This is a genomic window from Streptomyces sp. rh34, from assembly GCF_002551245.1.
Classification (GTDB): Bacteria; Actinomycetota; Actinomycetes; order Streptomycetales; family Streptomycetaceae; genus Streptomyces.
Genome location: NZ_NTGZ01000001.1, coordinates 1 through 115343, shown reverse-complemented (window position 1 = coordinate 115343; position 115343 = coordinate 1). Strand labels below are relative to the sequence as shown.

106 protein-coding genes, 1 tRNA gene and 1 pseudogene are annotated in these 115343 nt (G+C 69.8%); 45 read left to right on the top strand and 63 right to left on the bottom strand.

Translation table 11 applies throughout. The annotated features are described in order from the left end of the window. The first annotated feature begins 97 nt into the window (after positions 1-97). Positions 98-2812, top strand: a complete 2715-nt coding sequence (locus tag CR470_RS00530; RefSeq protein ID WP_257138295.1) for a transglycosylase domain-containing protein — start codon at positions 98-100, stop codon at positions 2810-2812. A 172-nt stretch (positions 2813-2984) separates the two neighbouring features. Then, positions 2985-4499, top strand: coding sequence for a glycosyltransferase family 87 protein (locus CR470_RS00525; protein WP_179892072.1), 1515 nt, complete (start codon positions 2985-2987; stop codon positions 4497-4499). Positions 4500-4541: 42 nt separating this feature from the next. Here the strand turns inward: CR470_RS00525 and CR470_RS00520 are convergent, their stop codons facing one another. The 3 genes from CR470_RS00520 to CR470_RS00510 all read right to left on the bottom strand — a co-directional run bounded on the left by CR470_RS00520 (position 4542) and on the right by CR470_RS00510 (position 7298). Next, positions 4542-5573: an alanine racemase gene (locus CR470_RS00520; protein WP_003967862.1), complete on the bottom strand. Its 1032-nt coding sequence runs from the start codon at positions 5571-5573 to the stop codon at positions 4542-4544. Positions 5574-5666: 93 nt separating this feature from the next. Next, entirely contained in the window at positions 5667-6785 is a 1119-nt protein-coding gene (locus CR470_RS00515) for a lipid II:glycine glycyltransferase FemX (RefSeq protein WP_097865582.1), read from the bottom strand. A 171-nt stretch (positions 6786-6956) separates the two neighbouring features. Beyond that, positions 6957-7298: a hypothetical protein gene (locus CR470_RS00510; RefSeq protein WP_097865581.1), complete on the bottom strand. Its 342-nt coding sequence runs from the start codon at positions 7296-7298 to the stop codon at positions 6957-6959. Between the two features lie 331 nt (positions 7299-7629). On the opposite strand from CR470_RS00510, the gene rpsF reads away from it, so the two are divergent. The 4 genes from rpsF to rplI all read left to right on the top strand — a co-directional run bounded on the left by rpsF (position 7630) and on the right by rplI (position 9366). Continuing rightward, on the top strand, positions 7630-7920 hold the full coding sequence (gene rpsF / locus CR470_RS00505) for a 30S ribosomal protein S6 (protein WP_018957345.1): 291 nt from the start codon (positions 7630-7632) through the stop codon (positions 7918-7920). A 74-nt stretch (positions 7921-7994) separates the two neighbouring features. Next, the gene (locus CR470_RS00500; RefSeq protein ID WP_097865580.1) at positions 7995-8621 is read left to right on the top strand and encodes a single-stranded DNA-binding protein; all 627 of its coding nucleotides are present in this window, start codon (positions 7995-7997) and stop codon (positions 8619-8621) included. Between the two features lie 43 nt (positions 8622-8664). Further along, positions 8665-8901, top strand: a complete 237-nt coding sequence (gene rpsR / locus CR470_RS00495; RefSeq protein ID WP_003967857.1) for a 30S ribosomal protein S18 — start codon at positions 8665-8667, stop codon at positions 8899-8901. A gap of 18 nt (positions 8902-8919) precedes the next feature. Next, a complete protein-coding gene (rplI, locus tag CR470_RS00490; protein WP_003967856.1) occupies positions 8920-9366 on the top strand; it encodes a 50S ribosomal protein L9 in 447 nt (148 codons plus the stop codon). Positions 9367-9495: 129 nt separating this feature from the next. Here the strand turns inward: rplI and CR470_RS00485 are convergent, their stop codons facing one another. Beyond that, on the bottom strand, positions 9496-10833 hold the full coding sequence (locus tag CR470_RS00485; protein WP_097865579.1) for an MATE family efflux transporter: 1338 nt from the start codon (positions 10831-10833) through the stop codon (positions 9496-9498). Positions 10834-11291: 458 nt separating this feature from the next. Here CR470_RS00485 and dnaB point away from each other — a divergent pair, with 458 nt between their 5' ends. Continuing rightward, positions 11292-12767, top strand: a complete 1476-nt coding sequence (dnaB, locus tag CR470_RS00480) for a replicative DNA helicase (protein WP_026290418.1) — start codon at positions 11292-11294, stop codon at positions 12765-12767. A 44-nt stretch (positions 12768-12811) separates the two neighbouring features. On the opposite strand, the gene CR470_RS00475 is transcribed toward dnaB, so the two are convergent. Further along, positions 12812-13531, bottom strand: coding sequence for a dienelactone hydrolase family protein (locus CR470_RS00475; RefSeq protein ID WP_373561375.1), 720 nt, complete (start codon positions 13529-13531; stop codon positions 12812-12814). Positions 13532-13768: 237 nt separating this feature from the next. Beyond that, positions 13769-14344, bottom strand: a complete 576-nt coding sequence (locus CR470_RS00470) for a TetR/AcrR family transcriptional regulator (protein WP_097865577.1) — start codon at positions 14342-14344, stop codon at positions 13769-13771. A 156-nt stretch (positions 14345-14500) separates the two neighbouring features. On the opposite strand from CR470_RS00470, the gene CR470_RS00465 reads away from it, so the two are divergent. Next, positions 14501-15085 carry a dihydrofolate reductase family protein gene (locus CR470_RS00465; protein ID WP_097865576.1) on the top strand — a complete coding sequence of 195 codons (585 nt, stop codon included), beginning with the start codon at positions 14501-14503 and terminating at the stop codon, positions 15083-15085. A 51-nt stretch (positions 15086-15136) separates the two neighbouring features. Then, the gene (locus tag CR470_RS00460) at positions 15137-16513 is read left to right on the top strand and encodes a serine hydrolase domain-containing protein (protein ID WP_097865575.1); all 1377 of its coding nucleotides are present in this window, start codon (positions 15137-15139) and stop codon (positions 16511-16513) included. A gap of 57 nt (positions 16514-16570) precedes the next feature. Here the strand turns inward: CR470_RS00460 and CR470_RS00455 are convergent, their stop codons facing one another. Both CR470_RS00455 and CR470_RS00450 read right to left on the bottom strand, forming a co-directional pair. Further along, positions 16571-17023 carry a GNAT family N-acetyltransferase gene (locus tag CR470_RS00455; RefSeq protein WP_097865634.1) on the bottom strand — a complete coding sequence of 151 codons (453 nt, stop codon included), beginning with the start codon at positions 17021-17023 and terminating at the stop codon, positions 16571-16573. Between the two features lie 63 nt (positions 17024-17086). Then, entirely contained in the window at positions 17087-17545 is a 459-nt protein-coding gene (locus tag CR470_RS00450) for a MarR family winged helix-turn-helix transcriptional regulator (protein ID WP_097865574.1), read from the bottom strand. Positions 17546-17686: 141 nt separating this feature from the next. On the opposite strand from CR470_RS00450, the gene CR470_RS00445 reads away from it, so the two are divergent. Beyond that, a complete protein-coding gene (locus CR470_RS00445) occupies positions 17687-18898 on the top strand; it encodes an MFS transporter (protein WP_097865573.1) in 1212 nt (403 codons plus the stop codon). A 70-nt stretch (positions 18899-18968) separates the two neighbouring features. On the opposite strand, the gene CR470_RS00440 is transcribed toward CR470_RS00445, so the two are convergent. The 5 genes from CR470_RS00440 to CR470_RS00420 form a co-directional block, all read right to left on the bottom strand. Further along, positions 18969-19856 (bottom strand): GNAT family N-acetyltransferase, encoded by an 888-nt coding sequence (locus tag CR470_RS00440; RefSeq protein ID WP_097865572.1) that lies wholly within the window; start codon positions 19854-19856, stop codon positions 18969-18971. 4 nt (positions 19857-19860) lie between these two features. Beyond that, entirely contained in the window at positions 19861-20388 is a 528-nt protein-coding gene (locus tag CR470_RS00435; RefSeq protein ID WP_097865571.1) for a DUF2269 domain-containing protein, read from the bottom strand. Positions 20389-20506: 118 nt separating this feature from the next. Next, on the bottom strand, positions 20507-20986 hold the full coding sequence (locus tag CR470_RS00430) for an NUDIX hydrolase (RefSeq protein WP_097865570.1): 480 nt from the start codon (positions 20984-20986) through the stop codon (positions 20507-20509). Positions 20987-21030: 44 nt separating this feature from the next. Next, entirely contained in the window at positions 21031-22155 is a 1125-nt protein-coding gene (locus CR470_RS00425; protein WP_097865569.1) for a cystathionine gamma-lyase, read from the bottom strand. Positions 22156-22260: 105 nt separating this feature from the next. Beyond that, complete coding sequence (locus CR470_RS00420; RefSeq protein WP_007453829.1) at positions 22261-22638, bottom strand: phage holin family protein; 378 nt, start codon at positions 22636-22638, stop codon at positions 22261-22263. 87 nt (positions 22639-22725) lie between these two features. On the opposite strand from CR470_RS00420, the gene CR470_RS00415 reads away from it, so the two are divergent. The 4 genes from CR470_RS00415 to CR470_RS00400 all read left to right on the top strand — a co-directional run bounded on the left by CR470_RS00415 (position 22726) and on the right by CR470_RS00400 (position 25136). Next, complete coding sequence (locus tag CR470_RS00415; RefSeq protein WP_097865568.1) at positions 22726-23043, top strand: cupin domain-containing protein; 318 nt, start codon at positions 22726-22728, stop codon at positions 23041-23043. Positions 23044-23194: 151 nt separating this feature from the next. Continuing rightward, positions 23195-23407, top strand: a complete 213-nt coding sequence (locus CR470_RS00410) for a DUF5326 family protein (RefSeq protein WP_097865633.1) — start codon at positions 23195-23197, stop codon at positions 23405-23407. 413 nt (positions 23408-23820) lie between these two features. Continuing rightward, positions 23821-24597 (top strand): IclR family transcriptional regulator, encoded by a 777-nt coding sequence (locus tag CR470_RS00405; RefSeq protein WP_257138291.1) that lies wholly within the window; start codon positions 23821-23823, stop codon positions 24595-24597. Between the two features lie 101 nt (positions 24598-24698). Further along, positions 24699-25136 (top strand): SsgA family sporulation/cell division regulator, encoded by a 438-nt coding sequence (locus tag CR470_RS00400; protein WP_024263706.1) that lies wholly within the window; start codon positions 24699-24701, stop codon positions 25134-25136. Between the two features lie 21 nt (positions 25137-25157). Here the strand turns inward: CR470_RS00400 and CR470_RS00395 are convergent, their stop codons facing one another. Next, on the bottom strand, positions 25158-26492 hold the full coding sequence (locus CR470_RS00395) for a YibE/F family protein (protein WP_097865566.1): 1335 nt from the start codon (positions 26490-26492) through the stop codon (positions 25158-25160). Positions 26493-26688: 196 nt separating this feature from the next. Here CR470_RS00395 and thiC point away from each other — a divergent pair, with 196 nt between their 5' ends. After that, a complete protein-coding gene (gene thiC / locus CR470_RS00390) occupies positions 26689-28509 on the top strand; it encodes a phosphomethylpyrimidine synthase ThiC (RefSeq protein ID WP_097865565.1) in 1821 nt (606 codons plus the stop codon). A 274-nt stretch (positions 28510-28783) separates the two neighbouring features. Continuing rightward, positions 28784-29140, top strand: a complete 357-nt coding sequence (locus tag CR470_RS00385) for a DUF805 domain-containing protein (protein ID WP_097865564.1) — start codon at positions 28784-28786, stop codon at positions 29138-29140. A gap of 99 nt (positions 29141-29239) precedes the next feature. On the opposite strand, the gene CR470_RS00380 is transcribed toward CR470_RS00385, so the two are convergent. The 3 genes from CR470_RS00380 to CR470_RS00370 form a co-directional block, all read right to left on the bottom strand. Next, a complete protein-coding gene (locus CR470_RS00380) occupies positions 29240-30070 on the bottom strand; it encodes a hypothetical protein (protein ID WP_097865563.1) in 831 nt (276 codons plus the stop codon). Positions 30071-30273: 203 nt separating this feature from the next. Beyond that, a complete protein-coding gene (locus CR470_RS00375; protein ID WP_257138300.1) occupies positions 30274-31449 on the bottom strand; it encodes a metallophosphoesterase in 1176 nt (391 codons plus the stop codon). 159 nt (positions 31450-31608) lie between these two features. After that, positions 31609-32721, bottom strand: coding sequence for a LacI family DNA-binding transcriptional regulator (locus CR470_RS00370; RefSeq protein ID WP_097865632.1), 1113 nt, complete (start codon positions 32719-32721; stop codon positions 31609-31611). Between the two features lie 405 nt (positions 32722-33126). On the opposite strand from CR470_RS00370, the gene hisC reads away from it, so the two are divergent. The 5 genes from hisC to CR470_RS00345 all read left to right on the top strand — a co-directional run bounded on the left by hisC (position 33127) and on the right by CR470_RS00345 (position 42399). Continuing rightward, complete coding sequence (hisC, locus tag CR470_RS00365) at positions 33127-34206, top strand: histidinol-phosphate transaminase (protein WP_097865561.1); 1080 nt, start codon at positions 33127-33129, stop codon at positions 34204-34206. Between the two features lie 235 nt (positions 34207-34441). After that, positions 34442-35953, top strand: coding sequence for a cytochrome ubiquinol oxidase subunit I (locus tag CR470_RS00360; protein WP_097865560.1), 1512 nt, complete (start codon positions 34442-34444; stop codon positions 35951-35953). Between the two features lie 14 nt (positions 35954-35967). Then, positions 35968-36969 (top strand): cytochrome d ubiquinol oxidase subunit II, encoded by a 1002-nt coding sequence (gene cydB / locus CR470_RS00355; protein WP_097865559.1) that lies wholly within the window; start codon positions 35968-35970, stop codon positions 36967-36969. An 87-nt stretch (positions 36970-37056) separates the two neighbouring features. After that, the gene (gene cydD, locus CR470_RS00350) at positions 37057-40593 is read left to right on the top strand and encodes a thiol reductant ABC exporter subunit CydD (protein ID WP_097865558.1); all 3537 of its coding nucleotides are present in this window, start codon (positions 37057-37059) and stop codon (positions 40591-40593) included. A gap of 99 nt (positions 40594-40692) precedes the next feature. Further along, a complete protein-coding gene (locus CR470_RS00345) occupies positions 40693-42399 on the top strand; it encodes a sensor histidine kinase (protein ID WP_097865557.1) in 1707 nt (568 codons plus the stop codon). Between the two features lie 84 nt (positions 42400-42483). Here the strand turns inward: CR470_RS00345 and CR470_RS00340 are convergent, their stop codons facing one another. Then, positions 42484-43341 carry a Cof-type HAD-IIB family hydrolase gene (locus CR470_RS00340; RefSeq protein WP_097865556.1) on the bottom strand — a complete coding sequence of 286 codons (858 nt, stop codon included), beginning with the start codon at positions 43339-43341 and terminating at the stop codon, positions 42484-42486. Between the two features lie 148 nt (positions 43342-43489). Between CR470_RS00340 and CR470_RS00335 the strand changes: the two genes are divergently transcribed. After that, positions 43490-44392 (top strand): LLM class flavin-dependent oxidoreductase, encoded by a 903-nt coding sequence (locus CR470_RS00335; RefSeq protein WP_097865555.1) that lies wholly within the window; start codon positions 43490-43492, stop codon positions 44390-44392. A gap of 44 nt (positions 44393-44436) precedes the next feature. Here the strand turns inward: CR470_RS00335 and CR470_RS00330 are convergent, their stop codons facing one another. From CR470_RS00330 to CR470_RS00315, 4 genes are all read right to left on the bottom strand, one after another. After that, positions 44437-44991: an RNA 2'-phosphotransferase gene (locus CR470_RS00330; protein ID WP_097865554.1), complete on the bottom strand. Its 555-nt coding sequence runs from the start codon at positions 44989-44991 to the stop codon at positions 44437-44439. Positions 44992-45197: 206 nt separating this feature from the next. Further along, positions 45198-46142: a MerR family transcriptional regulator gene (locus CR470_RS00325; protein ID WP_097865553.1), complete on the bottom strand. Its 945-nt coding sequence runs from the start codon at positions 46140-46142 to the stop codon at positions 45198-45200. After that, positions 46139-47911 carry an SDR family oxidoreductase gene (locus tag CR470_RS00320; protein ID WP_097865552.1) on the bottom strand — a complete coding sequence of 591 codons (1773 nt, stop codon included), beginning with the start codon at positions 47909-47911 and terminating at the stop codon, positions 46139-46141. The genes CR470_RS00325 and CR470_RS00320 overlap by 4 nt, the downstream gene beginning before the upstream one ends. Further along, complete coding sequence (locus CR470_RS00315; RefSeq protein WP_097865551.1) at positions 47908-48768, bottom strand: M24 family metallopeptidase; 861 nt, start codon at positions 48766-48768, stop codon at positions 47908-47910. The genes CR470_RS00320 and CR470_RS00315 overlap by 4 nt, the downstream gene beginning before the upstream one ends. A 368-nt stretch (positions 48769-49136) precedes the next feature. On the opposite strand from CR470_RS00315, the gene CR470_RS00310 reads away from it, so the two are divergent. The 5 genes from CR470_RS00310 (at position 49137) to CR470_RS00290 (ending at position 53690) form a co-directional block, all read left to right on the top strand. Further along, a complete protein-coding gene (locus tag CR470_RS00310) occupies positions 49137-50132 on the top strand; it encodes an ABC transporter ATP-binding protein (RefSeq protein WP_097865550.1) in 996 nt (331 codons plus the stop codon). Next, positions 50122-51030 (top strand): ABC transporter permease, encoded by a 909-nt coding sequence (locus tag CR470_RS00305; RefSeq protein ID WP_097865549.1) that lies wholly within the window; start codon positions 50122-50124, stop codon positions 51028-51030. The genes CR470_RS00310 and CR470_RS00305 overlap by 11 nt, the downstream gene beginning before the upstream one ends. After that, positions 51027-51938, top strand: a complete 912-nt coding sequence (locus CR470_RS00300) for an ABC transporter ATP-binding protein (protein ID WP_097865548.1) — start codon at positions 51027-51029, stop codon at positions 51936-51938. Before CR470_RS00305 ends, CR470_RS00300 begins: the two co-directional genes overlap by 4 nt. A gap of 30 nt (positions 51939-51968) precedes the next feature. Beyond that, positions 51969-52688: an ABC transporter permease gene (locus tag CR470_RS00295; protein WP_097865547.1), complete on the top strand. Its 720-nt coding sequence runs from the start codon at positions 51969-51971 to the stop codon at positions 52686-52688. Positions 52689-52994: 306 nt separating this feature from the next. Further along, entirely contained in the window at positions 52995-53690 is a 696-nt protein-coding gene (locus CR470_RS00290) for a hypothetical protein (protein ID WP_097865546.1), read from the top strand. 63 nt (positions 53691-53753) lie between these two features. Here the strand turns inward: CR470_RS00290 and CR470_RS00285 are convergent, their stop codons facing one another. From CR470_RS00285 to CR470_RS00245, 9 genes are all read right to left on the bottom strand, one after another. After that, a complete protein-coding gene (locus CR470_RS00285; protein ID WP_097865545.1) occupies positions 53754-54569 on the bottom strand; it encodes an HAD family hydrolase in 816 nt (271 codons plus the stop codon). After that, on the bottom strand, positions 54566-55843 hold the full coding sequence (serS, locus tag CR470_RS00280; RefSeq protein ID WP_097865544.1) for a serine--tRNA ligase: 1278 nt from the start codon (positions 55841-55843) through the stop codon (positions 54566-54568). The genes CR470_RS00285 and serS overlap by 4 nt, the downstream gene beginning before the upstream one ends. Before the next feature lie 674 nt (positions 55844-56517). Then, positions 56518-57453: a prephenate dehydratase gene (gene pheA, locus CR470_RS00275; protein ID WP_097865543.1), complete on the bottom strand. Its 936-nt coding sequence runs from the start codon at positions 57451-57453 to the stop codon at positions 56518-56520. 106 nt (positions 57454-57559) lie between these two features. After that, positions 57560-58882 (bottom strand): iron uptake transporter deferrochelatase/peroxidase subunit, encoded by a 1323-nt coding sequence (efeB, locus tag CR470_RS00270; RefSeq protein WP_097865542.1) that lies wholly within the window; start codon positions 58880-58882, stop codon positions 57560-57562. Positions 58883-58887: 5 nt separating this feature from the next. After that, positions 58888-60834, bottom strand: coding sequence for a copper resistance CopC/CopD family protein (locus CR470_RS00265; RefSeq protein WP_097865541.1), 1947 nt, complete (start codon positions 60832-60834; stop codon positions 58888-58890). A gap of 12 nt (positions 60835-60846) precedes the next feature. Then, positions 60847-61296, bottom strand: coding sequence for a copper chaperone PCu(A)C (locus tag CR470_RS00260; RefSeq protein WP_097865540.1), 450 nt, complete (start codon positions 61294-61296; stop codon positions 60847-60849). After that, complete coding sequence (locus CR470_RS00255; RefSeq protein WP_097865539.1) at positions 61293-61952, bottom strand: SCO family protein; 660 nt, start codon at positions 61950-61952, stop codon at positions 61293-61295. Before CR470_RS00255 ends, CR470_RS00260 begins: the two co-directional genes overlap by 4 nt. Before the next feature lie 45 nt (positions 61953-61997). Continuing rightward, positions 61998-62741 (bottom strand): YcnI family copper-binding membrane protein, encoded by a 744-nt coding sequence (locus CR470_RS00250; RefSeq protein ID WP_097865538.1) that lies wholly within the window; start codon positions 62739-62741, stop codon positions 61998-62000. A 148-nt stretch (positions 62742-62889) separates the two neighbouring features. Beyond that, positions 62890-63750 carry a hypothetical protein gene (locus CR470_RS00245; protein ID WP_097865537.1) on the bottom strand — a complete coding sequence of 287 codons (861 nt, stop codon included), beginning with the start codon at positions 63748-63750 and terminating at the stop codon, positions 62890-62892. Between the two features lie 291 nt (positions 63751-64041). Between CR470_RS00245 and CR470_RS00240 the strand changes: the two genes are divergently transcribed. Beyond that, positions 64042-64569: an ATP-binding protein gene (locus CR470_RS00240; RefSeq protein WP_097865536.1), complete on the top strand. Its 528-nt coding sequence runs from the start codon at positions 64042-64044 to the stop codon at positions 64567-64569. A 36-nt stretch (positions 64570-64605) separates the two neighbouring features. Here the strand turns inward: CR470_RS00240 and CR470_RS00235 are convergent, their stop codons facing one another. Next, the gene (locus CR470_RS00235; RefSeq protein WP_097865535.1) at positions 64606-66084 is read right to left on the bottom strand and encodes an aminopeptidase P family protein; all 1479 of its coding nucleotides are present in this window, start codon (positions 66082-66084) and stop codon (positions 64606-64608) included. 190 nt (positions 66085-66274) lie between these two features. Continuing rightward, positions 66275-67762, bottom strand: coding sequence for a PP2C family protein-serine/threonine phosphatase (locus CR470_RS00230; protein WP_179892069.1), 1488 nt, complete (start codon positions 67760-67762; stop codon positions 66275-66277). A gap of 621 nt (positions 67763-68383) precedes the next feature. Here CR470_RS00230 and CR470_RS00225 point away from each other — a divergent pair. Continuing rightward, positions 68384-69127 carry a bifunctional DNA primase/polymerase gene (locus CR470_RS00225; RefSeq protein WP_097865533.1) on the top strand — a complete coding sequence of 248 codons (744 nt, stop codon included), beginning with the start codon at positions 68384-68386 and terminating at the stop codon, positions 69125-69127. Positions 69128-69914: 787 nt separating this feature from the next. On the opposite strand, the gene CR470_RS00220 is transcribed toward CR470_RS00225, so the two are convergent. The 3 genes from CR470_RS00220 to CR470_RS00210 all read right to left on the bottom strand — a co-directional run bounded on the left by CR470_RS00220 (position 69915) and on the right by CR470_RS00210 (position 72615). After that, a complete protein-coding gene (locus CR470_RS00220) occupies positions 69915-70880 on the bottom strand; it encodes a DUF5926 family protein (protein WP_097865532.1) in 966 nt (321 codons plus the stop codon). 127 nt (positions 70881-71007) lie between these two features. Then, entirely contained in the window at positions 71008-71694 is a 687-nt protein-coding gene (locus tag CR470_RS00215) for an ATP-binding protein (protein ID WP_097865531.1), read from the bottom strand. Between the two features lie 84 nt (positions 71695-71778). Next, positions 71779-72615: a glycerophosphodiester phosphodiesterase gene (locus CR470_RS00210; RefSeq protein ID WP_097865631.1), complete on the bottom strand. Its 837-nt coding sequence runs from the start codon at positions 72613-72615 to the stop codon at positions 71779-71781. Between the two features lie 201 nt (positions 72616-72816). Here CR470_RS00210 and CR470_RS00205 point away from each other — a divergent pair, with 201 nt between their 5' ends. Further along, on the top strand, positions 72817-74526 hold the full coding sequence (locus CR470_RS00205; protein ID WP_097865530.1) for a S1C family serine protease: 1710 nt from the start codon (positions 72817-72819) through the stop codon (positions 74524-74526). 86 nt (positions 74527-74612) lie between these two features. Further along, a tRNA-Ser gene (locus tag CR470_RS00200) sits at positions 74613-74702 on the top strand. Positions 74703-74837: 135 nt separating this feature from the next. Here CR470_RS00200 and CR470_RS00195 read toward each other — a convergent pair. From CR470_RS00195 to CR470_RS00130, 14 genes are all read right to left on the bottom strand, one after another. Next, entirely contained in the window at positions 74838-76241 is a 1404-nt protein-coding gene (locus CR470_RS00195; RefSeq protein WP_097865529.1) for a tyrosine-type recombinase/integrase, read from the bottom strand. A 60-nt stretch (positions 76242-76301) separates the two neighbouring features. Then, positions 76302-76487: a helix-turn-helix transcriptional regulator gene (locus CR470_RS00190; RefSeq protein ID WP_037878213.1), complete on the bottom strand. Its 186-nt coding sequence runs from the start codon at positions 76485-76487 to the stop codon at positions 76302-76304. Positions 76488-76921: 434 nt separating this feature from the next. Beyond that, complete coding sequence (locus tag CR470_RS00185; RefSeq protein WP_097865528.1) at positions 76922-78397, bottom strand: ATP-binding protein; 1476 nt, start codon at positions 78395-78397, stop codon at positions 76922-76924. 3 nt (positions 78398-78400) lie between these two features. Continuing rightward, positions 78401-79264, bottom strand: a complete 864-nt coding sequence (locus CR470_RS00180; protein WP_097865527.1) for a bifunctional DNA primase/polymerase — start codon at positions 79262-79264, stop codon at positions 78401-78403. Between the two features lie 84 nt (positions 79265-79348). Next, positions 79349-79867 carry a hypothetical protein gene (locus tag CR470_RS00175; protein ID WP_097865526.1) on the bottom strand — a complete coding sequence of 173 codons (519 nt, stop codon included), beginning with the start codon at positions 79865-79867 and terminating at the stop codon, positions 79349-79351. A gap of 3 nt (positions 79868-79870) precedes the next feature. Next, positions 79871-80482 carry a hypothetical protein gene (locus CR470_RS00170; RefSeq protein WP_097865525.1) on the bottom strand — a complete coding sequence of 204 codons (612 nt, stop codon included), beginning with the start codon at positions 80480-80482 and terminating at the stop codon, positions 79871-79873. An 11-nt stretch (positions 80483-80493) separates the two neighbouring features. Further along, entirely contained in the window at positions 80494-80682 is a 189-nt protein-coding gene (locus CR470_RS00165) for a hypothetical protein (RefSeq protein WP_097865524.1), read from the bottom strand. Between the two features lie 44 nt (positions 80683-80726). Next, positions 80727-80978, bottom strand: coding sequence for a hypothetical protein (locus CR470_RS00160; protein WP_097865523.1), 252 nt, complete (start codon positions 80976-80978; stop codon positions 80727-80729). A gap of 140 nt (positions 80979-81118) precedes the next feature. Continuing rightward, positions 81119-83353, bottom strand: a complete 2235-nt coding sequence (locus CR470_RS00155; protein WP_097865522.1) for a cell division protein FtsK — start codon at positions 83351-83353, stop codon at positions 81119-81121. A 143-nt stretch (positions 83354-83496) separates the two neighbouring features. Then, positions 83497-83892 (bottom strand): DUF3307 domain-containing protein, encoded by a 396-nt coding sequence (locus CR470_RS00150; RefSeq protein ID WP_097865521.1) that lies wholly within the window; start codon positions 83890-83892, stop codon positions 83497-83499. Between the two features lie 19 nt (positions 83893-83911). Further along, a complete protein-coding gene (locus CR470_RS00145; RefSeq protein ID WP_257138285.1) occupies positions 83912-84241 on the bottom strand; it encodes an RRQRL motif-containing zinc-binding protein in 330 nt (109 codons plus the stop codon). A gap of 52 nt (positions 84242-84293) precedes the next feature. Beyond that, on the bottom strand, positions 84294-84923 hold the full coding sequence (locus CR470_RS00140; protein WP_097865519.1) for a GGDEF domain-containing protein: 630 nt from the start codon (positions 84921-84923) through the stop codon (positions 84294-84296). Then, positions 84920-85951, bottom strand: coding sequence for a DUF2637 domain-containing protein (locus tag CR470_RS00135; protein ID WP_097865518.1), 1032 nt, complete (start codon positions 85949-85951; stop codon positions 84920-84922). The genes CR470_RS00140 and CR470_RS00135 overlap by 4 nt, the downstream gene beginning before the upstream one ends. Next, on the bottom strand, positions 85948-86244 hold the full coding sequence (locus tag CR470_RS00130; protein WP_097865517.1) for a hypothetical protein: 297 nt from the start codon (positions 86242-86244) through the stop codon (positions 85948-85950). Before CR470_RS00130 ends, CR470_RS00135 begins: the two co-directional genes overlap by 4 nt. Positions 86245-87059: 815 nt before the next feature. Between CR470_RS00130 and CR470_RS00125 the strand changes: the two genes are divergently transcribed. Both CR470_RS00125 and CR470_RS00120 read left to right on the top strand, forming a co-directional pair. Then, positions 87060-87818 (top strand): helix-turn-helix transcriptional regulator, encoded by a 759-nt coding sequence (locus CR470_RS00125; RefSeq protein ID WP_097865516.1) that lies wholly within the window; start codon positions 87060-87062, stop codon positions 87816-87818. A 2-nt stretch (positions 87819-87820) separates the two neighbouring features. Further along, complete coding sequence (locus CR470_RS00120) at positions 87821-88294, top strand: NUDIX domain-containing protein (RefSeq protein ID WP_097865515.1); 474 nt, start codon at positions 87821-87823, stop codon at positions 88292-88294. On the opposite strand, the gene CR470_RS00115 is transcribed toward CR470_RS00120, so the two are convergent. From CR470_RS00115 to CR470_RS00100, 5 genes are all read right to left on the bottom strand, one after another. Then, a complete protein-coding gene (locus tag CR470_RS00115; RefSeq protein ID WP_097865514.1) occupies positions 88282-88854 on the bottom strand; it encodes an HD domain-containing protein in 573 nt (190 codons plus the stop codon). The two genes, CR470_RS00120 and CR470_RS00115, sit on opposite strands and share 13 nt — an antisense overlap. A 17-nt stretch (positions 88855-88871) precedes the next feature. Further along, positions 88872-89318, bottom strand: coding sequence for a GntR family transcriptional regulator (locus CR470_RS00110; protein ID WP_097865513.1), 447 nt, complete (start codon positions 89316-89318; stop codon positions 88872-88874). A 104-nt stretch (positions 89319-89422) separates the two neighbouring features. Further along, positions 89423-89929 carry a hypothetical protein gene (locus tag CR470_RS39005; RefSeq protein ID WP_143663735.1) on the bottom strand — a complete coding sequence of 169 codons (507 nt, stop codon included), beginning with the start codon at positions 89927-89929 and terminating at the stop codon, positions 89423-89425. 24 nt (positions 89930-89953) lie between these two features. Next, positions 89954-90865: a hypothetical protein gene (locus tag CR470_RS39000; protein ID WP_143663734.1), complete on the bottom strand. Its 912-nt coding sequence runs from the start codon at positions 90863-90865 to the stop codon at positions 89954-89956. 143 nt (positions 90866-91008) lie between these two features. After that, the gene (locus tag CR470_RS00100) at positions 91009-92679 is read right to left on the bottom strand and encodes an HNH endonuclease signature motif containing protein (RefSeq protein ID WP_097865630.1); all 1671 of its coding nucleotides are present in this window, start codon (positions 92677-92679) and stop codon (positions 91009-91011) included. A 571-nt stretch (positions 92680-93250) separates the two neighbouring features. Here CR470_RS00100 and CR470_RS38995 point away from each other — a divergent pair. Further along, a complete protein-coding gene (locus CR470_RS38995; protein ID WP_143663733.1) occupies positions 93251-96109 on the top strand; it encodes an HNH endonuclease signature motif containing protein in 2859 nt (952 codons plus the stop codon). A 16-nt stretch (positions 96110-96125) separates the two neighbouring features. On the opposite strand, the gene CR470_RS00095 is transcribed toward CR470_RS38995, so the two are convergent. From CR470_RS00095 to CR470_RS41060, 5 genes are all read right to left on the bottom strand, one after another. Beyond that, the gene (locus CR470_RS00095; RefSeq protein WP_097865511.1) at positions 96126-97526 is read right to left on the bottom strand and encodes a tyrosine-type recombinase/integrase; all 1401 of its coding nucleotides are present in this window, start codon (positions 97524-97526) and stop codon (positions 96126-96128) included. Positions 97527-97544: 18 nt separating this feature from the next. After that, the gene (locus tag CR470_RS00090) at positions 97545-98366 is read right to left on the bottom strand and encodes an aminoglycoside phosphotransferase (RefSeq protein ID WP_097865510.1); all 822 of its coding nucleotides are present in this window, start codon (positions 98364-98366) and stop codon (positions 97545-97547) included. Between the two features lie 106 nt (positions 98367-98472). Next, complete coding sequence (locus tag CR470_RS39220; RefSeq protein WP_179892068.1) at positions 98473-98610, bottom strand: hypothetical protein; 138 nt, start codon at positions 98608-98610, stop codon at positions 98473-98475. Then, positions 98610-99725: a radical SAM protein gene (locus CR470_RS00085; protein WP_097865509.1), complete on the bottom strand. Its 1116-nt coding sequence runs from the start codon at positions 99723-99725 to the stop codon at positions 98610-98612. The genes CR470_RS39220 and CR470_RS00085 overlap by 1 nt, the downstream gene beginning before the upstream one ends. Then, the gene (locus tag CR470_RS41060; RefSeq protein ID WP_306667779.1) at positions 99713-100489 is read right to left on the bottom strand and encodes an ATP-binding protein; all 777 of its coding nucleotides are present in this window, start codon (positions 100487-100489) and stop codon (positions 99713-99715) included. Before CR470_RS41060 ends, CR470_RS00085 begins: the two co-directional genes overlap by 13 nt. Positions 100490-101041: 552 nt before the next feature. On the opposite strand from CR470_RS41060, the gene CR470_RS00070 reads away from it, so the two are divergent. From CR470_RS00070 to CR470_RS00060, 3 genes are all read left to right on the top strand, one after another. Next, positions 101042-101947 (top strand): hypothetical protein, encoded by a 906-nt coding sequence (locus CR470_RS00070; RefSeq protein WP_143663732.1) that lies wholly within the window; start codon positions 101042-101044, stop codon positions 101945-101947. Then, positions 101944-102492, top strand: a complete 549-nt coding sequence (locus CR470_RS00065) for a GNAT family N-acetyltransferase (protein WP_097865507.1) — start codon at positions 101944-101946, stop codon at positions 102490-102492. Before CR470_RS00070 ends, CR470_RS00065 begins: the two co-directional genes overlap by 4 nt. Positions 102493-102800: 308 nt before the next feature. Continuing rightward, positions 102801-103178, top strand: coding sequence for a hypothetical protein (locus CR470_RS00060; RefSeq protein WP_097865506.1), 378 nt, complete (start codon positions 102801-102803; stop codon positions 103176-103178). Between the two features lie 32 nt (positions 103179-103210). On the opposite strand, the gene CR470_RS00055 is transcribed toward CR470_RS00060, so the two are convergent. Both CR470_RS00055 and CR470_RS00050 read right to left on the bottom strand, forming a co-directional pair. Next, positions 103211-104293 carry a hypothetical protein gene (locus CR470_RS00055; RefSeq protein ID WP_143663731.1) on the bottom strand — a complete coding sequence of 361 codons (1083 nt, stop codon included), beginning with the start codon at positions 104291-104293 and terminating at the stop codon, positions 103211-103213. A 121-nt stretch (positions 104294-104414) separates the two neighbouring features. Next, positions 104415-105368: a bifunctional DNA primase/polymerase gene (locus CR470_RS00050; protein ID WP_097865504.1), complete on the bottom strand. Its 954-nt coding sequence runs from the start codon at positions 105366-105368 to the stop codon at positions 104415-104417. Between the two features lie 334 nt (positions 105369-105702). Between CR470_RS00050 and CR470_RS00045 the strand changes: the two genes are divergently transcribed. The 8 genes from CR470_RS00045 (at position 105703) to CR470_RS00010 (ending at position 113810) form a co-directional block, all read left to right on the top strand. Next, a complete protein-coding gene (locus tag CR470_RS00045) occupies positions 105703-106017 on the top strand; it encodes a hypothetical protein (RefSeq protein ID WP_097865503.1) in 315 nt (104 codons plus the stop codon). Between the two features lie 260 nt (positions 106018-106277). Next, the gene (locus tag CR470_RS00040) at positions 106278-107558 is read left to right on the top strand and encodes an acyl-CoA dehydrogenase family protein (protein WP_097865502.1); all 1281 of its coding nucleotides are present in this window, start codon (positions 106278-106280) and stop codon (positions 107556-107558) included. After that, complete coding sequence (locus CR470_RS00035; RefSeq protein WP_097865501.1) at positions 107555-108517, top strand: bifunctional MaoC family dehydratase N-terminal/OB-fold nucleic acid binding domain-containing protein; 963 nt, start codon at positions 107555-107557, stop codon at positions 108515-108517. The genes CR470_RS00040 and CR470_RS00035 overlap by 4 nt, the downstream gene beginning before the upstream one ends. Position 108518: 1 nt before the next feature. Continuing rightward, positions 108519-109562 (top strand): acyl-CoA dehydrogenase family protein, encoded by a 1044-nt coding sequence (locus tag CR470_RS00030; RefSeq protein WP_097865500.1) that lies wholly within the window; start codon positions 108519-108521, stop codon positions 109560-109562. After that, positions 109559-110095 carry a MaoC/PaaZ C-terminal domain-containing protein gene (locus CR470_RS00025; protein ID WP_097865499.1) on the top strand — a complete coding sequence of 179 codons (537 nt, stop codon included), beginning with the start codon at positions 109559-109561 and terminating at the stop codon, positions 110093-110095. The genes CR470_RS00030 and CR470_RS00025 overlap by 4 nt, the downstream gene beginning before the upstream one ends. Continuing rightward, the gene (locus tag CR470_RS00020; RefSeq protein WP_097865498.1) at positions 110092-111258 is read left to right on the top strand and encodes a lipid-transfer protein; all 1167 of its coding nucleotides are present in this window, start codon (positions 110092-110094) and stop codon (positions 111256-111258) included. The genes CR470_RS00025 and CR470_RS00020 overlap by 4 nt, the downstream gene beginning before the upstream one ends. Before the next feature lie 169 nt (positions 111259-111427). Beyond that, positions 111428-111991: a SigE family RNA polymerase sigma factor gene (locus tag CR470_RS00015; protein WP_012380021.1), complete on the top strand. Its 564-nt coding sequence runs from the start codon at positions 111428-111430 to the stop codon at positions 111989-111991. 166 nt (positions 111992-112157) lie between these two features. Next, positions 112158-113810, top strand: a complete 1653-nt coding sequence (locus tag CR470_RS00010) for a long-chain fatty acid--CoA ligase (protein WP_097865497.1) — start codon at positions 112158-112160, stop codon at positions 113808-113810. Between the two features lie 142 nt (positions 113811-113952). On the opposite strand, the pseudogene CR470_RS00005 reads toward CR470_RS00010, so the two are convergent. Continuing rightward, positions 113953-115343, bottom strand: a pseudogene (locus CR470_RS00005) (response regulator); the annotation flags it as partial.

Genomic DNA, 115343 nt, shown 5'->3' with positions numbered 1-115343 from the left:
GGATGAGCCTTCCGCAGTGGCTTGTCCGACATTCGGGGGGACCGGATCTCAACTGCCGCTTCCAGGCGCTCTCGCCTGCCCGAGGAGTAGTCGTTCCATGAGCGAGCACCGTCGCAAAACGCCTCAGCCACAAGGCGGCGGGCGTGCCGCGGCCAGACGCGCCGCCCAGCAGTCGACCGGACGCCGAGCGGTCCCGTCACGCAGAGCCACGTCGGGTTCACCTTCCGAATCGTCGTCCGAGCCGTACGGCGAGGATCGTCCGTACGGCAGCCGCGCCGAGGCCCGCCGCGCGGCCCAGCGCGGCGGTGGCCGACGCCGCGGTGGCGGCGATGCCAACGGCCCGGGAGGCCGGGGGCGCGACCACGGCGACCCCGGCAAGAAGCGCTTCATCGACTACCCGCGTCACGGCAAATACGGGTTCCGCCGCTGGGTGCCCTCGTGGAAGCTGGTGTCGGCGCTCTGCGTGGGGTTCCTCGGGCTACTGATGGGCATCGGGGGTATCGCCTACGCGTTTGTGGTCCCACCGGACATCAACAAGGCGGCCAAGGCCCAGAACAACGTCTACTACTGGGCCGACGGCACACAGATGGTGGCGACCGGCGGTGACGCGAACCGTCAGATGCTCAAGTACGAGCAGATCCCGGTGGAGATGCGCAACGCCGTCATCTCGGCCGAGAACAAGAGCTTCGAAACGGACAAGGGCATCGACCCGGTGGGTATAGGCCGTGCGGTGTGGAACATGGCCACGGGCGGTGAAACCCAGGGCGGCTCGACCATCACGCAGCAGTACGTGAAGAACTCCATGCTCACTCAGGACCAGACACTCAAGCGGAAGTTCCAGGAACTCTTCATCACGCTCAAGGTCGCCGGTGAGGACAGCAAGGAAGAGGTGATGGCCGGCTACCTCAACGTCTCGTACTACGGGCGTGGGGCCTCGGGGCTCCAGGCGGCGGCCCGCACCTACTACAACAAGGACGCCGGCGACCTGGACGCGAGCGAGTGCGCCTTCCTGGCCACCCTGCTCAAGGGCGCGAGCTACTACGACCCCGCAGGCGCCACCGACATCGACAAGGACAACGCGACCAAGGAGAAGAACACCAAACGGGCCAAAGAGCGTTGGAAGTGGATCCTTGACGAGCAAGTCAAGGACGGGCGCATGACGGCGGAGGAACGCGCCAAGTTCACGAAGTTCCCCATGCCGCTGCCGAAGAAGAAGGACGCCAAGCTGGGCGGCCAGACCGGCTACCTGGTGGAGCTCGCCAAGAAGTACTTCCTCGCCAACAACGACCGCGACATCGACGCCAAGCAGCTCGAACTGGGCGGCTTCGAGATCCACACCACCTTCCAGAAGAAGAGGGTGGAGGAGCTCGAGGCAGCGGTGAACAAGGTCTACAAGGCCAAGATCCGGCCCGAGGAGCGCCCCAAGACGGACACGCACGTCGAGTTCGGCGGTGCGTCCGTGGACGCGAAGACCGGCGCCATCATCGCCACGTACGGCGGCCAGAACGCCACCACGCACTTCATGAACAACGCGGACGCCACCGGGGCCCAGGTCGGTTCGACGTGGAAGCCGTTCGTGCTGGCCGCGGCCATGCAGTACGGCGTGCGCGATCCTTCCGGCGGGAAGGAGCAGAGCAACTCCCAGCGCACCCAGGTCTCGCCGGAGAGCATCTACAACGGCGACAACAAGCTGGAGATCAGGGACTACACGGGCAAGACCTGGCTGAACGAGAACGACGAACCGTGGCGTCAGACCAACGACGGCGATCAGGACTACGGCGAGATCGACCTGCGGACGGCCATGGAAAAGTCCGCCAACTCCCCGTTCGTGCAGCTCGGCATGGACGTCGGAACGGACAAGGTCAAGGACGTCGCCGTCGCCTCCGGTCTGAAGGACGACGACTTCATGGCCGACGCGACCGTTCCCTCGTTCTCCATCGGCACCTCGTCGCCCAGCGCCATCCGCATGGCGGGCTCCTACGCCACCTTCGCCACGAGTGGCCAGCAGAACGACACGTACTCGGTGACCGAGGTGAAGCAGGAGGGCGTGACCGTCTTCAAGCACGAGAAGAGGCCCAAGCGCGCCTTCAGCCCGGTCATCGCCGACAACGTGACGGACGTGCTGAAGAACGTCGTGGAGAACGGAACGGGCAAGCCCGCCCGTCTGGCGGGCCGTGAGGCCGCGGGCAAGACCGGTACGACGGACGGCAACCGGTCCGCCTGGTTCGTCGGGTACACACCGCAGATCTCGACCGCCATCAGCATGTTCCGGTACGACGACGACGAGACGAACCAAGAGCGCGAGTTCTTGAAGATGTTCGGCACCGGTGGGGAGAAGAAGATCCACGGAGCCTCGTTCCCGGCCTCCATCTGGCACGACTACATGACCGGGGCGATGAAGGGCAAGAAGGTCATCTCCTTCCCGGAACCGAAGGACCTGGGCGATGTCGTGTGGGGCGGTGGCGCGGAGAGCCCCAGCCCGACGCCGAGTCCCACGCCTTCGCCGACGCCCTCCGAGGAGGAGGAGCCGCCGCCGTCCCCGAAGCCGAGCCAGACCACCCCCAGTCCGTCGCCGTCGCCGTCCAGGACCTGCGGCATCTGGGACCCGAACTGCCAGGAGGCCAACGGCGGGGCGAACGCCGGAGCGGACGGCGGGGGTGACAACTCCGGAGCGGACGCCGGGGGCGACAACTCGGGAGCCGACGCCGGGGGCGACAACTCGGGAGCCGACGCCGGCGGTGACAGCGGTGACCCCCAGGGAGGGAACGGCAACCCGAACGGTGGCAACACCATCTGGGGCAACGGCGGATAGCCGGACAACGGGCCGGGTCTCTCAGGGGCCGGCCCACCGCAGCGGCGAGGGCCGCCGTACCCACCCGGGTGCGGCGGCCCTCGCCGTGTTCCCGGCGGCGGCGTGCGGCATCCCGGTCCGTGTCCGTGTCCCCCGGGCGGCCCTTGCCCCGGGCACAGCCCCGTACGGCAGGATGTGCGGCATGCCAAGCCCCAGCGCAGAAGACACGAGCGTGCACCAGGAGCGGCCCGTCGTGCGGCCCACCGATCAGGACGAGGTCGCGGCGGCCGGCAGCGAGCTGTTCGGTGGCCGGGTGGGACGCTGGGCGCGGCTCGGCGACGGCCCGCTCACGCCCGTGCGTGTCGTCGCGCTGGTCATGATCGGGATGTTCGCCCTCGGCATGGTGCAGAAGATCCCCTGCTACGAATGGGCCTGGTTCCGCGGGGCCACCTCGCAGTACACGCACGCCTGTTACTCCGACATTCCGCACCTCTTCATGGGGCGCGGTTTCGCCGACGGTCTCGTACCGTACTTCGACCGGCTGAGCGGCGATATGCAGTACCTGGAGTACCCCGTACTGACCGGGGTGTTCATGCAGGTGGCGGCCTGGCTGACGCTGACTCCCGACAGCGACCCCATCCAGCAGCGTGAGCAGATGTACTGGATGGTCAACGCGGGCATGCTGATGATCTGCGCGGTGGTCATCGCCGTCTGCACCGTCCGCACGCACCGCCGCCGCCCCTGGGACGGGCTCCTGGTCGCGCTGGCCCCCGCGTTCGTCCTCACCGCGACCATCAACTGGGACCTCCTGGCCGTGGCCCTGACGGCTGCGGCGATGCTCATGTGGTCGCGGGGGCGGGTGCTCGCGTTCGGCATCCTCATCGGCCTGGCGACGGCCGCCAAGCTCTATCCCGTTCTGCTGCTCGGCCCGCTCCTGGTGCTCTGCTGGCGGGCGGGCAAGCGGCGCGAGTTCGGGACGGCCCTGCTGGGCGCGGGGGCGGCCTGGCTGGTGGTGAACCTGCCGGTGATGCTCTTCGCCCCCGAGGGGTGGCGGAAGTTCTACACCTTCAGCCAGGAGCGGCCCATCGACTTCGGCTCGTTCTGGCTGGTCATCACCCAGCGCACCGGCAAGCCCATCGACGTGGAGACGGTCAACACCGCGTCGGTCGTCCTCATGGTCGTGTTCTGCGCGGGCATCGCGGGCCTGGCGCTCTCCGCGGCCCGCCGGCCGCGCTTCGCCCAGCTGGCGTTCCTGGTGGTGGCCGCGTTCATCCTGACGAACAAGGTCTACTCACCGCAGTACGTGCTGTGGCTGATCCCGCTGGCCGTGCTGGCCCGGCCGCGCTGGCGCGACTTCCTCATCTGGCAGGCATGCGAGGTCATGTACTTCCTCGGGATCTGGTTCTACCTCGCCTACACCAGTGGCGGGGACAAGCACCAGGGGCTGCCGCAGGAGGGTTACCAGGTCGCGATCGTCCTGCACCTGCTGGGCACGCTGTACCTGTGCGCGCTGATCGTCCGGGACATTCTGCAGCCGGAGAAGGACCCGGTGCGCGGGGACGGGTCGGACGACCCGTCGGGCGGTGTCCTCGACGGGGCTCCGGACGCGTTCGTGCTGGCGCCCGAGGCCCGTTCGTCCGGGAACAGGGCCCCGACGGTCACGGGACCTCAGGTGGAGTGGGGCGCGGCGCCCACCCGGGACGGCTGACCCGGGGCCCGGCGCGGCCGTTCAGGGCCGCGCCCGGGCGGCTCAGCGGTCGACGAGCCGGTCGTACTGCGTGGTGGTGTGGCGCAGGTGGGCGACCAGCTCGTCACCGACCCGCGGCTCCTGGGCGTCCGAGGGCACGAACAGGATCGACACCTGCATGTGCGGCGGCTCGGCGAACCACCGCTGCTTGCCCGCCCAGACGAACGGCGACAGGTTGCGGTTGACCGTGGCCAGGCCCGCGCGGGCGACGCCCTTGGCCCGCGGCATCACGCCGTGCAGTGCCTTGGGCGCCTCCAGGCCGACCCCGTGGGACGTACCGCCGGCCACGACGACCAGCCAGCCGTCGGACGCGGCCTTCTGCTGGCGGTAGCCGAACCGGTCGCCCTTGACGACGGGGGTGACGTCCAGGACGGCCCCCCGGTACTCGGTGGCCTCGTGGTCGCCGAGCCAGAGCCGGGTGCCGATACGGGCGCGGAAGCGGGTCTGCGGGAACTGCTGCTGGAGCCGGGCCAGCTCCTCGGCGCGCAGATGGCTGACGAACATGGTGTGCAGCGGCAGCCGGGCCGCGCGCAGCCGGTCCATCCAGCCGATGACCTCCTCGACGGCGTCGGAGCCGTCGGTGCGGTCCAGCGGCAGGTGCAGGGCGAAGCCTTCGAGCCGTACGTCCTCGATCGCCGCGTGCAGCTGGCCGAGCTCCTCCTCCTTGACGCCGTGGCGCTTCATCGAGCTCATGCACTCGATGACGACCCGGGCGCCCACCAGGGCGTGCACCCCGTCGACGGAGGAGACGGACCGGATGACGCGGTCCGGAAGCGGTACGGGTTCCTCACCACGCCGGAACGGGGTCAGGACGAGCAGGTCGCCGCTGAACCAGTCCTTGATCCGGGCCGCCTCGTAGGTCGTCCCGACGGCGAGGGTGTCGGATCCGAAGCGGATCGTCTCGTCGGCGAGGCGCTCGTGGCCGAAGCCGTAGCCATTGCCCTTGCAGACGGGTACGAGACCGGGGAACTGGTCGATCACGGACTTCTGGTGCGCCCGCCAGCGCGCGGTGTCGACGTAGAGGGAGAGCGCCATGGCCGGCCCGGAACCTTTCTGGTGGCTGCGGTGAATCAGGAGCGAACGGTGTGTGCCGAGGTGTGTGCGGCCCAGATGGGGGGGTGAAGCGGATCAGCGACGCGACATGTAGATGTCGAGCGCCTTGTGGAGCAGCTTGTTGAGCGGGAAGTCCCACTCGCCGACGTACTCGACGGCCTCGCCGCCGGTGCCGACCTTGAACTGGATCAGGCCGAAGAGATGGTCGGTCTCGTCCAGCGAGTCGCTGATCCCGCGCAGGTCGTAGACGGTCGCGCCCATCGCGTAGCTGTCGCGCAGCATGCGCCACTGCATCGCGTTCGACGGCCGGACCTCGCGCCCGATGTTGTCGGAGGCGCCGTAGGAGTACCAGACGTGTCCGCCGACGACGAGCATCGTGGCCGCGGAGAGGTTCACGCCGTTGTGCCGGGCGAAGTAGAGCCGCATCCGGTTGGGGTCCTCGGAGTTGAGGACGGTCCACATGCGCTGGAAGTACGAGAGCGGGCGCGGCCGGAAGTGGTCGCGCACGGCGGTGATCTCGTAGAGACGCTGCCACTCGGCCAGGTCCTCGTAGCCGCCCTGGACGACCTCGACGCCGGCCTTGTCGGCCTTCTTGATGTTGCGGCGCCACAGCTGGTTGAAGCCCTTGAGGACGTCTTCGAGCGAGCGGTTGGCCAGCGGCACCTGGAAGACGTAGCGGGGCTGTACGTCACCGAACCCGGCGCCGCCGTCCTCGCCCTGCTGCCACCCCATCTTCCGCAGCCTGTCCGAGACCTCGAAGGCGCGCGGCTCGATGTGCGTGGCCTCGACGTCGCGCAGGCGCTTCACGTCCGGGTCCTGGATGCCGGACTTGATGGCGGCCGAGTCCCAGCGGCGGATGACCACCGGCGGGCCCATCTTCACGGAGAAGGCGCCCTGCTGCTTGAGGTGCGCGAGCATCGGCTGGAGCCAGTCGTCCAGGTTCGGCGCGTACCAGTTGATGACCGGGCCCTCGGGGAGGTACGCGAGGTAGCGCTTGATCTTGGGCAGCTGGCGGTACAGGACGAGGCCGGCACCGACGATCTCGCCGTTCTTGTCGAACCAGCCCAGGTTCTCCGAGCGCCATTCGGTCTTCACGTCAGCCCACGCCGGGACCTGGCAGTGACTGGCCGAGGGCAGGCTCTGGATGTACGCCAGATGCTGCTCTCGGCTGATGGTCCTCAGGGTCAGGCTCATGCGGGGCGCTCCTCGGCAGGTGTGTCCCCATCGGTCAGGGGCTCCGGCTCTCGCGCCGAAGCCTACTGTGACCGAGGGGTACCCGGCCTGGTCCCGGGGGCCAGGAACGCACGACGGACCGGCGCGGACGCCCGGGCACCCGCGCCGGGCGTCCTTCGGCCGACGCTCCGGTCAGGTGATCACGCCGCCGAAGAGACCGCCGTGGGCCATGCCGAGGTAGAAGCCGACCGCGGAGGCCCCGATGCCCATGATCAGGCCGAACCGCTCCCAGGTGGTCTTCGAGATGTACTGGCCGTAGGCGCCGGTCAGAATTCCGACGAGCCCCGCCCAGGAGCTGATCAGGTGCAGATGGTGGAACATCGCCGTGACGAACGCGAGGATGCCGAGCACCCCGGTCACCACCATCAGGACGTCCTGGACGGGATGCGGTCTGCCGTCCGTCGCGAACAGTGAACCGGTGGCGCGGCGGCCGGCCGGGGACCGGGAGCCGGCGGGTCGGATGGTCTGTGCCATGGAGTACCTCCTGGCCGGACGGATGGGCGGTGGATCCAGCGCCCCGCGCACCGCGGCGGGTGTCGCGCCTCTCACACCGCATCTGTCTCGATTGTGCCCTCTGAGCTCCTGATTTCAACCGGAAGCCGGTCTACGGGTAGTCTGTACGGTCTGCACCGGTGTCTGCCCAGGCCAGCACGGCGAGCCTCCCCCCGAACCCCGTCTCCGGGACCGTTCGGGAGCGGATTGTCCGTGCTGGGTGTTCTCCTCGGGAACGCCGTTGCAACACGCATCACGACCCTCCTGCCACGGAACGACCGTGGCCGCTGAGTCCAAAGGAGGTGGGTTCCACATGCGTCACTACGAGGTGATGGTCATCCTCGACCCCGATCTCGAGGAGCGAGCAGTCTCCCCGCTGATCGAGAACTTCCTCTCCGTCGTCCGTGAGGGCGACGGAAAGGTGGAGAAGGTCGACACCTGGGGCCGTCGTCGGCTCGCCTACGAGATCAAGAAGAAGCCCGAGGGCATCTACTCGGTCATCGACCTGCAGGCCGAGCCTGCGGTCGTCAAGGAGCTCGACCGCCAGATGAACCTGAACGAGTCGGTCCTCCGGACCAAGGTCCTCCGTCCCGAGATCCACTGAGCATCTAGCTCAGCGGTTTTCGGGTCCGAGTAGCAGCAAGCAGCCAGAAGCAATCCCCGCCGAGAGGTTCACCCATGGCAGGCGAGACCGTCATCACGGTCGTCGGCAATCTCGTCGACGACCCCGAGCTGCGCTTCACCCCGTCCGGTGCGGCGGTCGCGAAGTTCCGTGTCGCGTCCACTCCCCGCATCTTCGACCGGCAGACCAATGAGTGGAAGGACGGCGAAGGCCTGTTCCTCACCTGCTCGGTCTGGCGTCAGGCGGCGGAGAACGTCGCGGAGTCGCTTCAGCGAGGCATGCGCGTCGTCGTGCAGGGCCGGCTGAAGCAGCGGTCCTACGAGGACCGTGAGGGCGTCAAGCGCACGGTCTACGAGCTGGACGTCGAGGAAGTCGGCCCCAGCCTCAAGAACGCCACGGCCAAGGTCACCAAGACCACCGGTCGCGGTGGTCAGGGCGGCCAGGGTGGATACGGCGGCGGCCAGCAGGGCGGCGGCACCTGGGGCGGCGGTCCCGGTGGCGGTGGCCAGCAGGGCGGCGGCGGTGCACCCGCCGACGACCCGTGGGCGTCCGGCGCGCCGGCAGGCGGTCAGGGCGGCGGGGGACAGCAGGGCGGCGGAGGCGGCTGGGGCGGAAGCTCCGGCGGTTCCGGCGGCTCCGGCGGTGCCTCTGGCGGCGGCTACTCGGACGAGCCTCCCTTCTAGGGCTGCTCGTACCCCCACTTCTTGATCACACAGGAGAAACACCATGGCGAAGCCGCCTGTGCGCAAGCCTAAGAAGAAGGTCTGCGCGTTCTGCAAGGACAAGACCCAGTACGTGGACTACAAGGACACGAACATGCTGCGGAAGTTCATTTCCGACCGCGGCAAGATCCGTGCCCGCCGCGTCACCGGCAACTGCACGCAGCACCAGCGTGACGTCGCCACGGCTGTCAAGAACAGCCGTGAGATGGCGCTGCTGCCCTACACGTCCACCGCGCGATAAGGGAAGGGTGACAAGAGCATGAAGATCATCCTCACCCACGAGGTCTCTGGCCTCGGCACCGCCGGCGACGTCGTCGACGTCAAGGACGGGTACGCCCGTAACTACCTGGTTCCGCGTGGCTTCGCCATTCGCTGGACCAAGGGCGGCGAGAAGGACGTGGCGCAGATCCGCCGCGCCCGCAAGATCCACGAGATCGCGACGATCGAGCAGGCCAACGAGATCAAGGCCAAGCTCGAGGGCGTGAAGGTCCGTCTGGCTGTTCGCTCCGGCGACGCCGGCCGTCTCTTCGGCTCCGTGACCCCGGCCGACGTCGCTGCGGCGATCAAGGCTGCCGGCGGTCCCGACGTCGACAAGCGTCGCGTCGAGCTCGGCTCGCCGATCAAGACGCTCGGCGGACACCAGGTGTCCGTCCGTCTGCACCCCGAGGTCGCAGCGAAGCTCGGCGTCGAGGTCGTTGCTGCCTGAGGCAGAGCTCAGCTGAGTCAGTGAAGGGCCGCACCCGTTGGGTGCGGCCCTTTCTGTCGTGGTGACGCGCGGTGTTTCACGTGAAACGGGCGGTCTGTTTCACGTGAAACAGACCGCGATCCATGCGGATCAGCGTGTGGCTCCGGTGACGATCCACCGGCCCGACCGGGCACGCAGCCAGAGCGTGACGAGGCGGACGGCCATCATCAGCGTCATCGCCCACCAGAGCGCGGTGAGCCCGCCGCCGAGGGAGGGCACCAGGAGTGCGACGGGCGCGAAGACGGCGAGCGTCACCAGCATCGCCCAGGCGAGATAGCGTCCGTCGCCGGCTCCCATGAGGACCCCGTCCAGGACGAAGACCACGCCGGCGATCGGCTGGGATACCGCCACGACCAGGAGCGCGGGGAGCAGGGTGTCCTTCACCGAGGGGTCGCTGGTGAAGAGCGGGATGAACAGAGGCCGGGCGAGCACGATCAGGACGCCCAGCACGATGCCGCAACCGATACCCCACTCGACCATGCGGCGGCAGGCCTCGCGCGCGCCCTTCTCGTCGTTCGCCCCCAGATAGCGGCCGATGATCGCCTGCCCGGCGATGGCGATGGCGTCGAGCGCGAAGGCGGTCAGACTCCAGAGGGAGAGAATGATCTGGTGCGCGGCGATGTCGACGTCCCCGAGCCGGGCGGCGACGGCGGTGGCGATCATCAGGACGGCCCGGAGGGACAAGGTCCGGATCAGCAGAGGTACGCCGGCGCGTGCGCTGGCCCTGATGCCGGCCGCGTCCGGGCGCAGGGAGGCGCCGTGCCTCCGGGCTCCGCGGATCACTACGACGAGATAGGCGACGGCCATACCGGCCTGGGCGATCACCGTTCCCCACGCGGATCCGGCGATGCCGAGCCCGGCACCGTAGACGAGGGTCATGTTGAGGGCGGCGTTCACCGTGAAACCGCCGATGGCGACGTACAGCGGGGTGCGGGTGTCCTGGAGGCCGCGCAGCACACCGGTGGCGGCGAGCACGACGAGCATGGCCGGGATGCCGAGGATGGAGATCCTCAGGTAGGTGATGGCGTACGGAGCCGCGGTGTCGGACGCGCCGAAGATGTCGACGAGCCAGGGGGCCGTCGGGACCGCGAGCGCGACGACGGCTGCTCCGAGCAGCAGGGCGAGCCAGATGCCGTCCATGCCCTGGCGGATGGCGGCGGGGAGATCGCCCGCCCCCACGCGGCGGGCGACGGCGGCCGTGGTCGCGTAGGCGAGGAAGACGAAGATGCTCACGGCCGTCATCAGGAGGGCTGCGGCGATGCCGAGGCCGGCCAGTTGCGGGGTGCCGAGGTGGCCGACGACGGCGCTGTCGACCATCACGAACAGGGGCTCGGCGACGAGTGCCCCGAACGCCGGGACGGCGAGGGCGATGATCTCGCGGTCGTGCCGTCGGCGGCCGTTCTTCGGAGTCGCGGGGGCCTTGGTCATGGGGGTCAATCTAATCTTCCACAGGTAAGAGATGCAATTGCTCTGCGGCCCTTACTTTCGCCCCCGTGCGGCGTTCCTTCCCGCGCCGTTTGCAGTGATCTTGAAACGAAGGTGAAAGTTTTTCTCCCCCACAGTCAGTGGATGGAGAACGTGCAGGTCAGGGTGGTCACGCCGCTGTCGCTATGAGTTTGTCCACAGTGCTGTCCCCCGGTCCGTGCACAGGTTCGGGAGGGTTCTCCACAGCATCTGGTCCGTCGTCCACATGCCCTGTGGATAACCAGATTGGCTGACGGTGCGGAGGGGCCTACCGTGGTGCGGCGCCCGCACTCCGTTCCGGCACCGGAATCCACCGAACCAGATGCGCCGGAAGTGGAGTCGGGCGACCTGTTTGTCGGTGCCGTGCCGTAAGAAAGAGTGGCACGGCTAGGTCCGCGATGCGGACGGGAGGAGGCGGCCCGGTGAGCATTCCCGAGCCTTTGGACGACCCCTGGACCGAGACCGGTCCCGGGGACCGTCTGCCCGTCTCCCGCCAGCGTCGCGGAGACCGCAAGGGGCGTGAGGACCGCCATGACCGCGGCTCGGACGAGGCATGGGAAGGCGGCTCCCCCGGGTTCGAGCGGGTGCCGCCCCAGGATCTCGACGCCGAGCAGTCGGTCCTCGGCGGCATGCTGCTGTCCAAGGACGCCATCGCGGACGTCGTGGAGATCATCAAGGGGCACGACTTCTACCGCCCCGCCCACGAGACCGTCTACACGGCGATCCTCGACCTCTACGCCAAGGGCGAGCCGGCCGACCCGATCACGGTCGCCGCCGAGCTGGTCAAGCGTGGAGAGATCACCAAGGTCGGCGGAGCACCGTATCTGCACACCCTGGTGCAGTCCGTGCCCACCGCGGCCAACGCCTCGTACTACGCGGAGATCGTCCACGAGCGGGCGGTGCTCCGGCGGCTCGTCGAGGCGGGCACGAAGATCACGCAGATGGGATACGCGGCGGACGGGGACGTCGACGAGATCGTCAACTCCGCGCAGGCCGAGATCTACGCGGTCACCGAGCAGCGCACCAGTGAGGACTATCTCCCCCTCGGCGACATCATGGAGGGCGCGCTCGACGAGATCGAGGCCATCGGGTCGCGGAGCGGCGAGATGACCGGTGTGCCGACGGGCTTCACGGACCTCGACGCCCTGACGAACGGCATGCACCCCGGCCAGATGATCGTCATCGCGGCCCGCCCCGCCATGGGCAAGTCCACGCTGGCGCTGGACTTCGCCCGCGCCGCGTCGATCAAGAACAACCTGCCCAGCGTCATCTTCTCCCTCGAAATGGGGCGGAACGAGATCGCGATGCGTCTGCTGTCGGCCGAGGCACGGGTGGCCCTGCACCACATGCGGTCCGGCACGATGACGGACGAGGACTGGACGCGGCTCGCACGCCGGATGCCCGAGGTCTCGGCCGCTCCGCTCTACATCGACGACTCCCCCAACCTGTCGATGATGGAGATCCGCGCGAAGTGCCGCCGGCTCAAGCAGCGCAACGACATCAAGCTCGTGATCATCGACTATCTGCAGCTGATGCAGGCCGGTGGATCGAAGCGGTCCGAGAGCCGTCAGCAGGAGGTCTCGGACATGTCCCGAAACCTCAAGCTGCTGGCCAAGGAGCTGGAAGTCCCGGTGATCGCGCTCTCGCAGCTGAACCGTGGTCCCGAGCAGCGCACGGACAAGAAGCCGATGGTGTCCGACCTGCGTGAGTCCGGTTCCATCGAGCAGGACGCCGACATGGTCATCCTGCTCCACCGCGAGGACGCGTACGAGAAGGAGTCACCGCGCGCGGGCGAGGCCGACATCATCGTCGGCAAGCACCGAAACGGCCCGACGGCCACCATCACCGTGGCGTTCCAGGGCCACTACTCCCGCTTCGTGGACATGGCCCAGACCTGACGGATGCCCGGTGGCAGGGCATCCGTCGGACGCGTTCGGGGCTCTCAGCCGTTCGCCAGGGTGCGGGCGAGGAGGGGGAGCAGGCGGTCCCAGTGGTGCCGCAGCGCGGCCGGGTCGAAGGCGTCGGTGTCGGCCATGGTGAAGCCGTGGACCGTGCCGGGGTAGATCTCGGAGGTGTAGCCGACGCCCGCGGCGTCCAGGGACCGGTTGAGTTCACCGAGTGCCTCGGGCGTGATGTCCGTCGCCGCGTGGCCGAAGTGGATCTCGGGGGTGAGGCGGCGCAGGCTGTCGGGCCCGTCGACGGCGACGGGGGCGTGAAACGCGGCGAGTGCGGCCACCTGCCCCGGGTGGGCGGCAGCGGTGCGTGTCGCCAGGAGGCCGCCGATGCAGTAGCCGGTCACCGCGACCGGTCCGGTGCTCACCTCGGGCTGGGCCGTGAGGAACCTGAGGTAGGAGTCGGCGTCCCGCAGGACGCGTTCGGCCGTGTGCGCCTCGATCAAGGGCATCAGCCGGCCGACGAGCGCGGCCCGGTCCTCTTCTCCGATGTGCTCGGGAAGGTCGATGAGCGGGGTCGGCCCGTTCCTGTAGAAGAAGTTGGGGACGAGCACGTAGTACCCGTGCCCGGCCAGTTCGCGGGCCATCTCCCGCAGTACGGGCCGGATGCCGAAGGCGTCCGCGTACATCAGCACCCCTGGATGCCGCTCGCCGTCTTCGGGGAAGGCGGCGAAGGCGTCCGCCGAGCCGTCCGTCGTGGGGATCTGCAGGCTCTTGGTGGTAATGGTGGGTCTTCCTCGCTGTGGGAGTTCGCCGGGTCGGCGTTGGTGGCACCCACGCTTTCAGCGCGGGCGGACGCGCGCAAGTGGTCTGTGCCGCAGTGCGCGCTGTCGTGCCCGCCTCGCAGGAGACGTACGGGCACACCGTCCACGGGGACCGTTCCCGGGGCGTTCGCCGGGGCCGTCAGGGGGTTCCTCCGCTCGTTGTGAGCGTGCCGGGCGGAAGCGCTAGGCGGCGGGGATGATCCGGGTGACGACCGCCTGGACCAGGTGGTCGAGGCCGTCGTCACCGAGCATGTCCGGGAGCGTGAAGTGCTCCAGGAGCACTCCGGTCATGGCCAGGTAGAGGACGAGAAAGGCGTCGGGGTCGCCCGGAAGGCCCCGGTCGCGGTGGAAGGAGAGGCTCTCGTCGAAGCCGGCGCGCACGGTTCGGGTCAGCTGGGTGCGCAGGTCAGGCCGGCGGGTCGCCTCCAGGCGGAGTTCCAGCATGGCCAGGTAGCCGGTCCGGTCGTCGGTCATCCGCCGGATCAGCCAGTGCATCAGCTCGGCGACCAGCTCCCGGGAGGGGGCGGAAAGCATGATCTGTTCGACCTGGGCCGGATCCGGTGTCATCCGGCTGCTGATGCGGGCGCCGGTCTGCATCAGGAGGTCGTCGCGGCTGCTGAAGTAGTTCGACGCGGTGCCCACCGGTACGCCGGCCCGGGCGTCCACGGCGCGGAAGGTGAGCCCGCGGGCGCCTTCGTGCGCGAGGACGTCGACCGCCGCGTCCGTGAGCATGACCCTGCGTTCGGGGTTCTTCGCCATCAACGTTCTTCCTGCCCGTCCGGCCTCGGAAAGCGGCTTGCGTAACCACTACATGTGAAGCACTATACGTGACGTGGTTGGGGTGCGGCGCCGAGCAGTCATGGGGGTCGCACCACCGGGCCGTCCGGCCCGTACCCATCGACGGAACGGGGACTCATGCGCAAGCTCACCTACTTCATCGCCTGCTCGATCGACGGCTTCATCGGGGATTCCCGTGGCGACGCCTCGGCGATGATGGCCTTCGTCAGCGAGGAGTTCCTCGGTTTCCTGAAGTCGGAGTACCCGGAGACCATCTCGTGCGAGGGCCGCGACATCCTCGGCTTCCACGACGCCGAGAACCAGCGCTTCGACACCGTGGTCCAGGGGCGGCGGAGTTATCAGCTGGCGTTGGACGCGGACATCACCAGCCCGTACGGCCACCTTCGGGAGATCGTCGCCTCCCGGACGCTCACGGAGGCCCCGCACCCGAATGTCGAGCTGATCGCGGAGGACCCGGTTGCGCGGATCAGGGAGCTCAAGGCCGAGGACAGCGAGCTGGACATCTGGCTCTGCGGCGGATCCCAGCTGGCGGGGGAGCTGCTCGACGAGATCGACGAGCTCGTGATCAAGACCTACCCGGTGGTGTACGGGGTCGGCATGCCGATGTTCGGGTCCGGTTCCGGGGTCACCGAGTTCACCCTTGAGGGAGTGCGGACCTTCGAGAACGGCGCACTGGTCCGCACGTACGGCCGCAAGCGCTGAGCCGCGGAAAAGGGTTCGTCACGCGGCGTCCCGTCGGGTAGGGGTTGGACCATGACTTCTATCGGCGAAGACCTGCTTCCCCCGACCCGACGCGCCCTGTTGCACCGCATCGCTGTCGCACAGCGGGACGGCCGCGCACCGTCCCTCGTGGCCGCGGTGCGCAGGGAGGGGCGTACGGCCTGGAGCGGGGCGCGCACGTGCGTCGAGGGGCATGCTCCCGACACCGATACGCAGTACCGGATCGGTTCGATCACCAAGACGTTCACAGCCGTTCTGGTTCTGAGGCTGCGGGACGAGGGCCTGATCGACCTGGACGATCCTCTGGAGAAGCACCTCCCCGGCACGGGGGCGGGCGGGGCGACCGTCTTCCAGCTGCTGGGCCACAGTGCGGGGCTGGGCGCCGAAGCGCCCGCCCCCTGGTGGGAGCGGACGCCGGGCAGCCTGCGGCCCGAGATCGCCGACGTGCTGGGCGACCGGCCGCAGAGGCACCCGGCCGGTCATCGCCATCACTACTCCAACCCCGGTTACACCCTGCTCGGTTCGCTGGTGGAGGCGGTACGCGGGGTCTCCTGGGAGGAGGCGCTGCGTCGCGAGATCCTGGAGCCGCTGGGCATGCACCGCACGACCAGCGGGCCCGTGGCGCCGCACGCGGGCGGCTGGGCCGTCCACCCCTGGGCCGACGTCATGCTGAGCGAACCCGCCGAGGACCTCGGGATCATGGCGCCCGCCGGTCAGCTCTGGTCCACCGCGGCGGACCTGCTGCGGTTCGCCGCCTTCCTGACCGAGGGCGACGACCGGGTCCTGTCGGCCTCCTCCGTGCGGGAGATGCGGACGCCCGCCGCACCGGCCGAGACGGGCGGCAGTGGTTACGGGCTCGGGCTCCAGATCGTCGGAGGCGAAGAACGCGTGCTCTTCGGGCATTCGGGATCGCTTCCCGGATTCGTCGCCGGCCTCTGGGTCAGTGAGGAGGACGACGTGGCCGCGGTCGTTCTCGCCAATGTCACCTCGGGGCTGCCCGCCGCGATGGTGGCCGCCGAACTCCTGGGGATCGTGGCCGAGGCCGAGCCGCGGATCCCGGCGCCCTGGCGTCCGCTGCCCGAGGTGGACGACGAGCTGCTCGCGTTGACCGGGATCTGGCACTGGGGCACCCACCCGGTCACGCTGAGGCTCACCGAGGACCGGGGCCTGCAACTCACGCCGCTGGGAGGCAAGGGACGCGGAGCGGCCTTCACATACGGCCCGGACGGCACGTGGACGGGCCGGAACGACTACTACGCGGGGGAGACCCTGCGCGTCGTACGCAAGGACGATGGCTCGGTGGACCACCTCGACCTCGGCTCGTTCGTCTTCACCCGGGAGCCGTACGAGGTGGGTGCGGCCGTGCCCGGCGGTGTGGACGCGGAGGGGTGGCGCGGGCTCGGCGGCTGATCCTCCGGCCGGTAGTGGGTGGGTGTTTCACGTGAAACACCCACCCGTCCGCGCTTTTCAGAGCGCCAGCTTGAAGCCCACATGGCTGGCGGTGAAGCCGAGCCGCTCGTAGAAACGGTGCGCGTCCTCGCGGGTGACATCCGAGGTCAGCTGCACCAACTGGCAGTTCTGGCGGCGGGATTCGTCTACCGCCCACTGGATGAGCTGGGTGCCGAGGCCGCTGCCGCGTTCGTCGCCATGGATGCGGACGCCCTCGATGATCGAGCGGGTCGCGCCGCGGCGGGAGAGCCCCGGGACGATGGTCAGCTGCAGTGTGCCGACGACTTGGTCCTCGCGCACGGCGACGACCACGTGCTGGTTCGGGTCGTCGGCCAGCCGCTGCCACGCCTCCCGGTAGGGGGCGAGGTCGTCCGGGGACTCGCGCTGTGCCCCCAGAGGGTCGTCGGCGAGCATCGCGACCACCGCGGGCAGGTCGTCCGGGACGGCGGGTCGTATGGCGAGATCACTCATGATCGGCATCCTAGGACGGCCTCAGGGGATGCCTCGCCGATCCGGGTCCGTCAGGCCGGTCCGTCAGGCCGGGACCTTCAGCTCTTCGACAGCTCTGACCAGAGGAGCGAGCTCCGGGTTCTCCGCCGCCTCGTCCAGGGCCGCCCGCAGGGCGTTGTCGTTCGTCGGCCGGGCGGCTTCCAGCAGCGTGAGCCCGGCCTCGGTGACGTCGGTGTAGATGCCCCGGCGGTCGGTGTCGCACAGGTACCGGGTCAGCAGCCCGCGGTCCTCCAGCCGGGTGACGAGCCGGGTGGTGGCGCTCTGACTGAGGACGACGGCGTCGGCGACCTGCTTCATCTGAAGATGTCCGCCGGTGCCGTTGTGCTGTCGGCTCAACACGTCGAGCAGGGAGTACTCGCGTGCGCTGAGTCCGTGGCCGGCCTGGAGCGCCCGTTCGATCCGGGCCTCGATCTTCCCGTGGAGCAGCGAGAGCGCGCACCAGCTCTGGGCGATGGCGGTCAGGGCGGGGTCGGTCGCTGTCATGTCTCTCTCCTCCGTAACGGGAGCTGCGTGACTCCAGGATAGGGGACGTCTGCAATAGCCCGCGCTTGCAATTAGCCAGCGTCTGCAATTATTGTGGACGCTCGTAAGGCGCAGACGCAATCCTAGGAAAAGGTGACACCCATGCCGCTCGCGCTCCTCGCCCTAGCCATCGGGGCATTCGGGATCGGAACGACCGAGTTCGTGATCATGGGGTTGCTCCCCGAGGTCGCCGGTGACTTCCAGGTCTCCATCCCGACCGCGGGTTTCCTGGTGACCGGCTACGCCCTCGGTGTGGTCCTCGGCGCCCCGCTGATGACACTGCTCGGCACCCGCGTCACCCGTAAGCGCATGCTGATGCTCCTCATGGGGCTGTTCATCGTGGGCAACGTGGTGTCCGCGCTCGCCCCCGTCTTCGGCGTCATGCTCGCCGGACGCGTGATCGCCTCCCTCGCGCACGGCGCCTTCTTCGGCATCGGCTCGGTGGTCGCGGCCGACCTGGTCGCCCCGCAGAAGAAGGCCGGGGCCATCGCGATGATGTTCACCGGGCTCACCGTCGCCAACGTCGTCGGCGTTCCGCTCGGCACGTTCATCGGACAGACCGCGGGCTGGCGGACCACGTTTCTCCTCGTCGCCGTTCTCGGCGTCGTGGGGCTGCTCGGCGTCGCGAAGCTCGTACCGGACCAGCCCGGGCCGGAAGGCGTGCGCATCCGCCACGAGCTGGCCGCGTTCCGCAACGTCCAGGTCCTGCTGGCGATGGCCATGACCGTTCTGGGCTTCGGCGGAGTCTTCGCCGCGATCACCTACATCACCCCGATGATGACCGAGATCGCCGGCTACTCGGCCTCGTCCGTCACCTGGCTGCTCGTCCTCTTCGGCCTCGGCATGGTGGGGGGCAACCTGATCGGCGGCAGGTTCGCCGATCGCCACCTGATGCCCATGCTGTACGTCTCGCTCGGCGCGCTCGCCGTGGTCCTCGGCCTGTTCACCGTGACCGCCCACAACAAGATCGCCGCAGCCGTCACCATCGTCCTGATCGGCGCGCTGGGCTTCGCGACCGTGCCGCCGCTGCAGAAGCGGGTCCTCGACCAGGCGGCGGGTGCTCCGACACTGGCCTCCGCGGTCAACATCGGGGCCTTCAACCTCGGCAACGCCCTCTCCGCCTGGCTCGGCGGTCTCGTGATCGCGGCCGGCCTCGGCTACACCGCCCCCAACTGGGTCGGTGCCGCGCTCGCCGCGTCGGCCCTGGTCCTGGCGGTGTTCTCCAGCCTGCTGGAGCGCCGGGAGACCGGCAAGGGCCGGATCGTCGCCGGGAGCAGTCCCGAACCGGCCGCCGTGGCGGCGACCCGGCACTGAGCCGGCCGCTCCCGCGGCCCCGCATCGCGGGGCATCCGCACCGTGCTCGTGGCGGTGCGGATGCCCCGCGTCAGCCCGTCGCCAGGGTGAGCGGGGCGAACCTGCGGGCGGCGTCGCCGGGCAGGTCCGGGATGCCATACGTCATCACCGTGGTCCCGGAGTGGGGTTCCAGCCCGCTTTCCACCAGCCAGCCCAGCAGTTCCTTGTGCCGGGCGTCGACATCGGCCCGCAGCGGCCGGTCCGTCGTGGCGGCCAGGGCCGCGACCAGGGCCTGCGCGGTGACCGTGTCCCGGGCGATCAGCGGCCCGACCACCTCGGTCTGCCCGCTCGGCCAGAGCGCCGCGTAGCCGATCAGCACGCCGTGCTCCTCGGCGACCTGGAGCCGGTCGGAGAAGACGGGCAGCCGGGCGAGCAGATGCGTCCGGTCGGCGCCGAACACGGGGAGGTCGAGCCGGACCAACCCCTGCACGTCGTCCGCCGCGGCCGGGCGCGTGGTCACGGACGAGCGAGAGGCCGAAGGGGGGCCGTCGGGGGCGCCCGCTCCGAAACGGCCGGCGACGCGTTCGGCCCGGCCCACGGGGGAGAAGCCGAGGTCCTCGTAGAGCGGCTGTCCCAGCTCGGTGGCGTACAGGGCGAGCGGGGTGTCCCCCACGGCCTCCATCACGTGCCGCATGAGCCGGCGGGCGAGCCCCCGACGTGCGTAGCGCTCGGCCACGAGCAGCATGCCGACCGCGGTGAGGTCGGATCCGTACGGCATGGTCAGGCAGGTCGCCGCCAGGCCCTTGCCGTCCGGGGCGTCGATCCCGTACCCGGTGCCGGCCGAGAGGAGCAGCCCCCACCGGTGTTCGTCGCGCGGCCAGCCGCGGTCCTCGCAGAGGTCGGCGCAGGGGACCAGGTCTCCCCGGTTCAGGCGTCGGATCGGCAGGTCGACGAGGGAGAGGGGTGATGGGCTGTGCATGGGGTCAGGCTGTCCGACGGGGTGATCGCGCGTCCACCGATTTCGCGGAACTGGCCGAGATCCGCAGTCGCCTGCCGCGCCTGGTGAGCCCCCAGGGCTTGAGCACCGAGATCGCGGTGATGAAGAGATAGGTGGCCGTGGCCACCGACGGCGCGATCACGAGGTCGACGCCCACCGCTCCGTCGGCGACCGCGGCGTTGATGCCGGGGCGCAGGGAGAAGATCGACAGGCCCGTCGTCACCAGGGTCAGCCAGAACTTGGTCCACACCCAGCGGTGCCGGGCCAGGCCCCACGGAGTGCCCAGCGACAGCACCAGGCCGCTCACCAGGGCGAGCAGAGCCACCGGGGCCACCAGCCAGTCCCCGTAGATCTTCATGGACCGCGTGGCGGCGTCCGCGGTGGCCGGATCTCCGGTGGCGAACGCGGTGATGCCGAGCGTCAGCAGGCCGACGGTCAGGCCGAGCCAGCTGACGGAGACGGCGACATGGGAGACGAGGATTCCTCGGCGTACGGGGCGCTTGAGTGGTTTCACGTGAAACACGATGCCGAGCGGGGGTTCCCGGGGCGTCCGGCAGCGGGAGTATCCACGGGTACCCGCTGGGGAGTACGACCCCCGGCAGGGCCGGGGCGCCTCCCCGCCGCGGGGGGTGTCAGCCCAGGTCGGGGGCGTGCATCGCCCGTACGCCTTCGATGTTGCCGTCGAGGTAGTGCCGCAGGGACAGCGGAACGAGGTGCACGGCCGCGATCCCGACCCGGCTGAACGGCACCCGGACGATCTCGTACTCCCCTGAGGGCTCGTCGATCTCCGGGCCGTGCCGCAGGGAGACGTCCATCGACGCCAGTCGGCAGACGAAGAAGTGCTGGACCTTCACTCCCGTCACGCCACCGTCCGCGATGTGCTCCACGGTGTCGACGAAGCACGGGACCACGTCGACGATCTTGGCGCCCAGCTCCTCGTCGACCTCGCGGTGCAGTGCGTCGACGACGGTGGCGTCCTCCGGCTCGACCCCGCCGCCGGGCGTGAGCCAGTACGGATCGACTCCCGGCTTCGTGCGCTTGATCAGGATGAGGTCGTCGCCGTCGAGCAGGACGGCGCGTGCGGTGCGCTTGACCACAGGACGTTCGGTCATGGCAAGAGAGTGGCCCGTGGAGGACGGTCTGAAACTCCCCCGGCCTACCGGACCGCCGTGTCCAGCGCCTGTTCGACATCGGCGAGCACATCCTCGGGGTCCTCCGCGCCGACCGAGAAGCGGATGAAGCCCTCCGCCACGGCGTCGCCGCCCCAGCGGCCCCGGCGCTCCGCGGTGGACCGGACGCCGCCGAAGCTCGTCGCGTCGTCGACCAGGCGCAGCGCGGACAGGAACCGCTCCGCGGTCTCCCGGTCGGCCAGCTCGAAGGACACCACGGATCCGAAGCGCCGCATCTGGCGCCCCGCGACCGCGTGCGACGGGTCGGTGGGCAGCCCCGGATACCGCAGCCCGGTGACCTCCGTCCGCCTCGTCAGCGCCTCGGCGAGAGCGAGGGCGGTGGTGCACTGGCGGTCGATGCGCAGCGGGAGGGTGGCCAGCGAGCGGTGCGCGAGCCAGGCCTCCATCGGCCCCGGAATCGCCCCGACGACCTTGCGCCACCGACGTACGTCCGCCGTCAGCCGGGGATCGCGGCAGGTCACGTGGCCGAGCAGGATGTCGCCGTGCCCGGTCATGCCCTTGGTGTCGCTGGCGACCGAGAAATCGGCGCCCAGCTCCAGCGGGCGCTGGCCGATCGGGGTGGCCAGGGTGTTGTCGACGGCGACCAGCGCGCCCGCCGCGTGTGCGGCCTCGACCAGTCGCCGGATGTCGCAGACGTCCAGGCCCGGGTTGGACGGGCTCTCGATCCAGAGCAGCTTGGCCCCGGTCAGCAGGGCCAGCTGGGCATCGCCGCCGGTCGGGGCGGTCCGGACCTCGACCCCGTACGCCTCCAGTTGCTCCCGTACGAGCGGCAACGCCTGGTAGCCGTCGTCGGGCAGGACCACGGCGTCGCCCGAGCGGACCTGGGAGAGCAGCACCGCGGTGATCGCCGCCATGCCCGAGGCGAACACGGTCGTGCCCACCACCTCACCGGGGGCCTCCAGCTCGCCGATGGCCCGCTCCAGGTGGGTCCAGGTCGGGTTGGTCTCCCGGCCGTAGGTGTAGGGACCCACCGGTTCGCCGGAGAGGTGGAAGTGCGCGGCGAAGACCGGGCCGGGCAGGGTGGGTTCGAACTGCTCCGGTTCGGGAAGCCCGGCGCGTACCGCGCGCGTTCCGTCGCCCATGGTGCTCATGCCTGCTCCTCCGCTGTTCTCCCCGGTGGTGGACCGGTGTCCCCGCACTCTTCCAGAGCCCCCGGAGCAGCCTTCCTCGGAGGTCCGGAATCCCGGATACCGGGATCAGTTCTCGTCGGGCAGGACGACATTGAGCGCCCAGGACACGACCGAGATGATCAGTCCGCCGAGCACCGCCGTCCAGAACCCCTCGACGTGGAAGCTGAGATCGAACACGCCGGCCAGCCAGGAGGTCAGCATCAGCATCAGGGCATTGACCACCAGGGTGATCAACCCCAGCGTCAGAATGAACAAGGGGAACGTCAGCAGCTGGACCACCGGCTTCACCAGGAAGTTCACCAGGCCGAAGATCAGCGCGACCAGGATCAGGGTGAGGGCCTTGCGGCCCGTGCTGCCGCCCTCCAGCGTGATGTTGCCGATGAGCCAGATGGCAACGGCCAGCGCACCCGCGTTGGCGATCGTCTTGACTACGAAATTCTTCATGTGTCTGATCGTGGCAGACAGGACCGGTGGTGGACACCGGCAGCACAGGCACAGCCGACGGCGTGGGTACAAGGGGCGGGACGGGCCATGAAGGCATTCAGACTGGACGAGCTGGAGGCGGAGCGGGCCGCCAACGACGGTGCCTACCTGCAGTTCGTGCGGGAGCGCAATATGTCGGTCGGCCTGTACGCCCTGGACGCGGGAGAACTCGATCCGCAACAGCCGCACCAGCAGGACGAGGTCTACTTCGTCGTCAGCGGGCGGGCGTCGATCACGGTGGGGACGGAGACGACGCAGGTCGGCAGGGGAAGCGTCGTCTACGTGCCCGCGGGCGTGGCCCACAAGTTCCACCACATCACCGAGGACCTGAGAGTGATGGTCGTCTTCTCGCCGCCCGAGAGCTGAGCCATCGCCCCGGGGAATCCGGGCGAGGCCGCCCCGGGGATCCCTAGGGGTTCGATCAGGGGTCTTCAAGGGCTGCCCGGCCCCCGCGGAGGGCCTCCGCGCCTTTAGCATCGAGGCAAGGACTCGGAGAGTTGAGATAGAGGAGATGGCCGTGCGGGAGATATTCGCGGGAATGCCCTGGTGGGTGAAGTGGATCGCGGTGCCCGTCGTTGCGATCTTCGTGTTCGGCGGCCTGATCGCCAGCGTGGTCGGCTTCGTGATCAGCCTGCTCTTCAAGGCGCTGGTCTTCGTCGTCCTGGTCGGCGGGCTGATCTTCGTCGTCCGCAAGTTCATGTCGTCCTCGTCCTCGCGGGGCGACTGGTAATCCACGGAACGCGGGCCGGCGCGGGGGCCGGCCTGTTCCGTTCGGCCCGACCGGCTCGGGCCCGCGGGTTCCGTCCCATCGGGCCCGCAGCGCGAGGCACGGTCAGCTCAGGCGCGGGCGGATTAGCCCAGCAGAGCTAAGTCCCGGAGGAAACCACCCGTCTGCCGCAGGCGGCCGATACAGTGACATATCACTGCCGCCATCCGGAATGTGACCTCCCGTCACCACATCGATCGCCTGATCGGTCCTGGGTACGACAGTCCGGTCGTTGGCCTTCGATCGCCGGCGCCCGGACCGGTCCTCGCCGGTCACGGGCCGGATCTCCGGCCTCCGGCGCTCGGGATCGCGGCAGGCCCGTGGGGGCGGCCCCCACGGGAGGGCCGACGGCCCGTCACCATGCCTGGGGGTGGCCCTTGACCACGGCATCGAGCACCGCTGTCCCGACGTTGATCGGTTCGGTTCAGCGGGCGTTGAGGCTGCTGGAGGCTGTGGGCACCCATCGGGACGGGGCGCCCGCCAAGCAACTGGCACGTGAGGCGGGGCTTCCGCTCCCGACCGCGTACCACTTGCTGCGCACCCTCACCCACGAGGGATATCTGCGCCGCGAGAACGGTGTCTTCCTCTTCGGCGCTGCCGCCGAGAACCTGACCGCCGCCCCCGGGGTCAGGGGCCGCCCCCGCCCCGCCTCCGTCGCCGATTCCCTCGGACACTGGCGGGACGTCATCGGAGCCCCGGTGTACTGCGCCGTCTACTGCGACGGCGAGATCGACCTCATCGCGGTCGCGGACGCTCCCGACACCCCGGCGGTGGAGGAGTGGGCCTCCTTCCGGGAAACCGCCCACGCGCACGCCATCGGTCAGTGTCTGCTCGCCCAACTCGACGAGGGGGCCCGCGAGGACCACCTCGACCGGCATCCCGTACGCCCACTCACCCGTTACTCAGTGCGAGATCGCGCCACGCTTCTGGAGCGGTTGCGCACCCTCCGACGAGGTGAACCGGTCATCGAACGCCAGGAGTACGCACTGGGGACCGTCTGCGCCGCGATTCCCGTCACGGCCGGTGCCACCATTGCGGCGATGGCCATTTCCGTACCCCTGGACCGGGAAGATCGGTTGCTGCCCGCAGTCGAACAGCTACGTGGCGAAGTCGCCAGCCTCTTGCGTTCGTTCGTGTTCTCTATCAGTATCTGAAAAATCACTCCTTGTGATCTGCTATCGCGTGCACCACGATGGCGTCAATAGGGCCATGGGGGATCATTCCTGGCCAGTTTCATCTACTGCGGGGTTGAACGATGCGCGAGTCGGTTCAAGCAGAGGTCATGATGAGCTTCCTCGTCTCCGAGGAGCTCTCGTTCCGTATTCCGGTGGAGCTCCGGTACGAGGTCGGCGATCCGTACGCCATCCGGATGACGTTCCACCTGCCCGGCGATGCCCCTGTGACCTGGGCATTCGGCCGCGAACTGCTGCTGGACGGGCTCAACAGCCCGAGCGGCGACGGCGATGTGCACATCGGCCCGACCGAGCCCGAGGGCCTCGGCGATGTGCACATCCGGCTTCAGGTCGGCGCGGACCGTGCGCTGTTCCGGGCGGGGACGGCGCCGCTGGTGGCGTTTCTCGACCGGACGGACAAGCTCGTGCCGCTCGGTCAGGAACACACGCTGGGTGACTTCGACGGGAACCTGGAGGATGCGCTGGGCCGCATCCTCGCCGAGGAGCAGAACGCGGGCTGACCGGGTGCACCCGGTGGCCCCTCACCCCTTCCTTCGACGACGGCCCCGACCCGTCCGCGCGGGTGCGGCCGTAGCCGCCTGTGCGCCGCCGGACCCCGGACGGTCCGCGGAGACGACCAGCGCGGCGAGCACCGTGGTCACCGGCACCGAGGCGACCAGGCCGATCGACCCGACCAGCGTGCGGACGATCTCCTCGGCGACCAGCTCGCTGTTGGCCACCGTCCCCACACTGCTCTGGGCGATGGAGAAGAGCAGCAGCAGCGGCAACGCCGCGCCCGCGTACGCCAGCACCAGGGTGTTGACCACCGAGGCGATGTGGTCCCTTCCGATGCGGATACCTGCCCGGTACAGACCCTTCCAACCCATCCGCGGGTCCGCCTGGTGCAGTTCCCAGACGGCGGAGGTCTGGGTGACCGTCACATCGTCGAGCACCCCGAGCGAACCGATGATGACGCCGGCCAGCAGCAGACCGCTCATATCGATGTCCGGGTAGAGGCCGTGGATGAGGCCGGTGTTGTCGTCGGTGTTGCCGCTCAGGCTCGCCCAGCCGATGAACAGGGAGCCCAGCAGCCCGATCAGCAGCAGCGAGATCAGTGTGCCGACGACCGCGACAGACGTACGGGCCGTCACCCCGTGGCACAGATAGAGGGCCGCCAGCATGATCGCGCTGGCTCCGATCACCGCCACGACCAGCGGGTTCGAACCCTGCAGGATCGCCGGCAGGATGAACAGGGTCAGCACGGTGAACGACACGGCCAGCGCCACCAGCGCCATCACGCCGCGCATCCTGCCCACCAGGACCACCGCCAGCGCGAAGATCCCGGCCAGGACCGCCATCGGGATCTTCCGGTCCACGTCGGTCACGGAGTACTGGAGGTCGCGCGGCGCGTCGGGGGCGTACGCCACGACCACGCCCTGACCCTCCTTGAGCTGTCGGGGCGCGTCCGGCTGGACCACCTCGACGAACTTTCGGCCGGTGTCGTCGCCGCTGGTCACCTCGATGGTGGCCTTCGCGCACTCCCCCTCCTGCTCGTTGACGGCCTCCCGGCCCGAGGGCGTGGAGGTGTCGCCGGTCGGGGGCACCTGCGCGGCGTTGACGTCCGCGCAGTCGACCTTGACGACCTGGACGACCTTGCCGTCCTGGGTCTGCCGGTCGAATCCGACGCCGGTGCGCTCGTGGTCGGGCGCGCCGCCGGGCCAGAACGCGATCAGCCCGACGACGACCGCCGTCGCGAACGGGATCAGCACGGCGGCGATGACCTTGCGCAGGTGCCGGGAGACCGGAGCGGCCGGCCCGTGGCTGTGGGTGTGGCCCTGGGGCGGCTGGGGTGCGGGGTCGCTTTGGGGGGAGGTCACGGGGCGATCATCGCAAGAACACGAGGTCCCTCTGGTCAGCTCGCCGGAAAGGACGCTAGCGTGGAGGCACCTTTGCACACGCGGGAGCTCGGAGCACCGGGCTGAGAGGGCGCTGATCGCCGTACATCCGTACGGGAGACGCTGCGCCGACCGCCGAACCTGTTACCGGGTAATGCCGGCGTAGGGAGTAGGTCTCATGACCACAGCGGACGCACGCACGCCTGCCTCGAAACAGAACGACGGAACGCCGGACGGCACGACGCCGGGCGACGGGACGCGGAACGACGAGGCCGGGAAGTCCATCGGCTGGCACAAGGGGTACGTCCAGGGCTCGCGCCCGGACCTCCGGGTGCCGGTCCGACAGGTGCACCTCACCAACGGCAAGGACGTGACGCTGTACGACACGTCGGGGCCGTACACCGATCCCTCCATCGACACCGATGTCCGGCGGGGCCTCGCGCCCCTGCGGGAGAACTGGATCATCGCCCGCGGCGACACCGAGGAGTACGCGGGCCGGCCCGCCCGCCCCGAGGACGACGGGCTCAAGCACACCTCGCCGCGCGGCGGACTGCGCAACCTCGACGCCGTCTTCCCCGGCCGCCCGCGCCAGCCGCGCCGCAGCCGTGACGGACGTCCCGTCACCCAGCTCGCGTACGCCCGACGGGGGGAGATCACCCCGGAGATGGAGTACGTGGCGATCCGGGAGAACGTGGCGGCCGAGGTCGTCCGCGAGGAGATCGCTCAGGGCCGGGCGGTGCTGCCCGCCAACGTCAACCACCCCGAGATCGAGCCGATGATCATCGGCAAGCGGTTCCTGGTGAAGGTCAACGCCAACATCGGCAACTCGGCCGTCTCCTCCTCGATCGAGGAGGAGGTGGACAAGATGACCTGGGCGACGAAGTGGGGCGCCGACACGGTCATGGACCTGTCCACCGGCCGCAACATCCACACCACCCGTGAATGGGTGCTGCGCAACTCCCCCGTGCCGATCGGCACCGTCCCGCTCTACCAGGCCCTGGAGAAGGTCGACGGCCGGGCCGAGGAGCTGACCTGGGAGATCTACAAGGACACCGTCATCGAACAGGCCGAGCAGGGCGTGGACTACATGACGGTGCACGCCGGTGTGCGCCTGCCGTACGTCCCGCTGACGGCCCGTCGTAAGACCGGCATCGTGTCGCGCGGCGGCTCGATCATGGCGGCCTGGTGTCTCGCCCACCACAAGGAGTCGTTCCTCTACGAGCACTTCGAGGAGCTCTGCGAGATCCTCGCGACGTACGACGTCACCTACTCCCTGGGTGACGGGCTGCGTCCCGGTTCGATCGCTGACGCCAACGACGAGGCCCAGTTCGCCGAGCTGCGCACGCTGGGCGAGCTGAACACGATCGCCAAGCGGTTCGGCGTCCAGACCATGATCGAGGGCCCCGGGCACGTCCCGATGCACAAGATCAAGGAGAACATCGACCTCCAGCAGGAGATCTGCGAGGAGGCGCCGTTCTACACGCTCGGCCCGCTGACCACGGACGTCGCGCCCGCCTACGACCACATCACCTCCGGCATCGGCGCCGCGATGATCGCCTGGTGGGGCACGGCGATGCTCTGCTACGTCACGCCCAAGGAGCACCTGGGGCTGCCGAACCGGGACGACGTGAAGACGGGAGTCATCACCTACAAGATCGCCGCCCACGCGGCCGACCTGGCCAAGGGGCACCCGGGTGCGCAGGAGTGGGACGACGCACTCTCCGACGCCCGGTTCGAGTTCCGTTGGGAGGACCAGTTCAACCTGGCCCTCGACCCGGACACGGCGCGGGAGTTCCATGACGAGACGCTGCCCGCCGAACCGGCGAAGACGGCGCACTTCTGCTCGATGTGCGGGCCGAAGTTCTGCTCGATGAAGATCTCCCAGGACATCCGGCGTCAGCACGGTGGTTCGCAGGAGGAGATCGAGGAGGGCATGGCCGCGAAGTCGAAGGAGTTCGCTGCCGCCGGCAACCGGGTCTACCTGCCCATCGCGGACTGACCCGCCCCTCGCTGATCGACCCGCCCCCGGCCCCGGATCGTCCTCGGCGGCCGGGGGCGTTCTGTCACCTATGGGGGACTGGCCTGGTTCGCTGGACTTTGGCGTGATTGATCGCCTTGTTAAGCGACAGTATGGACACGGTCGTGTGGCAGCTGTATGTACGTTTGGTCCGCAGCTCACCTGCGCTTGACCCTTTCCTTATCTGTGGCTTACTTTCCGGCTTGCTTGGCTTGAATTGGTGGGCCCTCGGAACGAGGGCCGGGGAGGGAACACAGTGAACTGGTACCTGGCCGTACTCAAGAACTACGCAGGCTTCAGCGGACGCGCGCGCCGCAAGGAGTACTGGATGTTCGTGCTCTTCAACTTCATCATCGCCGTGGTGCTGTCGGCCATCGGCGCGGCGATCAGCACGCAGATCCCGTACTACCTCTACCTGGCGGCGACCATCGTTCCGTCGCTGGCGGTCATCGTGCGCCGTCTGCACGACACCGGCCGCTCGGGCTGGTGGTTCTTCATCTCGCTCATCCCGCTGGTCGGCTTCATCATCCTGCTCGTCTTCCTCGCCTCGGAGGGCAAGCCGGAGACGAACCAGCACGGTGCCAACCCGAAGCTGGCTCCGCAGGGCATGTGATCCACCGCTCCGGTCCGACCGGAGCGCTCCCCGGGCCGGGCGCGGCACTTGCCGCCCCGGCCCGCGGCGTGTCCGAGGCGAGTGCCGGGGCCCCGGATCTCAGTCCGGGCGGTGCTCGGGTCCGCCGAAGTCCGGGCTCGTGAAGTCGGGGCTGGTGAAGGTCGGCCGGGGGCCGGCCGCCGGGCCGTCGTCCGGGCCGGAGAAGTCCGGCCTGCTGTACCCGACCTTCGGGATGCGGTCGGGCGAACGGTGCGGGGTCCGTGCGGCGGGCCCCGCAGTGGGGTCGGCGAGGGCGTCCCGGAGGAACGGGAGGATGCCACGCTCCAGCAGCGCGTGGCGCCACGCCTCCCTGGCCCGCGCGACGTCCTCGGGAAGCTCCTGCTCCTCGTTCTCGGCGGCCAGTGACGTCGCGCCGTTGCGGAGCGCGGTGACGAGCAGCCCGACGGCCGCGACCAGGATCGCCGCGGCGGCGACCGCGGCGAAGAACCATCCGGCCGCGACCATCGAGCCGCCGAAGGCCACCAACGGGCTGACCGCCTTCAGGAGGTAGCCGACGACCAGGAAGATGACGGCCGCCGAGCCGGCCAGCAGCGGGGTCAGGACCGTGATGACCGCGCCTATGCCGGCGCCCGATCCGGCCGCCGTGCTCCGCGGCCCGTCCGCGGCCGGACCGCCGTCGACCCCCTCCGCGGTCGCCGCGCGGCGCAGCTCGCCCCGGGCCTTGACGTAGTGCTCGTACTCGGTGGCCGCGGCCGCGGTGATCAGCGCCGTGGCGCTGAGCGCCATGGTGCGCAGCTGTTCGGTGTTGAGCCGGTCCCCGACGCCCTCCAGGTCCGGGCGTTCATGAGCGTGGCGCAGTGCGTCGCCCAGGATCCGCTCGTACTCGGGTCCGTCCTCGGCCAGCAGGTGCGGAGCGCTTGTCATCTGCATCCCCCGATGCTCCGTCGGTGCCCGGCTGCCCGCGTGGACCGGGCGATCGGGCGGAAACGGAGGAGAGCCTGCCACTGATACGCCGATGGTAGAGCGCTCACGGCACGGGGTGACAGGGTGTTTCCAGAATTGGGCCCGGTGACGGGCCCGTCGATCGGCGAGGTCGGCGCAGGCGGAACCTGAATCGCCTTCCCCGCCGACGGTCAGTCATGCAGCGGGAGTTGGACCACCAACAGCTTTCCGGCCATGGTCACTCCGCCGTCCATGGCGATGGCGAGGTCGTCCGCGTACACGTGCGGGCCGTTGATCACGGGCCCCGCGCCGTCCTCGCCCTCCTCCGTGCCGACCTCGCCCAGGAGGTACGGAATGGGGCTGTGACCATGGACGACGCGCTGTCCGCCGTACGTCGTCAGCAGCTCGCGCACCGCTTGGGCGCCGCCCTCGTCGCGGAAGGCGAACCGCTTGGTGAGCTTGCGGAAGAGGTCCCAGCACTCGTCGGCGTCATTGCGCGTGAGAATGGCCGTGATCGTGTCATTGACGTCCTCGATGGTGGACCCGTAGTCGAGGTAGGCCGTCGTGTCGGAGTGCATCAGCAGATGCCCGTCCTCCTCGACGACCGCGTCGAGCCGGGACATCCACTGGAGGTGGACGTCCTGGAGGCGCTCCATGTCGGTCTTCTGGCCGCCGTTGAGGAGCCAGGCGGCCTGGAAGGTGGCGGTGCCCGCCCCGGAGTTGACGGGGGTGTCGGCGAACCGCTTGGCGCCGATCAGCAGCAGCTCGTGGTTGCCCATCAGGGCCTTGCAGTAGCCGCCGGCCGCCGCCGCCTCGGCGGAGAGCCGCATGACGAGGTCGATGACCCCGATGCCGTCCGGTCCGCGGTCGGTGAAGTCGCCGAGGAACCACAGCCGGGCGTTGCCCGCGGCCCAGCTCCCGTCGGCGTCGATGAGGCCCTGTTCGCCGAGGGCGGAGAGCAGCTCGTCCAGGTAGCCGTGGACGTCGCCGACGACGAAGAGCGGGCCGCGGCTGTCCTCGGCCGCGGGGCTCGGCTCGGGAACGGTCCGTACCTGGACCGTGTCGCCGCGGCGGATGACCGGAAGGTCCCGCTCGGTCGGTGTGTAGCCCTCCGGCTGCCCGTCGCCCACGACGGCGTTGCCGGGGTGCGGGGGACGGGGCGGCACGGGAGCGTGCGGCGGTACGGAGGCGCCCGGCGCCGGAGGGTTCGGTTCCGGTGCACGCGGCGGCACCGGTGAAGGTGGTGCCGCCCGCGCCTGCGGTGGCACGGGTGTCTGCGCGTACGGCGGTACCCGGAAGTCACGCAACGTCGCCGTCCGCACCACGGGTTCCTGACCGGCCCCCTGAGTCATCGACCCCTCCACCACCGTCGCGCCGCCGTACACCTGACGGGCCCTGCCTGGTAGAGGTGGTCCGCGGTGTCGTGCGCCCATCATAGGAATGCGGATCGACCTGTGTGACGCACCAGGGGTGGTGAATCCGGGAGCACGCGCGGTTCACCGGTCGATTGGTCCGAAAAGAGCTGATCAGTCCCCACTGGGGGAGCGCGGTGCGCTGACCGTGGTGCGCGGTGGACGTCGTTGCGAGGAGGTCCGGACGATGAGCTCCGTCGGTATGACCTGCTCCACCGGACCGTCGTGTTCGACCCCTTCGATGGCGTCGATGAGGAGTTGGACGACGGCCGTGCCGATGCGGCGGGGCTTGAGCGAGAGCGTCGTGATGGGCGGCTCGGTTGCCGCGTACACGGTGGACTCGCTGCAGCAGACCAGCAGCAGGTCCTCGGGGACCCGCAGCCCGTACCGGCGTGCCGCCGCGAGGAGATCGGTCCCATTGGGGTCGAAGAGCCCGTAGACCGCGTCCGGGCGGTCCGGGCGGGCGAGCAGCCGGTCGGCGGCGACCGCCCCCGCGCAGGGGTCGTGGGCCGGGTAGGACTCGTAGACGGGGTCCTGGCCGACCCGCTCGCACCAGTGGAGGTAGGCGGTGGTGGACAACCGGGTGTACGTGTCGGTCGTGTTGCCGGTCAGCAGGCCGATACGGCGGGCCCCGGCGGCGGCGAGATGGTCGAGGAGGTCGAGAACGGCGGCCCGGTGGTCGTTGTCGACCCAGGCGGTGACGGGGAGCGTCCCGGCCGGGCGGCCGTCCGAGACGACGGGCAGTCCCTGGCGCACGAGTTCGGTGACGACCGGGTCCTGGTCGGAGGGGTCGATGACGACGGTCCCGTCGAGCGCGACGTTCGACCAGACGTCGTGCCGGGAGGTGGCGGGGAGGATGACGAGCGCGTATCCGCGGGCGAGCGCCGCGGAGGTCGCGGCTCTCGCCATCTCCGCGAAGTACGCGAATTCGGTGAAGGTGAAAGGTTCATTCCCGTACGTGGTCACGGTCAGGCCGATCAGGCCCGACTTGCCCGTACGGAGGGTTCGGGCCGCGGCGGACGGGCGGTAGCCCAGGCGCTCGGCGACCTCGCGGACATGGCTGCGGGTGGCGTCCGGGAGCCTGCCCTTGCCGTTGAGCGCGTCGGAGACGGTCGTGATCGAGACTCCGGCCGCGGCGGCCACATCACGGATCCCCGCCCGTCCTGGCCGGCCGCTGCGCCGGGGGGTCTCCGTCCGGCTCACCTGGTGCTTCCCTGCTGCTGTCATGGCGAGCCGATAGTAGGGCTCCGAGGGGTGGTCGGTCCGGTCGCATATGCACACGTTGACAGGCACGTTTCTGCAAGGTCACTGCCCATCAGAATCCTTATAATGCAAGGGAGTTGGACGGTTCTGCATATGTGTTTCAGGTGTCGAGGGCCGACAGCCTGCTGAATGTGTGATGTCTCGAAGAGGTCTCAACTCACCACTTCGGGGGACGCGCGCCACGGCGCGAGCCACCGGCGCGCGCCGGATCGGGAAACACTCCCCCTCGGAGAGGCCTCGGACCGGCCCCGTGCGAGGCCCCATTCCCGGGCACTGCGGTCGATTTCCCGCTCGGGCCATTCGCAGCGGGGCCCAATCCTCATAAGGTGTGCAGTATTGCTGTGAACGGACGGTCGAGGAGGACCTGCGGTGAGCGAGACGAGCCCCAAGCTGCGCGCCGAGCTGGACGGCGTTCCCGCCTATGTGCCGGGGAAGCCGGCGGCGGCCGGCGGACCGGTCGCGTACAAGCTGTCCTCCAACGAGAATCCCTATCCGCCGCTGCCGGGGGTTCTGGAGTCGGCGCTCGCCGCCGCGGGGAACTTCAACCGCTACCCGGACATGGCGTGCACCGGCCTGATGAACGAGCTGGCCGACCGTTTCGGTGTGCCCCTGACGCATCTCGCCACCGGCACCGGGTCGGTGGGGGTGGCCCAGCAGCTGCTCCAGGCCACCTCCGGGCCCGGCGACGAGGTCATCTACGCCTGGCGGTCCTTCGAGGCGTACCCGATCATCACCCAGGTCAGCGGCGCGACCTCGGTGAAGGTCCCGCTGACCGACGGTGAGGTGCACGACCTCGACGCGATGGCGGACGCGATCACCGACCGGACCCGGCTGATCTTCGTCTGCAATCCCAACAACCCCACCGGCACGGTGGTGCGCCGGGCCGAGCTGGAACGGTTCCTCGACCGGGTGCCGAGCGATGTGCTGGTGGTGCTCGACGAGGCGTACAGGGAGTTCATCCGCGACGCCGAGGTGCCGGACGGCATCGAGATCTACCGGAACCGGCCCAATGTGGCGGTGCTGCGGACCTTCTCCAAGGCGTACGGTCTGGCCGGGCTGCGGGTCGGCTTCGCGGTGGCCCACGAGCCGGTGGCCGCGGCGCTGCGCAAGACGGCCGTCCCCTTCGGGGTGAGCCAGCTCGCCCAGGACGCGGCGGTGGCCTCGCTCCGCGCGGAGGACGAGCTGCTGGGCCGGGTGGGCTCGCTGGTCACCGAGCGCACCCGGGTGAGCGCGGAGCTGGTGCGTCAGGGCTGGACCGTGCCGGAGTCGCACGCGAACTTCGTCTGGCTGCGGCTCGGCGAGCGGACCCTCGACTTCGCGCGGGCCTGTGAGCGGGCCGGTGTGGTCGTGCGGCCGTTCGCGGGCGAGGGGGTGCGGGTCTCCATCGGCGAGGACGAGGGCAACGACCTGTTCCTGAAGGCGGCGGAGGCGTTCCGCGCGGAGCTGTAGAACCCGCACACGCCTGTACGGCCGTGGCCCCGGACCTCGAACGTGAGGTCCGGGGCCCTTTGCGTGGGGCGGGGGCCGAAAAGGGGTACCCCCGACGAAGGGTCCGAAAGTGTGTGCGCCATAATTGCTTGTGAATGTGAACGCGTTCACAAGCTCGCCTGCTTTCTCCCGTAATCGGTGGGATCAAAGGGGCGTAGTGCCGGTATGACCACGGCGATGTAAGGAGACTGACGACGTGGACCTCGCTCTGGCGCCGGAGACCCTGGCGCGATGGCAGTTCGGCATCACCACCGTCTACCACTTCCTCTTCGTCCCCCTGACGATCTCGCTCGCCGCGCTCACCGCCGGCCTGCAGACCGCCTGGGTGCGGACGGAGAACGAGAAGTACCTCAGGGCGACGAAGTTCTGGGGCAAGCTGTTCCTGATCAACATCGCCATGGGCGTCGTCACGGGCATCGTCCAGGAGTTCCAGTTCGGCATGAACTGGTCGGACTACTCGCGCTTCGTCGGTGACGTCTTCGGCGCTCCGCTCGCCTTCGAGGCGCTGATCGCCTTCTTCTTCGAGTCCACCTTCATCGGCCTGTGGATCTTCGGCTGGGACAAGCTGCCGAAGAAGATCCACCTCGCCTGCATGTGGATGGTCTCGATCGGCACGATCCTCTCCGCGTACTTCATCCTGGCGGCCAACTCCTGGATGCAGCATCCGGTCGGCTACCTGATCAACGAGGAGCGCGGCCGCGCCGAGCTGACCGACTTCTGGCGGGTGCTCACCCAGGACACCGCGGTCACCCAGTTCTTCCACACCATCACGGCGGCGTTCCTGGTCGGCGGGGCCTTCATGGTCGGCATCGCCGCCTTCCACCTGGCACGCAAGAAGCACATCCCGGTGATGCGGACCTCGCTGCGCCTGGGCCTCATCACCGTCGTGGTCGCCGGAATGCTCACCGCCGTCAGCGGCGACAGCCTCGCCAAGGTCATGTTCCGGCAGCAGCCGATGAAGATGGCCGCCGCCGAGGCCCTCTGGGACGGACAGAACGGGGCGCCGTTCTCGATCTTCGCGTACGGGGACGTCAGCAAGGGCCACAACTCGGTCGAGATCTCGATCCCCGGAGTGCTCTCCTTCCTCGCCAACAACGACCCGAACTCCTACGTCCCCGGCATCAACGACATCAACAAGAGCCTTGAGGAGAAGTACGGCCCCGGTGACTACCGCCCCAACATCCCGGTCGCGTTCTGGAGCTTCCGGTGGATGATCGGCTTCGGTATGGCCTCCTTCGGCCTCGGCCTCCTGGGGCTCTGGCTGACCCGGAAGAAGTTCCTGCTGCCACCGGCGCTGCGGACCGGTGAGGACGAGGTGCCGCAGCTGGTCCTCTTCAGGAACAAGGCGCTGAGCCCGAGGCTCACCAAGCTCTACTGGGTCGTCGCGCTCTGGACCCTGCTCTTCCCGCTGATCGCCAACTCCTGGGGCTGGATCTTCACCGAGATGGGCCGCCAGCCGTGGGTCGTCTACGGAGTGCTCCAGACCCGTGCCGGGGTCTCCCCCGGTGTCTCGCAGGGCGAGGTCATCACCTCGATGATCGTCTTCACCCTGCTGTACGCGGTGCTCGCCGTGATCGAGGTGAAGCTGCTCGTGAAGTACATCAAGGCCGGCCCCCCAGAACTCACCGAGGACGACCTCAACCCGCCCACCCGGATCGGCGGCCACGACGAAGAAGACGCCGACCGGCCGATGGCCTTCTCGTACTGAGCAGGAGCTGAGAGATGGAACTCCACGACGTCTGGTTCGTGCTCATCGCCGTCCTCTGGACCGGCTACTTCTTCCTGGAGGGATTCGACTTCGGCATCGGGGTCCTCACCAAGCTGCTGGCCCGCGACCGCAAGGAGCGGCGGGTCCTGATCAACACGATCGGGCCCGTCTGGGACGGCAACGAGGTCTGGCTGCTCAGCGCCGGCGGGGCGACCTTCGCCGCCTTCCCCGAGTGGTACGCCACACTCTTCTCGGGCTTCTACCTGCCGCTGCTGGTCATCCTGTTCTGCCTGATCGTCCGCGGCGTCGCCTTCGAGTACCGCGCCAAGCGGCCCGAGGAGCGGTGGCAGACGAACTGGGAGACCGCGATCTTCTGGACCTCCCTGATCCCCGCGGTGCTGTGGGGCGTGGCGTTCGGGAACATCGTGCGAGGCGTGAAGATCGACGCCGACATGGAGTACGTCGGCACCTTCCTCGATCTCCTCAACCCGTACGCGATCCTCGGCGGTCTCGTCACGCTCACCCTCTTCACCTTCCACGGGGCGGTGTTCGCCGGCCTCAAGACAGCGGGCGACATCCGGGTCCGGGCCCGCGCGCTGGCGCTGAAGCTGGGGCCGGTCACCGCGGTGCTCGCAGGGGGCTTCCTGGTCTGGACGCAGGCGGACAACGGGGACGCCTGGAGCCTGGGAGCCCTGGTCGTGGCGGTGGTGGCACTCGTGGCCGCGATCGGGGCCATCGCCAAGGGCCGCGAGGGCTGGTCGTTCGCGTTCTCGGGCGTGACGATCGCGGCGGCGGTCGCGATGCTCTTCCTGACGCTCTTCCCGAACGTCATGCCGTCCTCGCTGAACGACGCCTGGAACCTCACGGTCACCAACGCCTCGTCCAGCCCGTACACGCTCAAGATCATGACCTGGTGCGCGGGCATCGCCACGCCCATCGTGCTGCTCTACCAGAGCTGGACCTACTGGGTCTTCCGCAAGCGCATCGGCACGCAGCACATCGCCGACGCGCACTGACTCGGGTGAGCTGCCGCGGGCCCCGGGAGGCCTGCGGCAGCTCACCGTCCCGAAGAGTTCACCGACCCCGCCGGGGGGATGTTTCACGTGAAACCGATCGATCCGCGTCTGCTCCACCACGCACGGGCCACCCGCCTCTTCCTGGCGGCCGTGGTGGCCCTCGGCCTGGTCGGCGCCCTCCTGGTGATCGCCCAGGCGATGCTCATCGCCGAGATCGTGGTGGGCGGTTTCGAGGGCGGACTCACGGTCACCGCGCTGCGCACCCCCCTTCTGCTGCTCGCCGCGGTCGCTCTCGGGCGGGCCCTCGTCGCCTGGCTCACCGAGCTGGCGGCCCATCGTGCCAGCGCGGCCGTCAAGTCCGAACTGCGCGGCCGCCTCCTGGAGCGGGCCGCCCGGCTGGGCCCCGACTGGCTGAGCGGGCAGCGCACCGGTTCGCTCGTCGCTCTGGCGACCCGGGGCATCGACGCGCTCGACGACTACTTCGCCCGCTATCTCCCGCAGCTCGGGCTCGCGGTCGTGGTGCCCGTGGCGGTGCTCGCCCGGATCGTCACCGAGGACTGGGTGTCGGCGGCGATCATCGTCGTCACGCTGCCGCTCATCCCGCTCTTCATGATCCTGATCGGCTGGGCCACCCAGTCCCGGATGGACCGTCAGTGGCAGTTGCTGTCCCGGCTCTCCGGGCACTTCCTGGACGTCGTCGCCGGGCTGCCGACCCTGAAGGTCTTCGGACGGGCCAAGGCCCAGGCCGAATCGATCCGCACGATCACCTCCGACTACCGCCGGGCCACCCTGCGCACCCTGCGGATCGCTTTTCTGTCCTCGTTCGCGCTGGAGCTGCTGGCGACCCTCTCGGTGGCCCTCGTCGCCGTCACGATCGGCATGCGCCTCGTCCACGGCGAACTCGACCTCTACACCGGTCTGGTGGTCCTGATCCTGGCTCCGGAGGCCTATCTGCCGATCCGCCAGGTCGGAGCGCAGTATCACGCGGCGGCCGAGGGCCTCTCGGCGGCCGAGGAGATCTTCGCGGTCCTGGAGACCGAACCCCGGGCCTCGGGCGCCGAGGATGTCCCGGACACGCTGCGCCTGGAACTGGCGGGCGTGACCGTGCGCCACGAGGGCCGCACCGAACCCCCGGTGGACGCCGCGTCGCTCACCGTGGAGCCGGGGGAGACCGTCGCCCTGGTCGGCCCGAGCGGGGTCGGCAAGTCCACCCTGCTGAACGTGCTCCTCGGGTTTGCCGTACCCGACGAGGGGCACGTCCGGGTCGGAGGCCGGGACCTCGCGGACCTGGACCTCGAACGCTGGCGCGGCCGCATCGCCTGGGTCCCCCAGCGCCCCCACCTCTTCGCGGGCACGATCGCCGAGAACGTACGCCTCGCCCGGCCCGACGCCGACGACGAGGCGGTCCTCGCGGCGCTGCGGGAGGCGGGCGCGTACGACTTCGTCGCGGCACTGCCCGACGGGATGCGGACGTTGCTGGGCGAGGACGGCGCCGGACTCTCCGCGGGCCAGCGCCAGCGACTCGCCCTCGCCCGGGCGTTCCTCGCCGACCGGCCGCTCCTGCTGCTGGACGAGCCGACCGCGAGCCTGGACGGCGAGAGCGAGGCGGGCATCGTCGACGCCGTACGGAGGCTGGCCGCCGGGCGGACCGTGCTGCTGGTCGTCCACCGCCCGGCCCTGCTGGCGGTCGCCGACCGCGTGGTGACGCTGGAGCCGCGTACCGGCGTTTCCACGGGGCCCGCGGCGGCGCCCCAGAGCCCGGGTGCTGCCGGACCGGCCGTCCCGCAGCCGCTCGCCGGGGGCGAACTCCTGGATGCCCGCCGGGCGGAGGAACTGCGCGCGGCCGACGGCGGTCCGGGGAGGACCGGTGCCCGTTCCGGACGGGTGCTCGCGCGGGTCCGCGAGTCCGCCGGGGCGCAGCGCGGACGACTGACCCTGGCCCTGCTGCTCGGCAGCCTGGCGGTCGGGTCGGCCGTGGGACTCATGGCGGTCTCCGGCTGGCTGATCTCCCGCGCCTCCGAAGAGCCGCCGGTCATGTACTTGATGATGGCGGTCACCGCGACCCGCGCCTTCGGGATCGGCCGGGCGGTCTTCCGCTACGCCGAGCGGCTCGTCTCGCACGACGCCGTCCTGAAGCTCCTCGCCGGACTGCGCGTCGCCGTCTACCGGGGTCTCGAACGCATCGCCCCCGGGGGCCTGCGCACCAGGCGCCGCGGAGACCTGCTGTCCCGGCTCGTCGCCGACGTGGACGCGCTCCAGGACTACTGGCTGCGCTGGCTGCTGCCCGCCGGCACCGCCGTCGTGGTGGGGACCGCGGCCGCCGGGTTCACCGGCTGGCTGCTCCCGGAGGCGGGCGCCGTCCTGGCTGTCGGACTGCTGATCGCCGGGGTCGGCGTCCCGCTCGTCAGCGGCGCCTGCGCCCGCCGTACGGAACGTCAGCTCGCTCCCGCCCGCGCCGCTCTGGCCACCCGGGTCACCGACCTCCTCGGTGGCACCGCCGAACTGACCGTCGCGGGCGCGCTGCCCGCCCGGCAGACACGGCTGCGCGCGGCCGACACGCTGCTGACCCGGATCGCCTCGCGCGCCGCCGCCGCGACGGCACTGGGCGGCGGGCTGTCCGCCCTGGTCTGCGGCCTCACCGTGGTGGCCGCCGCGACCGTCGCCGTCCCCGCCGTGCAGGACGGCCGGCTGTCCGGTGTCGCGCTCGCCGTGGTGGTGCTGACCCCGCTCGCCGCCTTCGAGGCCGTCACCGGGCTGCCGCTCGCCGTGCAGTACCGGCAGCGCGTCGCCCGGAGCGCCGAGCGGGTGTTCGAGGTGCTGGACGCCCCCGTGCCCGTACGGGAGCCCGAGGCCCCCGCCGAGGAGTCCACGTCCCCGTTCCCGCTGGAGGTACGGGGGCTGAGCGCCCGCTACCCGGGGGCCCGGCACGACGCGCTCGCCTCGCTCGACCTGACGCTGACGCGAGGGCGGCGCATCGCGGTCGTGGGCCCCTCCGGCTCGGGCAAGACGACGCTCGCACAGGTCCTGCTGCGCTTCCTGGACGCCTCGTCGGGGACGTACCGGCTGGGCGGCGTCGAGGCGTCCGCGCTGGAATCGGAGACGGTCCGGCGCTCGGTCGGGCTGTGCGCCCAGGACGCGCACGTCTTCGACAGCACGATCCGCGAGAACCTGCGCCTGGCCCGCCCCGGTGCGACCGACGCCGAACTGCGCGACGCGCTCTCCCGGGCCCGGCTCCTGGACTGGGTGCTGGCCCTGCCGGAGGAGCTCGACACCCCGGTGGGCGAGCACGGCGCGCGGCTCTCCGGCGGTCAGCGCCAGCGCCTCGCCCTGGCCCGCGCGCTGCTCGCGGACTTCCCGGTACTCGTTCTGGACGAGCCGGCCGAACACCTCGACCTGCCGACCGCCGACGCCCTCACCGCGGACCTGCTGGACGCGACCCGGGGCCGTGCGACGGTACTGATCACCCACCGGCTGACCGGCCTCGACACGGTCGACGAGGTACTGGTGCTGGACGAGGGCCGGGTCGTACAGCGCGGGCCGTACGCCGAACTCGCCGCCGAGGACGGGCCGCTGCGACGCATGCTGGAGCGCGAACGGGAGGCGGTCGGGGCGGGAGCCCGATAGCGGCGACGGCACCAACCCGGCCCCCGGACGGCGGCGCCCCTTCGCCGTCGAGCACATTCTCGACTTTCGCCCCCTATCGGCACTAACTAGGCTCAGGTCATGGCAGAGCCCGACCCGCAGGACTCCCTCGACGCCGCCACCCGGGCCACCCGCAGCCTCCAGGGTCTGTCCACCGAGCTGACCGCGCGGGTGCCGCAACTCCTGGAGGCGATGCGTTCCGTCGGCGCCGGGCTGGAACTGCACTCCACCCTGGACCGGATCTGTGAGACGGCGGCCGAGCTCGCCCACGCCCGGTACGCGGCCATCGGCGTCGTCGACGAGCTGGGTGAGGGCCTGTCGGACTTCGTCACGTACGGCGTCCCGCGGGAGGTGGCCGAGGCGATCGGGCGGCGCCCCGACGGTCACCGGGGTCTGCTCGGCGCGCTCATCCACGACCCCGCCCCGGTCCGTCTGGCCGACCTGTCCACCGATCCGCGGTCCGCGGGCTTCCCGCCGGAGCACCCCCGGATGCGGACCTTCCTGGGGGTGCCCATCCGGGTCCAGGGGGAGATCTTCGGCAACCTCTACCTCACCGAGAAGCAACACGGCGCGGAGTTCAGCGACTACGACCTCCACATGGTCCGGGTGCTCGCCACGGAGGCCGGGATCGCCATCGGCAACGCCCGGCTGTACGAGGCGGCGCGGCAGCGGGAGCACTGGATCGACGGTTCGGTCGCGGTCACCACGGCGCTCCTGTCGGGTGGGGACGCCGACGAGGCGCTGTCCGTGGTCGCCGAACACGCCCGCCGGCTCGCCGACTCCGCCGCCGGGATCGTGCTGCTGCCCGCCGAGGAGGGCGGTCTGGAGATCGTCGCCGTATCGTCCGACGACCCCGCGTCCTCGCTCGGCGTGATCATCCCGCCCCGGAGCACGGTGGTGGCGAAGCTCCTGGCGGGCGAGGCGGTGTTCATCGACGACTCGGCCACCGACAGCCGGATGATCACCAGGCTGGCCGGCCGGTTCGGCCCCAGCATGATGCTGCCGCTCCACAGCGGCGGCCGGGTGCTCGGTGCGCTGGCCACCCCCCGTTCGCGGGGCGCACGCCCGTTCACGGAGACCGAGCGGACGCTCGCCACGCAGTTCGCCTCCCAGGCGGCGCTCGCGCTGATGATGGCCGAGGCGCAGCGGGACCGGGAGCGTCTCGCGGTGTACGAGGACCGCGACCGGATCGCCCGTGACCTCCACGACCTGGTCATCCAGCGGCTGTTCGCCACCGGGATGATGCTGGAGAGCGCCCAGCGCGGATCGGTGGTGCCCGAGGTGCGAACCGGGGTCGGACGGGCTGTCGACGAGCTGGACGTGACGATCCAGGAGATCCGTACGGCCATCTTCGCCCTCCAGCAGGAACCGGCCGAGGTCCCCTCGGGGCTGCGCACCCGCGTGCTGCGGGAGATCAACATGGCGGCCGTCCCGCTCGGCTTCAAGCCCTCGCACCGCTTCCTGGGCCCGGTGGACTCGCTCGTCGGCGAGCTGACCGGCAAGAACCTGGTCGCCGCGCTGCGCGAGGCCCTCTCCAACGCGTTCCGGCACGCGGGGGCGTCGCTGATCGATGTGGTCGTCGACGCGACGGTGGCCCTGCCGGACGGGCGGGGAGCGGTGCGGCTCTCGGTCGCCGACGACGGGGTGGGCATCCCGGAGGGTGGCCGCCGCAGCGGACTGCGCAACCTGGCCCGCCGGGCCGAGTCCCTGGGCGGTTCGAGCCGGATCGAACCGGGGATCGGGGAGGGCGGCGGCGGTACGACGGTGGTGTGGGAGGCGCCGCTGTGAGGGCGGCCCGACGGGGACCCCGCCGGACGGGCGGGGCGGGCCACGCCGGGCCCACGATCCGGTGTGCTGGTGTGACGAAAGGTTTCAGCGGGTCTCTGTGCGGGCGGCGAGGATCCGCTCGATGACGAGGGCCACCCCGTCCTCCTCGTTGGTCGCGGTCCGGCCCGAGGCGGCGGCCAGCGCGTCCGGGTGGGCGTTGCCCATCGCGAAGGAGGCACCGGCCCAGCTGAGCATCTCGATGTCGTTGGGCATGTCGCCGAAGGCGACCACCTCGGCGGGCGAGATGCCGCGCTCGGCACAACAGGCGGCGAGCGTGGTGGCCTTGGAGACGCCGAGTCCGCTGACCTCCAGGAGCGCGGAGGGGCTGGAGCGGGTGAAGGCGGCCCGGTCGCCGGCCGCGGTACGGGCCAGCGTGAGAAAGGCGTCGGGCGCCAGCTCGGTGTGGTGGGCCAGCAGTTTGAGCACGGGCGCGCCGGCTCCGGCGGCGTCCTCGTGCAGCAGCTTCTCGGCGACCGCCACCGTGGCTCCCGGGTCCAGGTGGAAGGGCGGGTAGGCCGGTTCGTAGTTGATGCCGGTGGTCATCTCGACGGCGAAGGAGGTGCCGGGGGCCGCCTCGCGCAGGGCGCGCACGACGTGCAGGGCGGCCGCGCGCTCCAGCGGCCGTACGGAGAGCAGGTCGCCGTCCGTCCGCAGGTCGGTGACCACGGCGCCGTTGGCGCAGATCGCCGTACCGTGGCTCTGGACGTGGTCCCGCACGACGTCCATCCAGCGGGCCGGCCTGCCGGTGACGAAGAAGACCTCGATCCCGGCCTCCTCGGCGGCCGAGAGGGCCGCGACCGTGCGCGCGGACAGCGTCTTGTCGTCGCGCAGCAGGGTGCCGTCGAGGTCGGTCGCGATCAGCCGGGTCACGGCGGGAAGAGGCGTATCGGTCACTGAGGTCACCGGGCCATTCTCGCCCACAAGGGTGCACGGGCGTGCGGAGGGGCGCACATCTGAGTGGGCAGGACCCTGATCTGCGGAAGGTTCCTCTGGCATATGCCAAAGCCATCAGGTGGCCGTCACGCGTGCGCACGGTCGTAGGCTCAGGGGCATGAGCCTCCGCCTGAGCACCGTGATCCTTCCCGTCCACCGCTGGCTGGAGGGCGGTCGCGACCGCTGGCAGCGCGCGGAGGAACTGGGCTTCCACACCGCCTACACCTACGACCACCTGTCCTGGCGGACCTTCCGGGACGGCCCGTGGTTCGGGGCGCTGCCCACGCTCACCGCCGCGGCGACGGCCACCGAACGCCTGCGGCTGGGCACCCTCGTGACCTCGCCGAACTTCCGCCACCCGGTCACGCTGGCCAAGGAGCTGATCTCCCTGGACGACATCTCGGGCGGCCGGATCACCCTCGGCATCGGCGCCGGGGGCAGCGGCTTCGACGCCACCGCCCTGGGTCAGGACGCCTGGACCCCGCGCGAACGCGCCGATCGCTTCGCCGAGTTCGTCCCGCTCCTGGACCGGCTGCTCACCGAGGACGCGGTGACCGAGCGCGGGAAGCACTACACCGCGGAGGAGGCCCGCAACATCCCCGGCTGCGTCCAGCGCCCCCGGCTGCCCTTCGCGGTCGCCGCGACCGGGCCGCGAGGGCTGAGGCTCGCCGCCCGCCACGGGCAGGCCTGGGTCACCACCGGCGACCCCCAGCTGTACGAGAACGGCACCCCGGAGGAGTCACGGGCCGCGCTGCGGGTGCAGAACGAGAGGCTCACGGCGGCCTGCGCGGAGATCGGCCGGGACGCCTCCGAGCTGGGCCGGGTCCTGCTCACCGGCTTCACACCGGACCGCAACGGCCCGCTGGAGTCCGTGGACGCGTTCGTCGACTTCGCGGGCCGCCACGCGGCGCTGGGCTTCACCGAGATCGTCGTCCACGCCCCGATCCCGGACTCGGACTTCGCCACGGACCCGAAGGTCTTCGAGCGCATCGCGACCGAGGCGCCCGCGCAGCTGATGTAGCGCGGGGGCGGGGGGCCCGGGGGTCTCTCAGCCGCGTGCCTCTCTCAGCCGCGCAGTCGCAGGAACCGCGGAGGTACGGCGTCGGCCAGCCAGACCCCGTTGGCGCTGACCCGGAAGACATGGCCGGCGCGGTGCATCGCGCCCGCGTCCACGGTGAGGACGAGGGGGCGGCCGCGGCGGGCGCCGACCCGGGTGGCCGTCTCCCGGTCGGGGGACAGGTGGACGTGGTGGCGGGCCATGGGGCGCAGGCCCTCGGTCCGGATCGCGTCCATCACCCGGGCGACCGTGCCGTGGTAGAGGTACGCGGGCGGTTCGGCCGGCGGCAGGTCCAGGTCGACCGCGACGGTGTGGCCCTGATTGGCGCGGATGCGGTCGCCCTCGACGCCGCTCTCGACGGTGAAGCGCCGCTTGTCGTTGGCGGCGACGACGTGGTCGAGCTCGGCGCGGGAGAAGCCGAATCCGTGCCGAGCCGCAGCGCGCAGCAGCTCCTCGACCGCCACCCAGCCGTTCTCGTCGAGGGTGAGGCCGATGCGTTCCGGCTGATGCCGCAGATGGGTCGAGAGGTACTTGGACACCTTGACGGTGCGACGTTCGTCCATGGCGTCAGCGTGCCCGGGCGGGCTTTGCCGTGCATCCGCATTTCGGCTCGTCGCCTCGTCGCCTCGTAGCCTCTTCGGTTCGTCGGTTCGTCGGGTTCTCGTTCTTCCGCAGTTCTTCGGCCTTTTTCCTTCGTCAGGTTTGATCCACAGCGAACTCAGGTTATCCACAAGCAATTTGACGGTTCTGTGGACAACCCTCTTGAGATTTAGGGGCTTTCATCAATTTTGCTCTCTTTGATGTGTGTTGCTGTGAGATCATCCAACGTGCGGGCCTGTACTTCCCGTTCCGTGGCCGCTGCCACGAAGGCCGCCACACGCTCCGCGCCAACCAGCGCCTGAACGGCCTGTGTTGTCCGGGCCGGAAGCAGCACGGGGCGGATCGCGTCCTCGCTGATCGCCGCTTCCTCCGTGCCGAGGTGGTGATGCAGATGGCGGGTCGCGAACGTCCGCATGGCGCGTGCCAGTTCGGCGTCCACCGTCTGCTGGGCGAGCGGCCGCAGACGCCGCACGAGGGACGCCGCCTCGGCCGCGTCGGAGTCGCTGGGCGGCCGGTGGCCGAGATAGCGGGCGAAGACGTGCTCGGTGGTGAACTCCAGGAAGCGGGAGGCGATGTGCTCCACCTGACCGCGAAGTTCCCTCAGGTGGCCCGAGATCGCGGACAGCGGGACCCCGGCACCGTACAACTCGACCGCCACGGCCAGCTCCTGCGGGCTGGGTACGAGGAATTCGTCGTCCCGGCCGGGCACGCGCTCCAGCACGCCGAGTTCCACCGCCTCGGCGATGGCCTCGTCGTCCTGCCGGCCGCCGAACCGCGCGTCCAGCTCCCGGCGGCTGATCCGGTCGGCCTCCTCGTCCGTCCACGGGCCGTGCACCTCCGCGACCAGACCGAGCACCCCGCCGAGCCCCCGTCCCGCGTCCCACGCCTCCAGCAACTCCTTGATGCTGGCCAGGGTGTAACCCCGGTCAAGCAGGTCCGCGATCTGCCGCAGCCGGGTCAGATGGGCCTCCCGGTACACATTCGCCCGCCCGCGCCGCTCGGGCGTCGGGAGCAGCCCCCGGTCCTGATACGCGCGGATCGTGCGCACCGTGGCCCCGCTGGCGTGCGCCAGGTCCTCGATCCGGTACTCGGCGGCCGGTGCGCCCCCGGTCACAGCGGAGGCTTCAGCCGGGCGACGGAGCGCAGGGCCCCGGGGCTCAGCCGGGACAGCAGCCGCGCGCCGCGCGCCTCCGGGGTCACCGGCACCACCGCCTGGTTGCGCACGACCGCCCGCAGGATCGCGTCGGCTACCCTCGTAGGCGGGTAGTTGCGCCGGCCGTAGAGACGGCTCGTCCGCTTCCGCAGCCGCTCCTCCTCCGCCGCGTCGGCCCCCGCGAAACGCGTGGTGGCGGTGATGCCGGTGTTGACGATGCCGGGGCATATCGCGCTCACCCCGATCGACTTCTCCGCCAGCTCGGCCCGCAGGCATTCGCTGAGCATCAGCACGGCCGCCTTCGACGTGCTGTAGGCGGGCAGTGCCCGGGAGGGCTTGAAGGCGGCAGCCGACGCCGTGTTGACGATGTGGCCGCCCTGGCCCCGGTCCGCCATCTGCTTGCCGAAGATCCGGCAGCCGTGGATGACTCCCCACAGATTGACGTCGAGGACCTTCTTCCACTCCTCGCTCGTGGTCTCCATGAAGGAGCCGGCCAGCCCGATCCCGGCGTTGTTGACCAGGACGTCGACGATGCCGTATTCGGCGGCGACCCGGACGGCGAGCTTCTCCATCGCGGCCTCGTCGCTGACGTCGACCGCCTCGCCCCAGGCCGCCGGCGCCCCGATCAGCCGCGCCATCTCCGCGGTCCGGGCGGCCCCCTCCGCGTCCCGGTCCACGGCCACGACCCGGGCGCCCGCTTCGGCGAACGCGAACGCCGTGGCCCGCCCGATCCCGGAGGCCGCGCCCGTCACCAGGACCAGCTGACCGCCGAACCGCTGCGCGTAGGGGCCCTGCGTCACCGCTTGCTGCACGGGCGCGCCCTCCCGCCCGGCGGATTCGTTCGTGGTGACGAACTCGTCGACCCAGGAGGCCAGCTGGTCCGGCCGGGTGCGGGGCACCCAGTGCTTGGCCGGAAGCGAGCGGCGCACCAGCGTGGGGACCCAGTCCTCCAGCCCGTCGTAGAGCCGCTCGGAGAGGAAGGAGTCCCAGGTCGGCGTGATCAGCTGGACAGGTGCGTGGGCAAAGGCGTCCGCGCGGGGCCGGCTCAGCCGGGCGCGGACGTTGTCGCGGTAGAGCCACGCCCCGTGCGCCGCGTCGTCGGGGAGGGACGCGGTGGGGTAGTCGCCCGCGGGCACCTTCTCCATCCGCTCCAGGATCCGGGGCCACCGCTTCCCGAGCGGGCCGCGCCAGGCGAGCTCCGGCAGGACCGGCGTGTGGAGCATGTACACGTACCAGGACTTCGCGCCCTGGCCGAGCAGCTGGCCGACCCGGCGCGGGGTGGGGCGGGTCATCCGGCGCTTGATCCAGTGCCCGAAGTGGTCCAGGGACGGCCCGGACATCGAGGTGAAGGAGGCGATCCTGCCCTCGGTCCGGCCGACCGTGACGAACTCCCAGGCCTGGACGGACCCCCAGTCGTGACCGACCACGTGCACCGGCCGGTCCGGGCTGACGGTGTCGATCACGGCCAGGAAGTCGTCGGTCAGCTTCTCCAGGGTGAAGCCGCCGCGGAGGGGTTTCGGGGCGGTGGACCTGCCGTGCCCCCGCACGTCGTACAGCACCACGTGCCAGCGCTCGGCCAGCCGGACGGCGACGTCCGACCAGACCTCCTTGCTGTCCGGATAGCCGTGGACCAGCACCACGGTCGGCCGGCCCGCGTCGCCCAGTTCGGCGACGCACAGCTCGACGCCTCCCGTGACCACGCGTCGCTCACGCGCTTGTGACAGATTCACGCCGCCACCCTCTCCTCGGCCCAGCGCCGCACGTGCGGCAGATCGTCGTCCAGCCAGAATGCGCTCTGCTCGGGGTCCTTGGAGTCGGTGACGACCAGGATCTCCTCGAACTTCGCGCCCGTACCCCGGAATCCGAGGTGAGGTTCGACCGCCCACAGGCCCGGCCGCGGCGGGTGGTCGGAGAAGCGATAGGGGCTCCACAGCGGCGACCACCCGTCCCGGTGCCCGTGCAGGGCGTCGCTCACCAACCCCTTGAGGGATTGGGCGCCGAATCCGAACACCTGCGGCGACCAACGGCGTTCGGCGACGCGGTCGACCTTGTGGGCGATCACGCCGAATGGATAGGCCCGGTGTCTGTTCGCGTATCCCTGCGCCAGCATGAGGCGTTCGACGTCCTCGTATATCTCACGCAGCGAACGGCGCTCGCGCACCTCCCGCAGGATCAGCTCGCGGTGGGGCTCCAGATCGGCCATCAGCTTGTCGTGCAGTGGATTGAGGCCGAGGCACCCCGCATACCCGACATCGGCGGTGAAGCCCTTGTACACCGGGGCCATGTCGAGGATGAACGGCATCCCCGGCTCCAGCTTCCGGTCGGTCGGGAAAAACTGCAGCGGCACCTTGAACCCGGCGAACGCCGTGCGGTCCCCGAACCACGCGAACGGGAGGTGGAACCAGTCGCGCACGCCGCGCTCGCGCAGCCACGCGCGCTGCATCCGGGCGGCCTCGCGCTCGGTCACCCCCGATCGCAACTGACCGGCGACCGCCTCCGCGCAGGCGTAGGCCATGCGCTGGACTTCCCTGAACCCCCGCAGCTCCGGGGCGATTTCGTGCTGCACTGCCGAGATCATGCCGGTCATGCCACCGTCCGTTCCCTGCCGTGTGCGGTACGTGCCCGTAACGTGACACTGATGAATGTGACAATGTCCAGCGGTTGCGTCAAGGGGGCCGCACGTCCTGTGGACAACCGCAGGCGCCCGCCCTGTGGAAAACGCCGGCCCGGCCCGAGGGAACCGGGGCTCCGCCCGTGGGAACCCGGGCCCCGGCCCTGGTGAACCCCGGTCGCGCCGCCCGTCCCGGAGATCCGGCCTCGTCCTTCGCGGGGTCCCCTACGGGCGCGTACGCCTGGAGTCTGACGCGGATCCAGCCGTCAGGGCTGACGACCTCTGTGGCCCGCGCCACTAACGTCATTCCCGTGACAGCCGTAATCGCTACCGAAGCCCTGAGCATGCGGTTCCCCCGGGTGACCGCGCTTGACCGGCTCACGTTGGACATCGGACCGGGTGTGACCGGTCTGGTGGGTTCCAACGGAGCCGGCAAGTCCACACTGATCAAGATCCTGCTGGGTCTCTCCCCCGCCACCGAAGGCCGGGCCGCAGTGCTCGGGCTCGATGTCGCGACCAGCGGCGCCGCCATCCGGGAGCGGGTGGGGTACATGCCCGAGCACGACTGCCTGCCGCCCGACGTCTCGGCGACCGAGTTCGTCGTGCACATGGCCCGCATGTCGGGTCTGCCGCCGACGGCGGCCCGCGAGCGCACGGCCGACACCCTGCGCCACGTCGGCCTCTACGAGGAGCGCTACCGCCCCATCGGCGGCTACTCGACCGGCATGAAGCAGCGGGTGAAGCTGGCCCAGGCCCTCGTCCACGACCCCCAGCTGGTACTCCTCGACGAGCCGACCAACGGCCTGGACCCGGTCGGCCGCGACGAGATGCTCGGCCTGATCCGCCGGATCCACACCGACTTCGGTATCTCCGTGCTGGTGACCTCGCACCTGCTGGGCGAGCTGGAACGCACCTGCGACCACGTCGTCGTCATCGACGGCGGAACCCTTCTGCGCTCCAGCTCCACCAGCGACTTCACCCAGACCACCGCGACCCTCGCGGTCGAGGTGACCGACAGCGACACCCACCCCGACGGCACCGGCGCGCTGCGCAAGGTCCTCACCGACGCGGGGGTCACCCTCATCGGCCACGACGGGATCGACACGGAGGGGCTGCCGGGCGCGGGCCACATCCTGCTGATCGAGGCGGCCGACGAGGACACGTACGACCTGGTCCGCGACAGCGTCGCCGGGCTCGGACTCGGCCTGGTCCGCATGGAACAGCGCCGCCACCACATCGCCGAGGTCTTCCGTACCGAACAGGGCGGGGCGCGCAGCACCGCCGTCCCGGCCGCCGCCGGGGCCGTACAGCAGAAGGGAAGCGGTCGCGATGAGCACTGAGACCGGGACCGCGGCCGGGCGCGACGCCTCCCGGATCCACAACATCGGCTACCGCTCCTACGACGGACCCCGGCTCGGCCGGGCCTACGCCCGCCGCTCCCTGTTCTCGCAGACGCTGCGGGGCTCCTTCGGACTGGGCCGCTCCGCCAAGTCCAAGGTGCTGCCCATGCTGCTGTTCGGCGTCATGGCGCTGGTCGCGGCGATCCTGGTGGCGGTCTCCATGGTCGCCCCGGACACCAGCAAGCTGGTGGTCGAGTACACCTCGTACGCGCTCTACCTCCAGGCCGTCATCGGCTTGTTCATCGCCGCCCAGGCACCGCAGGCGGTATCCAGGGACCTCCGTTTCAAGAGCGTCCCCCTGTACTTCTCGCGGCCGATCGAACGCGCCGACTACGTGATGGCGAAGTTCGCCGCCACCGCCACCGCGCTCTTCATCCTCACGGGCGTGCCGCTGCTCATCCTCTATGTGGGTTCTCTGCTCGCGAAGTTCGACTTCGCCGATCAGACCCTATGGTTCGGCCAGGGACTGGTGTCGGTGGCGCTGCTGTCCGTGCTGTTCGCCGGTCTCGGCCTCGTGATGGCCGCCCTGACCCCGCGGCGCGGCTTCGGCGTCGCCGCGGTGATCGCCCTCCTGACCATCACCTACGGCGCCGTCTCCACGGTCCAGGCCATCGCCTGGGAGACCGGTTCGGAAGGGTCCGTGCAGTGGCTCGGCCTGTTCTCGCCGATCACGCTGATCGACGGCGTGCAGACCGCGTTCCTCGGCGCGACCTCCGCCTTCCCCGGAGGGGAAGGCCCGGGGGCCGGGGCCGGTGTGGTCTACCTGATCGTTGTTCTCGCGCTCGTCGCCGGCTCGTACGCCGTCCTGATGCGCCGCTACCGGAGGGTCGGGCTGTGACCACCATCGAGATCGACCACACCTCGCGCTGGTTCGGCAACGTGGTCGCCGTCAACGACGTCTCCATGACCGTGGAGCCCGGCGTCACCGGACTCCTCGGCCCGAACGGCGCCGGAAAGTCCACCCTCATCAACATGATGGGCGGATTCCTCGCCCCTTCGACCGGGAAGGTCACGCTCGACGGCCGGCCGATCTGGCGCAACGAGGCCGTCTACAAGGAGATCGGCATCGTCCCGGAGCGGGAGGGGATGTACGACTTCCTCACCGGCAAGGAGTTCGTCGTCGCCAACGCCGAACTCCAGGGTTTGGGAGGCGCCGAGGCGCAGAAGGCGCTCGCCACGGTCCAGATGGAGTACGCGCAGGACCGCAAGATCTCCACGTACAGCAAGGGCATGCGCCAGCGGGTGAAGATGGCGTCCGCACTGGTCCACGAGCCCTCGGTGCTGCTCCTGGACGAGCCGTTCAACGGGATGGACCCGCGCCAGCGGATGCAGCTGATGGAACTGCTGCGGCGGATGGGGGACGAGGGGCGCACGGTCCTGTTCTCCTCCCACATCCTCGAAGAGGTCGAACAGTTGGCCTCGCACATCGAGGTGATCGTGGCGGGCCGTCACGCCGCGTCCGGTGACTTCCGGAAGATCCGCCGGCTGATGACGGACCGGCCGCACCGCTACCTCGTGCGCTCCAGCGACGACCGGGCCCTCGCGGCCGCGCTCATCGCCGATCCGTCCACGGCGGGCATCGAGATCGACGTGACCGAGAAGGCGCTGCGCATCCAGGCCGTCGACTTCGGGCGGTTCACCGAACTGCTGCCGAGGGTGGCCCGCGAGCAGGGCATCAGGCTGCTCACCGTCTCGCCGTCCGACGAGTCCCTCGAATCGGTCTTTTCCTACCTCGTAGCGGCCTGAGTAGTGGCCTGAAAGGAGCTGTGCACCGTCATGTACGACCCCACAGTCGCCCGGCTCACCTACCGGGCCCTGCTCGGCCGGCGCCGGGCCGCCATCCTGTTCGTCCTGCCCGCACTGCTGTTGCTGATCGCCGCGGCCGTGCGCATGTTCGCCGGAACCGATGACCAGGTCGCCTCGGACGTCCTCGGCGGTTTCGCCATCGCCACGATGGTGCCGCTGATCGGCGTGATCGCGGGCACCGGCGCGATCGGCCCCGAGATCGACGACGGTTCGATCGTCTATCTGCTCGCCAAGCCGGTGAAACGGCCCACGATCATCTTCACCAAGCTGATCGTGGCCATCGCGGTGACCATGGTGTTCTCGGCCTTGCCGACGCTTCTCGCGGGCCTGATCCTCAACGGCAACGGGCAGCAGGTCGCCGTCGCCTACACGATCGCGGCGCTGGTCGCCTCGATCGCGTACAGCGCCCTGTTCCTGCTGCTCGGCACGGTCAGCCGGCACGCGGTCGTCCTCGGCCTGGTCTACGCGCTGGTCTGGGAGGCCCTGTTCGGCAGTCTGGTGCCCGGTGCGCGGACGCTCAGCGTCCAGCAGTGGTCCCTGGCGGTCGCCCAGAAGGTCGCGGGCGACGGTGCGGTGACCTCGGACGTCGGCCTGCCGCTCGCCACGGTCCTGCTGGTCGCGGTCACGGTCGCCGCCACCTGGTACGCGGGCCAGAAGCTGCGGGCGCTGAAGCTCGCGGGTGAGGAGTGAGGGCCCCGGCCCGGGACTGAGGTCCACGCGCACGACGGCTCCCGCCCGGGACAGGGCGGGAGCCGTCTGTCGTACGACCGGACGAACCATGCGTGTCGTTGTGTTTATCAGGTCGTTGAACAGGGCGCGTGGAGGCAACTGGAATCCGTGACGTCGTAGCGATCGTGAAATAGGGGAATGCCGGCACCGGGTGTGGCTCAGCCCACCGGACCGGTCATCGAGTGAGTGGCAACCGTGAGCGTCCTCCACCCCTGAAGCCCGGGGTGTGGGCCGCCCTCGTCATTCCCTCGTACGAAAGGCACACCCATGCCCACGGAAGTCGCCCTGCTCGAATCGCGCGCGTTGCGCGGGGAGCAGATGGGGCGCGTCGACGTCCTCGACAAGGTGAAGAGCCTGGTCATGCTCCCGGACGGAATTCACGTTCGCACAGATGATGTGGCTCGTTACTTCGAAGTATCCACAAGGGCGGTCAGGAGGCTGACCGACCGGCATCAGGAGGAGTTCACCGAGAACGGGATGCGCGTGCTGCGCGGCTCTGACCTGCGATCCTTCCATAGCGACATGATGTCGCTATGGGACCGTGACGGGGTGGAAAGTTATCCACAGGCGGCCACGCAGCTGCGGCTCCACACCCGCCGCACCGTCCTCAACATCGCCATGCTTCTTCGCGACAGCGACATCGCCCGATGCGTGCGTGCGTACCTCCTCGACGCCGAGGAGTCGCTGCGCACGCAGTACGCCTCCCTCGACCGGCGCGTCACGCGCATCGAGAGCTGCCTCACCGGAGTCGGCAGTGCGCTGCAGGAGCTGGGGCCGGTGCTGGTGCGGATGTCGGAGCGGCTCGACAGTCTGGACCGCAAGGTGGAGATGACGCACCAGGTGGTCGGGGCGATGAGCCTGCGGCTGACGGATGTGCGGCAGGACGTCGTGCGCCTGGACGGACGGCTGGACTCCTTCGCCCGGCAGCTGAAGGATCTGCGCCGCCGTAGCGGGCAGCGCTGAGACCGGCGGCCCGGGACCGTGGGAAACGGTGCCGGGCCGCTGTCGCGCTGCCAGGTGGGCGTCCTACTGCACGGGCGCCGAGCGGAGCAGTTCCTCCAGCACCACCGCGATGCCGTCGTCCTCGTTGGACGCCGTGATCTCGTGGGCGACGGCCTTGAGGTCGTCGTGGGCGTTGGCCATGGCCACGCCGTGGTGGGCCCAGCCGAACATGGGGATGTCGTTCGGCATGTCGCCGAAGGCGATCGTGTCGGCCGCCTTCACGCCGAGCCGGCGGGCGGCCAGCGAGAGGCCGGTCGCCTTGCTCAGGCCCAGCGGCAGGATCTCGACCACGCCGGCCCCGGCCATGACCACGTCGACCAGGCTGCCGACCGCCGCCCGCGCGGCGAAGGCCAGCGCGTCGTCGTCCAGCTCCGGGTGCTGTATGTAGACCTTGTTGAGGGGGGCGGTCCACATCTCGGTGGCGTCGTCCACGAAGAGGTACGGGAGCGGCCCCTCCTGCACCCGGTAGCCGGGGCCCACCAGCACCTCGCCGTCGAGTCCGTCGCGGCTGGCCGCCAGGTGCAGCGGGCCGACCTCCGCCTCGATCTTGGACAGCGCGAGACCGGCGAGCTGCCGGTCCAGGGTCAGCGAGGTCAGCAGCTTGTGCTCGCCCGCGTGGTAGACCTGCGCGCCCTGACCGCAGACCGCGAGCCCCTCGTAACCGAGGTCGTCCAGGATGTGCCGGGTCCAGGGGACCGCACGTCCGGTGACGATGATGTGCGCGGCGCCGGCCGCCGTGGCGGCGGCCAGAGCCTCGCGGGTGCGCTCGGAGACCGTGTCGTCCCCGCGCAGCAGGGTGCCGTCGAGGTCGGTCGCGACGAGCTTGTAGGGGAAGGTCACTTGGCGACCGGTTCCAGGACCTCGCGCCCGCCCAGGTACGGGCGGAGCATCTCGGGCACCCGGACCGAACCGTCGGGAAGCTGGTGGTTCTCCAGGATCGCCACGATCGTGCGCGGTACGGCGCAGAGCGTGCCGTTCAGCGTGGCCAGCGGCTGGACCTTCTTGCCCTCGCGCATCCGGACGGACAGGCGGCGGGCCTGGAAGCCGTCGCAGTTCGACGCGGAGGTGAGCTCGCGGTACTTGCCCTGGGTCGGGATCCACGCCTCGCAGTCGAACTTCCGCGAGGCGGAGGAGCCGAGGTCACCGGTGGCGACGTCGATCACCTGGAAGGGCAGTTCGAGGGCGGAGAGCCACTGCTTCTCCCAGTCGAGGAGCCTGCGGTGCTCGGCCTCGGCGTCCGCCGGGTCGACGTACGAGAACATCTCGACCTTGTCGAACTGGTGGACGCGGAAGATGCCGCGGGTGTCCTTGCCGTACGTGCCGGCCTCGCGGCGGAAGCACGGGGAGAACCCGGCGTACCGCAGGGGCAGCTTGTCGGCGTCGATGATCTCGTCCATGTGGTACGCGGCGAGGGGGACCTCGGAGGTGCCGACCAGGTAGTAGTCGTCCTTCTCCAGGTGGTACACGTTCTCCGAGGCCTGGCCGAGGAAGCCGGTGCCCTCCATGGCGCGGGGGCGGACCAGCGCCGGGGTGAGCATCGGGATGAAGCCGGCCTCGGTGGCCTGGGCGATCGCCGCGTTGACGAGGGCGAGCTCCAGGAGCGCGCCGATGCCCGTGAGGTAGTAGAACCGCGAGCCGGAGACCTTGGCCCCGCGCTCCATGTCGATGGCGCCGAGCGCCTCGCCGATCTCCAGGTGGTCCTTGGGTTCGAAGCCCTCGGCGCCGAAGTCCCGGATGGTGCCGTGGGTCTCCAGGACGACGAAGTCCTCCTCGCCGCCGACCGGCACGTCCTCGTGGACGATGTTGCCGAGCTGGAGCAGGAGCCGCTTGGCGTCCGCGTCGGCCTCGTCCTGGGCGGCGTCGGCCGCCCTGACGCCGGCCTTGAGCTGTTCGGCCTTCTTGAGGAGCTCGGTGCGCTCCTCGGGGGTGGCCTTGGGGATCAGCTTGCCGAGGGACTTCTGTTCAGCACGGAGTTCGTCGAAGCGGACGCCGGACGACCTGCGCAGCTCGTCGGCGGAGAGCAGGGCGTCGACGAGGTCGACGTCCTCTCCACGGGCGCGCTGGGAGGCGCGAACACGGTCGGGGTCCTCACGGAGCAGGCGAAGGTCAATCACCCCTCCAGGCTACCGGTGCGCGGTTCTCGCACTCGAACCGATATTGCCGAGCGTGTCACTTTGACCGAATTGCCGGAATTGATATTTCTGAGGAGGAATCTCTGGCGGCGTGGAAGTCGACGTTGATGCCGACGCCCATGTCGATGCCTTGTTGGAGGAGGGGGGCGTCAATAACGGTGGTCAACTCCCCTGAACAGGGCAGAAGGTGTGGCCCGCCTTGACATGCCCGCCTTGGGTGGGGCGGGAGTTGGGGGCGGATCGGTCGCCGTTGTCCACAGGAGGGTCCGGGTGGGAATAGTTATCCACAGGCTGTGTGGAAGTTCTGTGGATGCTGGAGGGTGTACTTCCGGAACTCGGACGAAGCCCCGTGGAATCCCCACCCAAACCCGTTCCACGTGCTCGTTCGGGTGGGAATTCATCGCCCTAAAGTGTTGATCAAGGGAATTGGGGCGACACGGGCGCCTCGTGCCGCCTGGCGCCTCTGTGGACGGCTCTGGGGTGACTGGGTTGATTTGTCGACGATGTCGCATGAGAGTGTCGACTTGTCCCCAGGTCGAGAGCCCTCCTGTGGATAACTCCCCGGAGTGCGTGACTATCTGTAGATCGCACCGCCGCGGAGCGCGCAAAGGGGGCCGCCCAGGGGCCTTCGCGCCGGGGCTTCTCCGGCCCTTCCGTCAGATCCGGCCGTCCTGGCTGCGCGCCAGCCAGTCGGCGGCTTCCATGAACGCCGCGTCCGACGTGCCCGCCCGCAGCGGCCGCACCTCGTCCGGGGAGACGCCGGCCCGCGGGTACGAGCCGAGGAACCGCACCTTCGGGCTGATCCGCTTCAGCCCCATCAGGGCCTCCCCGACCCGCCGGTCCGCGATGTGTCCCTCGGCGTCCACGGCGAAGCAGTAGTTGCCGATGCCCTCGCCTGTCGGGCGGGACTGGATCAGCATCAGGTTGACGCCGCGTACCGCGAACTCCTGGAGCAGCTCCAGGAGGGCGCCGGGGTGGTCGTCGCCCAGCCGGATCACCACGGAGGTCTTGTCCGCGCCGGTCGGTGCGGAGGGCCGGGCGGGCCGGCCCACCAGGACGAAGCGCGTCTGGGCGTTCTCCGCGTCGTGGATCTCCGTCACCAGCGGCTCCAGGCCGTAGGTCGCGGCGGCGAACTCCCCGGCGAACGCGGCGTCGTACCGCCCCTCCTGGACCAGCCGGGCCCCGTCCGCGTTGGACGCCGCCGACTCCCACAGGGCCCCCGGGAGGTGGGCCGCCATCCAGTTGCGCACCTGCGGCTGGGCGGCCGGGTGCGCGGTGACCGTCTTGATGTCCGACAGCTTGGTCCCGGGCCGTACCAGCAGCGCGAAGGTGATGGAGAGCAGCACCTCGCGGTAGATCATCAGCGGTTCCCCGCCGGCCAGCTCGTCCAGCGTCGCGGTGATGCCGCCCTCGACGGAGTTCTCGATCGGCACGAGAGCCGCCGCCGCCTCACCGCTGCGTACGGCGTCCAGGGCGGCCGGCACGGACACCATCGGGACGAGTTCCCGGGTGGCGGCCTCCGGGAGTGTGCGTAGAGCGACCTCGGTGAAGGTGCCTTCGGGACCGAGATAGGCGTACCGCGTGGCTGACATACGGTCACCCTAATGCGCCCCGCGACGCCTGCCGCGCTGTCTCAGAATACGGTCGGGCGGCTCCGGCAGCCTGTGCCCCGAGCACGCCGGCCGGCCGCTCGGCCCCCTACGACTCCAGCAGCCGCTGTCCCACGTACTCGCCCTCCGCCGCCCCGCCCGGGACCGCGAACACCCCGCTCGCCTCGTGCCGGAGGAACGGCGACAGCGCGTCGCCCCGGTCGAGCTTGCGCTGCACCGGTACGAAACCGCGGAACGGGTCCGCCTGCCAGCAGATGAAGAGGAGCCCGGCGTCCGGAGTGCCGTCCTCCGCGATGCCGTCGTGGTACGAGAACGGGCGGCGCAGCATGGCGGCCCCGCCGTTCTTCTCGGGCGAGGAGATCCGGGCGTGGGCGTTGTCAGGGATCACGAGCCTGCCGTCCGGGCCGGCCTTGTCGAGGTCCATCTCCGTGGTCTCGGTCCCTCCGCTCAGCGGCGCCCCGTCCGCCTTGCGCCGCCCGATGACCCGCTCCTGGCGTTCCACCGGAAGCTTCTCCCAGTCGTCCAGAAGCATCCTGATCCGGCGGACGACGGCGTACGAACCGCCCTCCATCCACTCCTGCGGCTTCCCGGGGGAGGCGGGGACGAAGACGCGCCGGTCGAAGTCCTCGTCGTCCCGCTTCGGGTTTCCGGTCCCGTCGATCTGGCCCATCAGATTGCGGGCGGTCATCGGGCGGGCGGTCGCGCCGGGTGTGCGGTTGAAGCCGTTCATCTGCCACCGCACCCGTGCCGTGCCCACGGCTTCCTTCTGGAGGGCCCGCAGCGCGTGGAAGGCGACCAGCGCGTCGTCCGCGCCGATCTGCGCCCAGAGGTCGCCGTTCGACCGCTCGGCGTCGAGGGCGTCGGCGGAGAACGCGGGCAGCGGGTCGAGCGCGGCGGGCAGCCGGGCGGTCAGACCGGTGCGCGCGAAGAACGTACGGCCGAAGCCGAAGGTGACGGTCAGGGACGACGGCCCCGCGTCGAGGGCGATCCCGGTGTCGTGCCCGGGGCCGTCCGGCCCGCCCGCCGCGGGGCGGCCCGCCATCAGCTCCTTCGCCACCGCGGACCAGCGCCGCAGCAGCGCGGCCGCCTCCTTGCGCCCGGCGCCCGCCGCCAGGTCGAAGGCGACGAGGTGGCCCCGGGCCTGAAGCGGAGTGGTGATCCCCGGTTGATGTTTCCCGTGAAACATCGCCTCGGTCGCCCCGACGGTCGTCAGCGCGGCCGTCTCCTCGGGGCGGGTGGCGGCGTATCCGGCGGCCCCGGCCCCGGCTCCCAGCACCAGCCCGGTGGCGCCCGCCGCGCCCGCCGTGCCCAGCAGCCGTCGCCGCGATACGCCGGTACCGCCGGTGCGGTCGTCGCCCGGAGAGCCGGTGGTGGCGGTTGTGTCCGGGGTCTGCTTCTTGGTCTTGCTCACCGTGCTCAGCCGATCTTCGCGTTCTTGTCGATGGTGACCTGGTCGATGTCCGACGTCCGAACGGTCACGTCGACCTTCCAGTCCCCGGCCATCGGAATCTGTACACCGCTCGCCGTCCAGTGCCCCTCGGCCAGCCGGTCCGGGACGACCGGCAGCGGGCCGATGTCCTTCGACTTCAGAGTGAGGGCCAGCTTCAGCTCGGGGACGTCCATCGGCTCGCCGTCGCTGCCGTCGATCCACACATGCAGATCGTTGGATCCGGTGCGGCCGGGGTCGATGTCGATGCGGACGGTGCCCTTGCCGTTCTCGCCGCCGGTGTCGAACGGCATGCTCAGGTTGACCGGGCCGCCGGCGGCGGGGGCGGTGGCCGCCGTGGCGCCGCCCGCGGCCTCCTCCTCCGTACGGCCCGGCTCGGTGGACGTCAGCATGGTGGTGACGGCCAGCAGGACGACGGCGACGGCGGCTTCGGCCAGGACCGAGCGGCGCAGCCCGGAGCGCTCCGGGTCGGCGTCCCGTATCCGCTTCTTCTTCGTCGCGGTCAGGACGGCCCGCTGACGGGCCAGTTGTGCGGCGCGCTCGGGGGCGACGTCGTCGGAAGCCTCCGCCGGCGCGGCCGGGGCGGCATTCTCCGGCTCGGGCGCGGCGGCCTCCTCTTCCTCCTCGGCTCCGGAGGAGGCGACGGCGCTGTCCGTCAGCCGTCCCGTCCAGCGCCGGGAGAACCAGGCGACGGCGAGCAGGACGGCGATCAGCGCCACCTTCAGGATCAGCAGCTGGCCGTAGCGCGTCCCGGTCAGCGCCGACCAGGAGCCGACCTGTCGCCAGGACTGGTAGATCCCGGTCGCCGCCAGGACCACGACACTGCCGAACGCGACCGCGGAGAAGCGCCGGACCGCGGCGCTCCCGATGTCCGGCGTCCGGTACAGCGCCACCAGGAGCGAGGCGAGCCCGCCGAGCCACGCGGCGACGGCCAGCAGGTGCGCCACGTCCACGGGCATGGCGATGCTCGTCTGGATGCCGGTCGAGGCGTGTTCGGACATCGCCCAGGTGGCGGCGATGCCCGCCGCGACCACCCCGCCCCCGACGGCGAGGCCGAAGGTGAGGTCCTTCTTCTCCTGCTCGTCCTCGCGCCTGGCGTACGTGCCGAAGAGCACGGCGATGAACAGGGCGGCGGCCCCGAGCAGCAGCAGCCGGGAGACGAGGGCGGCGCCGGGCTTGGTGTCCAGGACGGACTGGAGGCCGGCGAGGTCGAAGGCGTCGGCGAACTTCCCGCTGCCGGTGTACGGGTTGCGCAGCAGCAGCATGACCAGGGTCGCCGCGGTCAGCGTGAGCCAGCCCCGGACCACGAGCCGCTGCATCGGCAGGGCGGTCGCGCCGCGCCGCCAGCAGACCAGGACGAACGCGCTGCCGCCGACGAGCAGCACGAATCCGCCGTACGCGGCGTAGCGCGCGATGTCGTAGACGACGCCGACCGGGCCGCCGCCCGCCTCCTGGGAGGGCAGGGCCACCGTGGTCTCGGACGGGGCGCCGATGGAGAACGTGAACGCGCCGGAGATCGGGTGGCTGTCGGCGGAGATCGCCTGCCAGGCCACCGTGTAGGTGCCGTCCGGCAGGCCGGAGTGGAGCGCGACGCCGTAGCGGACGGTGCCGCTCCCGGAGAGATCGCGCGGCTCGGCTTCGGTGTCGGCGCGCTTGCCGCTGGGGTCGAGGACCCGGATGGAGTCGTCGCCCACGGCGATGGCCTCGGAGAAGCTGAGGGTGACCTCCTTGGGCGCGGTGTCCACCACCACCCCGTCCTGCGGGTCGCTCCCGGTGAGGGCGGCGTGCGCGGACGCCGGGCCCGCGCCGGCCAGCAGCAGCCCGAAGACCAGGCTGACCAGCGCGGCGAGAAGCGCGGCGACGGCGACGGGCCGTCGTATCGGGGACGGTCCGGTGTACGGGGCGGTGGCAGACATCGGTTCAGTCCCTCACTGCTTCTTCGGGTTGTGGGTGGTTTCCTTCACCGGCAGGTCGACCGTGATGGGGCCGGCCTTCTCGAAGTGCAGCTCGACGGGGACCTTCTCGCCCTGCTGGGGCTTCTGCTTGAGCTTCATGAACATGATGTGGTTGCCACCGCGTTCGAGATCGAGCTCGCCGTTCGCGGGCACCTCGAACGAGGAGACCTCGCGCATCTTCTGGTTCTTCGTCTCGTGGATCGTGACGTCGTCGGAGAGCGGACTGGTCACCGAGGTGAGCCGGTCCCCGGCGCCGCCGCTGTTCTGGACGACGAGGAAACCGGCGGCCATGTCGCTGACGGGCTGCGGCAGATACGCCCCGACGACCTTCAGGTCGGGCTTCGCGCTGTCCGACGAGCACCCGGCCAGCGTCAGCCCCGTGGCGAGGGCCAGGGCGCCGGAGAGGGCCGCGCGACGGTTCACGGAGCCTCCCCCTTGAGCAGCTTGGGGAGGTCCTTCGTGTACTCCTCGGCGGTGGTGTCCTCGCCGTAGAGGACATACCCCTTGTCCGTCTTCGGGGAGAAGGCGATGACCTGGGCGCCGTGCATCGAGACGACGGTCCCGTCCTTCTCCTTCTTCGGCGCGTCGATGCCGATGCCGATCTGCCGCGCCCCGGCCTGGATGGTCGGGAAGTCGCCGGTGAGGCCGGTGAAGGAGGGGTCCTGGGCGGAGAGCCACTTGCCGAGCGAGGCGGGGGTGTCGCGCTCGGGGTCGGTGGTGACGAAGACGACCTGGAGCTTCTCCTGGTCGGCCTTGGGCAGCTCCCGCTTGGCGAGGGAGATGTTGCTCATGGTCAGCGGGCAGACGTCGGGGCAGTTGGTGTAGCCGAAGTAGATGAGTGTCGGCTTGCCCTTGGTGGCCTCGCGGAGGTCGTACTCCTTGCCGTGGGTGTCGGTGAGGACCAGGTTCGGCTTGGTGAACGGCTGGTCGAGGACGGTCGCGGCCTTGTTCTTCGGCGCGGCGCTGACGTCGGCGATGGACGAGGACTCCGCCTTGTCGTCGGCGGTGCCGCAGGCGGAGAGGGCCAGTGCGGCCGCGGCGGCGAACGCCACGGCCGTCACTGCTTTTGCTTTGCGCATGGGATGGGGTGTCCTGAACGTGGTGCGGGTGAGGGAACCGGCCGGTCAGGCCGAGCGGCGACGTCCGGCGAGCACACCGAACGCGATGCCCCCGATGCCGATGACGATGCCGATGATGCCCAGCGTGCGGGCGGTGGTGTCGCTGGAGGAGGAGGACGCGGCGGTGCTGCTCTCCTTGGCCGACGCGTCCGTGTCGGCGGCCTTGTGGTCGTCGGTCTTCGTGGCGTCGTCCGCGCCGCCGTGGTGGTCCTCGGCGGCGGCGGTCAGCTTCAGCACGGGGGCCGGGCTGTCGGGCTCCTCGCCGCCGGCCGTGGGCTCCTCGATCCAGCGGACGACTTCCTTGTTGTCGTACGTCTGGATCGCCTTGAAGACGAGCTGGTCGGCGTTGTCGGGAAGCGCGCCGACGGAGACCGGGAACTGCTGGAAGTAGCCGGGGGCGATCTCGCCCTCGTCCGCGGTCCAGGTCACCTTGGAGACCGCCTCGGTGATCTTCTTGCCGTGCACCTCAAGAGGCTTGTCGAGCGTGCTCTTGTCGATCTCGATCTTCCAGCCGGGGACGGCCTGCGGGGTGACGGACGACAGCGGGTGGTCGGCCGGGAAGTTGACTTCGAGCTTCACGGTCGAGGCCTGGTCGCGCTCGTTGGGGACCTTGAAGTTGAGCGTGGCGTATCCGCCCTTGGCGGCCTCGCCGACCGGCTGGACGCTGACGTGGGCGGCGGCCGGGCCGGCGATCAGCAGGACGGTGGACGCGGCGACGCCGCCGGCGAGGGCGATACGGGAAAGCTTCATGGCAGGAATCTCCACAGGGGAAACGGAACACGGTGGTCCGGCGCGCGGGTGCGCGGCGGCATCACGACACCTCGTGGTCCGGTTCCGTGGGCGTGCGTGCACAGGGACGTGCACGGACGGGCCCCGCTGGGTCGGTGGAGGCGTCGCGTCAGGCTGCGAGGGCGTACGGGGCCGGAGGCCCGCGCCTGATCACCAGGTGCTGCAGAGGATCCCCGACGGCCGGTACGGGCACCTCGTCGGAGTGACGCGGAACGCGCGGTCCGGCCGTGAGCTGCCCGCGCGCCCCGGCCCGCAGTGCGCGGACGAGGGCGAGCGCGGCCCGCAGGGACCGCAGCCGGGCCCCGGCCGCCAGGGCCTGGGCGCTGTGGGCGGAGAGCCGGGCCAGTTCGAAGAGGGCGATCTCGCCGCGCCGCAGCAGCCAGCCGGTGGCGAGCGCGACGAGGACGTGAGCCAGGAACATCGGCAGGCTCGGCAGCAGCGCGGACACCGCGGCGCAGACCTGCGCGATGCCGGAGGCGCCGTCCGGGGCCGCCGGCGCGAGGGTCCCGACCGCTCCGGCCCCGCCGTCCGCGAGATGACCGTGGGCGCCCGCGAGCGTCGACGGGTCGATGCCGGCGGAGGAGACGATGCGGTGGGCGTCGGCCGCGTTCAGCTGCTCCGGTCCGGCACCGCAGACGAGACCGGCGGCGAACCGGATGAGCGGGTTGTCGCCGCCCGTGGGCGCGGCGGCCGGCGCACTGGCGTGGCTGCCGTACGCGAAGAGCACGTGCAGGAGGATCTGCCCGCCGGCCAGCGCGCCCACGATCGACGGAAGGGAACGTTCCCGTCCGGCGAGGACCGTGGCGACGGCGAGGACGCCGAGGAATCCGGCGAGCAGGGTCCACGCGGGGACGGCCACTCCGGCGGCGAGCGCGTGTCCGGCCGCGGACAGCACGACGCAGGCCGCGGTGAACACCGCGGCCCTCATGAGCCGCAGACCGGCTCCGGCGTGTGCGAGAGGCGTGGACATGGCCGGGACATCATCGCACTGCACCCCCCTCTGCCGTACGGCAGGTCCGGAAGATCAGACTCCGTCCCCAACCGTGCTTGTTGCGTCTGTTCGTGGGGGATGTACGGACCGGGGGCGCGCCCCGAGTCACCGGACGGACCCGCGGTGACCTGGTGCCGGGCGGGTCCATACACCGGGCGGCCGAATATCCACATCCGCCGAATGAGGGCTCCTTCACCCGATCCGTGCTTACGAAGTGTCGAGTGCGGCAATACGTATCGATACGTCGAGCCGCAGCCAGGAGGCTGAAAGATGAGCATCTGGTGGTCTCTCCATTTGCGGCGCGAAGCTGCGAGCGTCCCGCTCGCCCGTCGTTTTCTGCTCGGCACCATGGAAACCGCAGGGGTGGATCCGGACATCTCCTTCGACCTGTCGCTCGCGCTCAGCGAGGCCTGTGCGAACGCCGTCGAACACGGCGGCGACCGCACGGCTCTCGGGGAGCCGGGGGATTCCGGGTACGGACGCCCCGCCGCGGACTCCGGGCAGTACCGGGTCACGGCCTATCTGGACGGCGAGAAATGCCGTATCGAGGTCAGCGACTCGGGGCCGGGCTTTCCCGCCCGGCGCGCGCTTCGCCCAGCCGCGCATTCCGAACAGCATCCGCAGCACCCGCAGCACCCGCTCCCCCCGGGGGACGCCGAAGCCGAGAGCGGCAGGGGTCTCGACCTCATCCAGCAGCTCTCGGACCACGTCCAGTTCGGCAACCGGCCGGGCCACGGCGCGGTGGTGCGCTTCGACAAGGTCCTGAAATGGCGCGAGGGCGCGCTGCTCACGGTCTAGTGAGCGGCACGCCCTCCCGGGAGGTACGGCGGTGGGTCAGGCCTTCAGCCGGGCCATCCAGGCCTCGACCTCGTCCGCCTGGCGGGGCAGCGTGTCGGAGAGGTTCCGGTTGCCGTCCTCGGTGACGAGGATGTCGTCCTCGATCCGGACGCCGATGCCCCGGTACTCCTCCGGCACGGTCAGGTCGTCGGCCTGGAAGTACAGGCCCGGCTCCACGGTCAGGCAGACACCCGGCTCCAGGACGCCGTCCACGTACGCCTCGGTGCGTGCGACGGCGCAGTCGTGGACGTCCATGCCGAGCATGTGGCCCGTGCCGTGGAGGGTCCAGCGGCGCTGGAGGCCGAGCTCCAGGACCTTGTCCACGTCCAGGTCGCCGAGCAGGCCCCACGCGATGAGCTTCTCGGCGAGGACGCGCTGCGAGGCGTCGTGGAAGTCGCGGAAGGTGGCGCCGGGCTTCACGGCGGCGATGCCCGCCTCCTGGGCCTCGTACACCGCGTCGTAGATCGTGCGCTGGAGCGGCGAGAACGTGCCGTTGATCGGCAGGGTGCGCGTCACGTCGGCGGTGTAGAGGTCGTTGGTCTCCACGCCGGCGTCCAGGAGCAGCAGCTCGCCGGCGCGCACGTCGCCGTCGTTGCGGACCCAGTGCAGGGTGGTGGCGTGCGGGCCGGCGGCGCAGATCGAGGCGTAGCCGATGTCGTTGCCCTCAATGCGGGCGCGCAGGAAGAACGTGCCCTCGATGAAGCGCTCGCTGGTCGCCTCGGCCTTGTCCAGGCTCTTCACGACGTCCTCGAAGCCGCGCGCGGTGGCGTCGCACGCCTTCTGCAGCTCGGCGATCTCGAAGGCGTCCTTCACCAGACGGGCCTCGGAGAGGTAGACGCGCAGCTCCTCGTCGCGCTCCGCGGTGACCTTGTCGGTGAGGGCCGCCTCGACGGACGCGTCGTGCCCGCGCACATTGCGGACCGGGCCGGTGGCCTCGGTCAGCGCGGCGGGCAGCTCGCGGACGTCCTTCGCGGGGATGTTCAGCAGCTGCTCGGCCTCGGAGAGGGAGTTCCGCCGGCCGACCCACAGCTCGCCCTGGCCGTCGAGCCAGAACTCGCCGTTCTCCCGGTTGGAGCGCGGCAGCAGGTACAGGGTCGCCTCGTGGCCGCCGCCCTTCGGCTCCAGGACGAGCACGCCGTCCTGGGTCTGGTCACCGGTGAGGTACGCGTACTCGGTGGAGGCGCGGAAGGCGTACTCGGTGTCGTTGGAGCGGGTCTTCAGGTTGCCCGCGGGGATGACCAGACGCTCGCCGGGGAAGCGGGCGGAGAGCGCGGCGCGCCGGGCGGCGGTGTGCTCGGCCTGGGCGATCGGCTGGAGGTCGTGCAGTTCCGTGTCGGCCCAGCCCGACTTCATGTTGTCGGCGAGCTCGTCGGAGACGCCCGGGTACAGGCCGTTCTTCCGCTGCTTGACCGTTTCCTCTGCTTCGTTCTCCTCGGTCTCCTGCTCCGGGTTCTCCGGGATGAGCTCCTCAGACACGATTTGTCTCTCCTTGAGTACGACACTGGACCATCGTCCATCGTACGGGCGTACGGAAGGGGGCCCAGGGCCGAAGGGCCTGTTACCGGAGAGGCCGTCGACGGATCAGTCGAGGGGCCGGCGGTCCGGCGTGGGCGGTCGCTCGACGTGGGCGGTCACCCCGAAGCGGGCGGTCGCTCGACGTGGGCGGTCAGTCGAAGTGGGCGGCGAGGATCACGACGTCCTCGGCGGAGTCACTCCGGTCGAGACCGTCGGGAAGCATCGTGCGCAGGACGTGGTCGGCGACGGCCGCCGGATCGTGCCGGTCCGACTTCGGTACGGAGGCGGCGGCGGAGTGCAGCCGGGCGAAGGCGCGGTCCATCGCGTCCCCGGTGCGGCGCAGCAGCCCGTCCGTGTAGAGCAGCACCGTTTCGCCGGGCGCCGGGCTGAACTCCACGCTCGGCGCCTCCCAGCAGGCGAGCATCCCCAGCGGGGCGGAGAGCGTGGTCTCGACGAACTCGCAGCGTCGCTCGCCGAGCACCAGGGGCGGGGTGTGCCCGGCCCCGGCCAGCACGACCTTGCGGGCGGCGGGCTCGCAGTAGGCGAAGAGGGCGGTCGCGGTCCGCGCGGGTTCGGTGAGCCGCAGCAGCAGTTCCAGGTCGGAGAGGACGGCGACGGGGTCCTCGCCCTCCATCACGGCGTACGCCCGCAGGCTGGCGCGCAGCCGGCCCATGGCGGCCATGGCGCTCGGCCCGGACCCGCCCACGGAGCCGACGGCGAGGCCGAGGGTGCGGTCGGGCAGTGGCAGCGCGTCGTACCAGTCGCCGCCGCCCCGGGGGCCGGTGCGGTGCCGGGCGGCGAGCTGGACGCCGGGGATCCGGGGCAGCCGGCTGGGGAGCAGTTCCTCCGCGACGGCGGCGACGTCCGCGCGGGCGCGCTCCAGCTCGATCAGGCGCGCCAGGTGCTCGGTGGCGTAGCGCGCGTAGAGGCCGGCGAGGTGGCGCTGCTTCTGTGCGGGCTCGGCCGGTTCGTCATAGAGCCAGGCGGCCGCGCCGAGGCGACCGGCCGCCTCGGAGGCGAGCGGGAGGGCATAGCTGGCGGCGTAGCCGAGCCGGGCGGCGACCTCGCGGTGCCGGGGATCCAGATCCTTCTCGGCGAGCAGGTCGGGGCTGACGACCCCGGCTGCGGTGTCCGGCAGCCCGTCGAGGACGCGGCCGAGCGCGGTGGCCGCGCGCGGCACGGTCTCGATGTGGCCGAGCTCGGCGTGGCTGAGCCCGAGGCCGAGGGTGGCGGAGGGGCCTTCGCCGTTCGCCGGTTCCAGAACGAGAAGCCCGCGGCGGGCTCCGACGAGGGCGGCTCCGGCGTGCAGCAGCTCGTTCAGGGCGTCGTCGAGCGTGTTCGTACCGGCCAGCCGCTCGGTGAGTTCGTGCAGCGTCGTGAGGTCCGAGACCCAGCCCGCGAGCCGGTCCTGGATGAAGGCTCCGGGCGGCCCCGGGATCTCCGTCAGGGGAGCGGGAGTGTGCGTTGAAACCGGAACGTCTGGATCGATTCCAGCCACTTTCGGCAGGTGTGGGGCGCTCATGGCAGCCAGCTTTCCGACCGGTGTGATTCGTCGAATAGCATCGCAAACCCCCATGTGATTCTGCGCCACTATCAATGCATCCACATGTACACGCACAAGTAACCCGATGTCCAGCATTGTCCCTTCAGGGGCCGGGCGATTCGTGCTCTCCCAGTGTCGGTCAACTTGGCTGAAAATTGCACCCTATGGACGCTATTTGCGATCGACTGGGGCTGCTCAACAGGAGTACCTCCGGGGTCAAGTCGCCGGAGGAGCGTCATTCCGGGCATGCTGGGTACGTAGACGGTGATGCGCGGGTGCGGTTGTGATCGCCCAGGAACCCGGCAGCGGGTTCGGGCGTCCTTACCCGTGAACGTGACGCCCCGCCCCGGACGGCGGGGTTCGCACGAGGGACGGCAGGCGAGGCGCAGGCCGCCCTCGCCCAGCGATCGCCGGCCCGGCTCGACCCGCTCGGTTCGACCCGTACGACTCTGCCAGGGCAGCACGACTCCGCTCGGTCAGTTCGGCCCCGTTCGGTTCGACTCCGCTCGACTCTGCTCGGTTCGGCTCTGTTCCACCCCAGATCGGTTCTATTCGGACCGGTTCCACTCGGCTCGGCTCGGCTCACGCTCGGTATCGACGGCACGCCCGTACCGCAGAACTGATGAGCACGTACGCACAGCGAAGAGATACGCACGTGGTGTCACACACGCGTGGTGTCATGTGGACTCGGCGTTCAACGGAAAGGAACGAGCGCTCATGCGCGAGATCCTCGGAAGGCGACGCAGGCTCCGGCTCCGGCGCAAGGAGGGGGCCGCCCGGCTCGACGCGGCCCTGACCTGCGCCACCGTATGGCAATGGCCCGTGCTCCCCGGAGTGGGGACGGCGCAGGCCGGCCCGCGCGGCGAGAGCGGCGGCCTCGGCTGCGCCTGCCCCGAACCCGACTGCGCCGTACCGGGCGCACACCCCTTCGACCCCGGCCTGCTGGCGGCCACCACGGACGAGCGCATGGTGCGCTGGTGGTGGACCCACCGCCCCACCGCCCCCGTGATGCTGGCGACCGGTGGGCACGCGCCCTGCGCGGTGAGCCTGCCCGCGGTGGCCGGCGCCAGAGCGCTGAGCGCCCTCGACGTCCTGGGGATGCGGCTGGGCCCTGTCGTGGCGACGCCCACCCGGTGGTCGCTGCTGGTGGCCCCGTACACCCTGGAACGGCTGGGCGAACTGCTGTACGCGAAGGACTGGGTTCCCAGCTCGCTCCGGTTCCACGGTGAGGGCGGCTACCTCGTCCTTCCGCCGTCCCGGACGGGCGCGGGCCAGGTCCGTTGGGAGCGGCCCCCCGCGCCGGTCGGGACCTCCGCCGCCGCCCCGGTGTCCCCCGGGCGGGCGAAGGGCGCGGTTCCCGTGGTCGCGGCGCCCTGGCTCCCGGACGTCGAAGCGGTCCTGGACGCCCTGGTCGAGGCGAGCACCGGCGCCCCGGGCGGCGGCAGTCGGCTCGCCCACTGACCCGGCCGCGGGAATGGCGGCACCCAGGAGGTGCCGGGCGCACGGTGTCCGCTCACGGTGCCCGGATCACAGTGTCCGCCTGACAAGGACCGGCTCGCAGGGGCCGGCTCGGCAGGGACCGGCTCACAAGGCCGGCTCACTCGAACGGGTGTGAGCCGGCGGGCCGGATCCCCGGCAAAAATGGGAGCCGCGCGACCGGACGGCACGCATTGCGCCGATATCGTCGCCGCGTCGCCAGGAATTCCGCGCAGCCGTCAGGGTGGGGCCATGATGAATCTCCGCATGATCGGCCTGTCCGGTTCCGTGGGCCTCACCGTTGCTCGGGATGCCGTATCGGGCGGGTGATCCGGCAGCCGGGACGAAATCGTCTGGCGGGCCGCCAGAAGGCGTGTGACCGAAGCCTTCTGATGGGCTATCCGGAGATGAATCTGCCGCTGCTCCTCCGAGCCGGACCCGCGCCGGATCCGAACGGGCGCTGGACGCAGGGGCTGACCGGGCCGACCGAAGGGGCGCCAGGGATTCCGGTGTGACGGACTCCGAAGCGGCGGGCGCGGTTTCAGGAGCGGTGCGGTCTCCGCGCCCAGGAGTGTCACAGGGTGGGGCGCAGCCGGAAACGAGAACGCCCGGTCGCTGGCGACGGGGGATGCACCAGCGACCGGGCTTCTAGAACCGTAACAAGAGATCTGCCGTTCGCAAATTCGATCTCGCCTGTAGGGACGCCGATTTACTTACGAGTACGGCGAGTTGTGACATGGGTCACTGTCTGCGGGCCCCTCTGTCGTGACTGTCAGCTGAGGGTCACCTGACGGTTGGTGAGACCGCCCCGGGCGCGGCGTTCCTCGGCGGTGAGCGGGGCGTCGGACGCGAGCGCCGTCGCCAGTCGCTCGGCGAACTCGACGGCGGGCTTCTCGCACGCCTCGGCCCCCATCGAGCTGGGCAGGTCCCAGACGGGGACCACGAGCCCGTGCGCCCGGAACGACCCGACCAGGCGGGTGTCGTCGCCGAGCGAGGAGGTGCCGGCGGCGTGCAGCCGGGCGAGCGCGTCGAGGAGCTGCTCCTCGGGGTGCGGCATGACCCAGCGCAGGTGGTTCTTCTCCGGTGTCTCGCACCAGTACGCGGCGTCGACGCCGGACAGCAGCGTCGTCGGGATCGCGGCGGCGTTCGCGCGCTCCAGGGAGGCGGACACCTCCGGCGTGGCGTTCTCCGCGTCCGGAACCCAGAACTCGAACCCGGAGTGCACGTTCGGCTCGAAAGCGGCGTCCGGGGCGAGGAGATCCTGGAGGCGCGGACCGTCGGCCGGCACGCGGCGTGCGGTGACCGGGGAGCCGGGCTCGGCCTCCAGGGCGCGCTGGAGGGTGTCCGCGAGGTCGCGGCTGAGGTCGCCGGAGGAGGTGTCGTTCTGCAGGGCGAGCAGGACGGAACCGTCGTCGCGGCGCAGTGCCGGCCAGGCCATCGGCAGGACCGTCGCGAGCGTCACCGACGGAACTCCCTCGGGCAGCCCGTCCTTGAGGGTCAGTTCGACCGTGGCGGCGGGCACCAGCTCGCGCAGCGCGACCCAGTCGCACTCGCCCGCGAGTCCCTCGAAGGGGCGGTGCACGAGCTCGGTCACGGCCTGGGCGGCGGCGCGTCCGTGACACGCCTTGTAGCGGCGGCCCGATCCGCACGGGCAGGGCTCACGGGCCCCGACGACCGGGATCTCACCGTCCTTGAGCTGCTGCTTCCCGGCCTTGGACTGAGGGCGCTTCTTGGCCATGGTGGGCATTCTCCCGATTGCGACAGTGCGGACTCGGCGCGAGCCTAGCCGCCCGGGGAGCCTCGCTCGTCCCCCGTACGGGCTCGGCCCACGTCATCCGCGCGCCGGACCCCTGTCGTTCGTGCGCTCAGCCCACGTCGTCGAAGGCCTCGGAGAGATCCAGGCCCTCGAAACCGGTCAGCCCGCCGATGCCGTGCGCGCCGATGCCGTGCGCACCGGAGCCGTTCGCGCCGATGCCGTTCGCTCCTGTGCCGTTCACATCGGAGCCGTTGCCGCCGATGCCGGGAGGCTTCTTCGAGGAGACCAGGGCCCAGACGGTGACCTCGCCGGACGAGTCGTCCCGTACGCCCCATTCCTGGGCCAGGGCACTGATGATGTTGAGGCCCCGGCCGCCGCGTGCTGTCACCGAGGGGGTGGCCGGAACCGGGCGGGTCGGGCCGCCGCCGTCCGTGACCTCCACGGTGAGCGCGCCGCTGGTGTCCACCCGCCAGGCGGCGCGGATGTCCCCGTCACCGACGTCGGTGCGCCCCAGGGGCCTGCCGTGCCGGCAGGCGTTGCTGAGGAGTTCGGAAAGGATCAGAACAGCGTCGTCGACGACCGCGTCCGACACCCCGTTGCCGCGCAACTGCTCACGCATCCGGTGTCGTGCCTGCCCCACGCCGGCAGGGCCATGAGGAATGGCCATGCTCGACGACGCGGGCACCTCTTGTGCCACCACCAACGCCACCCCCGAGACCTCCTTTGCCCCACGCCACGGGTTGGATGCCCCACTGAGCTGCACCGGAAACCGGCCAATGCACTGCCAGTGACGCACTCGTAACGATCGAACGCGCACCGAGTGCGCCGGTGCACACCCCGTAACGGCCGAGGTCGGGGCCCTGGTGGGCCTTCATTCGTGCTAAATGCGGCCCAGTTGGGACAGAACCTGCTTCGGGCGGTTGGTGATGATCGCCTCGACGCCGAGTTCGGCGCACAGCGCGACGTCGGCGGGGTCGTTCACGGTCCACACGTGCACCCGGTGCCCCGCACGGTGCAGGCGCTCGATGTATCCCGGGTGACTGCGCACGATCCGCATGCCCGGCCCCGCGATCCGGGACCCGGCGGGCAGCCGCCCGTCGCGCATCCGGGGCGAGACGAACTGCATCAGGTAGACCGTCGGCAGCGTGGGCGCGGCGGCCTGGACGCGATGGAGGGAGCGGGCGGAGAAGCTCATGACGCGGATGGGCGAGGGTCCGTCCGCGGGCGGAGCGGCCAGCCCGAAGCGCTTCAGGAGATGCAGCAGCCGCTCCTCGACCTGCCCGGCCCAGCGCGTGGGGTGTTTCGTCTCGATGGCCAGCTGCAGCGGCCGCCCGGTGGCCCGGACCTCGGTGAAGAGCTCCAGGAGCCGTTCCAGGGTGAGTACGGAGGTGAGCTCGCCCGGCACCGGATCCCAGTCGGGCGACTCCTCGCGGTCCTTCCAGGAGCCGAAGTCGAGGGCGGCGAGGTCGGCGAGCTCCAGCGCCGACACGGCGCCGCGCCCGTTGGACGTACGGTTCACCCGCCGGTCGTGGACGCAGACGAGGTGGCCGTCGGCGGTGAGCCGGACATCGCATTCCAGGGCGTCGGCACCGTCCTCGATCGCCTTGCGGTAGGCGGCGAGGGTGTGCTCGGGGGCGTCGTCGGAGGCCCCGCGGTGGGCGATGACCTGGATGGAGGTGTGCGCGCTGCGCTGCCGTGCGTGGGTCACCCGCGCCATGGTGTCACCGCCGCGGGGACGGCTGAGCACATGTCACCCTGGAGGTCCGTTTTGTCGGATGTAAAGATTGGTAGGCGGATGCACAGGTCCTGCTTACAGTGGCCCGACGTGTTGTGGGAAAAGCTGACCGCAGACACGTGCACAGCGGATTTCTTGCCGAACGCCGACTGGATGCCGAGTGGAACCGAGGAGTAAAGAGCTGTGAGCACCGAGAACGAGGGCAACGAGGGCAACGCGGTACCGGCCGTGCCGTCCGCACCTCCCGGGCCGGCCGCCACTCCCGAGCCGGCGACCGACGGAGCGACGCCGACGGCCCCGGCGCAGGACGCCCCCGCGCGCGAGACGGCGCACGACCCCGCGCACGACACCGCGCGCCTGCCCGTGCACGACACCGGCGCACCGGAGGCCGCCCCGCACGCCCCTGGTGCGGGGGACCCGGCGCCGGGAGCGCCGGCGCATGCCGAAGCTCCGCGCCACAACCCCACGCACCAGGGAGCCCCGGCCTCCCCGGGCGCACCGGCCACGCCCGCGTACGCCCAGGCCCCCCACCCGGCGCCGTCCCAGCCGCCGCAGCCGCCCCAGTACGGAGCGGCGCCCGGATACGGAGCGGAGCCCGGGCTCCCCGCGGGCGCCGCGTCCTGGCCGCCGCCTCCGCCCGCCGTCCCGTCGTACGCCGACGGGGGCGCCGGTCACGCGTCCGGCGGTATCGGTAACGGCAGCGGTCACGGCCCGGTCTGGGGGGCTCCGGTCCCGCCCGGCTCCGAGTCCCCGGGCGGAAGGAGCGGCAAGGGCCGCGGCAGCGGCCTGGTGGCGGCCGTGGCCGTGGCGGCTCTCGTTGCGGGCGGCATCGGCGGAGCCCTCGGGTTCTGGGCGGCCGACCGGAACGACGACGGCAACGGCGGCGGCTCGACCACCATCTCGGCGTCGGACACCCCGAGGGACCTGAAGCGCCCGGCGGGCACGGTGGCCGGGGTCGCGGCGAAGGCGCTCCCCAGCGTGGTCACCATCGACGCGCAGGGCGGCGAGGGAGAGGGCGGCACGGGCACGGGCTTCGTGTACGACAAGGAAGGCCACATCCTCACCAACAACCACGTGGTGGCGTCCGCCGCGGAGTCGTCCGGCGAACTGTCGGCGACCTTTTCCGACGGCAAGAAATACGCGGCCGAGGTGGTCGGCCGCGCCCAGGGCTACGACGTGGCCGTACTGAAGCTCAAGAACCCGCCCGCGGGCCTCGCCCCGTTGCCGCTGGGCAACTCGGAGGGTGTCGCGGTCGGCGACTCGACGATCGCGATCGGCGCGCCCTTCGGCCTCTCCAACACGGTCACCACGGGCATCATCAGCGCGAAGAACCGCCCGGTGGCGTCCGGGGACGGCTCCAGCAACAAGAACTCGTACATGAGCGCCCTCCAGACCGACGCGTCGATCAACCCGGGCAACTCCGGGGGCCCGCTGCTGGACGCGACGGGCGCGGTCATCGGCATCAACTCCGCGATCCAGTCGACCGGCGGCGGCCTCGGCCAGTCCCAGGCCGGCTCCATCGGCCTCGGCTTCGCGATCCCGATCAACCAGGCCAAGAACGTCGCCGTGCAGCTGATCAAGACCGGCAAGCCGGTCTACCCGGTGATCGGCGCGACGGTCACGATGGAGGAGAAGACGGGCGGCGCGGCCATCTCCGCCGAGGGCGCGGGCGGCACCCCCGCCGTCACCCCGAACGGCCCGGCGGCCGAGGCGGGCCTGAAGGCGGGCGACGTGATCACGAAGTTCGACGACACCGTGATCGACAGCGGCCCGACCCTGATCGGCGAGATCTGGACCCGCAAGCCGGGCGAGAAGGTGACCCTGACGTACGAGCGCGACGGCAAGACGGCCACGGCCGAAGTCACCCTGGGCCAGCGCGAGGGCGACAGCTGACCGGCTAGGCTGTCCCACGCGTCGAACCGGCCCCACGTGGGCCTGACGGCCCATCGGCTTGCACAGCGACCGGACCGCCGACGCGGGGTGGGTTGCCCGAGCGGCCTAAGGGAACGGTCTTGAAAACCGTCGTGGCAGCGATGTCACCGTGGGTTCAAATCCCACACCCACCGCCAGGTGAGAGAAGCAGCAGGTCAGAGGGCGGGTCTCCGGAACGGGGGCCCGCCCTCTGCTTCACTTTGTCTCACCTCACGCCCCTGATTCCCGGTGCCGACCAGGGCGTGTGGGCCATACGCGGGCCAGGATCAGCCCTACTCTTCGGCGCGAAGCCCCAGCTCAACGAGCCGGTTGGCCGCCGCCGAGCCGCCCTTGAGGAGCTTGGCGTAGAACCGGTAGAGCACGGCGAGGCTGTGGCCGGCGCGGTAGGCGGCTTCCACCGGGTCCATGCCGGATTTGATCCACAGAGAGATCGCGGCGTGCCGCAGGGAGTACGGGACCTCTGCCAGCGCGGTCCGAAGCTCCTGCTCGCTGAGCACTGCCTTCCGCGCTTCGCTCCAGACGTCGGAGTATTCGTTCGACGTCAGACGGCCGCCGCGCACCGCCCGAAACAGCCGACCGTCCGGTGCGACGCCGAAGCGCGCGATGTGGGCGCGGACCATGCGCACGTATACCGGCGGGACGGGAACCGCCCGTACAGCCTTCCGAGCCCGGTGCTTCAGGCCGCGCTCGTCGTGGGACTTCCCGCTGTCGGTCCAGCCTCCTCCGACCTCCGGGTGGCTCTCCGAAACTAGCACTTCGCCCCACGCCTCCGGCTCGCTCTCCGAAGGCAGGATGAAGTCTGACTCCTTGAGTGCCGCGGCTTCGCCGGGACGCGTCGCCACGTAGTAGACAGCTCCGTAGAACGCCTCCAGTTCCTCACCACGTTCTCCCTGCGCGGCCACGGCGGCGAGCAGTGCGCGAGCGAGTCGAGGGCCGGGCACCCACCGGAAATCGACCTCGTCTGAGGTCTGGGGAGCTGCCCAGTCCACCGAGAGGAACGGGTGGCGGGTGAGGAGGGCCCGTTCCTCAACCGCGTAGCGGAAGGCGTTGCTCAGCACCATGCGCTTCCGGTTGGCGGTGTTCTCCGCCGCAGGCTTGCCGTTCAGGAGCCGGGAAAGGGCCGTGAGCGCCGCTCGCACGTGCTCCGGCTTCGCGGCTTCGTCCACCCGCATCGAATGCTGCCCAACCCACTCCAATGCCTTCCGGACGTTCTCGGGAGGCTCTTGAGCATCGGCGCGCGAGACGAGCTGATCCTTCGGACCATCCACGGCTCGGAAAGCCCACTGGTACAGAGCGGCACGGAGCACGCGAGCATCAGGCCGGGTGCCGGTGCCGGTCGTGAAGACAGGCGTGACGACGGCAAGGGATTCCGCGATGCTCGCCCGATGCTTTGCCGCCGCACTAGGCCACTTCATCAGCGCGTACGCCCTGGCGTGCTCGAACCACGTCGGCATCGCGAGGGCGGCAAGCTCCTTCTCGGGGAGCCCGGTCTCCTCGTCGAACTGCTGCCCCGCTCGAAGAGCGGCCATGAGCTGGGAGCGCCGACCGTCAGCCTGCGGTTTGAGCGTGAAGCTCTTCGAGTGCCCCTCGGCTCCGACGCGCCAGCGGAGTTCCCAGGGCTTCGGGCGGCCTTTGCGCTGCCGGATGGACCAGATGACAACGTCGAAGCTGAGCATGTCTCTCCATGAAGAGAGGGCCCGCCGCGGCGGGCCCTCTCAGATCTGGTGGGTGCGGACTCAGGCGGCTTCCTCGTACCTGGCGAGCCAGGCGTCGAGGTCGGCGCGGCGTACGCGCACCTGGTGGTTGGGGAGCTTGATGAGCTTGGGTGCGAGGCCCCGGGCGCGAAGGCGGTAGAAAGCGGCCCGAGACATGTTGAGTTCGTCGAGGACTTCGGGAAGTTTGAGCATCTGGGGGCGGGCCACGAGATCTCTCCTGACGGCGAGGTGGGCGGCGTGGTTGTCCTAGGTGCGGATTTCTGCGTCATTGCGTCATCAGCGTCATTCAGGCTTCTGACCTGCTGTTTCGTGTGACGCAGTGGTGTGGGTGTGCGTCATCGGCGCGTCATGGGCTGCGTCATGGGGGTGACGCAGATGACGCAGGATGACGCAGGCGGGGCCGTCTGCGTCATGCTCGAAGTTGCAGGTCATGGGCTGCTTTCCGGGCTGCATGACGCAGATGACGCAGCGTCTTCCCTCTTAGGACAAGAGAGGGGGAGTGTCTGTTGTAGTGCGCGGCTTAGCGCGTGAAGAAGGAGCCGCGGGGCGGCGCGACCTTGGGGCGGCGTTGCCGCCGAACAACAAGAGGAGCACGTCGCGCCGGGTGCTCCTCTTGCTTGTCCGGTGAGCGCGGCGGCGGGTCAGAACGCTGGCCGCTGCTCGTGTGCGGCGGGGGTGGCCTTGCGGGCCATTTCGAGGTAGCGGCCCTCGCTGGTTCGGCCGGTGTCGATGAGGACGCCCCGGGCGGCCAGGGTGGGTTGGAGGCGCTTGAGCCGGTCGGAGAGGACCTTGCCGGTCGTCGGCCACCCTTTGGGCAGGGGGCGCAGTTCGTCGCCGCTGTAGAGGCGGCTCAGGGCGTGCAGCCACTCGGTGGACGTCATGCGCTGCTCGCCGCCGGGGTCGATGGTGTCGGCGTGCTGAAGGACGGTCTGCGCGAGGAGGTCGCCCTCGATCACGTCGTCGTTGAGGTCGTCCAGGCTCGCCCGGTACGCGGGCAGCGCTCCGAGCCCGGTGGCGACGTCGAGCTGTGCGCACAGGTGGGCGAAGTCCGCCATCCGCAGATCGGTGGGCGTCTCCGCCTTGGCTGCCCGGACCTTGACGGCGAGGTCGAGGAGGGAGCCGAGGACGACGGGCAGGACCTCTTCGTACTCCGTCCAGAGTTCCGCTTCGGTCCGTCTCACCCGGGGCCGCTCCAGACGCAGGGGCAGGAGCCGTTCGGCGAGGTCGGGCCGGATGACGCCGACGTCGATCCCGGTGAGGAGCATGGGGCGGCGGTAGCGGGCGCGGTGGACGTCTCCGTCGGTGAACAGGGCGCGCTTGACGGACTCGGCTCCGGTGACGATGCAGCACATGGCGTCGGACAGGTCCGGCGTCATGTGGCTCAGGTTGTCGAGAGCGGTGACCCATCCGGCGGCCACAGCAGCGATCAGGTTCTCCTCATCCTTCGGGGCCCGCCGAAGATCCCCGCTCATGCCCTCGATAATCCGCACCAGCATCCGCCCCCCGGTGGACTTTCCCGCGCCCTGGGGGCCGGTGAGGAAGGGGGCGGGGACGGGGACGTTGGGGCCGAGGCAGCCGATGAGCCAGGCGATGGCCAGGCATTCGGTTTCGGCGTTGGCGAAGTTGCACAGCCGCATCAGGAGATCGATGCCCTTGCCCTCGGAGTCCTTGGCCGGCAGGGGCAGCTCCCCGGTGAGCTGGGTGCGCCGCCAGCACACCTCCCGCGGGTCCGGAACCGTGACCTCCCACCCGGTGGGGTGGATACGGACCGACTGCCCGTCGGCGCGGCCGAGGTCCAGCCAGGTGGCCCCGTCGAAGCCCGGGGCGACGCGGATGTGGACGGCCTGCGTGTCCTCGGTCAGCGCGAGGGCCTCGATCAGGTCGAGGGCTTCCTTGAGCGAGGTGCCGTTGAAGACGCCGACCCCGTCGCGGAACATGCCGACCATGAGTTCCTGCCGGTGGCTTCCCGTGGTGCCCTGCGAGCGGATCGGCCGGGCGACGGGGTGGTTGTTGCGCTGGGCGTAGACGGTGCCGTCGGCGGTGCGGAAGTACCGGAAGTGAGTCTGCGCGTATTCGGTGATGACCTCACGTGCCGGGGTCTTCTCATCCTCGGACATGACTCACATCCCCAATGCGGTACGGGCGTTGGCCCAGGCGTCGGTGCAGTGCCGGACGGTCTCGCCCTTGGTCTGCGCGGCGGCGAACAGCCGCTGCATGTGGGTCTCGGTGAGGCAGCCGCACCGGCCGTGCGTGGACAGCACGGCGAGGAACGTGCGGTAGACCGTGGCGTGCACGCCGCTGGTCGCGCCGGTGATCTGCTGTTCGGCCATCGCGATGCCGCGCTCCAGGTAGGCGGGGCTGCGGTGGCGGCACTCCCCGCTCCCGGCCGGTACGGGAACGGTGACGGCCCGGACCGGCGACGGCTTCCTGACGACCAGGGCCCGCACGGCCTCGGGCAGGGCGGTGGTGGTGCCGTTGCCGGGCCCGAGCCAACGTGCATAGGACATGGCCGACTTGATGTCGACGCCGGGCCGCACGGCGTTCGCGGACTGCATCGCACCCCGGTAGATCCAGTGTTCGCCCCGTGTCGTCGCTACGGTGCGGGTGGCGGGGAGCGTGTGGCGGGCCCAGGTGATGGCGTCGGCGTTGTCGAGATCGACGACGGTGACCCCGGCTTCGCCGGGGCAGAACGCTACCGCTTCCGCCTGCCGCCACGCAGTCGCCCAACCGGGCGAATCGATGGTCGCCAGGTTGACGGTCGCGGCAGCCCATCCGTGGCATGGGCGGGGGCACTGGCAGGGACCGGGGGTCTTCATGTTCGGCCGGCCGCCGCACACGTTGTCGCGGCAGGACGGGCAGTTCCCGAACGGGATCTTCCCCGCCCGCAGCGGCAGGACCGGCACGCCGGTCGCGGCGAGCGCCAGTGCGGTGGCGAGCTGTGCACCGCGGTCCTGGTCTCGCGGGAGGGTGGTGGGGTGCGTCATGCTGGGTGTCTCCAGTTCTGTTGTGGGCTGGGAGACAAGGGCGGCCCCGGACTTTTGCCGAGACGGGGGCCGCCCTTGGCGTAGCTACTGGTTGCTCTTGTGCCAGATCGCGTACTCCTGGCGGACGTAGCCGCGGGGGTCGCGGGTGCTCTCCGGGTGATCCGGGGCGTACGGTCCGTCCGCGTGGCCGGAGGGCCCGAGCCCGGCAGCGCTGTCGAGGTCCACGAGGCGGCGGGCCGCCTCGGTGGCGGCCTCGGCCGCGTCGCCGGGGGCATTCTCGCGGTCGTCGGCGAGGGCGATGCGGTCCAGGAGGGCCGCCTTGCGGAGCCAGAACTCGCGCGTCGGCGCCGTGCCGAACGGCCTTTCCGCTGCTGCCCGTGCGGTCCATCCGATCTCCCGGATGGTGCTCGGGGCGTGTGCGTAGGCCTGCTCGGGGGTGGGCCAGGGGTTGGCGGCGGGGAGGTCGGCGGTGATGTAGAGGCGCTCGCCCCCGGAGGTGAGGGAGAGGCTGCTGTGGACGCGGCCGATGTTGAACTGGGACCGCAGGCCGCTGACGACGGCCTCGCGGTCAGGGGTCTCGCAGATGACGCGGATCTCGAACACGGCTCAGTGCTCCTTGGTGATGTCGACGGCGGGAAGCTCGGGGAGTCCCGCGCGGGTGATGGCCTGCGGGTCGTAGCCGGGCAGGGTGGCGCGGGTGATGAGCGCGGTGGCGAGCTGCTCGGCATACGCGGCACCGGAGCGGGCCACCTCGATCTGGGCTCCGGCTCGGAGGGCTTCGACGCGTTCGACGTGGGCGTGGTCCTCGCGCCGGACCTCGGTCTGCCGGTGGTGGGCGAGGGTGGTGCGGCGGTCGGTGCGCCAGTAGCGGGCGGCGATCCCGTACGTCACGGCGGTGGCCACCGCCCACAGCAGGATGGGAAGGGACCATCCGTCGGCGTATCCGGCGACTCCGGCGAGGGCGAGGGCGCCGGAGGTGGCGAACGCGGTCCCGGCGAGGACCCCGTCACCGCCACTGTGTCCGGCGGCGGCGAACGCGCCGGCGGTTGCGGCACCGGCGGCGAGGGCGACCATCAACACGGCGTTGCCGGTGGAGTGTTCGGCCCCGTTGGCGTTCCAGATCCGCCCCAGGATCAGCACTGTCGACGTGCCGATGGCCGGGGCCACCTTCGGGGCCGCGAGGGTGGCCCAGTGGCGCTGGACGAGAGGTTCGTTCATGACGATGCCTCCTACAGGTCCGGGATGGAGTTGATGACGGCGGTGGTGAGTTCGTTGATCGGGGTGGAGGCTCCGGTGGAGGCGAGGAAGAACCCGAACATCACGGCGATGAACGCGGAGCCACAGCCGAGGGAGTTGGAGCGGAGCAGGAAGAACAGGACGAGTCCGAAGAGCAGGACCAGGGAGACGGTGACGGCCACGACGGGCCCCTTTCCGGCGGTCGGCGGTGCGGTGGGTGGGGTGGTCAGCGGGTGCCGTCGCGGTGGAGGCGGGCGGCGACGTTGTAGAGGTGGCGGCCTATTCGGATGCGCTTGCCGGTGGCCTTGCAGCGGCGGCAGTTCTTGCCGCGCTTGGCCCGGCCCTTGCGGTCGGTCTTCATCGCGAAACCGAAGCCGCGGCACTTGCGGCAGTTCCCGAACGGCGAGGCCGCGCACAGGGATGCGTAACTGAGCGTGATGAACATGAGGAGGGTGCTAGCGAGCAGGGCAGGGTTCATCAAGGGCCTCCCAGGCCTGTTTCCGGGGTTTTCGCAGATGGGGTGCTAGGTACTAGCGTGCTGATCAAACGGCTGATGGGCCGCTAGCGGTGCCGCTAGACCTAGCGGGGGTGGCTGCTAGGTCTAGCGGCGGTGCGGGGTCAGCTCGCGTCCCGCTTTCCGTCACGCTCCGCAATCACGGTGAGGATGCGGGCGCGTTCGATACCGCGCCGGTTTGCGCCCTTCCCGGCCTCGGTCTTGCCCCACACCTGACCGGTGGGGACGCCGTGCGGCTTGAGCGCGGTGGCGAGCTGCTCCGGCTCCCAGCCCCCGTAGACCTCCGGCCGGAGGTCGGCGAGGCGGGCGACGACGGTCTCGGACCACAGCTTCGGCTCTTCGGCCGGCACGACGGCGAGGATGTCGGCGAGCAGGTCGAACCCGCTCGTCTCCCGGTCCTCGAACGTCTCCCCGGCGGCATGCCCGGTGAGGGTTCCGGCGGCCTCGCGCAGGCGGCGAGCCCGCAGCCCGATCACCTCGGCCGTGGGGGCGTCGACGTAGACGGACGAGACGATCCGCGCGTCGGCACCTTCACCGACGAAATAGTGGATCCCCTTGTCCTTCCAGGAGAACATCGTGGCCCGGATGCCCCGCTTGTACGACGACGTACCGAGGACCATGTCGTTCTCCAGCTGGCCCATGACCTTCAGGCACCACCGGGCCGACGCGTTCGCGCTGATCCCGGTCGGCAGCGCCTTGGCGTCCGGGCGCTGGGTGGCGAGCAGGAGCACGATCCCGGTCGCCGGGCCGCGCTTGACCAGGTCAGTGCAGATCTCTTCGAACTCCCCGCCGTGCTTGGGGTGTTCAAACCAGACCTGGCACTCATCCACCCCGATCACGATCGGGTGCAGACCGAGTTCCTTCTTGTTCGCCAGCTCGGAGGTCACCTTCGACTCCGGGCAAATATCCCGGGGAAGCGACCGGATCATCTTCGCCCGGCGGCGCAGCTCGGTGCGCAGGGCCCGCAGGTCCTCAAGGGCGTACTCGATGTCCTCGTCATCGTCCCCGGCCCGGTGCCGTTGTGAGACCCGCTCGCCCACGGGGTCGAGGTCGCCGGTGCCCTTGAGGTCGTAGGTGTGGACCTCGGCACGCGCGTCCAGGGCGGCAATCAGCAGGAGCAGACGCAGGAGGAACGTCTTACCCATGCGGGGAATCGCGCCGATGACTCCGGCGATGTACATCAGGGTGATGTCAACCCAGCGTCCCCGCTGGTCAGTGCCGAAACTGACGGGCTTGAACAGGTCAACGGACCCGCCCTTGACCAGCGGCCACGCGGGCTTCGTCGCCGTGGACATGTCCTGATCCCCGACCCAGAGCACGAGGCGTCCGGTGTGCTCGTCGGGGACGGCTTCGGGCCAGACGCAGCCGAGCGGGCGGCGCAGGCCGGAGGCGAGCTTGTCGCGGCGCTCGATCACGTCGGTGACCGTGACCCCGTACGGGAGGTCACCCTCCGCACGCCACCCGGGCCCATCCCGGGTGATCGGGGCGGTGAACGTGAACCCGTCCCGCCCCTTCCCCTGCGCCTGATTGATCGCCGTGATCCCGAGCGCACCAAGGGCACGCAGGACGATGTCGGAGGTGAGCTTGGGTGCCTTGGTCATCTCGACTGCCCGGGTGATGACCGGGGCGTCGGCCTGCGTGCCGACCGACCCGAGCGCCATCACCAACGCCCCGACTGTGAGGAGTTGGAGCCACCCTGGGGCGAGGACGTAGATGGCGAGCGCGGCGCCGATCCCGATGAACAGGGCCAGCGTCGCCACGACGGTGCGCAGCCGGACCCGGCCGTCGCGCTGCCGGGAGAGCTTGAGGTACTCGGCTGCGTCCTCGCGCCGGACGGAGGCGAGGCGGACGGGTTCGCCCTCGCGGTCGGCCACCCACCGCATCGTCCCGCCCACGAACTTCGCCGCCCCGGCCGGAGCCTGGAAGGTGAGTCGGGCGGCGTAGTACGGGGAGCGCAGGGCGTGGTATCCGGCCAGGTGGCCGTAGTGCCCGGTCGCCCACTTCGCGGCGGTCCGGAACTCCTTGCCCGACCGCAGCCAGGCCGGGATGATCGCCCGCCGTTTGGCCCCCATGAGTCGGCCCATGAACCCGGGGCCGACTTCGGTCGGTCCGTCCACCATCACGGGCTCGGTCGGGTCGCCCGACTCGACACCCGACTCGTCAGGGCGGGAGTCGGCCGACTGGTCGGGCGTCGGGTCGGTGGTCGGGTCGGCCGACTCGGCGCGGGCGGATCGGGCCTTGTCGAGGTCCACCACGTCCCCGACCGGGTCGGGTTCGGTGGGAGTGTTCATGTCGGCTTCGAGTCGCTCGAAGAGTTCGCTTTCGTCGTCGTGATTCACTGAATGTCCTTCCTGGACAAGGGAGTGGGCACGGGCCCGGCCGACGCTGTGAGAGGTGAGCGGCCGGGCCCATGTCGTTGATGCTCAGTCCCCGGGACGGGGACGAGGGGCAGGATTCCTGCCCCTCGTTCACGGGTTCGATTTCAGGCGGCGAGGGCGAACGCGGCGACCACGAGCACGAGAACGTGCGCGGTCTGGTCCACATGGGCAGCCCCACCGTTCTTCGCCCATCCGGCCTGCTTGGCGAGGGCCATCCAGCGGGCGACAGGCCACCGCCGGTCGATGAAGGCGTGCGTGCCACCGATCCACAGCAGCACGGCCACGACGACCGGCACGGACAGCACGACGTCGTCGAGGATCAGGGCACCCACGATCAGGGTGGTGGCGCAGGTGGCCACGTGGGTGGCGGCGTGGGCGAGGTTCGCGGCCCACCCGGCGGCGTTGCAGTCGGCCTTGTGGGCTGCCTGGTGATCGGTCTGGAACGGGTAGTCGGCCAGCAGGTGACCGAGGTAGAGCAGGACGAACAGCGAGCCGAGCATGGCGATCAACCCTTCCGGGTCAGACAGGGGAGGAGGAGTAGGCGCAACCGGGGCACATGCCGAGCGAAGTCGGGATGCAGTACCCGACGTCGACGCGGCACTGCGGGCAGGTGCGGCGCGCGGTCATCGCGGCGGCGAGAGCCGTAGCCCGTCCCGGGGTCATGGGTCGGACGGGCTTGGCGAGATCGAGGCGGTAGAGGTAGGCGATGGACACCCCGCCCTTGCGGCGCGGGGCGCGGCGCATCACCTGCGCGGCGACCGGCTGACCACCCGGGCGGAGTCCGCGGGCGCGGAGCTGGCGGCGGGTGGCGTAGCCGTCGGGGGCGTACCTCCACGGGAACGTCGGCACCCCGTACGTCGTCCCGGTCGGGTCGTAGCACCTGCCGAACGCCGGGGGCGCTTCATGCCGCCACCCCCGTACCGCGGCGGCCGGCACGACGCCCCGACCACGTGGCGAGCAGCCTGCCGAGCCCGGCCCGGCGGACCCCGGCCCGTGCCTGCTTCGCCGTGTACATCGCCTCATCGGCCCGCCGGAGCAGGCCGGAGAGGTCGTCGCTGGGGTGGTCGGAGGAGCGGACCCAGCCGAGCGACACCGTGGTGCGCACCGCCGGATCGAGCCCGTCCGCGGGGCGGGCGAGCACGCCGTGGAGAACGGCGAGCAGGTCGCCGACGGTGCCGTGGGTGTCGATGACGACGGCGGCGAACTCATCCCCACCGAGCCGTCCGGCGACCCCGTCCCGGCCCACGTAGTGCGCGAGCCGGTCCGCGGTCGCCTTCAACAGGGCATCCCCAGCGGCGTGGCCGTGGGTGTCGTTGATCTGCTTGAAGCGGTCGATGTCCGCGAGGACCACCACCGCCCGCGGGTCCTTCAACAGGGCGGTGGCGCGGCGGGTGAAGCCGTCACGGGTGCGGAGCCCGGTGAGCGGGTCACGGCGAGCCGTGCGCAGGGAGCGGCGCATCCACACCGTGTGCACCGACCACCCGGCCGCGAGCGGACCGGCGGCGGCGATAGCGGTTAAGAGGGTGCTCATGCCGCCACCGCCCCGGGCTGCTCGTCACCGGCACCGTCGTGGTTCTGTGCGGTGTCGACGCTGTGCAGGGGCTGAGCGGCGCGTTCGGCCTTGAGGGTGTCGCGAAGGGTGCGGGCGGTGGCCTGCGAGACGTGCACCGCCGTACGGATGCCGTCAGCGGTCAGCGCCGCGTCCGGCCACGCCGTGGTGACCTCTCGCGCCTCGGCGAGGATCTCCTCCGGCGTCCGCTTCGGCTGCTTCGCCTTGGCGGGACGGCGCGGGGGCCGCTTGGCCGAAGGGGCCGTTGCAGGGTGCGGGGCACCGGACGGCTCGATGTGCGGGGCGGTGTTGGGCTCATGCCGGGCGGGCGGCTCCTGCTCAGGTGTGGGGTTGAGTTCTCCGAGCTTGAGCAGGACGCGTTCGCGGCGGGGCGTCTGCGAGCGCCACCGGCGCCCGTGCCGTTCACGCAACTCGGCAAGAGCCAGGAGGCGTTCGCGTTCGCGGGTGAGGGCGTCGGCGTAGGAGGTGACCTCCCACAACGTCATCCGGCGCCACAGGGCGAAGGTGGAGGGGAAGGCGAGCAGCCACCGGGAGGCACGGATCTTGTCCATGCGTCGGCCGGTCACCGCGCCGATGCGGGAGGCGTAGATGTGCGCGCCGATCTCGGAGAACACCACCCACAGCAGCGGCATCGTCCCGTGCGCCACCTTCGCCCACAGCCCATGCCCAGCCGAGACGTTCAGCCCGCACGTCACCAGGGTCAGCACCCAGGGGACGAACCGCACCCACGCCAACGGCATGTCCATGCGGATCAGGAGCAGGTTGGCCACCGAGAACACCGGGATCGCCACGTCCATCCCGACCGGCACCATCCACGCCTCACTGAACCCCCACCCCGCCGCCGCGTCCGACACGGCGTCGAAGGACGAGAGCAGCCCGAGCACGCCGACACCGGCCGCGGCGAGCGCGCCGAACCCGGCGAGGCCCATCTCCGGGCGAGTCAGCGGCGGAACCGCCGGCCGCACCGTTTCCTGTGTCGTCGTGGTCATGCCGCCACACCGCCCCGGTACTGCCGTCGGCCGCCCGGACGGCGGGCGGGGAGCATCGTGACGTTGAACAGCTCTGGGGCGTGGGCCTCGATCGCCTGCGCGGCGACCTGGCTCACGCGGTCGGGGAAGTCGGGGTTGTCGGCGAGGATGTCGCGGGCCGCATCCTCGCGGGCGGCGCGCTCCATATCGCTCTCGCCCTCCACACCCAGCCACAACTCCAGCGGGGTACCGAGGGCCAGTTCAATGAACTCGGTGGTGCTGGCCGCTACGCGACCGGCCACAATGCTCTTCATGGGTCGTGGTTCTCCCTAGCAGGTACGACGGCCCAGAACAGCGGCCCCGGTGTTCCAGCACCGGGGCCGCGCGCCGTCTACGGAGGAAGCAGGAAGGGACGTTCTCCGGCTCCCCTCAACCCCGCCCGTACAGCGCCACCACATGGGTGGGACCGGACGGGCGAGGGAGGCAACCGGCCCCGCGATAGCCACGGGAAGCACGGTTCATACAGGCGGCCCGTACTGCTTGGCCGCCGACGCATAGGGCGTGGTCACCTGCGCTCGTCCAGCGCAGGTGACGCCCTGCGTATTCGCTTCTTCATGGGGCCTCCGAAGTGATTCAGGAGGTGGGTGGGTGCTCGGTTCTCGTGTTCGCTCGGCGCTGCTCGGTCCGGGGAGATCCGAAGTCCCGGACGTCTGAGGTGGCAGCTTCAAGGTGTGCCGTAGCGGTTCTTTCGAGTCGGTGGCGTGTCCCCCGTGTGGGGTGTTGGGCTCCGGTGTGACGGGGGCCCCTTCTCGGCCGACTGGTCTCCACTCGCCTCGGCCGGAACGGTCACGGCCGCCGTACTGCGGTGGATCACGCTGTGGACTTGTTCTGCATTGAGCGACCCGGACAGGGCCCCTCTACCGCTTCTGCCTGATGCAGTACCTGTATTACAGGTCCTGCAATGAGGTGGTGTCAAGCGAAGCGGCGGTGACTTCTTGTTTCGCGCCCTGGCGTCCTGGCGCTCCATCAGCATCGGCCCAGGTCAGGGGCGTTGTTTACCCCTTCCGTGGACAGCTGAAGTGCATCTAGCTACCTTCGAGAGGTCCCAAGACGTCCCACGGGGGTTGAGATGTCCAACGAACGCTTACGGTCGGCCCTGCTCGCTCAGGGCGTGACCATCCAGGAACTGGCCGACGCGATCGAGGTCAACCCGAAGACGGTCGAACGCTGGATCACCCAGGGCAAAGTCCCGTACAGGCGTCATCAGTACGCCACCGCCGCGAAGCTCAACGTCGATGTGACGACGCTGTGGGACGACTCGCGCGCTGTCGCTACGTCAACCGATCTGAGCAAGGCTGAGATCGTCACCATCTATCCGCACCGCCACATGGTGCCGAACACCTTGTGGCGTGAGATCTACGAGCGAGCCGAGTCCCGGGTTGATGTCCTCGTCTACTCCGGGCTATGGCTATCGGAAGATCCCCTGTTTCATGACCTGTTGAAGAAGAAGGCGGAAGGGGCCACGCAGGTGCGGATCCTGCTGGGGGACCCGAACTGCGAGGCGGTGCGACAGCGCGGCATAGACGAAGGTCACCGCATTATGGACGGCAAGATTCGCAACGCCCTGGTGAACTACCGCCCGCTCTTCGCCAGCCACCCGGACATCGGCTTCCGCCTGCATGACGGGACGCTCTACAACTCGCTCTTCCGATCCGATGACGAGATGCTGGTGAACACCCACGTTTACGGAATCGGGGCCTACATGGCGCCCGTCCTGCACCTGAGGCGGCTGCCCGGCGGCGGGCTCTTCGACACGTACGCGAATAGCATCGAACAGACCTGGGGCAGTGCCCGCCCCGTCTCAGACCACGACATCACGGGAGCTTGAGCATGGGACGCATCGATTACCTTCACGATCCCGACGCCCCGCCGGCCAACTCGGTCGTGCCGTCCGTTGTGGCGTTCGTCCAGAATGACTCAGGTGACGTACTGCTGATCCAGCGCTCGGATAACGGCCGTTGGGCGCTGCCCGGCGGTGGTCACGACGTGGGTGAGTCCATCAGCGACACCGTCGTGCGCGAGGTGTGGGAAGAAACCGGTATCAAAGCCGAAGTCGTCGACATGTCGGGGATCTACACCGACCCGGGGCACGTGATGTTGTACGACGACGGCGAGGCCCGCCAGCAGTTCAGCATCTGCTTTCGCGCCCGCCCGGTCGGCGGCGACGTCCGTACGAGTGATGAGACGACGCAGGTCCGATGGGTCAGCCCATCGGACCTGCGCGAGTTCGACATTCACCCCACCATGCGGCTCAGGATCGAGCATGCCCTGGACCGGGAGCGGACTGCGCCCTACGTCGGCTGACGCTTAGCAGCAGCGAGGCGCTCAAGGACACGTACCGTGCAGTCGATGATCTCCGGTTCTGCGCGTCGGATGAACGTCCCGATCAAGCTCTCCGGACCGTAGCGACCAGCGATCTCGTTGATTCGGTCTACTGGATTCGTCGGGGTGCCGTCTGGCGTGGTGTTCATGTCGCAGAAACAGAGAGCGTCGCTCAGGCGAGGCTCTTCGCGAGGGAACTCCTCCTCCAACTCGCCCCGGAGCCCTCGGGCTTCTGCCTCCATCCAAGCGCAGGAGTGATGGGCCACGAGGCGCACCACTCTCTCGTCAGCGCGAGCTACATCCCGTAGGTACCGCGCACCGTCCAGCGGGTGAAAGCCAGTCTTGGCAAGGTCGGGCGCATACCCGATGTCGTGCAGCACAGCCGCCGCTTCGAGGAGATCGGCGTCCGAACCGAGGATCAGACCTAGGGCGCGGGCTCTCTCCGCCACACCCTGCGAGTGCGCCCATCGACGCGGCAGCGGCTCGGAGAGCAGCGACTCGGCAAGCGGGTATGCCCACTCAGTCAACGCTTTGGAGCTCACAGGCTGGCACTCTCCTCTTACTTTGGCAGGGACAGCACGGTGCGGGGCTTGCCCTGTTTGCCTTCCGAGAGAAGACCAGCGACCTCCAGTTTGTGGAGCGCCTTGGCCAGGGTGGGTCGGGAGACGTCGAACCGTGCACACAACTTGGTCGCACTCGGGAAGGTTGCCCCCACGGCGAGGCGGTCATTCGCGATCACTTCGGCGAGCCGTTCAGCCAACGGCCGGCGGTCGACTGCTTCCCCACGTCGCACCACTCGCAAGCGACTGCCAGCAACTCGTTCTGCGACGCCCTGCTCTTGCAGGGCGTCAAAGACTCGGAGAGCCACGCCCCGAGAGACGCCGAACTCGCCCATCAGGTCCGCAGCCGTTGGTAGCTCGGTCATCGTCGGGTCGGCATCGATCCGAGCCCTGACGACCTCAGCGATCTTCAGGAAGGTCCCACGAGGGCTGGCCTGCTGCGACACGCTTCTCCCTCTTCCTTCGGAGGCTCCTCAAGCCTGCCATTTAATCATTCCAACATGCTCTCGCGCAGGCCGAGGTCGTAGCCCTGCGGTGGACCTGGGGTAATTTAGTTTTGCCGGCTTCTTTCCGTAAGGGAAAGTGCCAGACCCGCGCAGCTCACCATGAGGCCTATTATGCTGGCTGTCGCTGCTGAAGTGATTACGCTTGTGATGAGGAAGCTGCCGAATTTCTGGTCGTCTATCCCGATGGCCAGAGTAGCCGTTACCAGAATCACCATCAGTAAAAAGCTCGTAGCCAGGAGAATTTTGCTGATTCCGACCCGGGCTTCGGCAAGGGTATTCTCTCGGCGGCGATCATCATCCGTGTTCCCGGTCCTCCTGCCGAAAGCAGCCATGATCGCTACAGCGGCGAGAGCGAAGCCTAGTAGGCCGCTGGATGAGCCAGTCAACGATGAATAGATTTCCTTACGGCTCTCTACCTTCAAGCTGGCAAGAAGGAAGGCTTCGTCGCCTACGAGATGGCCGGCGATAAAGCCAATCTCAACGAGAGAAAAGATAAATATCGGAAGGGCCCATAGGTGTTGGTCTAGCCACTGTCCTAGTGCTCGCAACATTTAGGCCCTCCCGTTAGCCGGTGGCTAAGATTTGCCTCGCATCTTCTGCCCTTGCACTGCTGAGGCAATTTTGCCGTCGCGCTGAAATTCGTGGTACGTGTGGTCGAGTGCCGAAAAGACCTCCTCCGGCCTAGGCATGGAGGGGACGGTAGAGCTGTTGGAGAAGGTCTGTTCGACCTGGAGGCGCTCGTGGAGGAGATTGATGGTTTCCACTCTCCCGGTCACGGGGTTGCGCCCACGAATGATCATATTCGTCACGAAGTCGTCTGCCTGCTCGGCCAAGGCAAATACTTGCTCCTCCGTTTCGCCATCAAGATAGCGATCGCGCGGGCCGTATTTTCCCATTCCAAGCGTGAAACGAATGGAGGGTGCGCGCCTTCCGAAGTTCTCTGGAATGAGAGTGCCGAACACTCGGCCCGTAGTCTCAGGGTGCCTTCGTGTCATAGCGACCTCGACGGACCTCATGTGACCTTCCATTGCCGTTAGCTTTTCATGCATATCCTCCCGGTAAAGGGCATCGAACTTGACGTGTGCATTCATTTTCCGGCGAAGGAAGAGGGAGAGTCGAGAGAGGCGTGGGACGTTCTTTGCATAATCGTGAGCGCACACCCCGTCGGGCCAGAGGGATACATGGCTCACGTCTGCTGGATACTCGTGATCGCGGAGCGAGATAGGGCTGACGCTTCCTGCGCTGTCCCACTTGAAGGGGCGATCGTCTGCGCCGCGAAGCGCGAAGAGTCGCAGATTCGTGGGCTCGCTCCCGGTGCCGATCGATACGACCTCGACAGCTGTAACCGAGTCGCCGTCATCGAAGATCGCAAAGTCGCCATTGCTCGCGATCGCGGCCCCGAGGTCTGATGCGACGACACGAGGGGCGAAGTCCGGTTTCCCCGCGACGGATCCCCAGCGGTGAAATATGAGTCTGCGCTTCAGCATGAAGGCATGTTATCCCCCTCGGTTAACACCCAGCTACTAAAGGCTACGATCGCCTTTCCGATTATATGTTCGATTTTCGCTGGTTACAACCCATCTGAGCAGGAACTATCGAGATGGTCGGTGGTGTACGAGGCGTCTCGCAACTAGTTGAGCACCTCCTCGTGCAGCTGCTTGGCCGTCGCTGCGAGGAGGCGTTGGAGGCTCTTCCGGTTCTCGCCGTAGGTCTTCAGGGCATGGCAGTTTGGGCAGAGGGCGATCATGTTCCAGGGAACGTCGGGTCCGCCCTTGGTCAGGTCGCGTACGTGGTCTACCTGCAAGATTGGCAGGCCCGCGGTGGTGCGTTCCTTGGGGTGCCCCTCGCACTTGGGACTCTCGCAGTTGCCCTTGCTCCGCCGTATCACGGCTGCTCTTGCGCTTGGGTCCCGGACGTAGCGGTCGGCGACGGTCGGCTTCTTCAGCTGGCCTCGCCGTTTGGCGTTCGTTTCGGCCCTCTGCGCCAGACGCTGGTAGGCGTCCTTGTCGCTCTCGCCGGCGTCACGCTCTTCGGGATCGACATCACCGGGCCGGTAGTCGGCAGTGTCGTCGTGCAACTCGCCCGTGTCCGCTTCCAATGCGGCGACAACGTCTGAAGGCCACGTCTCGCGCTCAGGCGAGGGGACGGGGGCCAGTACCCAGAGGAACTCGCGACGCCACTCCTTGTCTTCGCCGAGGCCCCAGCGTCGCCGGCGTTGCACAATCACGGCCCATGTCTCGAAGCTGAACTGTCCTTGGTAAGGCTTATGCCAGTAGCGGAGCGGACGACCATCGGCTTGGTATGAGGCCATGAGCTCATTGCCGTCAGTGATCTCCTGATCGCCGGAGAGGCCGTCTCCCACGTAGGCGATCCAGTTGGTGTCAGGGATACGTCCGTCGGCGTAGGGCCCCTTGTCGTCGGAGAAGGCGCTGAGAATCCCGTCTGCGAGGCAGCCGATCCCTGCCATCTTCTGGCCGCCATAGGTCCGCCAGATAGCGTCGCGGTCCTTGAACGTTTCCCCGAGCAGTGGGCGCAGGGCATCGGCCCACCTGCCGGCGAGCAGAGTGCGGAGGCCAAAGTCGTCTAGCAGGTTGGGGGGGAGCGGGAAGAAGTAGCGCAGCAGCAGGCCTGCCGCGGCACTGGCGGCGGCTTCGGGTTGCGACAGCAGTAGCGTGTAGTCCTCCTCGCGGAGACCGCCTGTCGGATCTACTCGGTTCAAGGACTCCAGCGTGGGACGGCGCCCCTGACTGGTGAGAGTTAGCTCCGCAGCATCGTCAAGGCTCCAAAGGCCGTCTCGTACCAGCACCCAAAACGGGTAGCGGGTGGCGTCGATACCGTCCTCGGCCTGGGCATACTTCTCCATCAGGGGCGCCACGGCATCACGTGTGGTGGACCACGGCTGCATACGGGGCGCGCCAGCCACGGCCTGCCCAAGTGCCCACAGCAGAAGTACGGGCCTGTGCAGCGGCGTGCCATCTGCACGACGGGGCGGCCGGACGTCACCAACTCGCCGGTGGAATGTCTTAGGCGGCTCAACGACTGTGAAGCCTTCCCGCCTGAGCCACGCCACGGCTCCCTCCAGGCCACCGCTGAGTTGTGAGTGCTTTAGCGCAGTTCCGAAGTCGTAGCGATGAGCAACGCCGGCGATGGCCTTGGAGTCATACTCTCGTCCTTCGTGCACGAGCAGGTACGTGAGAGCCGCACGGTAGCCGTACGTGTCGCGGAACGCCTCTGCCCCGAGGCGGTCATGCTCTGCAATCGCACTCAGGATGCCTTCGCGCGTGATCTCAGACGGTGCCATGAACCACACCGTAGATCACGGCACTGACAACAGGCTTCGGAGCGAAGCCGTCTCAGACTTGGTCTCGACGGTGGCTGTGTCCCCAGTCGTCTGGCTGTGTTCATGACGTCTCGTGAGGCTACGCACAGCTCGTATGGGCGTGCCCCAACCCGAGAGCCGTGGGCTATGTGTGGGCCAGCGAAGCACTCCTGAGGCGCAGTCTCAGCATGGGAGCAGGTCAGAGAGCCGGACGTTCGTTGAGGTAGGCGGTCTTGAAAACCGTCGTGGCAGCGATGTCACCGTGGGTTCAAATCCCACACCCACCGCAGCAGGTCAGCGTACGCGCTGGCCACAAGGGGTGCCCCTGACTGGGGGCGCCCCTTTCGCATGGTGTCTGTCTCACCTTGATCCGCCCTTGTCACGTCGTTGACCAGCGTGTGTGGACCACAACGCGGGAGAAGGCGGTGTGACGCCTTGCAGCGGGCCGGCCGTCGATGAGGCCCCAACAGCACCCCCCGCTACGAGGCCGAGACTTGGCTGCGAAATCGCAGATAGTAGTAGCGATGTCCTTTGTCTCAGTTAGTCTAATCCCATGGCGCGTAGCTACACGCAAGTGACGATTAAGCTACTGTTTGGTACAGCGACGCACTGCGCGTACCCAGGGTGCAAACGATCCTTGATTTTCAAGGATCGTGAGCTCTATACGCCTACTGCGCAGATCGCTCATATTCGCTCCGAGAAGAAAAATGGGCCGCGACATGATGCGGCTTACCCCCTCGGCAAGCTCAATGATTTCGAGAACCTTCTGCTCCTGTGTGGTGATCACCACCCACCAATCGACAGGCATGAGTCTAGTTACTCTATCGAAGAGCTGACTGCGTGGAAAATTGAGCAGTCTCGGCAGGGCGAGCGTCAAGTCGGGGAGGCGGAACTTGCCGCCATCGAGCGCATCATTAATCGGGAACCTCCAATCACCTCGGATGCAGTTCTGAGAGGGCCGATCTCATCCCTGGGTCAGAGTGAGCGGTTGCGCCAGGCGGAAGAGCGACTTAAAGAGACCCCACTGGAGTCGGCAGCACTACTTGATCAAGTCGCTGTTCGACTTGAAGGATCCCCGTTTGTCCACCATGCAGCCATCATTCGTAGTCGCCAGTGCATGGCACTAGAGGCAGGTGAGAGCTCCCTTGAGGCTGCAAGACTTCGAGTAGATCTCGGCTGGCGGCACTATTTCTCGGGTGACGTATTTTCTGTCAGTCAGCAACTTCAAGAGATCGAAAAATATCGAGAGTCACTCCCCGAGAGCATTCAAAGAGCAGTCGGCGGTCTCTCGTATTCTGCCGCGTTCGGCTATGAGAGAGGTGTTTCTCTAGACGATCTAGCGGAAGTATTTGATCAGATGGAGATTGCAGATCAAGGCTACTTGAATGTTGCGACTGCACTTGCAGAAGAGGCAGTTACATGGCGCCGACTGGATCTGATCAATTCTCGCATTAGTGCACTGAGGAGCCTGGTTAGTGAGAGTCCAAGAGATGAGCATAGCCTTACTTTGGCGGTGCGGCTTCGGATGTGCATGGCTGAAGCTGAGGGTGATTGGTCTGACCTGACGAGGAATGCGCGATCAACCTACTCACCAGCCATTGCCGCCTGGATTGCCGCAAGGCATGCCCGGTACCTCTGCCTTACCGGACACCCTGACGAAGGAACGCAGCGATGGCAGGATGCAGTTGATGGCGCTGTCACAGCTCGTCTGAATGATTCTGCGGCTGACTGGCTATATTCTCTACGAGCTGCACGAGTGCAGTACTGGCGGCTCAATGAAGACCTTAATGATCTCCATCGCGTCGCTCAGTCCCTCAGGGCGTCCGGCAAAGGGTCGGTGCTTCCTGAGCCGTATCCACTCGCAGAGCGGGCGCTGTCGAGAATTCTCGACAAGAAATGGCCCGATGCACTGCAATGCCTTCATCAGAATCTCAGGCATTCAGTCGTTTCGGCCAGCTGGGCGGCCGAGCTCACGGCGCATGAGCGCTTTGGTGATCTATTTGAGTCGACAGAGAAGTGGTCGGAAGTCCCGCTCCCGTATATTCGTAGCGGGAGGGTGAAGAAACTCAGAGAGCTTGCCAAGAAATGGCCGGATCAAGAGCTGATCCTGGATCCCCCTGCCGATTCTGCTCCTCATTGGGAGAAGAGGGCGGCCTGCGAGTTTGTCTCGTTTGCCGGAAGGTACTTTTCTCGCGAGGGTGCTCAGGCGTGGTCTAGATACGCGCTTTCGGAAATTTGCGACTCTCCTCCAAATAATTCGCAGACGGGTGTATGGGTGCCCGCATTCAGCGCTTTCTCGGCGACTGCGGATGAGGTAAGTCTCGAAGGTGCGCGAAGTTTCCTTGATCTGATGTCGGATTCATTTAACCGGAAGCCTGGAACGCATCACCGCACAGACGAGCCGCTCATTAAGGCAATCGTAAAGATTTGCGATAGTCGTGCCGAATTTGCGCCGCGCGTGGTCGAGATGTTGTGTGATGCAGTGCTGCTCGGTAATGAAGTTAGCGACCAGGCTATGTATGAAGGTGAATGGATCCTGGCTGGTAATCCGGCGCGCGTTCAGCAGCGTTTGAGAGGCGAAGCAGAGAGGGGAAATCCGTACGCTGCACTCGGTCTCGTGGTGGCCGGATGTGACACGACCGTTTGCTTGCCTGTAGCTAGACAGAAGTGTGAGGAGTATGTTCGACCCCTCGTAGTCCAAGCCGGCGTGACGGAACTAAGGGTCGGTTTGGCGGATGCGGCAATCCTTGTCGCGATCCTCGAAGATTCTGACAGGGAGGAATTCGTCAAAGCGATGATGGCGCGGATGCTCGAGTCGCGAGATGTCGAATCGAACCGCGCTAGCGCAATTGTGGCCATCAAAATCGTTGGGTCGAAGTTACGGCCAGAAGCGAGAGATTCTACATTTAATTCCCTGCTCGAATTTGTGCGAGATCCGTTGCCGAGTGCGGTCTCGATGAGCTATGGAGATGATCCTTTCAGTCGCTTTAGGGTCATGGAAGGAGACCTCTCCCTTGGTGCCCTTGCGCTTGAAGCCGCCGGACGGTTGGCGCATACGACAGAGCAGTATGTAGAGGTCCAGCGATCCGCTGTCCCACTGCTTTCCTCGGTGGGAAGCTCGACGTGTCGGTCTATCGCGAGGATGCTTCGAGATCTGCCCGATGGCGAGCTCTCGATGGATGTTGAGATGCTGGCCAATCATCCGAGTCCGTGGCTGCGTTGCTTTGCGGCGTTGGCTTGGAGTCGGGCCCCGGAAAGGTGGCTAGGTCTTGGTGATCGCCTGTCGTCCGATAGCGACCCTGGTGTGCGTCTCATCCTTGCTAAAGGGTTGAAGGATGCACCCGAACATGAATCCGTTCGCACTGTACTGCGAGCCGACCATAGGCGTGATGTTCGGAGATTGGTCGGGTAGACCGGATGGTGTTATTTCAGCCTTCACGCTGCGTGCGGTCTGCTGCATCTAGAGAGCGTTCGATTTGTCGGTTTGAATGATCTTGGTTGCCCTGGATTGCCTTGGCATAGAAGCGGAAGAGGACCGCGATGCTGTGGCCGGCGCGGCGGGCGACCTCAGCGGGCGGGACGCCGGAGTCCAGCCAGAGGGAGACGCCCGCGTGCCGGAGGGAGTACGGCACGTCTGCCAGGGGTGAGCCGACCTCGGCCTCGGTCAGGACCTCTCGGCGGGCGGCCTGCCAGATTTCGCCGTACTCCTTCGAGAGTAGGTGACCGCCCTGGACCGCGCGGAAGAGGCGACCGTCCTCGGCGGTGCCGAACTGCTTGATGTGCTCGCGCACCAGGTGAACCAGGACGGGCGGGATGGGCACGGAGCGGGTTGCCTTGCGGGCCCGCTTCTTGAGCCCCCTGGTGTCGAAGGACTCGCCGGTGTCCGTCCAGCCCGAACCCACACGCGGGGTGCTGGTCGAGAGGATCACCTCTCCCCAGCCTTCTTCCGGGAGGACGAAATCGTTCTCCCGCAGCCCGGTTGCTTCCCCCGGGCGATTCGCCGCGTAGTAGAGGCAGCCGTAGAACGCTTTGAGGTGCTGACCGCGTTTGCCCTGCCTACCAGCGGTGTCGATCAGGTCCTCGGCGAGCCTGGGGCCAGGAACGAATCGGAAGTCGATCTCGTCGTCCGTCCCCGGCGGGCTCCAGTCCACCTGGCCCAGGGGGAGCTTCGTCAGTAGCTCGCGCTCCACGGCGTACCGGAGGCAGTTCCTGAACACGGGGAGCTTGCGCCTGACAGTGTTCTCGGCCGCAGGCGTCCCATCCATCTTGAGTTTCAGGGCGTTGAGCGCGGACCGCACCACAGAAGGCGTGCTCAGGTCGGCGATGTCTACCGACTTACGCTCGATCCAGTCGAGCGCGGCCATGATGTCGGCCGGTGGCGTCTCCACATCGAGTCGGCAACGCAGTACACCGTCGTCACCGCGGACGAACCGGAAGGACCAGGCGTAGAGCGCGGCTCGAAGAGCCTCCGGTGCCGGAGCACCGCGGCTGTCCTTGACCAGCTTGGACGTGACCGTAGCCAGGGCATCCGCGATGCTCGCACGGTGCTTGGCCGAGGCCGCCGGCCACTTCATCTCGGCGTAGGCGCGAGCGTGGGCGAACCACGTGGGGGATTCCAGGGCCCGAACCTCGGATTCGGGCAGACCCGAGTCGGTATCGAAGCGCTCGCGGTTGCGCAGGGCGGTCAGCAACTCCGCGCGGCGGCCGTCCGCTCGAGCCTTGATCTTGTAGCTCTTGGAGAAGGGCTGGGCGCCGGCCCGCCAGCGGAGCTGGTAGGCGGCGGCGCGGTCGGGGCGCTTGCGGATGCCCCAGATCTTCACGTCGTACACCCGAGTGGAGGGTTCGGTTCAACCAGTCTTGCGGTGTGCGTGCCAGGTAGTGGCGGCAGTCGCGAGGCGCAAGGTCCACGGGTGGGGGTCGGCGTTGCTGATCTCGGACCAGACGTTGGCGTTGGCGGCGGCGAAGGCGGTGATGCCTTCGGCGGGGGCGGTGTGCCAGGAGGGGATCTCGGCGGCCCAGCGTTCGGCGGATGTGGGGGTGTGGCCGGAGGCGATGAGCCAGGTGACCCAGTAGCCGGCGTCGAGCCAGGCTGCTCCGCGGGTGGCCCAGGCCCAGTCGACCAGGCGGGCCCGGTCGCCCTGGGGAGCGTGGTCGTCGACGAGGACGTTGGCGTTGTTCAGGTCGGTATGGAGCAGGTGGGTCCCGGCGAAGAAGCGGAGATCGTCCGGGTGATCGGCGTAGCGCTCCAAACGCTGCTCGGCTTGGCGTAGTTCGATGCCGGGGCAGGGGGTCTCGCCGAGGCGGCGCAGGAGGGTGGCGACTTCGGGGAGGCCGGGGGAGCCGGGGGCGTAATCGGCGTGGTGGCCGGTGAGGGCTTGGAAGCCGAGGAGGTCCCATCCGGCGGTCTCGACGCGCCAGCGGAGGGCGGGGGCCAGGCCGGTGAGGAAGGGGGCGACGGTGGCTTCCCGGCTCTGGGTCCAGGCGCGGGGGTGGTCGGTGCGCAGGCCCTTGACGTGCCAGGTGCCCGTGGCGGAGGTGACGCGGGCCGCGATCTCGCTGTTGAAGCCCTCGGCGATCTCCCCGACTGTGAGGAGGGGGCCGGTGTGCTCTTCGACGGCGGCGCGGGCGGCGGGCGGCAGGCGGTCGAGGCCGATGCGGATGGTCGCCATGGGAGTTCACTCTTCCACGGGTGCGGGTGTGCGGGGACGCAGTGGTGCGGGGGCTCCGGACGGAAGAGCGTCCAGAAGCCCCCGCGGTTCTGCGCGACCGGGTTGTCTACCGGTACGGGTTGTCGTCGTTGCAGCCCGGGACGGCGCTCTCGGTCAGCACCTCCAGGTCGTCCAGGAGGATGATCCCCTCGGGCTCCTGCGGGGCCGGCGGCCTGGGGCCGACCTCCACCATGACAGCGGTCATCACGTTTCCTCGCTTCCGTGTTGGCAGTAGGTGTTCAGTGGTGCCTTCGCCTCCTGGTACGCCTTGGCGAGCGGTCGGCAGACCCGGCAGGTGCCGGAGAGCTGACAGCCGCCGCAGCCACCGGTGCGAAGCATCTGGGCATCGGCGATGCCGGGCAAGCGGAGGAGTCCGTCCAGACCCTCGGACATGAGGTCGACGGGGTTCTCACGGCCGACCTTGCACATGGTCGCCAGGGCGTGCGGGTCAACGTGGAAGAAGGTGTGGCCGGCGGGGCAGCCCTTGAAGACGCTGGCCTTGTCCAGGAAGCCGGGCGCCTGTGCGGCCAGAGGTTCGGGAGTGCCCGTGTACGTGGGGGAGATCGTTCCGTACTCCTGGCGGCTCGCCCCGTACTGCTCGGCGAGAGCCCGCATGGCGTCCAGCTCATGGGCGTTGTGGCGGGTGATGATCAACGCCAGTTCCAGCGCGATGCCCGCCGCGCGCGCCGCGACGAGTCCCTTCTCGACCAGCTTGAACGCTCCCGGCTTGCGGGTAAGCGAGTCGAAGCTGTCCGGGGTCGCCCCGTAGAGAGAGACGGTCACCTTGTGCGGCGGCAGGTCGCGCAGAAGCTCGATGATCTCGGGGCGGTGCAGCCGGGAGCCGTTGGTCAGGATCTCGATCAGCATCCCGGAGCGGTGAGCGAGCGTGTACGCGTCCACGAAGTCCCGGTCGATAAGCGGCTCGCCGCCAGTGAACTGGAGCCACAGCACCCCGGCGTCCCGCAGCAGGTGCAGGAGCCGGACCTTGTCCGGCCAGGGCAGCCCCTCGAACTTCCGCTCCGCGAGGTAGCAGTGCTCGCAGTTGAAGTTGCAGCCCTTGTTGATCTCGTATGTGGCGCGGCCGTAGCCGAGACCGGTCTCGGGGCGTACGAGAACGGTGTCTCGCATCACCGCGCCCGCCAGGCCCAGACCCCAGGCAGTGTGGGCGTGGGCGAGGAGCCAGGCCGGCAGCGGGCTGCTGCTCTCGGCGGTCGAGGCCAGCTCTTCGTAGAGGGTCCGTGGGATGCGCATGCCGCCCTTGAAGCCGGGGCGGGCAATCAGGAACGTTCCGTTGTACGGGCTCGCGATCAGCTGGTGCACGAGACCTCCTCCAGGGCGTCTTCCCAGGTGTGCTGCATGGTGTGGTCGGCGAACAGGCAGCAGCCCTCGCCGTCGGGCCCCGGGGCGGTCACCGGGCAGTCCGGGAGTACGGCGAGCCGTGCCTCGTCCGCCCCATGCCACTGGAGCCATAGCGCGGCCCCGCACGTGCTGGCGTCGGCGAGGAGGCCGAAGTGGTCACCGTCGTCGTGTGCGGACAGCTGGCACTGCACCGACCTGTCGATGTACGGGGCGGTCGACGGCTCCCGTGCTTCCCGTGCCAGGTCGAGGGGCACCCGACGCCAGTTCGTGCACCGCTTCACGGCACCGTCCGGAGGAGGCAGCTCGGCGCGTACGGTCTTGCCGTCGCCGTCCGCCCTCAGGAACCAGCCGACGCGGGCGCCCAGGGCCCGGGCCAGACAGATCCCTCGGCCGGACACCTCGGTCGGAGACGGGGCGACGATCGAGCCGAAGCCGGGGAACGCGGGCATCGGGTCGGACACGTCGATCAGGAGCGTTCCGTCCTCCAGCATCGCGAGCCGCACACCGGCCAGGGTTCCCGGCTTCCCGGCGTATCTGACGGCGTTGGCGACCAGCTCGGACAGGATCAGGACGGCGTCCTCGACATCGCCGGCCCACTGCCACAAGGTGAGCGTCCGGCGAGCGTGGATACGGGCCAGGGGCACGCTGCCGCTCGCCATCGAGTATCCAAGGGACCACTCCTGCTCCACAGGAGCCACGGTCTGAGGTTCTTCGATCGAGGCCACCGTCACGGCTCCTCCTCGCTGGCGGTCCAAGCCGCGGCCTCCTCGGACCGCCGCACCACCAGAGAACCGCCGCCCACCAGCCGAGGCACAGGCAATTCCCCCACCGGGGCGCCTGCTGCCAACCGGTAATTCTTACCTGACCGGACATCACATTCTGGTGCCCGGGGCTACCGTGACCGCATGACGGGGAACGAGTTACTCGCCGCCAAGATGGCAGTGACGGGCCTGAGGCAGCACGAACTCGACCAGGCACTGAACGACGAGATCGGCACCCTCACCGGCAGGCCCGGCACCCTCCAGGACCGTCACGTAAGGAACTGGCTGACCGGAAAAACCAGGTGGCCGCAGGCACGACAACGGCGCGCTCTCGAAGCAGTATTCGGGTGTACCGCTCAAGAGCTCGGCTTCATCCCGCCGTCACGCTCCACAGCACCGCCCTCAGTACCACCGGAGGAATCTGTGCGGCGACGAATTTTCGCCGGCAACGTGGTCGGCCTCGTTGCCGCCACCGCACTGCCGTCCCTGTCCGCCACGTCGTACCGTCGCATCGGAATGAGCGACACTGAACGTCTCCGCGTCGCGTTCGCCGAACTCGTCGCATCGGACAACGCGACCGGAGGAACTCCCAGCCTGGAAACCCGCGCGGTCGCCTTCGCTCACCACGCGATGGAACTTCAGGCCGTCGGGTCCGCCAGTCAGCGCGTCCGCGCCCGGCTCTATGAACTCGCCGCCGCCTTCACCGGGACCGCACTGTGGGCCGCGGTGGACTCCTGCGAGCCGGAGCGAGCGCAGCGGCACCTCGAACGGGCGATGACCCTGGCCGGCCTGTCCGGCAGCGCCGAGATCACGTTGCGCCTGTGGGGGCACGCCGGAATCCTCGCCCGCCAGACCAAGCAGTTCAACGATGCCATCGCCGCAGCGACCGCCGCGCGGACCTCTGCCGCCTGCCGCCGGGACCCTCTGTTCCGCTCCCTGGCCCACGCGCGTCTCGCCACCGCGTACGCCGGAGCCAAGCAGCCCACGGCCGCCCTGCGAACCCTCGAACACGCCATCAAGGCATTCGACAGCGCCGACCCACACGCCGAGCGGCCCGTTTGGATGGGCTTCTACGACCGGGCGGAGCTGCACGGGCTGTCCGCCCTCGTCCACGCAGAAGTCGGCCGTCACGACGAGGCGGAGGCCCACCTCCACCACACGCTGTCCCTGCTGCGCCCCGGCTTCAGCCGCAACCGGTCGTACTACCGGTCTCACCTCGCGCTGGCTCAACTACGCCAGGGTGAAGCCGAGCAGGCGTGCGCGACCGCCCTCTCTGTACTGCCCACACAGCCGGGTGATTCACTGACCGAGCGCACCGGCCGGTTGCTCACGGAGTTCACGACAGGGCTGAACACTGTCGCGCCCAGGGTTCGGTGCACGACCGAGTGGATGGACCAGTACCGCCCGAGGAGGCCGCAATGACCGCCGAGATCCGGCACTACACCGCCGAGCAGCTTCCGGAGATCAGGCAGCGCATCCTCGACATCCACGCCGAGGTCAGACACCGGGATTTCGGCCTCACCGGACCGTTCTACGACGTGGAGCGCTTCGACGAACGGCTGTCCGCCTACGCCTCGCGTACCGGGTGGAGCGCCGTCTTCGCCACCGAGGACGGTGAACCCGTCGGGTTCGCCTTCGGCTGCCCGCTCCCGGCGGACACCCGCTGGTGGTCCTCCATGATCACTGAACTGCCGAACGGCTACACCGAAGAGGACGGCGTCCGCACGGTCGCCCTAAACGAGATCGTCGTCCGCAAGCCGTGGCGCGGGCGCGGCATCGCCTGGCAGATCCACGAGGAGTGGCTGTCACGCCGCACCGAGTCCCGCGTCACCCTCCTGGTCAACCCCGCCAACGGCAACGGCGCCGTCCAGGCCGTGTACGAGGCGTGGGGCTACCGGATGATCGGCAAGCAACAGCCGTTCTCCGACTCCCCCGTCTTCGCCTGCATGACGCGTGAACTGCGCTGACCCTCTCAGAACGCTTCCAGTGGACCAGGTGTGGACCGCCGGAGGCGGCGATGGTCCCGGAGGCGGCGATGGTCCCGGAGGGCGGGGAACGAGCAGGTCAGACACGTGGGAGAGGCTTCCCGCAGCACTCTCTTGAAAACCGTCGTGGCAGCGATGTCACCGTGGGTTCAAATCCCACACCCACCGCCGGACGCGAGGTGTGAGGCCCCCGACCAGGAGATTCGGTCGGGGGCCTTACGCGTGCGCGCCGTCCGGTTGGGGCGCCCAAGGAGGCGCTCCCCGAGGGTGTCTCGTCGTAGCGTGGCCGGATGTTCGATCATCTGGAGGTCAGTGTGCTGCCGCGAGGGCGCCGGTACACGGCCAGTCTGCGGATCCTGGTCAATGGGGAGGACGTGGTGGCCGGCGCGGTCGGTGAAGGAGGCCGGGGGCCGCTCGTCGCCGACGCGCTGCCGGCCGGTGGCCCCGGTTTGCTGTGGGCCACCGGTGAGGCACGGCGGGTGGAGCTGGGGGAGCCGGAGTGTGCGGGAGACTGCTGCGGGTTTCTGTCGGTGGTCGTTCAGCGTCTCGGGGGCATCGTGCGGTGGTCCGACTGGGAGGTTCCGTATGGGGAGGACGCCCCGTTGGAGTTCCACTTCGACGCCGAGCGGTACGACGCGGAGCTGGGCCGGGTGGCGGCGGTACGGTGAACGCGTAGGGGCGGGGTGGAGCGTGGCCCGGTCTACTCCGGCGTCGTCCTTGGCCCGAGCGCGCCGAGGACGGCGGGTGCGTCCCTCTTCCGCGTGACGACGAGGACCGGTACGCCGTTGTCCTCGCACTCCACGACCACCGCCCGGCCGTCGTAGTCGGGGCGGCCCGGGGGGTCCGTCAGGTAGGGCGGGCGGACGCGGAGCGGGGCCAGGGCGCGTGGGGCGGTTCTGCGGTGGAAGGCGCCCGTGGGGTCGGGGGTCGTGGCCAGGACGCCGGGGCCCGCGACCAGGTAGCCGGCGTTGCCCGCGTACGGGACCTCGCCCATGATCAGGCCGGGGAAGCATGTCTCCTCGGTCAGCACGGACGACCTCAGCGCGATCGTGTCGTCGCCGCGGTGGCGCCGGTGCAGGAACAGGGCGGCCAGGGCGCAGGCCGCCAGGACCACCGCACCGGCCAGGGCTGTCAGCTGCAGCGCGTCGCCGATGTTGTCGCTGCTCCAGGCAGCCAGCGCGCCGAACAGGCTCAGGAACGTGCCGCCGGTGACCGTGAGGCCGACCTGCCAGGGGAACGCCCGCGGTGAGCGCCTGCCGCTCCAGGCCGTCGCGGCCGCGGCCGTCAGGAACATCGCCCCGAGGATGCCGAGGAGGAGACCGATGGCGAGGGGCATGCGGAAGGCCTCGCGCGGGTCCGCGTTCGTGTAGCGGCGGTCCGGTCCGAAGGCGACGTACCGGATCTGGTCCTGCCAGTACGTGACCTCGATGGTCGCTCCCGGACGGGCGGCCGGAAGCCGTTCCAGGTCGCTCTCGATCCGGGTGCGCGTGGACGTTCCGTCGGCCTCGGTGAGGTGCAGCCAGTACGACGGCGTCTTGCGCATCGTCTCCTTCTCGGCGCGGTCGATCACCGCCGTGACCGTCCGCAAGCAGGCGGGATCCCCTCCGCCGGGGGCCGTGCACGCGGTCGCCGTGGTGAATGCACGCTCGTCGTCGCGGGCTTGCGGCGTGGTGAGCAGCAGCAGCCAGGCCGTCACGAGGGAGAACAGGACGCCCGCTGCCAGGTAGGCGCGTACCGGCCCACGGCGTGCAGGGGCTGCCTCATGGCTCGGTATCGGTGTCACCTGCGCATTCTGTGCCGGTGGGGGTGGAAGCGACAGGGGCGATGCCTGCATGTCCTGAGGCTGCTTCCTGCCGGGAGTCGGCAGTGGCGGGAGCAGCCGGCCCTGCCCCGTGAGAACCCCGTCAGGCCGCGCCGTCCGTCTCCCCGCCCCGCCCCGAGGTCAGCCGTGCCGCTGAAGCGATCGCCGCGCGGGCCTCGTGTTCCGGGAGCCCGGTGCGGACGGCGGCGGCGGTGAGCGCGTCCGCCAGGGCGTCGCCGAAACCGTGTTCGTAGGCGCGGCAGGCCGCCCAGAACAGGCGGGTGTTGCGCTGGCCCTCGTGGGCGGCCAGGACGAACTGCACCAGGCCCTCTCCGCGACGGGCCACGGTGGCCGGTGCGCCGGCGGCCGGTCCGGACGCGGTGCCCGAGCCCGAACCCGAGCTCGATCCCCTGCCCGTGCCGGGGGTGCGGGCGGGCGGCGGGGCCAGGAGGCGGAGCAGGGCGCGGGGGCAGGGGGCCGGGGTGAGGTGGGCGGTGCCGGGGGCCAGGCGGTAGCGGCCGTGGGCGGTGACCGAGCCGGGGCCGACCAGGTAGCCGCCGCTGCCGCGGATGTCGATGCCGGGGGCGAGGCGGCCGGCGGTGTTGGGGACCGTCGCGTCGGCGGGTCCGGTCAGCCAGAGGTGGCGGCCGCCGCTCGGGGTGAGCACCGTGACCGTCGGCGGGATGGTGAACAGGTGCTGGAGGGCCAGCTGCCGCAGCGCGCCCGCCGCGTCGCTGCCGTACGTGGGGTCGACGTCCAGATCGATGCCGATGAGGCGGTGCGGGGCCCGTCCGCAGGCGATGCCGTAGCCGGTGGCCCGGGGCGCGGCGGCGAAGAGGGCGCGGACGGCCGCGGGGTCGGTCGTGGCGTCGTGCACCCCGTGTCCCGGCAGTCCGCACTCTCCCCGGCAGTGCGGCGGCGGCTGCTCGCCCCGGTGCGGCGAGCGCAGCGCGGGGAGCTTGGTGGCGGAGAGCGGGAAGACGGGGAGGCCGCGCCCGGCGGCGGCGAGGGCGTGAGCAAGGGCCAGGGTGGGGGTCTGCCGGTCGATGGTGGCCATGCCGTCATTTTCGTACATGCGTTCGAATAAGGGAAGGGGGAGGTGGAGGGGTGGGGTGGAGCCGTCCGGGAGGGGCGGGTGGCGGAACGCTTCTTCCCGGGCGTGCCAACGGGTTGCCGAGGTCGCCTCGCTGACCTGGACTTTCACGCGGCTTAGGAGGTTTATCCGCTCTTCGTCATACGTGAGGGGGAATCGGGGGGCGGTGAGGGGTTCGCCGGGGAGGTGCTGGGCAATTCTGGTCTCGCGACGTTGTGAACAGCACCGGGGTGGTCGGCCAACTCCCCCGGGATCAGCCGAATATGAAGCCCTGATTCCGTTTTCTGGAGGACCTGACATGGCACGTATCCGTACCGCTCGCGCTCTCGCCGCTGTCGCTGCTCTGCCCCTGACCGTCGCCCTCTGTGGAGGTGTCGCCATGGCGGACAACGGCTCCTTCGCGAACGACGGATCGAACGCGGCTGTGGCGACGGTCGGCGGCAGCGGCGTCGGCGGCCACAACACCGGCAACTCGTCCACGACCCAGCAGCAGGCGGTCGGGGCCGGTGCGTCGAACCAGAACACATCCGCCCAGGTGAGCGACTCGGCCTTCGTGCCGATCGACCAGTCGGACCACAGTGTCGCGGTGAACTTCACGCCCTTCTTCTGGTGATCCTCCTCGGGGGACACGGGCGGCACGGGTGACACGGTCGCGGTCGCCGGGGCCTCCCGGGGGTGGGTCCCGGTGGACCGAACGGCAGCCCGCGCGAAGGCACTTCGGTGCCCTCGTGCGGGCTGCCGCCGTCTTGACAGAGGTCCATATCTGACGGACAGTCAGAAATGGCGGAACGTGGGCCGCCGATCGCCGGGTACGCCGGTGGCCGGTCGGGAGCGCTCCGGGTTTTCCGTATCCGCGGCTCTGGAGGCCCCTCCGTGCATCTCGCTCCGACGGAACGCCAGCAGCGGCTCCGTGCCGAACTCCGTTCGTACTTCCGTGCGCTGATGCCCGGTGCGCCGGACGGCGGGAAGGGCGGCGGGAAGGGCGGAGGGAGGAGCGAGGAGAAGGGCGGAGGGAGGAGCGAGGAGAAGGGCGGACGGGAGGACGGACGCGAGAGTGGACGGGAGGGCGGGGGCGCCGGGCCGGACGCGGGCGAACAGCGGCGGCTGCTCCGCCGGATCGGTGCCGACGGTCTGCTCGGTCTCGGCTGGCCCGAGGAGTACGGCGGCCGGGGCCGGGGCCCCGACGAGCAGTTCGTCTTCTTCGACGAGGCGTACCGGGCCGGCGCCCCGGTCTCCATGGTCACGCTCAACACCGTCGGCCCGACCCTGATGGCGTACGGGACCGAGGAGCAGAAGGCGTACTTCCTGCCCCGCATCCTCGGTGGCGACCTCGTCTTCGCGATCGGCTACAGCGAACCCGAGGCCGGTACGGACCTGGCGGCGCTGCGGACCCGTGCTGTGCGGGACGGCGGCGACTGGGTCATCGACGGCCAGAAGATCTTCACCAGCAACGCCCAGCAGGCGGACTGGATCTGGCTCGCCTGCCGTACGGACCCCGAGGCTCCCAAACACCGCGGCATCTCGATCATCCTGGTGCCCACGGACTGCCCCGGTTTCTCCTGGACGCCGATTCGGACGGTGGGCGGGATCACCACCACCGCCACCTACTACGACGGCGTACGCGTCCCGGCCACGAACCTCGTCGGCGTGGAGAACCAGGGCTGGCGGCTGATCACCAGCCAGCTCAACCACGAACGCGTCGCCCTGGCCGCGATCGGCATGCAGGCCGAGGACTTCTACGAGGAGGCCCTCGCCCACGCCCGTACCCCCGACCCCGCGACCGGGCACCGCAGGATCGACGAGCCATGGGTGCGCGCCCGGCTCGCGGAGGCGTACGCCCGGCTCGCGGCGACGCGCCTGCTGAACTGGCGGCTGGTCGACGCCGTCGGCGCCGGAGCGCCCGCCCCCGGGGAGGCCAGCGGGGTGAAGTTCGCGGGCACCGAGAGCGCGGTCGAGGTCTACCGGATGTGCCAGGAGGCCGTCGGCGACGCCGCCCTGCTCCGGGGTGGTTCTCCCGGCTGTTTCGGGCCCGGTGGCGAGCTGGAGCGGATGAACCGCGCGGCGCAGATCAACACCTTCGGGGGCGGCGTCGGCGAGGTGCAGCGCGAGATCGTCGCCACGGCCCGGCTCGGGATGACCCGGAGCAAGCGATGAGCGAGCGGGAGCATGAGGCACGGGAGCCCGAGGCCCGTGATCAGCTGTACGAGCGGATCGCCGCCTACGAGGGCCGCGCCGCCGCCACCGGGGGCAGGGGCAAGGACCCGGTCAACGAGCCCATGATCCGGCACTGGTGCGAGGCGATGGGCGACACCTCGGCCGCCTACCGGGGCCCGGACGCCGTCGCCCCGCCCACGATGCTCCAGGCGTGGACGATGGGCGGGCTCTCCGGGCACACGGACGGTACGGGGCGCTCCGCGGCGTACGACGAGATGTTCGCCCTGCTCGACGGCGGCGGCTACACCTCCGTCGTCGCGACCGACTGCGAGCAGGAGTATCCGCGGCCGCTGCGCCCCGGGGACCGGATCACCTTCGACACGGTCATCGAGTCCGTCTCCCGGCGCAAGACGACCAAACTCGGCACCGGCTACTTCGTCACCACCCGCACGGACGTCCGCGCCGACGGCGAACCCGCCGGAACGCACCGCTTCCGTATCCTCAAATACCGCCCCGCACAACGGAGACAGCCCGTTGGCCCCACCCTGCGGCCCCGGCCCGTGATCAATCGCGACAACGCCGATTTCTGGGCCGGAGTCGCCGACCACCGGCTCCTCATCCAGCGCTGCACCGACTGCGCGACCCTGCGCCTCCCCTGGCTGCCCGGCTGCAATACCTGCGGCGGCGCGGAGTGGGACACGGTCGAGGCGTGCGGTCAGGGCACGGTCTTCAGCCATGTCGTGATGCACCATCCGCCGTTCCCCGCCTTCAGCCCGTCCGGTGAGGGCGGTCCGTACGCCGTCGCGCTGATCGAGCTGGCCGAGGGCGTCCGCATCGTCAGCAACGTGATCGGTGTGCCGTACGACAAGGTCCGCGTCGGCATGCCCGTACAGCTGGAGTTCCTCGTCACGGACCCCGACCTGGAACTGCCGGTCTTCCGGGCGAGCGAAGGCGGTTGAGATGGACTTCACCCCGAGCGAGGGGCAGTCCGCCGCACAGGGTCTGGCGGCGCGGATCTTCGGCGACCTGTCCACGCACGAGCGGCTGGCGGCGGCCGGCACGGGCACGGACGCGGAGCTGTGGAAGGAGCTGTGCGCGGCGGGACTGCCCGGCGCGGTCGAGGACATCGGGCTGCTCGGCCTCGTCCTCCTCCTGGAGGAACAGGGCCGGACGACCGCCCAGGTCCCGTTCGCGGCCACCTGTGTGTACGGGCTGCTCGCGGTCGCCGAGCACGGGACGGCCGAGCAGCGCGAGCGCCTGCTTCCCGGCCTGCGCGACGGTACGGCGGTGGCGACGGGCGTCTTCCCGGCGCGGGGCGGTGTACACACGTCGGGCGGTGCGCTGTACGGGGCCGCGCCCTGGGCGCCCTGGCTGCGCGACGCCACCCACGTGCTGGTGGCGGACGCCGACCGGGCCCTGTGGATCGTCGAGGCGGGCGCGCCGGGCGTGGCCGTCACGCCGGTGGAGACGACCGCGCCCTGGTCGGCGGGGCGGCTCGTGCTCGACGGGGCGCGCGGAGAGCGGCTCGGCGACGGGCCGGAGGCGTACGCGGCCGTCCTCGCCACGGCCCGTACCGCCTTCGCCGGGCTCCAGGCCGGGGTGTGCGCGGGCTCGCTCGCCCGCGCGGTCCACCACACCGTCACCCGCGAACAGTTCGGGCGTCCGCTCTCCACCAACCAGGGCGTCCTGCTCCGCGCCGCCGACGCCCACATGGACACCGAGGCGATCCGGGTCACCGCGTACGAGGCGGCCTGGCGGCACGACGAACGGAGGGAGTGCGGAGCACAGGCGCTGACCGCCGCCTGGTGGGCCTCGGAGGCGGGCAAACGGGTCGTCCACGCCGGGCAGCACCTGCACGGCGGCACCGGGGCCGACCTCGACCACCCGGTCCACCGGCACTTCCTCTGGGGCCGTCAGCTCGACGCGTATCTCGGCTGCGGCAGCGAAGTCCTGGAGGAGCTGGGCCTGTTGCTCGCGGACAGCCGTAGGGAGGACGCGTCGTGACGCGGACGTACCGTGTCGGCGACGAGCTGCCGCCCTTGGACATCCCGCTGACCCGGACCCTGATCGTCGCCGGGGCCATCGCCTCGCGCGACTACCAGGACGTGCACCACGACGCGGAACTGGCCCGGGAGAAGGGCTCCCCCGACATCTTCATGAACATCCTCACCACCAACGGGCTCGTCGGCCGCTACGTCACCGACCACTTCGGCCCGGCCGCCGTTCTCCGCAAGGTCACGATCCGCCTCGGCGCTCCCAACTACCCGGGCGATGTCATGCGGTTGACCGGGCGCATCGCCGAGCTGGCCGCCGGAGCCGCGACCGGAGCCGCGACCGAAGCCGCGAGCGAAGCCGCCACCAGAGCACCGGCCGGGGCACCCGACGAAGGACGCGACGGAGGCCCCGCCGAGGCGACCGTTCAGGTCACCGGCGACAACGGCATCGGCCGCCACGTCACCGCAACGGTCACCGTGACCCTGCCGACAACGGTCACCGTGACCCTGCCGGCCCCGAGCGACGAAAGGGCCGGAGCATGAGCATCCGCAGGGCCGACTCGCTCGGCGGGAAGGCGGCGATCGTCGGCATCGGGGCCACCGAGTTCTCCAAGGACTCCGGCCGCAGCGAGCTGCGGCTGGCCGTCGAGGCCGTCCGCGCCGCCCTCGACGACGCGGGCCTCACCCCCGCCGACGTGGACGGGCTCGTCACCTTCACCATGGACACCAGCCCCGAGATCACCGTCGCCCAGGCGGCCGGGATCGGCGAGCTGTCGTTCTTCTCCCGGATCCACTACGGCGGCGGCGCGGCCTGCGCCACCGTGCAGCAGGCCGCCCTGGCGGTGGCGAGCGGGGTCGCGGACGTCGTCGTCTGCTACCGGGCCTTCAACGAGCGCTCCGGCCGCCGCTTCGGCTCCGGCGTCCAGCGGCGCGAGCCGACCGCCGAGGGCACGGCGCTCGGCTGGAACCTCCCCTACGGGCTGCTCACCCCGGCCTCCTGGGTGGCGATGGCAGCCCAGCGCTACCTGCACGCGTACGGCCTCGACCCGGAGGTCTTCGGGCATGTGGCGGTGGTCGACCGACTCCACGCGGCACGCAACCCGGCCGCGTACTTCCACGGGAAGCCGATCACGCTCGCCGACCACGCCGCCTCCCGCTGGATCGTGGAGCCGCTGCGGCTGCTGGACTGCTGCCAGGAGACGGACGGCGGCCAGGCTCTCGTCGTCACCAGCCTGGAGCGCGCCCGCGACCTGCCCCGCCCGCCCGCCGTCGTCGTCGCGGCGGCGCAGGGCGCGGGCCGGTCGCAGGAGCAGATGACGAGCTTCTACCGGGACGGGCTGACCGGCCTGCCGGAGACCGCCGTGGTCGCCCGGCAGCTCTGGCGCAGCTCCGGTCTGGCCCCGGCCGACATCGATGTGGGCATCCTCTACGACCACTTCACCCCGTTCGTCCTGATGCAGCTGGAGGAGTTCGGTTTCTGCGGTCCCGGCGAGGCCGGGGCGTTCGTCGCGGCCGACGCCCTGCCCCTGAACACCCATGGGGGTCAGCTGGGGGAGGCGTACCTCCACGGGATGAACGGCATCGCGGAGGCCGTCCGGCAGATCCGGGGGAGTTCGGTGAACCAGGTGGCGGGGGCGGCGAGGGCGCTGGTCACGGCCGGTACGGGCGTCCCGACGTCGGGCCTGGTCATCGGCGCGGACGGCTGAGCGGTGACGCCCGGCCCGGGGGGCTCTCGGGGGTGGACCCTTACGGCCGGGCGGAGGCCCGTCCACCTTCAGGAGGTGCAGGGTGCACACCCCCTACAACCTGAGGCGGACGAGGCTTCGGGACCTGGGGGCGATCCCCCCGGCGGCGCTCGCTCCTAGCGTTGGGTACATGACCACGCCAGTCTGCACGGGCGCCTCCAGGGCGGCCTCTGCCACCGCCGCCGGCCACCCCCACGCGCCCTACGCGTCGTTCTCCTCGTACGTACGGGCCCGTGGACCGGTCCTGCTGCGTACCGCGCGCTCGCTCACCGCGAACCCGTGCGACGCGGAGGACCTGCTGCAGACCGCGCTCGCCAAGACGTACGTCGCGTGGGAGCGGATCGAGGACCACCGGGCGCTGGACGGCTACGTACGGCGGGCGCTGCTCAACACCCGCACCTCGCAGTGGCGCAAGCGCAAGGTCGACGAGTTCGCCTGCGAGGAGCTGCCCGAGCGGGAGGCCTTTCCGGCGCCCGACCCGGCCGAGCAGCAGTCGTTGCACGACGCGATGTGGCGCGCGGTGCTCAAGCTCCCGGACCGTCAGCGCGCGATGGTCGTCCTGCGCTATTACGAGGACCTGAGCGAGGCCCAGACGGCGGAGGTGCTCGGCGTGTCGATCGGTACGGTCAAGAGCGCCGTCTCCCGTGCCCTCGGCAAGCTCCGCGAGGACCCGGAGCTGACGCCGGTCCGCTGACTCCGGGACGGCTCGACACGTGATCCGGACGTTCCGGCACGCTCCGCCACAGGGCCTCGGACACGGCTCCCGGCAGGAATTTTCCCGCGAGTAGTGACATACCGCGTGGTATGTGCGCAGAATCAGCGGAACCTTACTGCCGCGTAGCGCCTACCGGGAGGACGCCGTGCTGAGCACCATGCAGGACGTACCGCTGACTGTCACACGCATCCTGCACCACGGGATGACGATCCATGGGAAGTCGCAGGTCACGACCTGGACCGGAGAACCCGAGCCGCACCGTGTCACCTTCGCCGAGATCGGCGAGCGCGCCACCCGGCTGGCCAACGCGCTGCGCGACGAGCTGGGCGTCGACGGCGACCAGAGGGTCGCGACGCTCATGTGGAACAACTCCGCCCACGTCGAGGCCTACCTCGCCATCCCCTCCATGGGCGCCGTGCTCCACACCCTCAACCTCCGGCTGCCGCCCGAGCAGCTCGCCTGGATCGTCAACCACGCGGACGACAAGGTGGTGATCGTCAACGGCTCGCTCCTGCCGCTCCTGGTGCCGCTGCTGCCCCACCTGCCGAGCGTCGAGCACGTGGTCGTGTCCGGCCCCGGCGACCGCTCCGCCCTCGCCGGAGTCACGCCGCGCGTGCACGAGTACGAGGAACTGATCGCGGGCCGCCCCACCACGTACGACTGGCCGGAGCTGGACGAGCGCCAGGCCGCGGCGATGTGCTACACCTCCGGCACCACGGGCGACCCCAAGGGCGTCGTCTACTCGCACCGCTCGATCTACCTGCACTCGATGCAGGTCAACATGACCGAGTCGATGGGGCTGACCGACAAGGACACCACGCTCGTCGTCGTGCCTCAGTTCCATGTGAACGCCTGGGGTCTGCCGCACGCCACGTTCATGAGCGGCGTCAACATGCTCATGCCGGACCGCTTCCTGCAGCCCGCCCCACTCGCCGACATGATCGAGAGCGAGCGCCCGACGCACGCGGCCGCCGTGCCCACCATCTGGCAGGGCCTGCTCGCCGAGGTCACCGCCAACCCGCGCGACCTCACCTCCATGGCCAACGTGACCATCGGCGGCGCGGCCTGTCCGCCCTCGCTGATGGAGGCGTACGACAAACTCGGTGTCCGGCTCTGCCACGCCTGGGGCATGACGGAGACCTCGCCGCTGGGCACCATGGCCCACCCGCCCGCCGGCCTGAGCACCGACGAGGAGTGGCCGTACCGGGTCACCCAGGGCCGCTTCCCCGCCGGGGTCGAGGCGCGGCTGGTCGGCCCCGGTGGCGAACGCCTTCCGTGGGACGGCGAGTCGGCCGGTGAGCTGGAGGTCCGGGGGCCCTGGATCGCCGCCGCCTACTTCGGCGGGGCGGACGGCGAGCACCTGCGCCCCGAGGACAAGTTCAGCGAGGACGGCTGGCTGAAGACCGGCGATGTCGGTGTGATCAGCACCGACGGCTATCTCACGCTCACCGACCGGGCCAAGGACGTCATCAAGTCGGGCGGCGAGTGGATCTCCAGCGTCGAGCTGGAGAACGCGCTGATGGCCCACCCGGATGTCGCGGAGGCGGCCGTCGTCGCGGTGCCGGACGAGAAGTGGGGCGAGCGCCCGCTGGCGACCGTCGTTCTCAAGGAGGGCGCCGCCGGAACCGACTACGAGGCGCTGAAGGCGTTCCTCGCCGAGTCGGGCATCGCCAAGTGGCAGCTGCCGGAGCGCTGGTCGGTGATCGCCGCCGTGCCGAAGACGAGCGTCGGCAAGTTCGACAAGAAGGTGATCCGCAAGCAGTACGCGGAAGGCGAGCTGGATGTCACCCGGCTCTGACTTACCCAGCTCTGACGTCACCCGGCTCTCACTTACCCAGCTCTGACGTCACCCGGCTCTGAGGCTCCGGAGTCCGGTTTCACGTGAAACAGGGCGGGGCGGTACGGGAAACCCGTACCGCCCCGCCCTGTCGCGTGTGCGGTCAGTTGGTGCCGATCTTCGCCAGCAGGTCGACGATCCGCGACTGGACCTCGTCACTGGTCGACCGCTCCGCCAGGAAGAGGACGGTCTCGCCCGAGGCGAGCCGCGGCAGCTCCGCGTGGTCCATCCCGGCCGAGGTGTAGACGACCAGCGGGGTGCGGTTCAGTTGCCCGTTGGACCGCAGCCAGTCGATGATCCCGGCGCGCCTGCGGCGTACCTGCATCAGGTCCATCACCACGAGGTTCGGACGCATCCGGCCCGCCAGGTCGACGGCCTCGCTGTCCGTCGCGGCACGCGCCACCTGCATCCCGCGCCGCTCCAGGGTCTGCGTCAGCGCCACCGCGATCTCCTCGTGCTCCTCGATCAGGAGCACCCGTGAGGGATGCTGTTCGCTGTCGCGCGGGGCCAGCGCCTTGAGCAGGACGGCCGGGTCGGCGCCGTACGCCGCTTCTCGGGTCGCCTGCCCCAGACCGGCGGTGACCAGCACCGGGACCTCGGCCGCGACGGCCGCCTGACGCAGCGACTGCAACGCGGTACGGGTGATGGGGCCGGTCAGCGGGTCGACGAAGAGCGCGGCGGGGAACGCGGCGATCTGGGCGTCGACCTCCTCGCGGGAGTTCACGACCACCGGACGGTAGCCCCGGTCGCTGAGCGCCTGCTGGGTCGGCACGTCGGGCGCGGGCCAGACCAGCAGCCGACGCGGGTTGTCCAGCGGCTCGGGCGGCAGCTCGTCGTCGACCGGGTGCGGGTGCGGCCGGTTGGCGACCTCGACCGCGCCCCCGGGCCCGTCGAGCGGCTCGGGACCCTCCGCCCCCTCGTCGGGAGCCCCTATGGCGTACGCGCGCCCCTCCGCGAGGGGCGGCGCGAGCAGTTGCCCCTCGCCGTAGGCAGCGCCGGGCCCGCCCTGTGCCGGCTGGCCCGGCTGGCCCGGCCGAGCGGACTGCTGCGCCTGGTCCGGCCCCTGGTACTGGTCCTGGTCCTGGGACCGGGCGTGGGTCGGGTTCTGCCGCGGCCCGGGCGCGGATGCGGGTGCGGGAGCGCCCGGCCGGTCCTGCTGGGACGGAGCCTGCCGGCCGCCGGCGGCGGGGGCACGGTCGCCCTCCGGCGGGGCGGCGAGCTTGCGGCGTCGGCCGGCCCCACCCAGGCTCTGGTGCGGCTGGTTCTGCTGATGCGCGAGGTGCTGGGCGAACGGCACGCCCTGGCCCAGCGTTCGCACGCTGAAGGCCCTCCCCTGGGTCGAGTCGGGGTTGCTGCCGTCCGGCATCGGCTCCTCTGCCGGCAGCGGCTGCCGCCGCGCGTCCGGGGCGGGGGCGCCCGCGGCACCGTCGGCCGGGTGTGCCACCGGATCGGCGACGGCCGCGACGCCGGTGGTGTGGGCGGTCTGCCCGGTGT

Bases quoted from the DNA above. Each gene is read 5' to 3' on its own strand.
- CR470_RS00530 (WP_257138295.1), top strand. From the start codon at position 98: ATGAGCGAGCACCGTCGCAAAACGCCTCAGCCACAAGGCGGCGGGCGT.
- CR470_RS00525 (WP_179892072.1), top strand. From the start codon at position 2,985: ATGTGCGGCATGCCAAGCCCCAGCGCAGAAGACACGAGCGTGCACCAG.
- CR470_RS00520 (WP_003967862.1), bottom strand. From the start codon at position 5,573: ATGGCGCTCTCCCTCTACGTCGACACCGCGCGCTGGCGGGCGCACCAG.
- CR470_RS00515 (WP_097865582.1), bottom strand. From the start codon at position 6,785: ATGAGCCTGACCCTGAGGACCATCAGCCGAGAGCAGCATCTGGCGTAC.
- CR470_RS00510 (WP_097865581.1), bottom strand. From the start codon at position 7,298: ATGGCACAGACCATCCGACCCGCCGGCTCCCGGTCCCCGGCCGGCCGC.
- rpsF (WP_018957345.1), top strand. From the start codon at position 7,630: ATGCGTCACTACGAGGTGATGGTCATCCTCGACCCCGATCTCGAGGAG.
- CR470_RS00500 (WP_097865580.1), top strand. From the start codon at position 7,995: ATGGCAGGCGAGACCGTCATCACGGTCGTCGGCAATCTCGTCGACGAC.
- rpsR (WP_003967857.1), top strand. From the start codon at position 8,665: ATGGCGAAGCCGCCTGTGCGCAAGCCTAAGAAGAAGGTCTGCGCGTTC.
- rplI (WP_003967856.1), top strand. From the start codon at position 8,920: ATGAAGATCATCCTCACCCACGAGGTCTCTGGCCTCGGCACCGCCGGC.
- CR470_RS00485 (WP_097865579.1), bottom strand. From the start codon at position 10,833: ATGACCAAGGCCCCCGCGACTCCGAAGAACGGCCGCCGACGGCACGAC.
- CR470_RS00470 (WP_097865577.1), bottom strand. From the start codon at position 14,344: ATGGCGAAGAACCCCGAACGCAGGGTCATGCTCACGGACGCGGCGGTC.
- CR470_RS00465 (WP_097865576.1), top strand. From the start codon at position 14,501: ATGCGCAAGCTCACCTACTTCATCGCCTGCTCGATCGACGGCTTCATC.
- CR470_RS00460 (WP_097865575.1), top strand. From the start codon at position 15,137: ATGACTTCTATCGGCGAAGACCTGCTTCCCCCGACCCGACGCGCCCTG.
- CR470_RS00455 (WP_097865634.1), bottom strand. From the start codon at position 17,023: ATGAGTGATCTCGCCATACGACCCGCCGTCCCGGACGACCTGCCCGCG.
- CR470_RS00450 (WP_097865574.1), bottom strand. From the start codon at position 17,545: ATGACAGCGACCGACCCCGCCCTGACCGCCATCGCCCAGAGCTGGTGC.
- CR470_RS00445 (WP_097865573.1), top strand. From the start codon at position 17,687: ATGCCGCTCGCGCTCCTCGCCCTAGCCATCGGGGCATTCGGGATCGGA.
- CR470_RS00440 (WP_097865572.1), bottom strand. From the start codon at position 19,856: ATGCACAGCCCATCACCCCTCTCCCTCGTCGACCTGCCGATCCGACGC.
- CR470_RS00430 (WP_097865570.1), bottom strand. From the start codon at position 20,986: ATGACCGAACGTCCTGTGGTCAAGCGCACCGCACGCGCCGTCCTGCTC.
- CR470_RS00425 (WP_097865569.1), bottom strand. From the start codon at position 22,155: ATGAGCACCATGGGCGACGGAACGCGCGCGGTACGCGCCGGGCTTCCC.
- CR470_RS00420 (WP_007453829.1), bottom strand. From the start codon at position 22,638: ATGAAGAATTTCGTAGTCAAGACGATCGCCAACGCGGGTGCGCTGGCC.
- CR470_RS00415 (WP_097865568.1), top strand. From the start codon at position 22,726: ATGAAGGCATTCAGACTGGACGAGCTGGAGGCGGAGCGGGCCGCCAAC.
- CR470_RS00400 (WP_024263706.1), top strand. From the start codon at position 24,699: ATGCGCGAGTCGGTTCAAGCAGAGGTCATGATGAGCTTCCTCGTCTCC.
- thiC (WP_097865565.1), top strand. From the start codon at position 26,689: ATGACCACAGCGGACGCACGCACGCCTGCCTCGAAACAGAACGACGGA.
- CR470_RS00380 (WP_097865563.1), bottom strand. From the start codon at position 30,070: ATGCAGATGACAAGCGCTCCGCACCTGCTGGCCGAGGACGGACCCGAG.
- CR470_RS00370 (WP_097865632.1), bottom strand. From the start codon at position 32,721: ATGACAGCAGCAGGGAAGCACCAGGTGAGCCGGACGGAGACCCCCCGG.
- cydB (WP_097865559.1), top strand. From the start codon at position 35,968: ATGGAACTCCACGACGTCTGGTTCGTGCTCATCGCCGTCCTCTGGACC.
- CR470_RS00345 (WP_097865557.1), top strand. From the start codon at position 40,693: ATGGCAGAGCCCGACCCGCAGGACTCCCTCGACGCCGCCACCCGGGCC.
- CR470_RS00335 (WP_097865555.1), top strand. From the start codon at position 43,490: ATGAGCCTCCGCCTGAGCACCGTGATCCTTCCCGTCCACCGCTGGCTG.
- CR470_RS00330 (WP_097865554.1), bottom strand. From the start codon at position 44,991: ATGGACGAACGTCGCACCGTCAAGGTGTCCAAGTACCTCTCGACCCAT.
- CR470_RS00315 (WP_097865551.1), bottom strand. From the start codon at position 48,768: ATGACCGGCATGATCTCGGCAGTGCAGCACGAAATCGCCCCGGAGCTG.
- CR470_RS00310 (WP_097865550.1), top strand. From the start codon at position 49,137: ATGCGGTTCCCCCGGGTGACCGCGCTTGACCGGCTCACGTTGGACATC.
- CR470_RS00305 (WP_097865549.1), top strand. From the start codon at position 50,122: ATGAGCACTGAGACCGGGACCGCGGCCGGGCGCGACGCCTCCCGGATC.
- CR470_RS00295 (WP_097865547.1), top strand. From the start codon at position 51,969: ATGTACGACCCCACAGTCGCCCGGCTCACCTACCGGGCCCTGCTCGGC.
- CR470_RS00290 (WP_097865546.1), top strand. From the start codon at position 52,995: ATGCCCACGGAAGTCGCCCTGCTCGAATCGCGCGCGTTGCGCGGGGAG.
- pheA (WP_097865543.1), bottom strand. From the start codon at position 57,453: ATGTCAGCCACGCGGTACGCCTATCTCGGTCCCGAAGGCACCTTCACC.
- CR470_RS00265 (WP_097865541.1), bottom strand. From the start codon at position 60,834: ATGTCTGCCACCGCCCCGTACACCGGACCGTCCCCGATACGACGGCCC.
- CR470_RS00255 (WP_097865539.1), bottom strand. From the start codon at position 61,952: ATGCGCAAAGCAAAAGCAGTGACGGCCGTGGCGTTCGCCGCCGCGGCC.
- CR470_RS00250 (WP_097865538.1), bottom strand. From the start codon at position 62,741: ATGAAGCTTTCCCGTATCGCCCTCGCCGGCGGCGTCGCCGCGTCCACC.
- CR470_RS00245 (WP_097865537.1), bottom strand. From the start codon at position 63,750: ATGTCCACGCCTCTCGCACACGCCGGAGCCGGTCTGCGGCTCATGAGG.
- CR470_RS00240 (WP_097865536.1), top strand. From the start codon at position 64,042: ATGAGCATCTGGTGGTCTCTCCATTTGCGGCGCGAAGCTGCGAGCGTC.
- CR470_RS00230 (WP_179892069.1), bottom strand. From the start codon at position 67,762: ATGCTGGACATCGGGTTACTTGTGCGTGTACATGTGGATGCATTGATA.
- CR470_RS00225 (WP_097865533.1), top strand. From the start codon at position 68,384: ATGCGCGAGATCCTCGGAAGGCGACGCAGGCTCCGGCTCCGGCGCAAG.
- CR470_RS00220 (WP_097865532.1), bottom strand. From the start codon at position 70,880: ATGGCCAAGAAGCGCCCTCAGTCCAAGGCCGGGAAGCAGCAGCTCAAG.
- CR470_RS00210 (WP_097865631.1), bottom strand. From the start codon at position 72,615: ATGGCGCGGGTGACCCACGCACGGCAGCGCAGCGCGCACACCTCCATC.
- CR470_RS00195 (WP_097865529.1), bottom strand. From the start codon at position 76,241: ATGCTCAGCTTCGACGTTGTCATCTGGTCCATCCGGCAGCGCAAAGGC.
- CR470_RS00185 (WP_097865528.1), bottom strand. From the start codon at position 78,397: ATGTCCGAGGATGAGAAGACCCCGGCACGTGAGGTCATCACCGAATAC.
- CR470_RS00180 (WP_097865527.1), bottom strand. From the start codon at position 79,264: ATGACGCACCCCACCACCCTCCCGCGAGACCAGGACCGCGGTGCACAG.
- CR470_RS00170 (WP_097865525.1), bottom strand. From the start codon at position 80,482: ATGAACGAACCTCTCGTCCAGCGCCACTGGGCCACCCTCGCGGCCCCG.
- CR470_RS00160 (WP_097865523.1), bottom strand. From the start codon at position 80,978: ATGAACCCTGCCCTGCTCGCTAGCACCCTCCTCATGTTCATCACGCTC.
- CR470_RS00150 (WP_097865521.1), bottom strand. From the start codon at position 83,892: ATGCTCGGCTCGCTGTTCGTCCTGCTCTACCTCGGTCACCTGCTGGCC.
- CR470_RS00140 (WP_097865519.1), bottom strand. From the start codon at position 84,923: ATGAGCACCCTCTTAACCGCTATCGCCGCCGCCGGTCCGCTCGCGGCC.
- CR470_RS00135 (WP_097865518.1), bottom strand. From the start codon at position 85,951: ATGACCACGACGACACAGGAAACGGTGCGGCCGGCGGTTCCGCCGCTG.
- CR470_RS00130 (WP_097865517.1), bottom strand. From the start codon at position 86,244: ATGAAGAGCATTGTGGCCGGTCGCGTAGCGGCCAGCACCACCGAGTTC.
- CR470_RS00125 (WP_097865516.1), top strand. From the start codon at position 87,060: ATGTCCAACGAACGCTTACGGTCGGCCCTGCTCGCTCAGGGCGTGACC.
- CR470_RS00120 (WP_097865515.1), top strand. From the start codon at position 87,821: ATGGGACGCATCGATTACCTTCACGATCCCGACGCCCCGCCGGCCAAC.
- CR470_RS39005 (WP_143663735.1), bottom strand. From the start codon at position 89,929: ATGTTGCGAGCACTAGGACAGTGGCTAGACCAACACCTATGGGCCCTT.
- CR470_RS39000 (WP_143663734.1), bottom strand. From the start codon at position 90,865: ATGCTGAAGCGCAGACTCATATTTCACCGCTGGGGATCCGTCGCGGGG.
- CR470_RS00100 (WP_097865630.1), bottom strand. From the start codon at position 92,679: ATGGCACCGTCTGAGATCACGCGCGAAGGCATCCTGAGTGCGATTGCA.
- CR470_RS38995 (WP_143663733.1), top strand. From the start codon at position 93,251: ATGGCGCGTAGCTACACGCAAGTGACGATTAAGCTACTGTTTGGTACA.
- CR470_RS00090 (WP_097865510.1), bottom strand. From the start codon at position 98,366: ATGGCGACCATCCGCATCGGCCTCGACCGCCTGCCGCCCGCCGCCCGC.
- CR470_RS39220 (WP_179892068.1), bottom strand. From the start codon at position 98,610: ATGACCGCTGTCATGGTGGAGGTCGGCCCCAGGCCGCCGGCCCCGCAG.
- CR470_RS00070 (WP_143663732.1), top strand. From the start codon at position 101,042: ATGAGCGACACTGAACGTCTCCGCGTCGCGTTCGCCGAACTCGTCGCA.
- CR470_RS00065 (WP_097865507.1), top strand. From the start codon at position 101,944: ATGACCGCCGAGATCCGGCACTACACCGCCGAGCAGCTTCCGGAGATC.
- CR470_RS00060 (WP_097865506.1), top strand. From the start codon at position 102,801: ATGTTCGATCATCTGGAGGTCAGTGTGCTGCCGCGAGGGCGCCGGTAC.
- CR470_RS00050 (WP_097865504.1), bottom strand. From the start codon at position 105,368: ATGGCCACCATCGACCGGCAGACCCCCACCCTGGCCCTTGCTCACGCC.
- CR470_RS00045 (WP_097865503.1), top strand. From the start codon at position 105,703: ATGGCACGTATCCGTACCGCTCGCGCTCTCGCCGCTGTCGCTGCTCTG.
- CR470_RS00035 (WP_097865501.1), top strand. From the start codon at position 107,555: ATGAGCGAGCGGGAGCATGAGGCACGGGAGCCCGAGGCCCGTGATCAG.
- CR470_RS00030 (WP_097865500.1), top strand. From the start codon at position 108,519: ATGGACTTCACCCCGAGCGAGGGGCAGTCCGCCGCACAGGGTCTGGCG.
- CR470_RS00020 (WP_097865498.1), top strand. From the start codon at position 110,092: ATGAGCATCCGCAGGGCCGACTCGCTCGGCGGGAAGGCGGCGATCGTC.
- CR470_RS00015 (WP_012380021.1), top strand. From the start codon at position 111,428: ATGACCACGCCAGTCTGCACGGGCGCCTCCAGGGCGGCCTCTGCCACC.